Below are 82517 nucleotides of genomic sequence, written 5' to 3'. Positions count from 1 at the left end.
AGCCTGCTCGCGATGGCGGACTTTCAGTCACATAAATGCAAAATGTGCCGCCGTCATCGCGAGCAGGCTCGCTCCCACAGGGGATTGTGGTGTGCCGAGAGGTTAGCGCACCAGGCACGGCCGCTTGTTATCGAACGTCCAGCCCGGAATCAAAAACTGCATCGCCACGCTGTCGTCCCGCGCACCCAGTCCCATGCCCTTGTACAACTCATGGGCCTTGGCCAACTGGTCCATGTCCAGTTCAACCCCCAGCCCCGGCGCCTTCGGCACCTGCACGCAACCCTCGACGATTTGCAGCGGGGCTTTGGTCAGGCGTTGGCCGTCCTGCCAGATCCAGTGTGTGTCGATGGCGGTGATGTCGCCCGGCGCGGCGGCCGCGACGTGGGTGAACATCGCCAGGGAAATATCGAAGTGGTTGTTGGAATGCGAGCCCCAGGTCAGGCCCCATTCGTGGCACATCTGCGCCACGCGAACCGAACCCTGCATGGTCCAGAAGTGCGGGTCGGCCAGCGGGATGTCCACCGATTGCAACTGGATCGCATGCCCCATTTCCCGCCAGTCGGTGGCGATCATGTTGGTCGCGGTTTTCAGGCCCGTGGCCCGACGGAATTCAGCCATGACTTCGCGGCCCGAGTAACCGTTTTCTGCACCGCACGGGTCTTCGGCATAGGCGAGGACGTGATGCTGATCCCTGCACAGGCGAATCGCTTCTTTCAGTGACCACGCGCCATTCGGATCAAGGGTGATGCGCGCATCGGGAAAGCGTTCGGCCAGGGCGGTGACGGCTTCAATCTCTTCATCGCCGCTGAGCACGCCGCCCTTGAGTTTGAAGTCCTTGAACCCGTAACGGGCGTGAGCGGCCTCGGCCAGGCGTACCACGGCCTCGGCGGTCATGGCTTTTTCGTGACGCACGCGGAACCAGTCGTTGTCGGCCTCGGGTTCGCTGCGGTAAGCCAGGTCGGTGGCGTGACGATCACCGACATAAAACAGGTAGCCGAGCATTTTCACTTCGTCGCGCTGCTGGCCTTCGCCGAGCAGGGCGGCAACCGGCACGTCCAGGTGCTGACCGAGCAAATCCAGCAGCGCCGCTTCCAGGCCGGTGACCGCGTGAATGGTGATGCGCAGGTCGAACGTCTGCAAACCACGGCCGCCGGCATCGCGGTCGGCGAAGGTCTGGCGCACCTGGTTGAGGATCTTCTGATACGTGCCGATCGGGCTGCCGACCACCAGGCTACGCGCGTCTTCCAGGGTCTGGCGAATGCGCTCGCCACCCGGCACTTCGCCGACGCCGGTGTGGCCGGCGTTGTCCCTGAGGATGACAATGTTGCGCGTGAAAAACGGACCGTGGGCGCCGCTCAGGTTGAGCAGCATGCCGTCGTGACCGGCCACCGGAACCACTTGCATGCTGGTGATGATCGGGGCTTTTGCAGTGTCGTGTGCGTTCATTTTCTTGTCCTTATGGAACAGCGATCAGGCGTGGTGAGGCGATGGTTTGCCCAGCGCAGCGGCCGGTGCGGTTTTCGGTGTGTTGCGTGCGGCGAAGACGATGATCGCGGCAATGATCGACGTGGCAGCCAGGCCGTACAGCCCGCCCTGAATCGAACCGGTGTGTTCTTCCAGCAGGCCGAAGGTGGTCGGCGCGACGAAGCCGCCAAGGTTGCCCACCGAGTTGATCAGCGCGATCACGCCAGCGGCGATCCGTGCATCCAGGTACGCCTGGGGAATCGGCCAGAACAGCGACGAAGCGGATTTGAAACCCAGTGCCGCGAAGCAGATCGCCACGAAGGCGAAGATCGGGCCGCCAGTGGTGGACATGAACATCCCGGCAGCGGCAATCAGCAGGGCGGCGGCGACCCAGGCTTGCTGGTGTTTCCATTTCGCCGAGAGCGAGGCGAAGGCGTACATGCCGACAATCGACAGTAACCACGGGATCGAGTTGAACAGCCCGACCTGAATGTCACTGAGGTCGCCCATTTTCTTGATGATGCTCGGCAACCAGAACGTCGCGGCATAAATGGTCAGCTGAATGAAGAAGTAGATCAGGCAGAACAGGATGATCTGGCGGTCCTTGAGCAGCGTGCCCAGTGACGGTTTGATCGGCGTCGCCGCTTCACGGGCCAGTTGTTCATCGTCGATGGCCTTGACCAGCGCGTCTTGTTCTTCGCGGCTCAGCCATTTGGCGTCGTGGGGTTTGGAGTCGAGCCAGAACCAGACGAATACGCACAGCCCGACGGAGAACATGCCTTCGATGAAGTACATCCATTGCCAGCCGTGCAGGCCGAATCCGCTGATTTGCAGGAGCAGCCCGGACAGCGGGCCGGAAATTAAAGAGGCAACCGCCGAACCGCTGAGGAAGATCGCAATCGCCTTGCCCCGTTCGACGCCGGGCAACCAGCGAGTGAAGTAGTAAATCACCCCGGGGAAGAACCCGGCTTCCGCGACGCCCAACAGAAAACGCAGGATGTAGAAGTGGGTTTCGGTCTGGATAAATGCCATGCCGGCGGCCACCAGGCCCCAGGTCAGCATGATGCGGGTCAGCCAGATTCGCGCGCCGACTTTTTGCAGGAGGATGTTGGACGGGACTTCGAACAGCGCGTAGCCGATGAAGAACAGCCCTGCGCCGAGGCCGTAGGCGGCAGCCCCGATGCCCAGGTCATGTTCCATGTGGGTGCGGACGAAGCCGATGTTCACGCGGTCGATGTAGTTGACGATGAACATGATGACGAACAGCGGCAGAACGTGGCGTTTCACTTTCGAGATGGCGGATTTCAGGGCCGAATCGGCGCCGTCATCCAGACCGGATAGGGATTTATTCACTGCGTTGTCTCCCACTGATTATTTTTATGCGGGGTGTAACGGGTGCTGCGTTGTTGCTAGACATCATACAACTGTGTTTTTTCGATCTGCAAGGGTTAATGTCCAACAAAATGGCGCTTTAAATAGCGTTTGTTATTCGTTTGTTTGGGAGGTGGCCGCCTATCAGAAGGCGTTTTACGCGAGGTTGTTGAGTGTTGTCATACAAGTTAGGGCGCTTTTGTTAAGGATTCCACTCAGTCACAGTGCTACGCTCGCGTTAGCCCCCGCTCCCGGAAAATCACCATGCAAGAAGATTTCGACGACGCGCCCGCCCGCAAGCGCACGCACAACCTGGCCCATGACCTGGTCACCAAACTGACCCAGAGCATCCTGCTCGGCCAGATGCTGCCCGGGGACAAACTGCCGTCCGAGAACGCCATCGTTCTGGAATACGGGGTCAGTCGGACCGTGGTGCGCGAGGCGATCTCGAAGCTGCAGGCGTCGGGGCTGGTGGAAACCCGGCATGGCATCGGTACGTTTGTGATCGAGCGCGCGCCGGAGCAGGGGCTACGCCTGAATGTCGATACCGCGCTGGGGGTGCGCAGTATTCTGGAGTTGCGCCTGGGCCTGGAAACCCAGGCTGCCGCGCTGGCCGCATTGCGCCGCACCGATCAGCAACTGGCGCAGATGCGCGAGGCGCTGGACGACTATCAACGCCTGCTCGCCAACAACGACAGCTGCGTCGAGGCCGACAGGCGCTTTCATCTGCTGATCGCCGAAGCCACCGGCAATGTGTGCTTTACCGACATCATGCAGCACCTGGGTAACGCCATGATTCCCCGAACCCGCCTCAACGCCGTCGAGCGCGGCGCGGCGGATTTGAGCAAGCTGGGGCAGCTGGCCAATCTCGAGCACGAGGCGATCCTCAACGCCATCAAGCGCCAGGACGCCGATGCGGCGCGGGCCGCGATGTGGCTGCACCTGACCAACAGTCGCGACCGGTTTCTGGCGGATCGCGGGTAGCTGTCGGTCTGCTCGATTGCTTCGGGTTTTGTGTGTGCCAGGTTGACCGTGTCATCGTTCATCGCGAGCAGGCTCACTCCCACAGGGGATTGGCGGTGTTCACACGATCAATGTGGGAGCGAGCCTGCTCGCGATTGCGCCCGATGCATCGACACTTATCCGTGATCAGTCACTGGCCAATCGAATCACCACCCGCCGCTCCAGATTCAACGCCAACACACTGACCAGCACCACCATCCCCCCGACAGCAATCATCACCGTCGTCTGTTCGCCCAACGCAAACGACGCGATCGCCATCGCCGTCGGCGGCACCAGGTACAACGTCATCGCTGCCCGGCTCAAATCCACATGCGCCAGCACATAGGCCCAGGCGAGATACGCCAACGCACTGGGAAACACGCCCAGTCCGATCACCGCCAACTGCACCGGCATCGGTGCCTTCATCACCTGGTCCGCCAGGCCGGGAAGAAACACCAGCAGCAACGCCGTGCCCGACCACACCGTGTAACACACCAGCGTCAGGCCGTCGTAACGTCCGGTGTGATGCTTCTGCAGTGCGAAGTAAACACTCCAGGACAGCGCCGCCAACAGGATCAATAAACCGTGGGCGTCGAGACTGCCCAGCCCGTGATCGCCTGCCACCACAATCACCACGCCGATCAACCCCAGAACAACGCAGCCCCAACGCCACAGGCTGACCCGGTTCCTGAAGACGAACCGCGCGAGCAGCGTGCTGAACAGCGGCGTTGATTGCGCCAGTACGCTGGACGCGCCCGCGCTGACGCCTTGTTGGCCGAAATTGATCGACACGTGATGCAGGGCGACCGCAAAGAAACCGAGCGCGAACAGCAGTGGCACATCGCGCAACGCGGGCAGACGAATGCCTTTGAACACGGCGACCACGGCCATGAAGACCGAGGCCAGCAGAAACCGCAGCAACGCGAGGTGAGCCGGATCGTAGGCGCGTAAACCGATGTGGATGCCGGTAGGGGAATACGCCCAGCAAGCGACGACAAATGCCATCGCCAGGATGATGTTGAGGGAGGGTGGGCAGGGCTTCATTTGTCAGGCACCAGTGGGCAGATGCACCGAGTATCAGAACTCAGGTTGCTCACCACAACTGACTTATACTGCGCTAAATATTCACTTTTGGTGATGTATGGAGCTGGCTCAGATTCGCATGTTCAAGACGGTTGCCGAGCTCGGCAGCATCGCCCGGGCCGCCGAGCAATTGCATTGTGTGCCGTCGAACATCACGGCTCGGATCAAGACACTCGAGGTGGAGCTGGGTGTTGCGCTGTTTTTGCGCGAGGGGCGCGGGCTGCGCATCAGTCCTTCGGGGCAGACCTTCCTGACCTACGCCTCGAAAATCCTTGCGCTCACGGCGGAAGCCAAGCGCGCCGTGGACCCGTCCGCCGAGCCGTCCGGCCCGTTGCGCATCGGCGCCATCGAATCCTCGGCCACCGGCCGTTTGCCGCGTTTGCTCGCCAAGTTCCACAAACGCTATCCGGCGGTGGCGCTGGAACTGACCACCGGCACGTGGAGCCAGTTGCTCGATGACACGGCCAGCCACCGGCTCGACGGCGCGATCGTCGCCGTGGACGTCGAGCGCTCGCCCCTTAAACGAACGCCGATGTACCGCGAAGACCTGTTGCTGATTGCCTCGACATCGCTGGGGCCGGTGCGTGGCATCGAGGATTTGCAGGACAAGACCGTCTTCATGTGGCCTCAGGGTTGCCCTTATCGGGCGGCGCTGGAGCATTGGTTGCTGCGCCAGGGGCAGGCGTTGCCGATTGTCAGCCTCGCCAGTTACGGCGCGATTGTCGGTTGCGTGAGTGCGGGGGCGGGGGTTGCGCTGGTGCCGAAAGGGGTTTTCGATCAATACGCCAAAGGCGCGGGGTGCGCGGGGTATGAGTTCCCTGAGCTGTCGGCAGTCGAGAACCTGTTTTACTGGCATGAAAACGCCGGGGTCCACCCGGCGCGAGAGGCGTTTGTGGCGATGTTGCGTGAAGAGTTCGCCTGACGCTTTCCCTCTGTAGGAGCGAGCTTGCTCGCGATGGTCGTTAACGATTACGCGTTTTTACTGGCTAAGCGCGGTGCTCTTGAGTCCATTGCGAGCAAGCTCGCTCCTACAAGTGGGCGCGTGTGTTCAATAGTGCGCCCTCGGCGTTCATCGATCTGGATCTATGCTTGATAAGCAAACGGATGGCACTCGCGCGAACCGTGGCGGACTAAGCATCAGGACGGCTCTTTATTCAAGAGCATGCGCCCCCTGCGGACTGACATGGATCGGACATGAACGAAGAGACGGTACACAACAAATCGCTGGTCATCCTGCTCGGGGTCGTCACCGCTGCGTTCATCTGGATTCTGCTGCCGTTCTACGGTGCGGTGTTCTGGGCGGTGATCCTCGGCATTCTCTTCGCGCCGCTGCAGCGTCGGCTGCAGCTGAAGTTCGGCTGGCAACGCAACGTGACCTCGCTGCTTACCCTGAGTATCTGCCTGGTGATCGCCATCCTGCCGGTGATCATCCTCAGTATCCTGCTCGTGCAAGAGGGGGCCACGCTGTACAAGAGCATCGAAAGCGGCGAGCTCGACATTGCGGGGTACGTGTCCCATTTCAAACACAGCCTGCCGCCGTACTTCCAGCACTTGCTCGATCGGGCCGGGGTCGGTGAACTGAACGGGCTGCGGGAGAAAATCATCAAGAGCGCGGTGACTGGCAACGAATTCATCGCCACCCAGGCTTTCAGTTTCGGCCAGGGCACGTTCGATTTCGTGGTGGGTTTTTTCATCATGCTCTACTTGCTGTTTTTCTTTTTGCGCGACGGCGCCGAACTGGCGCGCAAGGTCCGCGCCGCCGTGCCGCTGGAGGAACACCAGAAACGCCGCTTGCAGCTCAAGTTCAACCGCGTGGTGCGGGCCACGGTGAAGGGCAACCTGCTGGTGGCCATCACGCAAGGCGCGTTGGGCGGTTTGATTTTCTGGTTTCTGGATATTCCGAGCGCGTTGCTCTGGGCGGTGCTGATGGCGTTTCTGTCGCTGTTGCCAGCGGTGGGGGCGGGGATTGTCTGGGGGCCGGTGGCGGCGTTTTTCCTGTTCACCGGCGCGATCTGGCAAGGCGTGGTGCTGGGGTTGTTCGGCGTTTTTGTCATCGGCCTGGTGGACAATGTGCTGCGACCGATCCTGGTGGGCAAGGACACCAAGATGCCGGATTACCTGATCCTCATCTCGACCCTCGGCGGTCTGGCGATCTTCGGCCTCAACGGCTTTGTCATCGGACCCTTGATCGCCGCGCTGTTCATGTCGAGCTGGGCGATCTTCCTCGAAACCAAACCGCGGATTCAGTTGCCTTAGGCGCTGAGTTTCCCGGCGACGATGCGTTGCGACAGTGCTTGGGCATCAGGCAGCGAAGTGAGCGGGCCGCTGATCGGTTCGCCGTCCTGAATCAGGTACCAGCAAACGAGCATTCCCAGTTCTCTGAGAGGGGCGGGAACCGCACTGCCGATAACGGACATGATCTGAACCTGGGACATACGTACCTCCATCAATCTATGGAGCTACATTACGGGCCCGGCGATTTTTCGGACAATCAACGCTTTCGATAGTGGTCATTGATAACAGCGAGGGCAGACGACTGCCTGTCGCTCAATCGACCACCAGGTCCAGCATATGAACCACTTCCTGCTCGTTCAGCAGGCCTTTGCGCACCAGGTTTTCAGCCAGCAGCGAAAGAAATTTGGCGCTGCGATGGCCTTCCAGGTGCTTGAGTTCGGTCAATGCGGTGTACACCTTGCTGGAAGTGCACAGAGCGACATTGCGGTGCGGGTTTTGTGTGGGCATGCGCTCGTCCTTGTTTTTATCGGCTGTTGTTAACGGACAGGTCCAAGCTTGCGGACCTGGCATGACAAAAATATGACCGTTTCCCTGCAGTCGGGCCGGTCAACCCAGTCAATCTTGCCAAGTTGAGCCAAGGGGACTGTCCCGACAGCGACCTTGACGAGGTCTATCCAGACCTCTACCGACAGACGGTCACAAAAAAGCCCCGCTGTTGAGGCGGGGCTGATGAGCTGTTACCAGCGACCATAATGCGGGCCGTAGTAGCCGCGCGGAGGACCGTAGTAGCGGGGCGGGCCGTAGTAAACCGGTGGTGGGGCGACGTACACCGGTTGCTGCACATACACCGGGGCCGGCTGGTAATAAACCGGTGGCGGCTGTTGCACATAAACGGGTTGCGGCTGAGCGTACACCGGTTGCTGGACGTAGACCGGCCGGTTGCTGTTGATAATGGCCGAGCCGACGATGGCTGAACCGACGATCGCGCCGAATACCGCTGGACCTTCCCAACCGCCACCACCGCCATGGGCTTCTGCCTGCCCTGCGACAGCGAGAACACCGATCAGCAAGGCTACTGTGGGGATTTTACGGATCATGATAATTCCTCGGTTCTTCGACCCGGCGCTTGCGTCTGCAATAGACCCAAGGATTGTCGCGGGGATACATCTAAGACAGCGCTTTTCTGAAAATCAGCACGGCCGTTAGGTAAATTTTGTGTAAGGTCTGTACCGGCTTCCTTACCGACCTGTGATGCCTCGCGCAGACAGGCCAATATGATCGAACAGAACCCGATGGATTGGCTAATCCCGTCCATCTGAAAGTGCTATTGAAGGAGATTCACATGCAGATGAACCCCAACAAAGACACCCAGTTGTGCATGTCCCTCTCGGGGCGTCCGGGTAACTTTGGCCTGCGATTTCACAATCATCTGTACGAACAACTGGGCCTGAATTTCTATTACAAGGCGTTCAGCAGCAAAGACCTGACCGGCGCGGTCGGCGGTATTCGCGCGCTGGGGATTCGGGGCTGCGGCGTCTCGATGCCGTTCAAGGAAGCCTGCATCGCGCTGGTCGATGAACTGGACGCGTCCGCGGCGGCCATTCAGTCGATCAATACCATCGTCAACACGGACGGCCACCTCAAGGCGTACAACACCGATTACATCGCCATCGAACAACTGCTCAAGACCCACGAAGTGCCCAAGGACTCGACCTTTGCCTTGCGCGGCAGCGGCGGCATGGCCAAGGCTGTGGCCAGCGCCTTGCGCGATGGTGGCTACACGAATGGTTTGATCATTGCCCGTAACGAACAGACGGGCCGGGCGCTGGCTGAATCCCTGGGCTATCAATGGCAAGCGGAGTTGGGCAGCCAGCGACCGCAGATGCTGATCAACGTCACGCCGATCGGCATGACGGGCGGGCCTGAAGCCGATCAACTCGCGTTCGACGCTGAAGCGATCAAGTCTGCAGACACCGTCTTCGATGTGGTGGCCATTCCCTCGGAAACACCGTTGATCGTGCGCGGTCGCGCCGAAGGCAAACGCGTGATCACCGGCCTTGAGGTCATCGCGATCCAAGCGCTGGAGCAGTTCGTGCTGTACACCGGCGTACGCCCGACGGATGAGCAGTTTCACCAAGCCGTCGAGTTTGCCCGGAGCTAGCCATCGCATCCGCCTTGTAGCATCAGCCTCGCAGGCTCGGCAGCTGCTACAGGGCGGACGTACATCGGGCGGATGCATCCGTGCAGACGATTTGAGTTATTCGAGGCGCGCCAACCGTTCTTCCAGTGCCGCTATGCGTGCCTCGAGCTCTTCGATTCGTTCAACCGAAACACCGCCACCACCGCGCTCCACCGGATTTTGCCGGGCAGCGAGGATCACTTCGATATCCGCCGGGTCACCCAAAGCGTGCATGTAGCGGTCTTCGCGCTGGCCTGCCTGACGCGGAATCAGCAGCGCCAGGCCGCGCGCGATCAGGCGTTCCAGTTGATGCACCACCTGCTCCGCGTCTTCAAACTCATGCATGCGCCCGCTTCGGGTCAACAGTTCGTTGACGGTCTGCGGGCCTCGCAGAAATAGCAGCCCGGTCAGAATCACCTGTGCCGGCACCAATTCCAGCGCCTTATCGACCTTGTGCTCCCAGCGATCCGCACGGCTGCCCATCACCAATTTGGTAAAGCCGTGGCCCTCAAGGGCGCGCAAGCTCTGGCCGACCTGGCCCTGGGTCAGGTTCATCACCGGTTCGCGGCTGGTTTTCTGGTTGCAGGCAATCACCAGGGCGTTGAGGGTCAACGGATAGGTTTCCGGGCTGGTGGCCTGTTTCTCGATCAGCGAGCCCAGGATGCGGATTTCCGTGCTGTTGAGTCGTGGCTCGTCGAAGGTCGTCTCTTGCTCAGTGGTCACAGTGTCTGGAACCTCGCTAACGGTGGGTAATGATGTTCTTGGCTAATAAGACCTCGTAGTGGGAGGTTAGTCGAGCATTGCTGGCGTGCAGGCCTGCATTTTTCGTGGATCGGGCCGGCCGATGCCCAAGGCCGTCTCGGTGGCCCGGCGCTGCGGCAGCTGAAAAAGACCGGTCGCGAGGGGGGCGGGCATGGCTATAATCGGTCGACGTTTCCCTCCTGTCACCACACGAGACTGCCATGACCATTTCCCTGTACGACGCTTCCGTCCCTGTTTTCAAGCAAATGCTCACCGCCCTGAGCGATGTATTGAACAAGGCCGAAGCCCACGCGACAGCCAAGAACATTGACCCGAATGCGTTCCTGCAAGCCCGCCTGTACCCGGACATGTTCCCCCTGGTGCGTCAGGTGCAGATCGCCGTCGATTTCGCCAAAGGCGTTTCCGCGCGTCTGGCTGAAGTCGAACTGCCGAAGTACGACGACAGCGAAACCACCTTCGCCGACCTGCAAGCGCTGCTGAGCAAGGTTCTGGCCTTCATCGGCGAGATCAAGCCAGAGCAGATCAATGGCAAGGAAGGCATCGAGATCATCACCCGTCAGGGCACGCCGAAAGAGAAGCGCTTCACCGGCCAGGCTTACCTGCTGAGCTACGGCCTGCCGCAGTTCTTCTTCCATGTCACCACCGCTTACGCACTGCTGCGTCACAACGGCGTTGAAGTGGGCAAGCGCGATTACATGGGCGCGTTCTAAACCGTCCGCGTACAAACAAGCCCCCGCAGCCTCAGGTTGCGGGGGCTTTTTAATTTCTAAACACCGCGATCCCTGTAGGAGCGAGCTTGCTCGCGATGGTCGTTAACGATAACGCGTGTTTGCTGACTAAACGCAGCGTGCTTGAGTCCATCGTCGGAACGCCGCCCGGAGCAAGCTCGCTCCTACAGGGGCAGGTTCGTGCAACTTTGATCGGACACACTCTGTTAAGATTCGCCTTCCTCATTTTCAGGTATGCCAGTGGGCCTTCGGGCTGTCGCTGGTGTTGTCGTTTTCCGGAGTTTGCATGCTGTTTCCCATCCTTCTGTTGTCCGCCGCCGGTTTCACGGTGCTGACCACGGAATTCATCATCGTCGGCCTGTTGCCGGCCATCGCTCGAGACCTTGAGGTCAGCATTCCCCAGGCGGGTTTGCTGGTGACGCTGTTCGCGTTCACCGTCGCCGCATTCGGCCCATTTCTGACGGCGTACTTCGCCAGGTTTGAGCGGCGCAAGTTGTTCGTCTCGGTGCTGATCATGTTCGGTCTGGCCAATACCCTGGCGGCACTGGCGCCGAACATCTGGGTGATGGCGCTGGCCCGGCTGATTCCGGCACTGGGCCTGACGGTGTTCTGGGCGCTGGCCAGCGAGACGGCGGTGAGCATCGTCGGACCTGACTTCGCCGGACGGGCCGTGGCCAAGATCGGGTTCGGGATCGTCTGCGCCACGGTGTTCGGTATTCCGGTGGGCACGCTGATTTCCGATGCGTTCGGCTGGCGCAGTGCCTTCGGCCTCCTGGCGGTCATCGCGTTCGCCAAGGCCTTGCTGCTGTTCATCTACCTGCCGAAAACCGATCTGCACCTGCGCCAGGTGAGTTTCCGCTCGCAGTTCAAGATCCTGCGCAGCCCGTTGATGCTCGGCCATGTGCTGCTGTCGATTATTGTCTTCAGCGGCATGTTCACGGCCTACACCTACCTCGCCGACATCCTCGAGCGCCTGGCCGGTTTCAACGGCACGGTGGTCGGCTGGTGCCTGATGGGCTTTGGCGCCGTGGGATTGATCGGCAACTCGTTGGGCGGTCGCGCGGTGGACCGTCATCCGCTGATCGCTTCGATGATGTTCTGCGCATTCATGATTGCAGGCCTGGTGGCGTTGGTGCCGAACATTCATTCGCCTTTCGGCCTGGCGGCGGCCATGGCCATCTGGGGTGTGACTCAGGCGGCGTTGTTCCTGGTCAGTCATGTGCGCTTGATGAAAGCCGCACCTGAAGCCCCGGCCTTCGCTGCGTCGCTGAACATCTCCGGGGGCAATCTCGGGATCGGGCTGGGTGCGCTGATCGGCGGACGGGTCATCGACTCCGTTGGCTTGCAAGGGCTGGGTTTCGCGGCAGCCGCGTTCATCCTGGTTTCGATCCTTTTGGCCATGGCCTTGATGACGTTCAAGCCGCGCGAAATCTGCGCCTGAGCGTCATTTAGATCTCGGTAAACAACTCGCGCCGGGCACCTTCGGTAATGGCGACAATGCCGGGGTGCTTGACCTTGCGTTCTACCGAAATGGCGTAGAACGACTCGGTCACCGCGTCGGTCTGGCCGATCAGCTCAACGCCGTATTGGCGTTTTACTTCGTCGGCGATCACGCTCGGGCCGATGAAGATCCCGCTCCCCGATTGGCCGAAGGCCTGCATCAACGCGCTGTCGTCGAACTCACCGACGATTCGCGGTTGAATCTGCTGTTCGGCAAACCAACGCTGCAAGCGACTGCGCACCACGGTTTCCGGCCCCGGAATCAGCAGCGGCGCGCCATGCAGGCTGCGAGGGAAATCCTGGCCATATTGCGTCGCCAGTTCAGCGGTGGCGAAGAAGCTGATCCCGCATTCCCCGAGTTTTTGGCTGTAGCCCTTGATGTCCAGGTGCGACGGCATCGGGCTGTCGGAAATCACCAGGTCCAGGCGCTGGATGGCCAGGTCGGCGAGCAGGCGTTCCAGTTTGTCTTCGCGACAGCTGATCCGCAGCGGCTCGCTCAGCTCCATGGTCGGCGCGATCAGGCGATGGACGATGGATTTTGGCACCACATCCGCCACCCCCACCCGAAACAGAATCTGCTGTTCATTGGGCTGCGCGCGCAGCATCAATTCCAGTTCGCCCCCTAGCTGAAACATTTGCTCGGCGAAAGGCAGTGCCTGGCGGCCGGCTTCGGTCAGTTCCAGTTGCCGGCCTACCCGGCGAAACAACTCGATTCCGTAGGTCTGTTCGAGCAGCGAAATCTGCCCGCTGATGGTCTGTGGCGTCAGGTTCAGCTGCTCGCAGGCGCGCACGATGCTGCCCGTCTTGGCGACCACCCAGAAATAATGCAGTTGCCGATAGTTGAGCATGACGACCTACAGTTCGTAAAAATCGAAGTATAACCGGTAAAAATACGAATTTTCCTGAACTGTTTGTCTCCCTAGAATGCCTCGCTATCAACGGGCCATTGTTTCGGTCCGTTCTGATCTATCGAGGAAAGCATCATGAAGCTTAAAACCACGGCCCTGCTGATTGTGTCTTTACTGGTACTGGCCGGTTGTGACCAGGCCGAGAAAAGCGCCCAACAATTGATGGGCAAGGCTGCCGAAACCGCCAAGCAAGCCATCGATGACACCCACAAAGCCGCCGAGCAAGCGCTGAGCGATGCCACCAGCGGCTTGATCAGCAAGAAAGAACAACCGGTCAAAGAGGCGGATAAACCCGACTCTTCGTCCCAGGAAATCTAAACCGTCTTAAACCGAGTCAGGACTGACCCATGGAATACCTTTTAGAACTGGTTGCAAGCCCCACCGCCTGGGTCGCCCTGGCCACGTTGATCGTGATGGAAATCGTGCTCGGCATCGATAACCTGATCTTTATCTCGATCCTGACCAACAAGCTGCCAGAGCAGCACCGGCAGAAGGCGCGGCGCATCGGTATCGGCATGGCGCTGATTCTGCGTCTGGCGTTGCTGAGCACCATCGCGTTTATCGTTAAGTTGACGGAGCCGGTGATCGACATCCTCGGCCAGGCGTTCTCCTGGAAGGACATGATCCTGATCGCCGGTGGCCTGTTCCTGTTGTGGAAGGCAACCACAGAGATCCATCACAGCATGGACCCGGCGCCAGAAGATCCAGCCTCGAAGACGTCGACGGTGACCCTGGGTTTCGCCGCCGCGATCGGGCAGATCCTGATGCTGGACATGGTGTTCTCCATCGACAGCATCATTACCGCCGTCGGCATGACCGAGCATTTGCCGATCATGATCATCGCGGTAGTGGTGTCGGTGCTGGTGATGTTGCTGGCGGCTGACCCGCTGGCCAAGTTCATCAACGACAACCCGACGGTTGTCATGCTGGCCCTGGGCTTCCTGATCATGATCGGCATGACGCTGATTGCAGAAGGCTTCGGCGCCCACGTACCGAAAGGCTATGTGTATGCGGCCATGGCGTTCTCGGCAACGATCGAGGGCTTGAACATGATGTCGCGACGGGCCAGGCAGAAGCGCATCAGCGCTGAGGCGTAATCCGCGATAAACAAAACGGCCGCCTGCGCTCGAAAGAGCCCAGGCGGCCGTTTTTGTTTGTGGTGTTTAAACAATCAGTGCGCGGTCACGGGACGTGCGGCTGTTTCGGCTTTCGGCGCCTCGGTCGATTGGGCGGGGTGGTGATGGTGCCGGCGCGCAATCCGCAGGACGCCCCACAACATGGCGGCGGCAACGGCCAACCAGCTGAAAATCAACATTGCAATGGTCATCGTCAGGCTCATCTGTGCCTCCTCTTTGCCCTGCTGCGGGCGCACACGCTTGCTAGTGACAGTCTAGTCGCTGATGTATTTCAGGCTATTGACCAAAGGTCGCGTGACACCAACCACTTCGCTCTATCGGAGGCAATCAACTACCGGTTAAGGCTATACCGGCGGCGCGCGGCATCCTATGATCGACAGCCAAGCCGGGAGCGCGGATGCCTGGCGTCTGAACAGAGAGTGATGATGGTGCGGCTATTTTCTCGAATTCTATCGGCGGGGCTGATTGTGGGCTGTGTCGCAGGTCTGGCGGGTTGCGCGGGAAGCGTGGCGCCGGAGATCAAGCGCCTGCCGGAGCGTGTCGAACTCAGTGGACGGTTCTATCGGGGCGTGGCCAATCAGAGTGGGCCGCAAGTGCTGGCCAGCATGTTGTCCCAGCAAGGCGTGGTGATTACGCCGGGCTTGCTCGACAAACCCCTGCATTTGCCCGGTGCCGAAGCGCAATTGCAGCAGAACATGCAAAACCTCGCCCGCGAGTACGGCATGGTGGTTTATCCCCTTGACAGTAATCTGCCGGCGTTGTTGACCCAGGTCGCAGCCGGTTATCCGGTGATGGTGCGCTTCACTGAGGGTTCGGCGTTCTGGACTGAGCCCCGTTATGCCATTCTCGCCGGCTACAACCGCAATAAGCAGACCGTGTTGTTGCGCTCCGGAATGGACCGCCAAAACCTGATGAGCTTCAGTTCCTTTGAATCGGCGTTCAAGGATGCCGGTGGCTGGGCTGTGCTGATCCAGAGACCGAACCAGATTCCAGCGAACGTCGATCAGCAGCGCTGGCTGAAAGCGGCGAGCGATCTGGGGCAGGCAGGGCAGGAGCAGGCGGCCGCGCGGGCCAGGCAGGCGCTGACAGCCCAGTAGGTTCCGTTCGTCATCTGCACGGCACTGCCACCCTCCGTTGACCTCTTACGGATAAGGCCCGCAAGTCCGCGGGTCAGTATCCAGGAGGCGCCCATGGCACATTCCACGTCACCCACAGGTCCGCACTCGTCCGAGCATTCTTCGGGCAATGAATTGGGTTTTGACCCCGATTCGCCGGATCTCGCCGACCCTCAGGTGGACCCCATCGGACCTGCCAAGGCACCCCGGGATGTAAAACCAGGCGAGGAGGGCAAGGCGCCGGCGAAGCCTTACGACCCGCTTGCCGATCTGAAACCCTAGATCTCACAGAGGTGCGTATGTCTACCGATTCGAGTTTCGACGACAAACGTCCGGACAGCGTTCCGACAACCCCGGAGGAGGGCGTTGATCCGGTGATGGATCCGAACGATCCGTTAAGGGATCCGCTGGCGCGTCCGATGGGGGTGCCAACGGAACATCCCCAGCGCACCAGAGATCCGAGTGCCGGTGACGGCATTCCGGATGACGATCAGATGCCGCTGCCCAATGATTAGTAAAACTGTAGGAGCGAGCTTGCTCCGGGCGGCGTTCCGACGATGGTCGCTAACGATAACGCGGGATTACTGTTTGACCCCGGCGCTCTTAGCCCATCGCAAGCAAGCTCGCTCCTACAAGATAATTACTTCGAGGCCTCGACCACACCGCTTTGACGATGCTTGAGGTTCTTCTCCGATTTGTACTGCAAGGCTACCGACGGCACGTCTGCGCCTTTGCCGGTTTCGACCCAATTGCGAATCCGTGTGGCATCGGCAAAGTGGGTGTACTTGCCGAACGCATCGAGGATCACCAGCGCCACTGGGCGATTGCCCATGCTGGTCACCAATACCAGGCAGTGGCCGGCTTCGTTGGTAAAACCGGTTTTCGTGATTTTGATGTCCCAGTTTGGCTTGCCGATCAAATGGTCGGTGTTGCGGAAACCCAGGCTGTAGTTAGGTTTGCGGAACGACACGGTTTTTTCTTTGGTGGTGCTCAGCTCGGTCAGGATCGGGTACTTGTGCGCGGCGATCAGCAGTTTGCTCAGGTCGCGTGCCGTCGACACGTTACGCGGCGAAAGGCCGGTCGGTTCGACGTAGTGGGTGCTGGTCATGCCCAGCGCTTTGGCCTTGGCGTTCATTGCGGCGATGAAGGCCACGTAGCCGCCCGGATAGTGGTGCGCCAGGCTGGCGGCCGCACGGTTTTCCGAGGACATCAGGGCAATCAGCAGCATTTCCCGACGGGGCATTTCGCTGTTGAGTTTGACCCGGGAAAACACACCCTTCATTTCCGGCGTGTCACTGATGTTGATGGAGATGTATTCATCCATGTTCTGTTTGGCTTCAACCACAACCAGCGCCGTCATCAGTTTGCTGACAGACGCGATCGGCACAACCACATCCGGGTTGCTGGCGTAGATGACTTTGTTGGTCTGCAGATCCATCAGCAAAGCGCTGCCGGAAGCGATCTTCAAATGTGTCGTATCGCGTGGTGCCCCGGTGGTATCAGCGGCGTTGACCGCTGGCGTGATGAACGTCCCTGTAAATGCAAAAAATAGGCTCAGGATGGAAAGACGGATTTTCACGCTGGCAGACTCATAAGGTGTGGATTAGCCGTTTTGTAACGGGCTGTTTCTTAAAAACCGACGCATTCTAGGAGTATGGCTGAAGAACTGTCGATAGTTGTTCAATGAACAGGTGAAAGTCCTTGAAAACCCCTACAAAACAGCAGGTTTCCGGCGAATGGTCGTGTTATTTCTCCGGGCAAAAAGAACCCCGCCATTGGCGGGGTCTTTTTGTTCGTCGCTGACGTCGCCGCGTGAACTCAGCTGTGCAGTGTTTCCGCTGCGTACAGCGTGTTTTCCAAAAGGCAGGCGCGGGTCATCGGACCAACGCCACCCGGTACGGGGGTGATCCAGCTGGCGCGGGGCAGGGCGGTTTCGTAGATCACGTCACCGACCAGCTTGCCGTCTTCCTGGCGGTTGATGCCGACGTCGATCACGATCGCGCCTTCCTTGATCCACTCACCCTTGACCAGCCCCGGCTTGCCGGCGGCTACGACCACCAGGTCGGCACGGCCGACGTGGCCGGCCAGATCCTTGGTGAAACGGTGGGTGACGGTCACGGTGCAACCGGCCAGCAGCAATTCCATCGCCATCGGGCGGCCGACGATGTTGGACGCGCCAACGATCACGGCGTCCATCCCGTAAAGATCGGCACCGGTGCTTTCCAGCAGCGCCATGATCCCTTTGGGTGTGCATGGGCGCAGCAGCGGAATACGCTGGGCCAGGCGACCGACGTTATAAGGGTGGAAGCCGTCAACGTCTTTGTCCGGACGAATGCGCTCCAGTAGTTTGGAGGCGTCCAGGTGTTCAGGCAGCGGCAGCTGAAGCAGAACGCCGTCGATTGCCGGGTCGTCGTTCAGGCGATCGATCAGATCGGCCAGCGCTTCTTGAGTGGTTTCGGAAGGCAGGTCATAGGCTTGGGAAAGGAAGCCGACCTCTTCACAGTCTTTACGCTTGTGCGAGACATAAACCTGAGAGGCAGGATCGCTGCCGACCAGGATCACCGCGAGACCGGGCGTGCGCAGGCCTTGCTGGCGACGCTCGGTGACGCGTTTGGCGATCTGCTGGCGCAGGCTGGCGGCGATCGATTTGCCGTCGATTAGTTGTGCAGTCATTGCGCGTGATTAACCATCGAGAGGGGAAAAAAAGAGAACGCATTCTCGCATGTCATGCGGTGAGGGCAAAGGCGCTTGGTCTGCAAATTCCTCTAACCCCTTTAATTAAATGAATTTTTTTTAAAAAGGATTTGACGCCCTTTGGGGCGGTCTATACTATTCGTCGCACTTGTCGGGCACAGCCTAGCACTGGTTAAGAAGGTCGAGCAGAGTTACGGTTCTGCAAGGCTGGAAAGCACTTAGTTTGTAGTCGTCCAAGAGTACAGATTAACAAGGCGCCCGTAGCTCAGCTGGATAGAGCATCCGCCTTCTAAGCGGATGGTCGCAGGTTCGAGTCCTGCCGGGTGCGCCATTTAGGCAGCTTTGGCACAAGTAGCGCGATATGGTGGGCGTAGCTCAGTTGGTAGAGCACGGGATTGTGACTCCCGTTGTCGAGGGTTCGATCCCCTTCGTCCACCCCATATTTCAAAAGGCGCCAGATTAACAGTCTGGCGCCTTTGCTTTAACAGCTTCGAATCGCGGATGTGGTGGAATTGGTAGACACACTGGATTTAGGTTCCAGCGCCGCGAGGCGTAAGAGTTCGAGTCTCTTCATCCGCACCAAATAATGCTTCGCCCATGCCGTCTGGCATGAGTGGGGCTCTACAAAGAAGCTGTTTGGCTTCCTTGTTGCGCAATATGGTGGGCGTAGCTCAGTTGGTAGAGCACGGGATTGTGACTCCCGTTGTCGAGGGTTCGATCCCCTTCGTCCACCCCATATTCCGAAAGGCGCCAGATTTAACAGTCTGGCGCCTTTTTTGTTTTAGTGGTTAGCGTTTAGCGGCTGCAGGTTCTGGGTCGCAGGAGCAGGGCGTTTCGTCGTATTTATGTTTCTCGATGATGCTGCACTGCCCGCCGGCCTTGCTCGCGAGATCGGCTGTCAGGGAGATGAATGACAACCGCTTCTATATATAGAAGGGTTGGCGCAGAGCCCTGGCGTGATTGGCTGTATTTGCCACCGGAGCGAGATGCTTTCATGCATTCGCACCTATAAATTGCCTGCTGCGTTTTTACCCGTTTTCAGTAGGGTGACTTCTTGAGTTTGACCCACTAGAATGCATGCCCTTGATTCTGGGGTCGGAAACGGCCGGCTAACGTCTGTGCAACGAGGAATATCCATGCAAGTTTCTGTTGAAAATACTTCTGCTCTTGAGCGCCGCATGAGCATCACCGTGCCGGCTGAGCGCATCGAGACTCAGGTCAACAAGCGTCTGCAGCAGACTGCCCAAAAGGCCAAGATTGCTGGCTTCCGTCCAGGCAAAGTGCCGATGAGCGAAATCAAGCGCCGCTTTGGTGCTGATGCGCGTCAGGAAGCTGTAGGCGACGTGATCCAGTCCTCTTTCTACGAAGCTGTGGTTGAGCAGAAGCTGAACCCGGCTGGCGCTCCTTCGATCGAGCCAAAATCCCTGGAAGCTGGCAAAGACCTGGAATACGTCGCGATTTTCGAAGTGTTCCCTGAGTTCACCGTTGCCGGTTTCGAAGGCATCGCTGTCGAGCGCCTGAGCGCCGACGTGGCTGACGCCGATCTGGACAAGATGCTGGACGTGCTGCGCAAGCAGAACACCCGTTTCGAAGTGACCGATCGCGCCGCTCAGAACGAAGACCAGCTGAACATCGATTTCGTCGGCAAGGTCGACGGTGAAGTGTTCGCTGGCGGTTCCGCCAAAGGTACTCAGCTGGTTCTGGGTTCCGGCCGCATGATCCCTGGCTTCGAAGACGGTCTGGTTGGCGCTAAAGCCGGCGAAGAGCGCGTTCTGAACCTGACCTTCCCAGAGGACTATCAGAACCTCGACCTGGCCGGCAAGACTGCTGAGTTCACCGTCACCGTGAACACTGTTTCCGAGCCAAAACTGCCAGAACTGAACGAAGAGTTCTTCGCTCAATTCGGCATCAAGGAAACCGGTCTGGAAGGCTTCCGCACCGAAGTTCGCAAGAACATGGAGCGCGAGCTGCGTCAGGCAATCAAATCCAAGGTCAAGAATCAGGTAATGGACGGTCTGCTGGCCACCAACCCGATCGAAGTGCCAAAGGCTCTGCTGTCCAACGAAGTTGACCGTCTGCGCGTGCAGGCTGTTCAGCAGTTCGGTGGCAACATCAAGCCTGACCAACTGCCGGCCGAGCTGTTCGAAGAACAAGCCAAGCGTCGCGTTGTGCTGGGTCTGATCGTGGCTGAAGTGGTCAAGCAATTCGACCTCAAGCCTGACGAATCCCGCGTTCGTGAAATGATTCAGGAAATGGCTTCGGCCTACCAAGAGCCTGAGCAGGTTGTGTCCTGGTACTACAAGAACGACCAGCAACTGAACGAAGTCCGTTCGGTTGTGCTGGAAGAACAAGTTGTGGATACTGTTCTGCAGAAGGCTAACGTGACCGACAAATCGGTCTCTTACGAAGAAGCAGTCAAGCCGGTAGAAGCTCCACAAGCCGACTGATCGTTTTTGCGGTAAGAAGAACACACCATAAGCCAGCCTTCGTGCTGGCTTATGCGTATTCAAGACATAACTATTTGGGAGTGACTGCAGAGCATGTTCCGTAATTCGTATATTCAGCAGAACTCTGATATCCAGGCCGCAGGCGGCCTGGTCCCGATGGTTGTCGAGCAGTCCGCTCGTGGCGAGCGCGCCTACGACATTTACTCGCGTCTTCTGAAAGAGCGAGTGATCTTTCTGGTGGGTCCTGTAGAAGACTACATGGCCAACCTGATCTGTGCGCAGCTGCTGTTCCTTGAAGCGGAAAACCCGGACAAGGACATCCATCTCTATATCAACTCCCCGGGCGGTTCGGTGACAGCGGGCATGTCGATCTACGACACCATGCAGTTCATCAAGCCAAACGTCTCGACCACCTGCATCGGTCAGGCTTGCAGCATGGGCGCGTTTTTGCTGACGGCTGGCGCCCCTGGCAAGCGTTTCTGCCTGCCGAACTCGCGTGTGATGATTCACCAGCCACTGGGCGGTTTCCAGGGGCAGGCGTCGGATATCGAAATCCATGCCAAGGAAATCCTGTTCATCCGTGAGCGTCTCAACACGCTGATGGCCAAGCATAGCGGGCGTACACTCGAAGAAATCGAGCGTGACACCAACCGCGACAATTTCATGAGCGCAGAAGCTGCTCGTGAATATGGGTTGATCGACGAAGTGATCACCCAGCGCCCCGCTTAAAATAAGCAGCTCAAAATAAGGTGGGTCAGCGGGTCTGATCACCAGCGGGCTTGAAAAAGCCCGCAATAGCCTTCATCTTGTGTTGCAAGCCTATCGGATTTGGATCGAACGAATGACTGACACCCGCAACGGCGAGGACAACGGCAAGCTGCTCTATTGCTCCTTCTGTGGCAAAAGCCAGCATGAAGTGCGCAAATTGATTGCCGGCCCCTCGGTCTTTATCTGCGACGAGTGCGTCGACCTGTGCAATGACATCATCCGTGAGGAGGTGCAGGAAGCCCAGGCCGAAAGCAGCGCGCATAAATTGCCTTCGCCTAAAGAAATCAGCGGCATCCTTGATCAATACGTCATTGGTCAGGAACGTGCCAAAAAGGTTCTGGCCGTAGCGGTGTACAACCACTACAAGCGCCTGAACCAGCGTGACAAAAAGAATGACGACGTCGAACTCGGCAAGAGCAACATCTTGCTGATCGGCCCGACAGGCTCGGGTAAAACCCTGCTTGCCGAAACACTGGCCCGTTTGCTGAACGTTCCGTTCACCATCGCCGACGCAACCACCCTCACCGAGGCGGGTTACGTAGGTGAAGATGTCGAGAACATCATTCAGAAGCTGCTGCAGAAGTGCGATTACGACGTGGAAAAAGCCCAGATGGGCATTGTCTACATCGATGAGATCGACAAGATCTCGCGCAAGTCTGACAACCCGTCGATCACCCGGGACGTTTCCGGTGAAGGCGTGCAGCAGGCCCTGCTCAAGTTGATCGAAGGCACGGTCGCTTCCGTTCCGCCTCAAGGTGGTCGCAAGCATCCGCAGCAGGAATTCCTTCAGGTCGACACCCGTAACATCCTGTTCATCTGCGGTGGTGCGTTCTCCGGTCTGGAAAAGGTTATTCAAAACCGTTCCACCAAGGGCGGCATCGGTTTCAACGCGGAAGTGCGCAGCAAGGAAGAAGGCAAGAAAGTCGGTGAGTCCCTGCGTGAAGTCGAGCCTGACGATCTGGTCAAGTTCGGTCTGATCCCGGAATTCGTCGGTCGTCTGCCGGTCCTGGCTACGCTGGACGAGCTCGACGAGGCTGCTCTGATGCAGATTCTCACCGAGCCGAAAAATGCTCTGACCAAACAGTATGCCAAGCTGTTCGAGATGGAAGGCGTTGACTTGGAGTTCCGGGCTGATGCGCTGAAATCGGTCGCCAAGCGTGCCCTGGAACGTAAAACCGGTGCTCGTGGTCTGCGTTCGATTCTCGAAGGTGTATTGCTCGACACTATGTATGAAATCCCCTCGCAGTCCGAGGTGAGTAAAGTAGTGATCGATGAAAGCGTTATAGAAGGCAAGTCCAAGCCACTGTATATCTACGAAAACAGTGAGCCGGCTGCCAAGGCCGCGCCAGACGCTTAAGCGTCACGCTGCTGGAATAAAGAAGGGGCCTTCGGGCCCCTTTTCTTTTAAAGCGTTTTTAACGCCCTCTTTGCGCTTGTTTTTTTTGAAAGCAGCCCCCATCTTGGTTTCAAGCTTACTTCCATCTGTTTACGGCCTTATGGCCGCCGTAGAGGCGAAATCATGAAGACAACCATCGAATTGCCTCTCCTGCCATTGCGTGATGTTGTGGTTTATCCGCACATGGTTATCCCGCTGTTCGTGGGGCGCGAGAAGTCCATCGAAGCCCTCGAGGCCGCGATGACGGGCGACAAGCAGATCCTTCTGCTGGCTCAGAGAAACCCTGCTGACGACGATCCCGGTGAAGATGCACTCTATCGCGTAGGTACCATTGCTACTGTCCTGCAACTGCTCAAGCTGCCGGATGGCACGGTCAAGGTTTTGGTCGAAGGTGAGCAGCGGGGCGCCGTGGAGCGCTTCAGCGAAGTGGACGGCCACTGCCGTGCCGAAGTCTCGTTGATTGACGAAGTCGACGCGCCTGAACGTGAGTCGGAAGTGTTTGTTCGCAGCCTGCTGGCTCAGTTCGAACAATATGTGCAGCTGGGCAAGAAAGTCCCGGCTGAAGTCCTGTCGTCGCTCAACAGCATCGACGAGCCAGGTCGCCTGGTCGACACCATGGCCGCGCACATGGCCCTGAAGATTGAGCAGAAGCAGGAAATCCTCGAAATCATCGATTTGTCGGCCCGGGTCGAGCACGTCCTGGCGTTGCTGGATGCCGAGATCGATCTGCTGCAAGTCGAAAAACGCATTCGCGGTCGCGTCAAAAAACAAATGGAGCGCAGTCAGCGCGAGTACTACCTGAATGAGCAGATGAAGGCCATTCAGAAAGAGCTCGGTGACAGCGACGAAGGCCACAACGAAATCGAAGAGCTGAAAAAGCGCATCGATGCCGCCGGTCTGCCGAAAGACGCCCTGGCAAAAGCCCAAGGCGAACTGAACAAGCTCAAGCAAATGTCGCCAATGTCCGCGGAAGCCACCGTGGTGCGTTCGTACATCGACTGGCTGGTTCAGGTGCCGTGGAAGGCTCAGAGCAAAGTGCGCCTGGACCTGGCCCGTGCCGAAGACATTCTCGACGCCGACCACTATGGTCTGGAAGAAGTCAAAGAGCGGATCCTCGAATACCTCGCCGTGCAAAAGCGCGTGAAGAAGATTCGTGGTCCGGTGTTGTGCCTGGTCGGTCCTCCGGGCGTGGGTAAAACCTCCCTGGCGGAGTCGATTGCTCACGCTACCAACCGCAAATTCGTGCGCATGGCCCTCGGTGGCGTACGTGATGAAGCGGAGATTCGTGGTCATCGCCGGACTTATATCGGTTCGATGCCAGGAAGATTGATTCAAAAGATGACAAAAGTGGGCGTGCGCAACCCGCTGTTCCTGCTCGATGAAATCGACAAAATGGGCAGCGACATGCGTGGCGATCCGGCGTCGGCGTTGCTGGAAGTGCTCGACCCCGAGCAGAACCACAACTTCAACGATCACTATCTGGAAGTCGACTACGACCTGTCCGATGTGATGTTCCTGTGCACCTCGAACTCCATGAACATTCCGCCGGCGCTGCTGGACCGGATGGAAGTGATTCGTCTGCCGGGCTACACCGAAGACGAGAAGATCAACATCGCCGTCAAATACCTTTCGCCGAAGCAGATTACGGCGAATGGTCTGAAGAAAGGCGAGCTGGAATTCGACGCCGACGCCATCCGCGACATCATCCGCTACTACACCCGCGAAGCCGGTGTGCGTGGGCTTGAGCGCCAGATTGCCAAGGTTTGCCGCAAGGCCGTCAAAGAGCATGCACTGGAAAAACGCTTCGCGGTGAAGGTCACGGCCGACATGCTGGAGCACTTCCTGGGCGTGCGGAAATTCCGCTACGGCCTGGCTGAATCGCAGGATCAGATCGGTCAGGTAACTGGCCTGGCGTGGACTCAGGTGGGCGGCGAATTGCTGACCATCGAGGCCGCTGTCGTTCCGGGTAAAGGGCAACTGATCAAGACCGGTTCGCTGGGTGACGTGATGGTCGAGTCGATCACTGCCGCGCTGACCGTTGTGCGCAGCCGTGCGAAGAGCCTGGGCATTCCCCTGGACTTCCACGAGAAGCGCGACACGCACATCCACATGCCGGAAGGGGCGACCCCGAAGGACGGCCCTAGCGCCGGTGTAGGCATGTGCACGGCGCTGGTGTCGGCATTGACCGGCATCCCGGTGCGCGCGGATGTCGCCATGACGGGCGAAATCACATTGCGTGGTCAGGTACTGGCGATTGGCGGTCTAAAGGAAAAACTGCTCGCTGCTCACCGCGGCGGTATCAAGACCGTGATCATTCCTGAAGAGAACGTACGCGATCTGAAGGAAATTCCGGACAATATCAAGCAAGATCTGCAGATTAAACCGGTTAAATGGATTGACGAGGTCCTGCAAATTGCGCTGCAATACGCGCCGGAGCCCTTGCCTGATGTGGCTCCTGAGATAGTTGCAAAGGATGAAAAACGCGAGTCTGACTCTAAGGAAAGAATTAGCACGCATTAGTTCGCATTTGCCTGAGGGGCTTTCTTGACAGCTTTTTAGAGCCCTTGTTATAAAGCGGCTCTTCAATAGTGTCTGTAGGCCATTCAGCACTCGTTTTTGCTTTCACCAAAAAACTTAGAATCATACTCAAAATAGATATAAGGGGACTTAGAGTGAACAAGTCGGAACTGATTGATGCTATCGCTGCATCCGCTGATATCCCGAAAGCTGCTGCTGGCCGTGCGCTGGACGCTGTAATCGAATCCGTCACTGGCGCTCTCAAGGCTGGCGACTCTGTTGTTCTGGTGGGTTTCGGTACTTTCTCCGTTACCGATCGTCCAGCTCGCATTGGTCGTAACCCACAGACCGGTAAGACGCTGGAAATCGCAGCAGCCAAAAAACCAGGTTTCAAAGCCGGTAAAGCACTGAAAGAAGCTGTCAACTAAGTTCGATTCAGGTTTTTGCCTATCCGGGTCGGGGTCATGCCTGACCTGGCAGCGGAGCGGTAGTCCAGTCGGCAACGCGCCGGTCCGAGACGCCGAGGATCGCACGTTCGAACCCTCGGTCCGCTCCGCCAGTTACGAGAAGGCGCATCCTCGGATGCGCCTTTCTTCTATCCGGATTCTACCCACGCTCCACGGTTGCCTAATTTTGAAGTTCAACCGTTTCTGGGGGACGCATGCTGCAGAATATCAGGGACAATTCACAAGGCTGGATTGCCAAGACCATCATCGGGGTCATCGTTGCACTGATGGCTTTGACCGGTTTCGACGCCATCTTCAAGGCCACGACGCACAGCAATGATGCGGCTAAGGTCAATGGCGAAGAAATCAGCCAGAACGAGCTCAGCCAAGCGGTCGATATGCAACGCCGTCAGCTGATGCAACAGCTGGGCAAGGATTTCGACGCTTCTTTGCTCGATGAAAAAATGCTGCGCGAATCGGCCCTCAAAGGCTTGATCGATCGCAAACTGCTGCTGCAAGGCGCAGAAAAATCGAAATTCGCTTTTTCCGAAGCGGCGTTGGACCAAGTGATCCTGCAGACGCCTGAATTCCAGGTGGATGGCAAGTTCAGCTCCGAGCGTTTCGATCAGGTTATTCGTCAACTCGGCTACAGCCGGATGCAGTTCCGCCAGATGCTGGCCCAGGAAATGCTGATCGGTCAGCTCCGTGCCGGTTTGGCAGGCAGTGGTTTCGTCACTGACGCACAGGTGCTGGCATTCGCCCGTCTGGAAAAACAGACCCGCGACTTCGCTTTCCTGAACGTCAAGGCTGACCCGGCGGCTGTGAAGCTGACCGACGAAGAGGTCAAGGCCTACTACGACGAACACGCCAAGGAATTCATGACGCCTGATCAGGTGGTCATCGATTACCTCGAGTTGAAGAAGGCTTCCTTCTTTGATCAGGTCAGCGTCAAGGACGAAGACCTGCAAGCGGCGTATCAGAAAGAAATCGCGAACCTGTCCGAACAACGTCGGGCGGCGCACATTCTGATCGAAGTGAATGGCAAGGTGACCGAGGCGCAAGCCAAGGCCAAGATCGAAGAGATTCAGGCGCGCCTGGCCAAAGGCGAGAAATTCGAGGCCTTGGCCAAGGAATTCTCCCAGGACCCGGGTTCGGCGAACAACGGCGGTGACTTGGGCTACGCAGGTCCGGGTGTCTACGATCCAGCGTTCGAAACAGCGCTGTACGCGTTGACCAAGGATCAGGTGTCGGCGCCAGTACGCACCGAATTCGGTTTCCACCTGATCAAGTTGCTGGGCGTTGAAGCACCGGAAGTGCCTACGTTGGCCAGTCTGAAAGACAAGCTGACCCGCGAGCTGAAAACCCAGCAGGTCGAGCAGCGTTTCGTCGAGGCGACCAAGCAATTGGAAGACTCCACGTTCGAGTCTTCCGACCTGGCTCAGCCGGCGCAGGACCTGAAACTGACCGTTCACACCTCCAAGCCGTTCGGCCGTGAAGGTGGCGAAGGTGTTGCGGCCAACCGTGCCGTGGTTACCGCCGCGTTCAGTCCTGAAGTGCTGGATGAAGGTGCCAACAGCACCGCCATTGAGCTGGATCCGGAAACGGTCGTCGTTCTGCGCGCCAAGGAACACCTGAAGCCTGCACAACTGCCGCTCGAAAGCGTGAACGCGAGCATCCGCGGGCAATTGGCCAAGGAGCACGCCAGTGCTGCCGCCAAGACCAAGGCTGAAGAGCTGATCGCCAGCCTGCGCGAAGGCAAGACGCCGCTGGACAAGGCCATTGACGGTCAGAACTGGAAAGTCACCCAGGCCGCCACTCGCGCCCAGGAAGGCGTTGACCCAGCTGTGCTGCAGGCACTGTTCCGCATGCCGAAGCCGTCGGCGAAGGACAAGCCGACCTTCAGCAACGTGACCCTGGCTGATGGCAGCCTGGTGATCGTGCGCCTCAACAGTGTGAACGAAGCGGCAGCCCCGACTGACGAAGAGAAGGCTCAATACCGTCGCTACCTCGCTTCGCGTATTGGCCAGCAAGACTTTGCGGCTTACCGCAAACAGTTGGAAAGCCAGGCCGACATCAAGCGTTACTGATGTCAGACTGAGCTAAGAGCTATACAAGAACCCCGGCCGCAAGGCTGGGGTTTTTTGTATCCGTCTGTCATTTGCCTGTGGGACATTCCCGTCAACCGGGGGTCAATAAGCCTGTAACTGTTTTAAGACACAATCGATGCGACGCTAAGCATCGTTCTGTTGCACAATACGCCCCGAACCGATTTCCTCAGGATGTTCAATGTTTAATTCATTTCCCATGCGTGTTGCCGGGCTGGCGTTGGTGCTGGCCGCTGCGGCCGGTTGCTCGTCAAAAAAGTCCGCCATCTATGAGCATGAGAACTTTGACGACTCCGGAACATTTTCCCGTAACTACCCGGTGACCGATGCCCAGACCTGCGAAGCCGCTCGTCGAGCGTTGCTCAGCCAGGGCTACATCATCACCAGCAGCGATCCGAAACTGGTCAGCGGTCACAAGAGCTTCCAGCAAACGGGCGATACCCACATGGAGATCAGCTTCAGTGTGGTGTGTGCCGATGACGGCACCGAAGGCCACCATGCCACCATGTTCGCCAACGCCTTGCAGGATCGTTATGCGCTGAAGAAGACCAACAACTCCGCCAGCCTGGGTGTGGGTGTATTGGGCTCGGTGTCGATGCCGATCGGTTCGTCCGACGACTCGATGGTCAAGGTCGCCAGCGAAACCGTCTCGTCGGCCAAGTTCTATGAACGTTTCTTCACCCTGGTCGAGCTGTTCCTGCCGCCGGAAGCGAAGAAGGCTGCGCATATCGTCGAGAAGCCGAAAACCGACCTGGGCGTGCCTGAACCCAAGGCTGCACCGGCCGCGTTAGCGCCAACCCCGGCCCCGACGCCGACACCTGCCGAAGCGGCGCCGACCGCCTCGGAGCCAGTTGCCCCGCCAGCTGAAACGGCACCGATTACGCCGGCCGAAAACACTGAGCCGGCACCGACTGCGGAAACCATTACTCCACCGGCGAACCCGAGCAACATGGCTCCGCCGAGCGAGCCGATCCCGGCCATGCCCGTCACCGGTCAGTAATTGGGTGGGGGTGTTACGGGTTCGTGTCAGAAGACACCGAACCCGTGACGGCGCTCATGATTGATCTGTATCAAGCCAGGCTGTAGTCCTACAGCTTCTATCGAAAAAATCCTGTGATAAATTCCTGACCGCCTGCTACGTTTTATCAAGTAGCGGTGTGATGCTGTGCACGCGTCATTTTTCTTTCACGCGGGCACTTTATGCTTAAGGCGAAGGTCATTTAATCAAGCGTTTTTTGAACGAGCAGTGGGGGATTGGAAAATGGACGATTATCAAGAAGAGCTGTTGGAATTCCAGGCATTTGAACTGGACCCGCTGGAGCCCGCCGAAGACGCGACCGAGCTGTAAGCGTCAGGCGGAATGGCGATGACTGCGGCGAAATTCGCCAGGGGTCTGGCCGTTCCAGCGTTTGAAAGCCCGTTGGAACGCTTCGGCTGAAGCAAAACCCAGCAGGTAGGCGATTTCTCCGAACGCCAGTTCGGTATCGCGGATGTAGGTCATGGCAAGGTCGCGACGCGTGTCGTTGAGAATGGCGCGGAATTGCGTGCCTTCCTCGGCGAGTTTGCGACGCAAGGTCCAGGTGGGCAGCTTCAGGCGTGCCGCCACTTCTTCCAGGTCGGGCTCCCGACCACCATTGAGTAACGGCCCCAGTAACTGAGTGATGCGTTCACGCAGGCTGCGGGTGCGTGTCAGTTGCTCCAGTTCCCGTTCGCACAGTTGCAGCAAGTGTCGCCAGGTGCTCGGGCAGTGCTGGGGATTCCGTTGGGCGAGGCTTTCCAGGCTCAAGCGCAGTTGATTGTGCTCGCAGCCAAACTGAATCGGACAGTCACCCAGCACCGCGTAGGCCTCGCGGTATTCCGGCGCTTCGAATTCGATTTCGATGCGGTCGGCACACAGCGGGGCATGGCTGATGCTGGACAATTGCTGTAACCACCCGGCGATGATCGAATCCACCACGAAGCGGTTATAGGCGTTGTAGGGGCTGATGGAATAAAACCGCAGCCAGGCACCTTGGGCGTCTTCGTGAAAGCTCGATTGTCCGCGATAGTTGGAACCGTACAGGGCTTCGAAACGGATCAGGCAGCGGGCCGCTTCTCGCACTGTCGGTGCTTGCGCGGCGGTGACGCCGGCGAGGCCGGCCTGGCTCAGGCGACTGAGCTGACCCATGCGCAAGCCCAAGGCCGGGTTGTCGATCAGTTGAATGGCGCCGTGGCCAAGACGCATGTAGCGCGGAATCGAGAGCCGGGCACCGACTTCGCCAAGGCGCGCGGCGTCCAGGCCATATTGTTCGAGCAGCGGCTGCGGGTCTGCGCCGTAACTGCGCACGGCATCGGCGAGGCTGTGGACGAAGCCGACTGACAGATCACCCAAACGCATCGGCAACGGTTTCATGGCCTACAACCACAGGTTCAACAGGCGCGCGCCTCGGGCGTTGCCATCAGCGAATTGTTGCCCGTTGCTGCTGAGAAAACTCTGGCCGGCGCTGCCTTGATCCCAGAACTGACCCCGCAAAAACACACTCATGCCGGCGATTGCCTGGCTGCTGGGCGGTTGCGCGGTCAGTGTCAGGCGATGCCAGGCCTGGCCTTCGCTGAGCTCGCCAGGCTTGAGGCTGACGGAACCTGGCGTCGTCAGGCCTTTGTAGCCGCGCCACGGCTTGTCCCATGTGCCGCGCCCGATAACATACGCCGGGACCGCCACCAATTGTGCGCCTTGGTCATCCAGCTTGCGGTAATTATCGGGGTACCAGCTGTCGCTGCCGATCAGCACACCCAGGCGTCCGGCCGGGGTGTCGACGATGTTGAGTGTGTGCTCGCCGTTGGCCTCGATCACCTCATGTTCCGCGAATATCGGGTGCATCTGCCGCTGGGGCTGGCCGATCGGCAGGCCATCGCGGCCGAACACCACGCTGCTGTTGTACAAGGCTCCCCGGCCGATTTTCAGGGTGCCGTCGATGACACTGGGGTCGGGTAGCACGATGGAGCCGGCGACCAGCGTGACGTGGAACTCCTTCGCCAGGCCGCCGAACAATGCCTGGTAATCCTTGGCCATGCCCTTGGCTTTCATGCGCAGGTGAGCGTCATCCAGTCGCCGGTCGCCCGTGGCACTGACCAGCGCGCGCAGGAATTTCCAGGGGTTGCTCACCGCCAGCCAGTTCATGGCTTCCTTGAGCGTTGTGGCCTGGTACAACTCGTCTTTCTCGCCGCTGACCATCAGCCAGGTGCCAACGTGTTCCGGCAGAACGACGATGGTTTTCTCATTCAACAGGCCCTGGTCCTGAGCCTTCTGCAAGTAAGCGGCGAGCTTGCGGTGCAAGCGCTCTGGGCTTTGGTAGTCGGTGGGGAACAATTCGGGCTGGATGCCCAGCAGGTTGCCGCGATCGGCGGGCGTGCCTTGATCGATGGCCAGGTTGATTCGCAGGTCCGACAGGTAATGACCCGCCGGACGATCCGCGGCCCACATTGCATAGAACGTGAGGGCGGCGATCAACGCCATGGAGAAGGTCAGGTACAGAAGTTTGCGCATGGGGAAACAGTCAGCGGCCGTGTGCAGGGTTCGCGACTAGGGTAGGGCCCATGCGCACGCTTGCCAAGGACTAGTGCGCATTTGGATCAATAAGTTGTCAGTTTCGGTCATTGAGTGACACGGGCGCGACTCTTAGTCTGTGCAACATGACTGATGGGGGCCGTAGAGCTCCTGCACTTTTTCCGTGATCGCTCGTTGTGGAGTTACCGATGGCCGCCACTCATTACCCGCACCTGTTGGCCCCGCTGGACCTGGGTTTTACCACGTTGCGCAACCGCACCCTGATGGGTTCGATGCACACCGGTCTTGAGGAAAAACCCGGTGGTTTCGAGCGCATGGCGGCGTACTTCGCCGAGCGCGCTCGCGGTGGCGTTGGCTTGATGGTCACCGGCGGTATCGGCCCGAACGACGAGGGTGGCGTGTACTCCGGCGCCGCCAAGTTGACCACCGAGGAAGAAGCGCTCAAACACCAGATCGTCACCCGCGCCGTGCACGAGGCGGGCGGCAAGATTTGCATGCAGATTCTCCACGCCGGCCGGTATGCCTACAGCCCGAAACAGGTCGCGCCGAGCGCCATTCAGGCGCCGATCAACCCGTTCAAGCCCAAAGAACTGGACGAGGAAGGCATCGAGAAACAGATCAGCGATTTCGTCACCTGCTCGGTACTGGCGCAAAAGGCCGAGTACGACGGCGTCGAGATCATGGGCTCCGAAGGTTATTTCATTAACCAGTTCCTCGCGGCCCACACCAACCATCGCACCGACCGTTGGGGCGGCAGCTACGAAAACCGCATGCGCCTGCCAGTGGAAATCGTTCGCCGGGTCCGCGAAGCCGTTGGGCCGAACTTCATCATCATCTTCCGTCTGTCGATGCTCGACCTGGTGGAAGGCGGCAGCACCTGGGAAGAGATCGTGACGCTGGCCAAGGCCATCGAGCAGGCCGGTGCAACGATCATCAACACCGGCATTGGCTGGCACGAAGCGCGGATTCCGACCATCGCCACCAAAGTGCCGCGTGCGGCGTTCAGCAAAGTCACGGCCAAGCTGCGCGGCTCGGTGAGCATTCCGCTGATCACCACCAACCGCATCAACACGCCGGAAATCGCCGAGCAGATCCTGGCCGAAGGTGACGCTGACATGGTCTCGATGGCGCGGCCATTCCTCGCCGACGCGGACTTCGTCAACAAGGCTGCCGCCGGCCGTGCCGACGAAATCAACACCTGCATCGGCTGCAACCAGGCCTGCCTCGATCACACCTTCGGCGGTAAATTGACCAGCTGCCTGGTGAACCCACGGGCCTGCCACGAAACCGAACTCAACTACTTGCCCGTGCAGCAGATCAAGAAAATCGCCGTGGTGGGTGCCGGTCCTGCGGGGCTGTCCGCCGCCACCGTGGCCGCCGAGCGGGGTCATCAGGTCACGCTGTTCGATTCGGCCAGCGAAATCGGCGGCCAGTTCAACATCGCCAAACGCGTGCCGGGCAAGGAAGAGTTCTTCGAAACCCTGCGCTACTTCAACCGCAAACTTCAGACCACCAACGTCGAGGTTTGCCTGAACACGCGTGTCGACGTGGCCAAACTGGTTGAGGGCGGTTACGACGAAATCATTCTGGCAACCGGCATCGCTCCGAGAACCCCGGCGATTCCGGGTGTCGAGAACGCCAAGGTGTTGAGCTACCTCGACGTGATCCTCGAGCGCAAACCGGTGGGCAAGCGTGTGGCGGTGATCGGCGCTGGCGGTATCGGGTTTGACGTGTCGGAGTTCCTGGTTCATCAGGGCGTTGCGACCAGCCTGGACCGCGAAGCGTTCTGGAAAGAGTGGGGCATCGACACGCACCTCGAAGCACGCGGTGGTGTTGCCGGCGTCAAGGCGCAACCGCATGCACCGGCCCGTGATGTGTTCCTGTTGCAGCGCAAGAAATCCAAGGTTGGCGACGGCCTGGGCAAGACCACCGGCTGGATTCACCGCACCGGTTTAAAGAACAAGCAGGTGCAGATGCTCAACAGCGTCGAGTACCTCAAGATCGACGACGAAGGCCTGCACATCCGCATCGGCGAAACCGGCGAACCACAGGTGTTGGCGGTGGATAACATCGTGATCTGCGCCGGGCAGGATCCGTTGCGTGAGTTGCAGGACGGATTGGTGGCGGCGGGCCAGAACGTGCATTTGATCGGCGGCGCGGATGTGGCAGCGGAGCTGGATGCGAAGCGGGCGATCAACCAGGGGTCGCGCTTGGCGGCTGAACTCTAGCGTAAACCCAAATCCGTGTAGCAGCTGCCGAGCGTGCGAGGCTGCGTTGCGTGTCCGCAGGACCGCCCCTCCGGGGGCCGCTGCGCAGCCCGACGCAGCCTCGCACGCTCGGCAGCTGCTACACGGATTGCGTTGGCTGGTAGACTCGGTTCTTTTCCAAGTCGCATAGAGCCGATGCTTTTTCCCTCCTGCCACTGGCTCCCCCAAGCCCCCCTCGAACCCCTTCATCTCGACTGGCTGAAAACTGCCGGCATCGAAGTCGCGGTCCTGCGCCTGGACCAGATCGACCCGCTGATCAGCGGCAACAAATGGTTCAAGCTCGTTGAGCATCTCAAAGCTGCCGACCTCTCCGGGGCCAAAGGCATCATCAGCCTGGGCGGTGCTCATTCCAATCACCTGCATGCACTGGCCGCTGCCGGCAAGCGCTTCGGTTTTCCCACCGTCGGCCTGCTGCGCGGGCACCCTCAGGACACCCCGACCGTGAACGACTTGCAGGCCTTTGGCATGCAGTTGCACTGGCTCGGTTATGGCGGCTATCGCGCACGTCACGAAGCGGGTTTCTGGGAGCCCTGGCAGGCGCAGTATCCGCAACTGTATCCAGTGCCTGAAGGTGGCGGAGGCTTGCCGGGCGCAACAGGCTGCATGCCGCTCAAAGCGATGGTTCACGAGCAACTGAGCGGTTTGGGCTGGGCTGACTACGACGGTTGGTGGCTGGCGTGCGGTACCGGCACGACGCTAGCCGGCCTGGTGATGGCCGAAGCGGGAGAGCATCCGGTTTATGGTGCGTTGGCAGTGCCCGACGATCACGGCGTCGCGCAGCAGGTCGGCTCGATTGTGCAAGCGGCGGGGTTGCAGCGTTCAGATTACCAACTGTTCGACGCCAGCCGCGGGGGCTTCGCCAAAGTCGATCCACCGTTGCTGGCGTTCATCGAACAGACCGAATCGGCCAGTCGCATTCCTCTGGAACCGCTGTATACCGGTAAGGCACTGCTGATGCTCAAGCAGCAAGTCGATGCCGGAAGATTCGAACAAGGGACGCGCCTGATCTTCATCCACACCGGCGGTTTGCAGGGCCGCCGAGGATTTCAATAATGGCGTGACTCAACCACGCTTGGGCATCATCCGCAGCAGGGTGTTGTCGCCCACCACATAGTGGTGATAAAGCCCGGCCACGGCGTGCAGGCCGATCAACCAGTAACCGATGGTGCCGCCGAGCACGTGCCAGCCTTCGATCTGCCTGGCCAGCGCCTTGTCTTCCGATACCAGCAACGGCAGGTCGAAGCCATAGAACATGACCTGATGACCCTTGGCGCTGGTGACCAGCCAGCCCAGAATCGGCATCGCAATCATGAAAATGTACAGCGCCCAATGCATCAACCGCGCGAGGGTGGTTTGCCAGTGCGGGGAGGCGGGGAAAATCGCCGGTGCCGGGCCCAGGCTGCGGGCGAACAATCTGAACCAGACCAGCACGAACACCGTCAGGCCCAGCATGAAGTGCGTTTCGGTGATCAGTGCGCGTCCGCCACTGCCTTTGGGAAAGATCCCGCGAAACTCAATACAGGCGTAAACCAGCACCAACAGGACCAGCATCAACCAGTGCAGCGTGATTGATACGGTGCTGTAGCGCGATTCGGAATTTGTCCACGGCATACGGTGCTCCTCACAGGTCGGGTCGAGCCACCGTTCTTGTTCGACGGTGTGCTTTAACTGTAATCCTGTTTCACCGGGTTTGCCTGAGGCTTGCGGTCGTTCAATGCTCTGGTTCAGGTGACAGACAGAAAAAAAGCGCCGGTTCTGTTCAGGAACCGGCGCTTTTTCATGAGACGCAACGAGCAATCAGCTGCTTTGCGGCATCTCGCCGTTGGCCAGGCGTTTGTTGATATCGGCGAACACTTCGGGCAAATCGGTGATGGTGTCGATCATGTAGTGCGGGCGCGAGCCTTCGAACATTCCGTGGATGCGCTTGCGCTCGCTGGCCAGTTGGTCGCTGCCGAGGGCCTTGTAGCCTTCGTAATCCAGGCCCAGCGCGTTGCCCGAGCAGATCAGCGCCACGGTCCACATGCCGGCGCGACGACCTTCGAGGATGCCTGGCACCGTGTCGTCGATCTTCACGCAGGCCGCGACATCATCGATACCCAGGGCGATCACGTTGGCCAGTGCCTGGGCGGGCCATGGGCGACCGTTGGGCACTTCGTCGGTGGCGACCACGTGGTCGGCAATGTAGCCATTGGTGGCCGCCAGTTCGACCACTTTGTCCATGACCTGTTTCGGGTAACCGGAGCAGGAGCCGATCTTGATCCCTTGCTGGCGCAAGTTGGCGATGGTGTCCAAAGCCCCTGGAATCAGTGCCGAGTGCTCGGCGATTTTCTCAATCTGCAGCGGCATGAAGCGTTGGTAGATCGCGGTCACGTCCTCGTCGGTCGGGGTGCGGCCGAACGCCTTGCGATAGCGTTCGGCAACGGCCGGCTGATCGCACAGGGTACGGATGTGATCCCACTTGCCCATGCCCATCGGCCCACGGGCCTCTTCGATGGACACCTGGACGTCGAATTCGGCGAAGGCTTCGACAAAAATCTGCGTCGGCGCGAACGAGCCGAAATCGACCACGGTACCGGCCCAGTCGAGGATGGCGGCTTGGAGTTGGGTTGGGTTTGTGTAGTTCATGGTGATCAAATTCCTGAGTTGGCAATACGGTTCAATGTAGGAGTGAGCCTGCTCGCGATGGCGGTCTTGCATTCAACATTGATGGCGACTGAGCAAGCCTCATCGCGAGCAGGCTCACTCCTACAGGGGAATGTGGTGTGTTCAGATGTCGACCACTTCCATCTCGCGAAGTACTTCGGCCACGGCTGCCACAGCTGCGTGCATCTCGGCCTGGTTGACGTGTCCGATGCAGCCGACGCGGAAGGTGTCGACCTGGGTCAATTTGCCGGGATAGAGAATGAAACCCTTGGCCTTGACCCGTTCGTAGAACTCCTTGAACTGGTAGCGCGGGTCTTTCGGTGCGTGGAAGGTGACGATGATCGGCGCCTGGATCGCGGCGGGCAGGAAACTGCGCAGACCCAGTTTGGCCATGTCTTCCAGCAGCACTTGGCAGTTGTCGGCATAGCGCTGATGCCGCGCCGGCAAACCCCCTTCTTCGTTGTATTGCAGCAGCGCTTCGTGGAGTGCCGAGACCACGTGAGTCGGCGGGGTGAAGCGCCACTGGCCGGTCTTGGCCATGTAAGTGTGCTGGTCGAAAAGGTCCATCGCCAGCGAGTGCGAGTTGCCGGCGGCATTGGCCAGCGATTCTTTGCGAGCGAAGACGAACCCCATCCCCGGCACGCCTTCCAGGCATTTGCCCGAGGCGGCAATCAGCGCGTCGAAGTGCACCTGTTGCGCATCGATCGGCAGCGCGCCGAAGGAGCTCATGGCGTCGATGATCAGGCGTTTGCCGTGTTTGGCGATGACCTGGGCGATCTCCGGCAACGGGTTGAGGATGCCGGTGCTGGTTTCGCAGTGAATCAGCGCGACGTGGGTGATGCCGGCATCGGCCTGCAGCAGACGGTCGACGTCGGCGGCGGTGGTCGGTTCGTCTTCCGCGGTTTCAAAGGTGCTGAAGGAGCGGCCGAGGACTTCGCAGATTTTCGCCAGGCGTTTGCCGTAGGCACCGTTGATCAGCACCAGGACTTTGCCATCGCGTGGCACCAGCGTGCCGATTGCGGCTTCGACCGCAAACGTGCCGCTGCCTTGCAGGGGCACGCAGTGATGGCTGTCGCCACCGTTGATGATCGCCAGCAATTGCTCGCAGAGGCTGGCGGTCAGTTGGTTGAAGCGGTCATCCCATGAACCCCAGTCGACCATCATCGCCTGACGGGTGCGGGCCGAAGTAGTCAACGGGCCGGGGGTGAGCAGGATGGGTTCGGCAGTACTCATTCTCATGTCCTCGCATTCGATGGGATGAAGCTACGGGGCTTAAATTGCAATTTGCCGTGCTATCAATCAAATTGTTTGTTGTTATGCCAACCATCAGTGAGGGTTATTCATGAACCTGTTCCAGCTCCGCGCGTTTGATGCGGTGGCCCGAGAGGGCAGCTTCACCCGGGCTGCCGCGCGGCTGTTCATCAGCCAGCCGGCGGTTACCGGGCACATCAAGGCGTTGGAGGAGCACTACCAGATCACCTTGTTGCGACGGACCGCCCGACGGGTGGAGCTGACGGAGGAGGGCACCAAGCTGGCGGCAATCACGCGTGCGATGTTCGGCCTGGCCGAAGAGGCGCAGGTGATGCTGGAGGCGAACCGGCAATTGCTCACCGGGCGCCTGGAAGTGGCGGCGGACGGGCCGCACATGGTCATGCCGATGCTCGCCAGTTTGCGCGCGCGGTACCCGGGGATCACGGTGAACCTGCGCTTGGGTAATGCCCAGGAAACCTTGGGCGCGTTGTTGTCCGAGCATGCCGACGTCGCGGTGCTGACCGAGGTTGAACCCCGCAAGGGCCTGCATTTGCAGGCGCTGAGCGAGTCACGGATTTGTGCGCTGGTGCCCGAAGGTCATCCGTGGGCGCAGAAATCCAAAGGTGTGCCGCTCAAGGAGCTGGATCAGGTGATCATGGTGTTGCGTGAGCCGAGTTCGATAACCCGACGCACGTTTGACGAGGCGTGCGCGCAGGCGAAGGTCAGTCCGCGGGTGTTGCTGGAGCTGGACAGTCGGGAGGCGGTGACCGAGGCCGTGGCGGCGGATCTGGGGGTGGGCGTGGTGTCTTCGGTGGAGGTCAGTCATGACCCTCGGGTGGTGGCGGTGCCGATTATCGGGGAGGGCTTGGTGAACCGGCACATGATCGGGTGCATGGAGCGGCGACGGGATTTGCGCTTGATCCAGGCGTTCTTCGGGTTGGCGCCCAACCGTTAAACCGAGGCGCGGCCATCGCGAGCAGGCTCACTCCCACATTGGATCTGCGGCGTACACAAACCCTGTAGGAGCGAGCCTGCCCACCGAGATTTTGTGAACGCCCGAGATCCAATGTGGGAGTGAGCCTGCTCGCGATGAGGCCGGACCTGCCTACACCAGACTTTCGCGCACCATCTCCAGAAACGTCGCCACTACCCGCCGTGAACTCTGCTCGCGCAAGCACACCAGCGTCTCCGTCAGACGCCGTGTGCAATCGGTAATCGGCAGCGCACACACCCGCGAGTCCGCGCCAAATTCCGCCGCCGAAACCACACCGACCCCAATCCCCACCACCACCGCTTCACGCGCAGCTTCCCGGCCTTCCACCTGGATCGCCGGTCGAATGCGAAACCCTGCCCGGGCCATTTCCTCCTCCAGGGTCTGTCGCGTGACCGAGCCGATTTCCCGCAGCACCAACGGCGTGTCATCCAGGTCCGCGAGGCAGATGGAGTCACGATCCGCCCACGGATGATTGCGCGAGACGAACGCCACCATCGGGTCATTGCGCAGCGGCAATGAGATCAGTCGTTCATCACTGACTTCACGCCCCAGCAACGCCAGGTCAGCCTGATAGTTGAACAACCGAAACAACGATTCATCGGTGTTGCCGGTTTCGATTTTCACGCTGATGCCGGGGTAGCGTTCACAGAACCGCGCGATCTGCGGCAGCACGTGCACCGGCGCGTCCACCGCCAGAATCAGGCTGCCGGTCTGCAACGCCCGGGAATCGTGGAGCAACTCCTGGGCTTCAGCTTCGATGACAAACAGCCGCTGGGTGATGCTGAGCAAGCGTTCACCCAGGTCGGTCAGGCGCACCGAGCGTTTGTTGCGATGGAACAGCAGCACGCCGAAACGCTCTTCCAGCTTGCGCACCTGATCGGAAATCGCCGGTTGCGTAAGAAACAGTCGCTCGGCGGCTTTGGTAAAGCTTCCATGGACCGCGACGGCGTGGAAGGCTTTGAGTTGGGCGTGGGAAACCGACATCGAACCTCCAGTAACAAGCTGAGCTTATTTTGGAAATACGATAAATCGATTTCACTTATTAATCAGTAATTGTTTTTATCCGCCTCAGCCCTGGTGACTGGTCAGTCGAACAGCACCCGGAGCCATGAGCCTGCGTGCAACTGCGGGACTCATCTGACCGGTATCGCCCAAAGGGACAAGGCGATATCGCAGTGCTCAACAATAAAAAAACAGGCGTTATTTCTTAATTTCTGCCGGCACACTCACACCCTGAGGTCAGAACCACAATGAACAATCACATCGGCACCATCAAGCGTTGGCGCGTGCAGATCTTCGCGATCACCTGGCTCGCTTACGCGGCGTTCTATTTCACCCGCAAAGCTTTTTCCGTGGCAAAACTGGGGATCGGCGAAGACCCCACCTTCATGCTCGACAAAATGGCCATGGCCAACCTCGACGCCATCTACCTGACGGCGTACGCCATCGGGCAATTCACCTGGGGCATTCTCGCCGACCGCTTTGGTCCTCGGGTCGTATTGCTCGGTGGGCTGTTGATTTCAGCGGCGGCAGCGCTGGTAATGGGCAGCTTCGCAACGTTACCGATTTTCGCCACCTGCATGCTGATTCAAGGCCTGGCCCAGTCCACCGGTTGGTCGGGGCTGTGCAAGAACATCGGCAGTTTCTTTCCCGCCCAGCAGCGTGGACGGGTGCTCGGTCTATGGAGTTCCTGCTACGCCTTTGGCGGGCTCGTGGCTTCGCCGTTTGCCGGCTGGTGGGCGTATACGCTCATCGGCAGCTGGCACGCGGCGTTTCTTTCCAGTGCGGCGGTGGTTGGGCTGGTCGCCGTGCTGTTTTTTATTTTCCAACGCAACACACCGCAAGATGTTGGCTTGCCGGCCGTCGAGCCGGAACCCGAGCTGACTGCAGCAGAGGCCGATGCGCAACGCCGGATCAGCGTGCTGGAACCGCTGAAGGAAATCCTGCGCAACCGCACCGTGCTGGTGCTGGGCCTGGCCTACTTTCTGCTGAAACCGGCGCGTTACGCGATCCTGTTGTGGGGCCCGGTGATTGTCTTCGAGCAGATGCCGACGGTGGGCAAGGTCGGCGCGGCGATCATCCCCACGGCGTTTGAACTGGCCGGGCTGCTCGGGCCGATCCTGCTCGGCCTGGCCTCGGACAAACTGTTCGGCGCCCGACGCATGCCAGCCTGCGTGATCAGCCTGATGGCGCTGACCATTTCCCTGGCGCTGTTCATGGGCGCCTTGCACACCGGCAGTGTGATGTTGGTGGTGGCACTGCTGTTTGTCATGGGCCTGACCCTGTACGGGCCGGACTCAATGATCAGCGGCGCCGCAGCCATCGATTTCGGCACCGCCAAGGCCGGCGCGACGGCGGCCGGCTTCGTCAACGGTTGCGGGTCGGTCGGGGCGATTCTCGGCGGCTTGCTGCCCGGTTACTTTGATTCGGTCACGGTGTTCATTGTCTTCGCCGGCTGCGCGTTGTTTTCAGCGCTGGTGTTGATCCCCCACTGGAACAGTCGCCCGGCAGGCCTGCGTGCCGACAGCGCGTTCGTGCCGAACCGTGCGATGAGCGTCAAACCCCTGCGTACTTGAGGAAACAACGATGAGACCTTTCTGGCTGAAACAGGCGCTGGAGGCGGAGTCCTGCGCGCCGTGCGAACCCTTGGCGGGCGATGTCCGTGCGGATGTCTGCATCGTCGGCGGTGGCTACACCGGGTTGTGGACCGCGATCATGCTCAAGGAGCAGAACCGCGAACTGGATGTGCTGCTGATCGAAGCCGACATTTGCGGGGCGGGTGCCAGTGGGCGCAACGGCGGTTGTGCGCTGTCGTGGTCGGCCAAGTATTTCACGCTGGAAAGGTTGTTCGGCGTCGAGGAGGCAGTGCGTCTGGTCAAGGAATCCGAGCGCAGCATTTATGCCATTGGCACCTTCTGCGAGCAGTACGGCGTGGACGCCGATTACCGCCTCGACGGCACGCTCTACACCGCGACCAACCGCGCTCAATGTGGCTCGACCGATGCGGTGGTCGCGGCACTCGAGCGCAATGGCATCAACTCCTTCACGCAAAGACCGGTGGCTGATGTGCAACGCATGGCCGGTTCCAGCAAGCACCTGGAGGGCTGGTTTTCCCCGGCCGCCGCGAGCGTGCAGCCGGGCAAACTGGTGCGCGGTTTGCGCCGGGTGGCGCTGGAGCTGGGCGTGAGGATTCACGAGAACACCGCGATGACGGGGCTCGAGGAAGGCAAACCGGCGGTCATTCACACCCCGAGCGGCACGGTCCGCGCGGACCGAGTGGTGTTGGCGATGAACGCCTGGATGGCCCGCGCCTTCGCGCAGTTCGAGCGCAGCGTGGCCATCGTTTCCAGTGACATGTTGATCACCGAACCCCGGCCGGACCTGCTCAATGAGATCGGCTTGACCAGCGGTGTCACGGTGCTCGATTCGCGGATTTTCGTGCACTACTACCACAACACCCCGGACGGTCGAATCATGCTCGGCAAGGGTGGTAACACCTTCGCCTATGGCGGGCGCATGTTGCCGGTGTTCGATCACCCGTCGCCTTATGCCGGGTTGCTGAAGCACAGCCTGGGTGAGTTCTTCCCAGCGTTTGCCGACGTAGGCGTCGAGGCTACCTGGAACGGCCCGTCGGACCGCTCGGTGACGGGGCTGCCGTTTTTCGGCCAGATGAGCGCCAGCGGCAATGTGTTCTACGGTTTCGGTTATTCCGGCAGCGGCGTCGGCCCCTGTCATATGGGCGGGCAGATTCTCGCTTCGATGGTGCAGGGGCTCGACAATGCCTGGACGCGTTCACCGTTGGTCAACGGCCCGTTGGGCTACTTTCCACCGGAACCGATTCGTTACCTGGGCTCGCTGATGGTGCGCAATGCGATCCGGCGCAAGGAGCGCGCCGAGGATCACGGACGCCGCCCACGGCATCTGGACGTGCGTCTGGCGAAATTCGCTGCGGCGGCGGGTAAGGCGGACAAGGGCTGAGTGTCAGGGTGCAAGGTCCGAGCGATTGATCAGCCAGTCGAGCAGCAGACGGCCATCGTTGCGCGGCTCGCCAGTGCTTCGGGGCGTTGGCGGGTTGGCGCGGGTGGCGCACAACACCGGGCGGTCCGGGTCGCTGTCCAGAAAATTGATCAGCACCTCGGAACCTCCGACCGGCAGGCTGGACGCGTCCATCCGCGACACCGGGGTTGCATGGGCCACGGGTAGCCAGAGGCCTGTCGAGTCGTCGGCAACAGGGTTTGACGAGGGCCACAGACGAACCTGTATTCGCCCGTGTTCATCCAGCGGCGGAGGTTGCCCGACAGGGCCGAGTACGCGCGCAGCCTGCAGGCCCGGAATGCTGGGCCTGACCTGTGAGAGTTCGGGCCGGAACACCGTTGACCAGGGAATGGCGGTGAACTGATTGCTGTAACGCCGAGGCACGCGGAGGCTGTGCCGGGTCAAGGGCGACGGTTGTTGGCCCTGATGACGGATCTCGGTCAGCAGCCATTGATCGTTGAAGTGTGGGAGCGGATGTTCCGACACCTGAATGATGCGACCGCTGCGCAATTCGCTGTGGCTGCTTTGTCCTTGTATCTGCCGATGCCGACAGCGCAGCCGCTCGAGTATTCGGCGGCTCTGTTGCTCGCGTTGCAGGTGTTGCGGGGCGACCGGCCCGGTGAGCAGGGGCGAGGTGCGGCACTGGAACAACTCGCGGATCAGCGGCTCATTTCCATGACGGGCGGCCTCGTCGCGAAAGGGCATCAGCAGCGGTTCCTGGGGAAAACTCAGGCCATCATCTGCCAGCACCAGCACATGGCCGTCGCGCTGATGTTCGAAGTGATAGTGGATGCCTTCTTCTTCGCAAAGCCGTTGCACAAACGCCAGGTCGCTCTCATCGAACTGAATGCAAAAAGGCCGAACGGGATAGCGCCCGTGCGGCAATTCAAAACGATAGCTGTCTGCGGGCAGGGCGTTTTCCTCAAGCAATTGGCGCAGGATGGCGGGCACGTCGAGTTGATGAAAGACGCGGCGAGACGGCTGTCGGTCGAGGTTTTGCAGGTAGGGCACCAGCACCACGCGGTAGCCGATCCGCTGCGGGCCGCGCTGCTCGCGGCTGGCACTGTGCAGAATGCCGTGAATCCCGATGTCATCCCCCAGGCTCAGGAAAACCGGTTGCTGCAGCAGTTGGTCAAGGCTCATTGCCGGCGTTGGGCCGATGGCTTCTATGTCGAACCGAAAAGGTTGGTTGAGGGCTTCGTGGCCGCTGAACTGCACTACCTGCCAACTTGATGCGCCATCGAGGAGCGTCAGTGTGTAGGGGCTTTCCTTGTCGTTATGCATCAATTGCGCTTCTGTCATGGAATCCGGGAGCAGAGGGTACGAAACCGCAGCTGTTCAGGGATATCGCAAATCGACTTTTCAGAATCGCCCTACAACCATTGGTGAAGAAGTCGATTCGTCGTTCGAATTTTTGGTCGATTGCCAACTTTAGGCCGTATAAACTTGCGCAAAGCGTCGGCCAATAGATGTCTCGGCGCCACAGATAAGAGAGTGAGTAATGGGCGCACAGTGGAAGGTTAAACACAAAGAAGCGGCATCTAACGCCAAGGGCAAGATCTTCGGCAAACTGGTGAAGGAAATCACCATTGCCGCGCGCAACGGTGCCGATGTCTCCACCAACGCACACCTGCGTCTGGTCGTGGAACAGGCTAAAAAAGCCTCGATGCCCCGTGAAACCCTGGAACGTGCGATCAAGAAAGGTTCGGGCCAGCTCGGCGAAACCGTGCAATACCATCGCGTGACGTATGAAGGGTTCGCACCGCATCAGGTGCCTTTGATCGTTGAATGCGTGACCGACAACATCAACCGCACCGTCGCGGAAATCCGCGTGGCATTCCGCAAGGGCCAGTTGGGCGCTTCCGGTTCGGTGGCGTGGGACTTCAACCACGTCGGCATGATCGAGGCGTCCCCGGACAGCCCTGACGCCGATCCGGAAATGGCCGCCATCGAAGCGGGCGCCCAGGATTTCGAGCCGGGCGAAGAAGAGGGCACGACCCTGTTCCTGACCGAGCCAGCGGACCTGGATGCCGTGCAGAAAGCCCTGCCTGAGCAAGGTTTCACGGTGCTGTCGGCGAAGTTGGGCTACCAGCCGAAAAACCCGGTCAGCGGGTTGAGCGACGAGCAGATGGCTGAAGTCGAAGCGTTCCTGGAAGGCCTCGATAACCATGATGATGTGCAGGATATGTTTGTTGGATTGGCCGGATAATCTGAACAGTTTGTAAATTCTAATGTGGCGAGGGAACTTGCTCCCGCTGGAGGGCGCAGCCGTCCCAAACGCGACGGCTGCTGCGCAACCGAGCGGGAGCGAGCTCCCTCGCCACAGGTTTTGGGTGCCTTCAATACTTCAGTTGGATGCAGCTAATGCCTGCACTATCTCGCTGAACCCCGGCCGCGCCAGCACCTCCGGCTGACAGCAGCGCTGCTGCAACGCCTCCAGCTGCGCCCGACTTTCATCGCTCAACCCCGAGTCGATCCGCTCCAGCAATTCCCCCAGCAAAATGCCGAACGCCCGCACTTCAATCCGTTGCAAGGCACGGCTTTCGAGGCTGTCCTGCGTCGCGTGGAATGACGCCGCGCCAAAGTCCCCCAACAGGCAATCGCCGTGTTCGTCCCACAGGATATTGTGGGCATACAGGTCGCCGTGGGTGATGCCCTGGCGGTGTAAATGCTCGGCCACCGCCGCGATGCCACGGGCGATACGCAAGGCCACGGCGGCGCTGAACCGGGTGTCGTCGGCGTAGACGTCCCGGGTGCAGGACGCCAGGCTCGGGAGTGCGGCAAGATTGCGGTAACTCGGGTCGATCAGTTGCATCACCAGACCCGCCTGGGCCTGGGGGTGCTCGACGATCCGTCCCTCGACCCGGATCAGATTCGGGTGCAGGCCCGCCGTGATGCAGGCGTTCATTTCGTGTAATGGCGAGCCATCGCTGGTCATTTCGCCTTTGTAGAGTTTGACCGCGACCTGCATGGCCGGTTGTGCCGGCCGCTCCCATGCCGCCCGATAGATGACCCCCGAGGCGCCTTCGCCCAGCGGCTGTTCCAGGCGTAGCGCGGACCAGGGAATGGTGGCCGTCGCTTCGAGGGCGGCGCCATCGGCTTCGGTTTCCAGAGGGTTGCCGGCGTAGGCCAGCCAGGTCAGGCTCGGCAGGGACAGCAGCCACTCGGGCAGCTCGGTCAACTGGTTGGCGGCGATGCGGATCAGTTCGAGTCGATGGCAATGAACCAGGCTTTCAGGCAAACGCTGCAAGCGGTTGCCGGCGAGCATGAGTTTTTGCAGATGCGGGCGATGGCCCAGCTCGGTCGGCAGCTCACGGATGCAGTTATCGGTGAGGATCAGCCAGCGCAACAACGGAGGCAGGGCAGTGGCCGGGACGTTTTCGATGCGGTTGGCCTTGAAGCCGATCATCGTCAGTGCGGCGCATTGACCGAGGCTCGCGGGTAGCTCGGTGAACAGGTTGTCCGAGCAGAACAGCACGCGCAGGCGGGTCAGCCGGTGCAAGTCATCCGGCAGGCTGCTCAAGGCATTGCCGCTGAGGTTGAGCACTTCCAGCGAGTCCGCCAGGTCGAAGATTTCCCGGGGGAATTCCGTCAGTCCGCAAACGAGGTCCAGGCGGGTGATGCCCGCCAGCGTGCCGGCGCGCAGTTGTGCGAGGGTATCCATGGGCAGGTCCGTGTTTGATCGGAAAGAGGGCGCGGAGGCCTTTAAATGGGCGACATGATAGCGGGAAAAATGTATCGCCTGTCATGCCGCCATCGCGAGCAGGCTCGCTCCCACAGGATCTATGGCGTTCACAAAACCCATGTAGGAGCGAGCTTGCTCGCGATGAGGCCAGCGGGAGCACCGCAAAACTGGCTATCAGGCCAGATCCCGCACTTCCACCAACTGCCCCAACCGGCTACGTGTACGCGCCAGATCAATGGCATCACCGCCCAGGCTTTCGCGCAGCGACCGTTGCCCGAGCACAATCAGATGCTTGTCCTGATCATACAAAACGTCGATCAAATTGATGAACCGCTGCTGGGCGGCAATCGAACACTCGGCCAGATCCGGCAGTTCAAAGATGATCCAGTGATCGAAGCGCCGGCACAGTTCCAGGTAGTCCATCACCGCCGTCGGGTGGTCGCACAACTGGCTGAAGGTGAAACCGACGGTCCGCCCGTCGCAGTGCCCGGCTTGAAGATGCCGCGTGCCGACGGCCAGCTCGACCGCAGGTGACCCGGGTTCAGGCAGGTTCAATGCCTGGCGCTGCGCCACGGTAGCCGGCCAGACGTAATGGCCCTGGGTGAACATCTGCTGGGCGTGGGTTCTGGCCTGGCTGCGGTAATCGTGCGGACCGCCGACTTCCATCACTTGCATGCGTGCGTTGATCAGGTCGATCACCGGTTTGAAGCGCGCATGGTAGAGCGGGTTTGGCAGCAAGCCTTCGGGTGGGTAATTGGACGTGACCAGCAGCAGAATCCCTCGGCGGAACAAGGCCTTGAACAGCCGCGTGATGAGCATCGCATCGCCGATGTCGTGGACGTGAAACTCATCGAAACACAGTACCCGGCAATCACGCAGCAGTTCGTCTAGCGTTGTCGATAGCGCCTCCGGTTGATCGCGATGATTGAACATGCCTTGGTGCAGTCGGGCGAAAAACTCATGAAAGTGCAGACGCTGTTTCTCGGCGAGCGGGATGGCCTGGAAAAAACCGTCGAGCAGCCAGCTCTTGCCGCGACCGACGGCGCCATGCAGGTAAAGGCCGGGCAACGTTTTTATCGAGTTGCCCGTGAGCGCCGTGGCATGCAAGGCCATGCAGTCGATAACGCGCTGTTGGCTATGACTGAGGGTGTAGCCCTGGGAATGGGCCTTTTGACGAAAGTAGTCATGGACGAGGCGACCGGACGTGGCGCCGTCGCTGCCGGCGGATGCTTTGCCGAAGAAACGGCGGAGCATGGGCCAGCGGGGCGTGTTTCGCGAACGGTTGGTCGGTCGAGCGGCCACTGTGCAGTTACCCCGTTATTGTCATGCCGACTCCCCCGAGCAGCGGCGGCATAGTGTAACCAAAGGGGCAATTTCCCTTCCAGTTTTGTCGACAGGTTAAGAGACTCCTGTGACAGGAATTTGGTGTTTGTACAGTTTTTTGCAGGCCGTTGTTCAGGTTTTATCCCTTGGTACACAGGGAATGCCCTCTTGCTTATGGATCCAATCGGCGCAGGTGACTGGCGAAATCCGGAACCGTTGCTAACCTGAAGTTCGTAAGTCACCCCTGAAAGGGAATGGGGCCGTGAAGGTAAATGGATGTTGGGTGTGGGCAATCCTGAGCATGCTCAGTGTGAAAACGTTGGCCGCGGAGCTTCAGGTGCAGGTGCGGGTTGACGTGCAGCGTGGTTGTCAGTTGGTCGGTCAACCGCGCAGCGCGGGCATCGAGCAACTGGGCGTGCTGGACTTCGGCAGTGCCGCGCGGCTGGATGACCGGTCCGGCCCGTTGGGGGCGGCGCTCATGAGCGAGCGTTTGCCAAGACTCGAATGCAATCCCGATACGCCCTATCAGCTACGCGTCGACGGCGGCCAGCACGGCGGCGTTGGCGACGTGCGTTACATGGCGGGTTCCGCCGACAGCAAACCAATCCCTTATCGGCTCTATCAGGACCCCGCGCGGTTGATTCCGCTGGCGGTAAATGTCCCGATGAGCGGCCGCGTGCCGGATTCGGGTTCGGTCGAGTTGCCGCTGTATGCACGTATCGAACGGTTGGCGGAGATTCCGCGTGTCAGCCGCTATTCAGACCTGGTGAAAGTAACGGTCACCTGGTAGCTGCAAACCGGTCAGGCCTGCGATGGATTCGGGGGCAGCAGGGAAGGGGACGTTCTTCGTTGAGCGCCTAGGTTTCGAAATCCTGAAGGAATTAGGATCGGGTTATGACGGACAAGCACTGGATCGTCGTCGTTGCAGGCACATTGTTCCTGTTGACTGACGAGGCACACGCGGCGGTCAGCGGGCAGATCAATGCTCGGTTGATCCTCGTTGCCGGCTGTGAAGTGACCAATGGCACCCGCCCCGGGAGCCCGGTCAGTGATTTCGGCACGCTCGATTTCGGCCAGCAAGGCCCGACTTGGGCCACCCCCATCAAGGCACGCCTGAGCGATGACGGCGCAGGCCAGTTGAACGTTGCCTGCAACCCCTCGGTCACCGGGTTCACCGTCTCCATCGACGGCGGCGCCCATGGCGACGGCACGACCCGGCGCCTGAGCAATGGCCGTCAGACGCTCCCTTATCAATTGTTCCTCGATGCCTCTGGCAACCAGAGCTACAGCATCGGCCGACAACATAATTTCGCTGTCACCAGCGCGGCCAAGGTACCCATTCCGGTATTTGGCTCGGTGGTGGCGAATTCACGCGCGGTACCGGCCGGTGTCTATACCGACACCCTGACGGTGACGCTCGATTGGTAACCCCGTAGAGGACGGACACCATGCACAGGCTCATCACAAGGATTGGATTGTCATTGCTCGGTTTGACGATTGCCGCCAGCGCCACGGCAGCCACCACGGTCACCGGTCAGATCAGCGCGACCCTGACGCTGACCAACAGCTGCCAGGTGAACGGCGCCAGCGGTTCCACCGGCCTGAACTTCGGTGCCCTGGACTTTGGCAGCGACAACAGCCTGTTCACCTCGGCCAATGCCCAGGTGCTTGGCGGCGGTGGCGGCGCTTTGTCGATCCTTTGCTCCAGCGGCACTACACCGGTGGTGAAAGTTCGGGCCGGGAGCCATGACGGACAGTCGCCGGGAGGTAGTCGTGCCCTGGCGAATGGAAGTGGCAGCTTCGTGCCGTATGACTTTTACACCGACGCCGGTCACTCCACCCTGTTGGCTATCGACGGGGTGATCAATCTCGCTGCCAGTACGGGCGTTGCGCAAACGGTGAACCTTTACGGCAAGGCCGTGGGCAAGGCGGGGCTGCCGGCCGGCACCTACACCGACACCGTCGCTGTCGAGCTGACGTTCTAGCGCCATGAACCGCCATGGCTGCATGGCCGGGTTGCTGCTGTGCGCGTGCTGCGTGCCATTGCCACTTGCGGCGGTGACCAGCCAGAGCTTCCAGGTCAGCGCCACGGTGACCGCAGGTTGCCTGGTAATGGGCGGCGTGTCGAATTACGGCAACCTGAACTTTGGCAGCCGCTCGGCCTTGTCCACCGGCCCCGTACAGGTGGCCCTGACGGGTGGCGTGCAGTTGCAATGCACCCCCGGCATGACCCTGAACATGACCGTCGATGGCGGCCAATACAACAGCAACGGTCGGCACTTGCAGCTCACCACCGGCAGTAACCGGGTGGCCTACCAGCTGTTTCGCGATGCGGCGTTCAGCCAGAGCCTGGGGATCGGCCAGAGCGTGGCGGTGGCTTACACCGATGCCAATAACATCAGCCTGCCGATTTACGGACAGGTGCTACTGCCGGGCAATCAGCCTGGGGGGACGTACAGCGATGTGCTGCAAGTGCAGCTGTCGTGGTAACGCGGCGTTTTGAATAAGGAGCAGGAACATGCGGTCACCGGGTTTGCGTTGTTCGGTGTTGGCAATGGCGTTGTTCGGGGTGGTGAAGGTGCAGGCCGCCAGTTCGGTGCTGATCTGGCCGATTGATCCGGTGCTCGAGGCCGATCAGCAGGCCAGCGCCTTGTGGCTGGAAAACCGCGGCAGCGAGACCGCCAATCTGCAGATCCGCGTGTTTGCCTGGAGCCAGAGTGGCTTCAACGATCAGTACCAGAACCAGCGCGACGTGATCGGCAGCCCGCCGGTGGCGAAGATCGAACCGGGTCAGAAACAGCTGGTGCGCCTGACGCGGACCAAAGAGATTCCACCCGGGCAGGAATTGGCCTACCGCATCATCATCGACGAAATCCCCTCGGCGAAAACGCCCGCCGCAGAAGAGGGCAAGACGGCGGCGGCGATCCGTTTCCAGATGCGTTACTCGGTGCCGCTGTTTGCCTACGGCGCGGGTCTGTGGAGCAAGGAAGACACCACTCGCCCGCGTGACCCCAAGGGGGTGGGCTTGCCGCAATTGAGCTGGCGCACGGTGGCGGTCGATGGCCGTTCTTATCTGGAAGTGCGCAACCAAGGAGCGGTGCATGCGCGTCTGACCGACGTGGCGCTCAAACAGGGCGGCCAGACCCAGCCGTTGGTGGAGGGCCTGCTGGGTTATGTGCTGCCGGGCGCGATCATGCGCTGGCCGGCACCGGGCCCGATGGCCGGCGACCCGGCGTTGCAGGTGCGGGTGAACGGCGCGCCACAGGTCCAGAGCATCACGCCAACACGTTGAGTGCGAGGGCGCTTGGGTTGTTTGTGGCGAGGGCCTGAATCCCTCGCCACCGGTCAAGCCGCCCGAACGTGGGACACAGGAGGACTCTGTCCATTGACGGACAAAAAACGGTAATGAGCCAGGGGTCGGCTCGCAGTTTCCAGCGTCCTTTGTGGGCTTTGAGTTGTGCGTGCAGCCTGGCGTTCGCTCTTCAAATCGAGGCCGGCGAGCTGCCGCCTCCACCCAGCGGCATGGAGGCCGTGGCCGATGCGCAGTTGTTTCTGGAATTGGTGGTCAATCAAATGAATACCGGACGTGTCGTGGCCGTGGAACAGCGCGGTGGGCGATTCTTCCTGCCGGCCAGCGCCTTGCGCGAGACCGGCATGAAACTGCCCGAAAACATCAGCGCCGATGTTGACCTCGACAGCCTGAAGGGCCTGCACAGCGAGTACGACAGTGGGGGGCAGCGCCTGTTGCTCGACGTACCACCGGACTGGCTGCCCGAGCAATTCATCGGCAGTCGCCAGGTGTACCCTCGCACCCCAGCCCTGAGCAGTTTCGGTGCCTTGCTCAATTACGATCTGTACCTGAACGACACCGATGACGGCGGCACCTACCTCGCGGCGTGGAACGAAGTGCGGTTGTTCGATGGCTGGGGCACGCTGTCCAACACCGGCCAGTATCGACGCACCCTGTCAGGGGACGCCGCGAGCACGCTGAACAACGGTTATCTGCGCTACGACACCACCTGGCGTTATTCCGATGACGAGCGGCTGCTGACTTATGAGGCTGGCGACCTGGTCAGCGGTGCCTTGCCCTGGAGCAGTTCGGTGCGCCTCGGCGGGGTGCAGCTGTCCCGGGATTTCGCCGTGCGTCCGGATCTGGTGACGTACCCCTTGCCGCAGTTCGCGGGTGAAGCGGCGGTACCGTCGTCGGTGGATCTGTTCATCAACGGCTACAAATCCAGCAGCGCCGAGCTGCAACCCGGCCCTTACACCCTGACCAATATTCCGTTTATCAATGGCGCGGGCGAAGCGGTGGTGGTCACCACCGATGCGTTGGGTCGGCAAGTCTCGACCACGGTGCCGTTCTACGTCACCAGCAGTTTGCTGCAAAAAGGCCTGAGTGATTTTTCCGTGGCCGCCGGGACATTGCGCCGGGACTACGGCATTCGCGATTTCGGCTATGGCCCCGGGGTCACTTCCGGCAGTGTGCGTTACGGCCTGAGCGACGACCTGACGCTGGAAAGCCACGCTGAAGCATCGGATTCACTGACCCTCGGCGGCCTGGGCGGCAACCTGCGGCTGGGCAATTTCGGCGTGCTGAACACGGCGCTCAGCCAAAGCCGGCTCGACGGCGAAAGCGGTCAGCAGCTGAGCCTGGGCTATCAATACAGCAGCCAGCGCTACAGTTTTTCCTACCAGCGCCTGCAACGCCGCGAGCAATACGCCGACCTGACCGTGGTCGACAGCCCTTACACAACCCTCAGCCAACGCAGCGAACAGGCGACCCTGAGTGTCAACCTCGACACCTGGGGCAGCCTCGGTGCCGGTTACTTCGACGTGCGCGCGGCCGATGATTCGCGCACCCGATTGCTTAACCTGACCTGGAGTAAACCGTTGTGGCGCAACACCAGTTTCTATTTGTCGGCCAACCGTGAGATCGGCGACAGCAATTGGGCAGTGCAGGCGCAGCTGGTGATCCCGTTCGACATGCAGGGCAGCCTCGCCCTCAGCAGCGAACGCAGCAAGACCGGACAAACCCAACAGCGCGTCAACTACAGCCGCTCGGTGCCGACCGAGGGCGGGGTCGGTTTTAATCTCGGTTATGCCCATGGCGACGGACCTGATTATCGTCAGGCCGATCTGACCTGGCGCCTGCAGTCGGTGCAGTTGCAGGCCGGGGTGTACGGCAGCAGTGATGCCCAGACCCGCTGGGCTGATGCCAGTGGTTCGCTGGTCTGGATGGACCGTCAGGTGTTCGCGGCCAACCGCATCGACGATGCGTTTGTGGTGGTCAGCACCGAGGGTTATGCCGATGTTCCGGTGCGCTACGAAAACCAGCAGGTCGGCCGGACCGACCGCAATGGCCATTTGCTGGTGCCGTGGAGCAGCGCCTATTACCGGGGCAAATATGAAATCGACCCCCTTAACCTGCCGGCCAACGTGCGCAGCCCGAACGTCGAGCAACGCATCGCGGTGCGTCGTGGCAGCGGCTACCTGCTGGAATTCCCGTTGAGCCGGGTGGTTGCCGCGAGCATCGTGCTGGTGGACGCGCAGCAGCAGGATCTGGCCTTGGGCAGTGCGGTTTTGCATGAGCAAAGCGGCACGCAAACCGTGGTCGGTTGGGACGGCCTGGTGTACCTGGAAAACCTGCAGGCGCAAAACAGTTTGCGGGTGACGCTGGCGGGCGGGAAAAGTTGCCAGGTGCACTTCGCCGTCGACATCAAACAGGAGCAGATCCCGTTGATCGGGCCGCTGGTGTGCCAATGAAGTTCTGGAAGTGGATGCCGGTACTGATGCTGTCGCTGCCGGGTTCGGCGTGGGCGTTGTGTTCGACGGTTCCCACAACGCCCGTGGCGTTCGGCTCATTGAGTTCCATCGCCCTGCGCACCACGCCGCAGCTCAGTTCCACGGTCAACGCCGGGTTGAGCTGCACCGGATCATTGCTTTCGTTGTTGACCAACAATGACCATTTCTACGCGACGATCACCTCTTCGCAGTCCGGGCTGCTCGGCCCGACAGGCGATATCATCGGCTACACATTGTATGGCAACAACAGCACCAGCTACCCGATCACACGCGGCGTGCAATTCGACTTTGCCCGCAACGGGATCATTGATGCGCTCGGGCTGTTGGGCAGCGTGGTGCCAAAGACCGCGCCGATTTACTTGCGCACAACCATCGGCAGCAACGTCGCGGCCGGGGTTTATACGGAAACGCTGAGCATCTTCTGGGAGTGGAATTACTGTTGGGGCATCGGCGTGGGCAGCCTCTGCCTGGGTCGTGACATCAGCAGCGGCACCACCCCCCTGACGGTCAACCTGACCGTGGCCAACGACTGCACCATCACCGCGCCGAACATCAGCTTCGGCAGTGCCCCGGTCATCAGCGCGTTCACGGCCGTCACCGGTCAGACCATCAACCTGGCCTGCACAAAAGGCAGCGCCTACACCGTGGGCCTCGATGACGGCCAGCAGCCGGTCGGTATCGGTGGGCGGCGGCGGATGGTGTCGGGCGGCAACTTCTTGGCCTACGACATCTTCAAAGGGGCCGGCACGACACGCTGGGGCAGCGTCGGCAGCGCCCGCCGCGCCAGCTCCGATGCCGAGATAAACCCCGGCAATGGCCAGGGAACAGGCAGTCAGATCTTTAACTACAACGCAAAAATCTACACCGACCAGACCACACCGCCAGCGGGAACCTACAAGGACAGCGTGATCCTCGATGTCGGGTTCTAACCCTCTGCTAAAATTCGATACCTGACCCCGCGAGGCACTTCCCATGAACGAGCCGGTCCGTCTGACCCAGTACAGCCACGGCGCAGGCTGTGGCTGCAAGATTTCCCCCCAGGTGCTGGAGGTGATTCTGGCCGGCAGCGGGGCGCAGAACCTTGATCCGAAACTTTGGGTGGGCAACGCCTCGCGCGATGACGCGGCGGTGTATGCCATCGATGAGGAACGCGGCGTGGTCTCGACCACCGACTTTTTCATGCCGATCGTCGACGACCCGTTCGATTTTGGCCGGATCGCCGCGACCAATGCCATCAGCGATATCTACGCCATGGGCGGCAATCCGATACTGGCGATTGCGATCCTCGGCTGGCCGATCAATGTGCTGGCGCCGGAGATTGCCCGGGAGGTGATTCGTGGCGGGCGTTCGGTCTGCGACGAAGCGGGGATTGCGCTGGCCGGCGGGCACTCGATCGATGCACCGGAGCCGATCTTCGGCCTCGCGGTCACCGGGCTGGTGGAAAAGCGCCACATGAAACGCAATGACACGGCCACGGCCGGTTGCCTGTTGTATCTCACCAAACCCCTGGGGATCGGCATCCTCACCACCGCCGAGAAAAAGGGCAAGTTGCGCAACTCCGACATCGGCCTCGCCCGCGACTGGATGTGCACCCTGAACAAACCCGGCAGCCATTTCGGCAAACTCGAAGGCGTGACCGCGATGACCGACGTCACGGGTTTCGGCCTACTGGGGCACCTGGTGGAAATGGCGGATGGCAGCAAGGTGTCTGCCCGTATCGAATACGACCGTGTACCGCGCCTGCCGGGGGTCGAGTATTACCTCGATCAGGGCTGTGTCCCGGGCGGGACGCTGCGCAACTTCGACAGCTACGCGAGCAAGATCGGGCGTCTTCAGGAATTGCATAAACGGGTGCTGTGCGATCCGCAGACCAGTGGCGGGTTGCTGGTTGCGGTGACCCCGGACGGCAACGAACAGTTTCTCAAGGTGGCTGCGGGGTTGGGGCTGGCGCTGGAGCCGATCGGTGAACTGGTCGAGCGACAGGGGCATGCGGTTGAGGTGGTTTGATGCCTGTTGATTTCACTGATTACCGCGATCTTTTTCTCCACGATCGTCCGATGATGGATGTCCGCGCGCCGGTGGAATTTACAAAAGGGGCTTTTCCGGGGGTGACCAACCTGCCGCTGATGAACAATCTCGAGCGGCAGCGGGTGGGTACCTGTTACAAACTGAAAGGGCAGCAGGCCGCCATAACGCTGGGGCACCAGTTGGTGTGCGGGGAACTCAAGGCCGAGCGTATCCGCGCCTGGGCCGATTTTGCCCGGGCACACCCTGAGGGTTACTTGTATTGTTTTCGCGGTGGCTTGCGCTCAAGGATCGTCCAGCAATGGCTCAAGGATGAGGCCGGTATCGACTATCCACGGGTCGGCGGCGGCTACAAGGCCATGCGGGCATTCTTGCTGGCGACGATCGATCAAGCGGTTGCCCAATGCGATTTCGTCCTGCTCGGCGGCATGACCGGCACAGGCAAGACCGAGGTGCTTACACAGTTGCGCAATGGGTTGGACCTCGAAGGTCACGCCCATCATCGAGGGTCCAGTTTCGGCAAGCGCGCGACGGGCCAACCGTCAACGATCGACTTTGAAAACCGGCTGGCGGTGGACATTCTGAAAAAGCGCGACCACGGCATCGAGCAGTTTGTGCTGGAAGACGAGAGCCGCACGGTCGGCAGTTGTGCATTGCCACTCCCGCTGTTTCAGGGCATGCAGCGGTTTCCGCTGGTCTGGCTCGAGGACAGCCTGGAGGGGCGGGTGGAGCGAATCCTGCGTGATTACGTGGTGGACCTGTGCGCCGAGTTTATCGAGGTGCATGGCGATGACGGCTTCACGCTGTTTTCCGAGCGTTTGCTGGAGAGCCTCAATAACGTTCAGAAGCGTTTGGGCGGTGAGCGCCATCGACGGATGCTGATCCTGATGGAGGACGCATTGGCAGAACAGGCAAGCAGCGGGGCAGTGGACTTGCACCGCGCCTGGATCGAGGGGTTGCTTCGTGAGTATTACGATCCGATGTATGCGTTTCAGCGGGAGAAGAAGGGCGGACGGATCGAGTTTTCCGGGGAGCGTGCGGCTGTGCTTGAGTATCTTCGGGAGCGTTGAAGGTGTTGCTACCGGCCCCATCGCGAGCAGGCTCACTCCCACATTGGTTTTGTGATCGCCATAGATTCAATGTGGGAGCGAGCCTGCTCGCGATGGGGCACTTACAGCCACTACCATCTCAGAGCAGCGCCGCCCCGATCAACCCGCTCACTACCCCGATCACCATGGTCATCAGCGCCACGCTCACCAGCACCCGCGCATCGAAATCCTTGCGCAACATCAGCAGCGACGGCAGGCTGATGCTCGGCAGCGTCATCAACAGCGCGACCGCCGGGGCGACTCCCATGCCCAGTGTCATCATGGTTTGCACGATGGGGATTTCGGCGGCAGTCGGGATCACGAACAAAGTGCCGATCACCGCCAGCGGTACCAGCCACAACAGGCTGTTGGCCATGGCGCCATCAATGTGCGGAAACACCCAGACCCGCACCGCGCCGAGCACCAATACGGCCAGGATGTAAATCGGGATGGTGCTCCAGAATAATTGCCACAACGTCCGGCCCCAGCGGATCAGGAACGGCTGCGTATCCTTTTCCCGGGCTTCGACCACCGCCTCGACGGCCGGTGCCGGCGAGGTTTCCGGACCCGCGATGCGCTGAGCCACCATCGATACGCCAAACACCAGCACGATGCCCGCCAGCAGTCGCAACACCGTGTAGCCCCAACCGAGCACGAAACCCATGAACACCAGGGTGGCGGGGTTGAGCACCGGGTTGCCGATCCAGAAAGCCAGCGCGGCGCCGACCGACACATTCGAACGGCGCATGCCGGCGGCCACCGGCGCCGCGCAGCACGAACACATCATCCCGGGCAGGGCAAACAGGCCGCCGCGCACCGTGGAGGCAAAACCGGCCCGGCCGAACAGGCGCAATAGCCAGTCTCGCGGAATCAGTACTTGCAGGAGAGAACCGAGGATCACCGCCAGCACGGCCGCTTTCCAGATCGCCAGGAAATACACCTTGGCGTAGGTCAGGGCCGCCGTGAGGGGGGCGGTTTGTGCATCGTTGAGGATCGACGCGCCGATGCTGTGGTTATCGGCAGCCAGAAAGGCCTTGGCGTAGTAGGGCGACCATTTGACGTAGTAGAGGCCGACGCAGGCGACCAGAAGAAAAAGGGCGGGTTTCCACCAGAACGACCAGCCCCGGACCGGGGCCGCTACGGTTGAGAGTGTCATGGAGACGTTCCGCGCATGAGGGGACATGCGTACAGGATAGTCCAGCCCCCGAAACCCGTAGTCGTCACCGTTTGTGGGATTCAGATGACCCTTATGTAGGACAGGTCTCTGGTCCGTTATCCAGACCTTGCTTGTAACTGTGGCTGACCAGGGTGGCCTTGCCGTTGTGCCACGTCAGGGTGAGCACGAACAGCGAGTCGTAGTCGCTGGATTCCCAATCTTCGGTGATGGTTTGCTTCTTGCCGATGGCTTCCCCGGCGACCTTGTTGATCAGCTCGGGCAGATAGCCATGGGACCACGCGGTGTAGATGATCGAGTTGTGATATTTGTCGTGCAACAGTTCATCGGCCAGATCGCTGGTGTCGTTGGCCGAGAATTTGATGTTCACCGGCAAGCCGAGCTTGATCGCGCTGGGGCTGATGGTCATCAACGGCCTGATGTAGCTGTAGGAATTGTCCAGCTCGCCTTCCTCGACATTGCGCGTCGGGTTCGCCGCGAACACGTAGTTGGCCTTGCCGAATTTTTCCGGCAACAAGGTAGCCAGGTCGATGGCGCGGTTCAAACCCTGGCAATTGAGCTGGCCAAGGCCGCCGGCGGGTTTTTCCCCGTGGCGCAAAAACACCAGCGTCTGGGTGCCGTCGACCGGCTGGGCGCGACTTTCACGAGACTCCAGCGACAGGAAGAGCGCGCAGGCCGCCAACAGGGCAGGCAGCACGACATACGCGCGATGCTTGTAACGCTGGACGAATTTCAGTGGGTTCATCATTGATAAGGGTTCTTCAACGCATTCGGTTAAGGCTGACAAACCTTTACACCCCACGCTTCCAGCGTCGGGTGTTTTCCATGTCGTTGAGCCGGTTCGTTTCCGAAAGGGCAATCCTCAGAGTCCTCTGAGGCCCGTTTGGTTCGATTACGGCGGCTTGCGCAGCAATGTATCGATAACCATGGACGGGTTGCAGCAGAGGTTATCGACAAGATGTTGCGGATTTATGGACACGATACAGGTGGATACGCTGAAGAAGGCTGCAATCTTTCGATCTTGCTCATCAAGGATATTGATACCCGCAAAAGATCGCGGCCTGGAGCGGCTCCCATTATGATCGGCACTCCTTATCTCTTCGTGGATCCTTGCCATGACCGACTTGTCCGCATTCCCCATCACCCAGAAATGGCCGGCGCAGTACCCGGAGTGGATTCAACTGTATTCCCTGCCGACCCCCAACGGCGTCAAGGTCTCGATCATGCTCGAAGAGATCGGGCTGCCTTATGAACCGCATCGGGTGGGCTTCGACACCAATGACCAACTGTCCCCCGAATTCATGTCGTTGAACCCCAACAACAAGATTCCGGCCATCCTCGACCCCCACGGTCCGGGCGATCAGCCCCTGGCCTTGTTCGAGTCCGGGGCGATTCTGATCTACCTCGCGGACAAGAGCGGGCAATTGCTGGCTCAGGAATCGGCAGCGCGTTACGAGACGATCCAGTGGCTGATGTTTCAGATGGGCGGGATCGGGCCCATGTTTGGCCAGGTCGGGTTCTTCAACAAATTCGCCGGCAAGGACTACGAGGACAAACGTCCCCGTGATCGCTACGTCGATGAAAGTAAAAGGTTGTTAAAAGTTCTCGATGGACGCCTGCAAGGTCGGGACTGGATCATGGGCGAGCGTTACACCATCGCCGACATCGCGACCTTTCCGTGGGTGCGTAACCTGATCGGTTTCTATGAGGCCGGCGATTTGGTGGGCATCAGCGATTTCCCGAACGTCACGCGCGTGCTGGAGCGGTTTCTGGCGCGGCCGGCGGTGATGCGAGGCCTGGAAATCCCCAAGCAAACCACTTGATCCATCAGACCAGGGCAGGCAATGACTTCATTCGATTTCAAGCAGGTAGATGTTTTCAGCCGCATCGCGCTTAAGGGCAATCCGCTGGCGGTGGTATTCGGTGCCGATAAGCTCAGCGATGAGCGCATGGCGGCGTTTGCCACCTGGACCAACCTCAGCGAAACCACCTTCGTGCTTGAACCGCGCGATCCCCGGGCCGACTATCGGGTGCGCATCTTCACCACGCTGAACGAGTTGCCGTTCGCCGGGCACCCGACCCTGGGCACCTGTCATGCCTGGCTGGAGGCGGGTGGTGTGCCTCAGGGGGACGAGGTCATTCAGGAGTGTGGCGTCGGTCTGGTGCGGATTCGGCGACAAGGCGCGGAGTTGGCCTTTCTCGCGCCACCCTTGCTGCGGACCGGGCCCGTAGAGGCGGACGTGGTGGAGCGTGTACGCCGTGGGCTACGGCTGGAGCCGGGTGCGATCGTGCGGGCGCAATGGGTTGATAACGGTGCGGGCTGGCTGGCGGTGATGGTCGAGGACCGGCAACAGGTGTTGAACCTGCAACCGGACCATTCGCAAATGCTGGGTCTGGCCGTCGGCGTGATCGCGCCGTGGAACGTCGAACACGATGGCGATGACGCGCAGTTCGAAGTGCGGGCCTTCATCTCCGGCGATGGCATGCCGGAAGACCCGGCCACGGGCAGCCTCAACGCCGGGATCGCGCAGTGGCTGCTTGCCGAAGGAGTGGCGCCGTCTTCTTACGTGGTCAGTCAAGGCCTGACGATGGGGCGTGCCGGGCGGATCCAGGTGGAGCAGGTGGGTGATGACATCTGGATTGGCGGCGCTGTGGTCACCTGCATCAGCGGCACATTGACGCTGTAGCGCTGTAGCAGGCGTAGCAGCTGTCGAGCTTGCGAGGCTGCGTTCGGCTGCGAAGCAGTCGTAAACCCGGATTACGCGGTATGGCTGATTCACCGCACTGCCTGATTTCACGACTGCTGCGCAGCCGAACGCAGCCTCGCAAGCTCGACAGCTGCTACACCGGCCGAACGCAGCTGCTACGCCAACCTGGCGGAGCGGCTTGTCGGTGATTGTTGCCGACCCGGTAAGGGTTTGTTCCGTGCCGCAGGTTTGTACCCGACACCACACAAGGCATAAGCTTCTCGCCCTACGACTTTCGTCCCGTCTGCGTTTTTTTCAGGAAGCCCAATGTCCAGTCAGTTCCCCGAAGCACGTCCACGCCGTCTGCGCCGCAATGCGAGCCTGCGCAGCCTGTTCCAGGAAACCGAGTTCAGCCTGAACGACCTGGTCCTGCCGATTTTCGTCGAAGAGGAAATCGACGATTTCGTACCGATCAAGAGCATGCCGGGCGTGATGCGTATTCCGGAGTCGAAGCTGGCAGGCGAAATCGAGCGCTATGCCCGGGCCGGTATCAAATCGGTCATGACGTTCGGTGTGTCCCATCATCTGGACAGCAGCGGCAGCGACACCTGGAGCGACAACGGCCTGGTGTCGCGCATGTCGCGTATCGCCAAGGATGCGGTGCCGGAGATGATTGTCATGTCCGACACCTGTTTCTGTGAATACACCGACCACGGCCATTGTGGCGTGTTGCACAACCATGAAGTCGACAACGACCAGACGCTGATCAACCTGGGTAAACAGGCCGTGGCCGCCGCTCGTGCCGGGGCCGATGTGATTGCCCCTTCGGCGGCGATGGACGGGCAGGTCCAGGCGATTCGCCGGGCGCTCGACGAGGCCGGTTTCGGCCAGACCGCGATCATGGCCTATTCGACCAAGTTTGCGTCGGCGCTCTACGGCCCGTTCCGTGAAGCTGGCGGCAGTGCGCTAAAAGGCGACCGCAAAAGCTACCAGATGAACCCGATGAACCGCCGCGAAGCGGTGCGCGAGTCGCTGCTGGACGAGCAGGAAGGCGCCGATGCGCTGATGGTCAAACCGGCCGGCGCGTACCTGGACATCATCCGCGACATCCGTGAAGTGTCGCGTTTGCCGCTGTCGGCGTATCAGGTGAGCGGCGAGTACGCGATGATCAAATTCGCCGCACAGGCGGGGGCAATCGATGAGGATCGCGTGGTGCGCGAGAGCCTGGGTGCGATCAAGCGGGCAGGGGCGGACTTGATCTTCACCTACTTCGCGATGGACCTTGCCCTGGCCGGGATCTAAAACCGACGCTAACCCCCCTGTAGGAGCGAGCTTGCTCGCGATAGCGGTGTGTCAGGCAACATCAATGCTGACTGAACCACCGCTATCGCGAGCAAGCTCGCTCCTACAGAGGGGGCGTGGTCTCAGGATTTTCCGAAGAACGGCCGAATCCCGTGATCCCGGAAATACCGTTCGATCACCTTCGGATCGGAGCACGTTTCGGCAATCGCCACATACGTGTCCGGTCGTAACAGGTAAAACCCGTTACGCCCCAGTCCCGACGTTTCGAACGCGGGTCGCCAGTCAAACACGTGCAACGGCAGATGATGCTCGACGCACCAGGCAATCATTTCGTCGCTGGTGTCGCCGTACACATGAACCTGCCAGGTCGGGCATCGCAGCGATTCGAAATTGTCACCTTCGCCGTCGTGAGCCCAGGGTAAGCGATCCCCGCCGTGAACTTGCCCGGCCACACCGACGCTCAACGGCATCGAGCGATAATTCAAGGTGATCTGCGACACCGTGCGAAACAGGAAATCCCGGGTGGTCGCGAACGAGGCCATTTTGGGAATCACGAAGGGTGCCAGCCGTGTGCGCAGCACATCCGCCAAGCGACCTTCGGCGGTGGCGAACGTGAACACCCGGTCGGTGGTTGCCACCAGTTTGCGCGCAAAGGCGATGCGCTCCATTTCATAGGTATCGAGCAATGTGGCCTCGGCGGCGCCGCTCAAGACCGACGCGAGTTTCCAGGCCAGATTGATGGCATCGCCGATTCCGGTGTTCATGCCCTGGCCCCCCGCCGGGCTGTGGACATGGGCGGCGTCACCCAACAAAAAGGCGCGCCCGCTGCGGAAGTGATCCGCCACCCGATGATGCACGCGGTAGGTCGAGAACCAGTTCACCCGTTCGATCTGCACCTTCATATGCTCGATTGCCTGGCTGCTGACGTCTTCGAACTGCAGGGTTTCAGCCTGCTCCGCGCGGTCGTCGCGGACGGTGCCGATCAACCGGGCGCGACCTTCGCCCGCCAACGGAAACACCGCGAGAAAATCCGCTTCATCAAGGTCCACGTGCAGTTCGCCATTGAAAGCCGGGCCGCTGGCTTGCACATCCGCCACGTAGAAAAGCTGCTGGTAAGTGCCACCGGGAAACCCGGTGTCGAGGGTCTTGCGCACGATCGACCGGGCACCGTCGCAACCCGCGAGGTAACAGGCCTGGCAGGTTTTCTGCTGGCCATCGGGCAGGCGCAGCCGAGCGGTGATGCCGTCGCCGGTTTCCTCGAAATGTTCCAGCTCGGTGTTGCGCTCCACCCGGATGCCGAAGGCTTCAAGGCGCTCAAACAGCAGTTTTTCGTGTTCGTCTTGCGGGAATATTTCCATAAAGGAGTAGGGCGTCAGGCCCTCGCCGATGCGCGTCAATGGCAAGCGCGCCACCGGCTCGCCCTTGACCCAGAAATTGGCGGCCTCCACCCGATGGCCGTGGCGAACGATGGCGTCGCTGAGGTCGAGTTGGCGATAGAGTTCCAGGGTCCGCGCCTGGACGGCCAGCGCCCGGGAGGTGGTGCCGGACGTTGACGTCTTGTCGATAATCCGCACCTGAACCCCCAGTTTGCTCAACCACAGCGCCAGTACCAGCCCGGTGGGGCCGGCGCCGATGATCAGTACATCGCTACGGTTCATGAACCTGTCCTCCGCGGTGAGTGGAGCAAGTATGGTCGACACCGGAAAGACGACCAGGCTGCCCGCTCAATGGAAAAAGACTGCCCGCCTGCATAGCCTGCACCCTGCCATTGATCGTATGGTGACTCCGGTTCAACGGATTTGATGGAGCAACATGCAAGCCAATCGATTGATCATGAGCGTCGCTGCGCTGTTGGTTCTGGCGGGTTGCGGCACTCAGCGGCCCCAGGAAGCGCCTGCGCGCAAACCCGACGAGGTCAAGGCCGAAATCGTGCGCCTGCTGCCGGCCAAGACCGCCGATCGCCAGGGCTGGGCCACGGACATCTACGCGGCCTTTGCGGCCCAGAAAATTTCGCCGACCACCCAAAACCTGTGTTCGGTGCTGGCGGTGGCCGAGCAAGAGTCAACCTTCCAGGTGGACCCGACGGTGCCAGGCCTGGGCAAGATCGCCCGTGACGAAATCGACCGTCGAGCCGCCAAAGTGCACATTCCCGGCCTGTTGGTCAGTGCTGCGTTGCAAGTGCGTTCACCCAGCGGCAAAAGCTACAGCGACCGGTTGAATGCCGCGCGCAGCGAAAAAGAGCTCAGTGCGATCTTCGATGACTTCATCGGCATGGTGCCTATGGGGCAGACGCTGTTCGGTGGTTTCAACCCGGTGCACACCGGTGGGCCGATGCAAGTCAGCATCGAATTTGCCGAGCAACACGCCAAGGATTATCCGTACCCGGTAAGCGGCACGATCCGCCATGAAGTGTTCACGCGTCGCGGCGGCCTGTATTTCGGTATCGCCCATTTGCTCGGTTACCCGGTGAGCTACACCGAGCCGCTCTATCGGTTCGCCGACTTCAATGCCGGCTGGTACGCCAGTCGCAATGCCGCTTTCCAGAACGCAGTGAGCCGGGCGTCGGGCATTCCGCTGGCGCTGGATGGCGACCTGGTGCGCTACGACTCGATCATGCCGGGCACCACGGAATTGGCGGTGCGCACCCTTGGCAAGCAACTGGGCCTGCGTAATCCGGGCATTCACGACCAACTGGAAAAAGGCCAAAGCCTTGAGTTCGAGGACAGCCAACTCTATCGGCGGGTCTTCGAACTGGCCGAAAAGGCCGAAGGCCGCTCATTGCCTCGGGCGGTGCTGCCGGGGATCGTGCTGCAAAGCCCGAAAATCACCCGCAAGCTCACCACGGCGTGGTTTGCCAAGCGCGTCGATGAGCGCTATCAGCGGTGTATGGCGCGGTGATGGGGGCGCGGCGACGGTTCGGTCGTCGGGTGATCAGGATGGGGGTAGTTTCGGCTTCTACACTGGGTTGGCGAGGTTAATGCGGCCGTTGTCCTGAGGAAACGTTTATGTACCAGCTCTACGGACACCAGAACTCCGGGGCTGCCGCGATAGAGGCAGCGCTGGAGCTCTGCGAAATTCCTTACCGCTTCATCGACGTCAACGTGTCTCGGGAGGCGGCCCAGGCGCTTGAAAAACTCAACCCGGTCAAACAGATTCCGACGCTGCAATTGCCCGACGGCAGCATTCTGACCGAGAGTGCCGCGATCCTGATTCACCTGGGGCTGACGTTTCCAAAATCCAACCTGCTGCCCAAATTGCCCGCCGAGCGCGATCAGGTCATTCGCGGCATGGTGTACATCGTCAGCAATTGTTATGCGGCTATCGGCATTATTGATTACCCCGAGCGGTGGCTGGCCGAGGCGGATGAAACATCCCGGAAAAACCTCATCGCCGGCGCCCGCAAGCGCCTGCATTGGAGTTGGGAGGTGTTTGCCGATCAGTTTTCCGGCGAGCTGTACCTGGGGGATGAGACACCGGGGGCGCTGGACGTGCTGGCGGCGGTGATCACCCGCTGGGCCGGCAGCCGCGAGCACTTACGCAATGTTCGTCCCGGGTTTTTCGCCTGGCTTGAGCGAATCGACCGGCACCCGACGCTGGCACCGGTCTTCGCCCGGCATTGGCCGGCCTGAAGTCTTCACCCATTCCCGTTGGGATGGGGGAAGACTGATGTGTCACTCGCCGCGAATGTACTGCTCCAGCTGACGAATCAGCTCGGCCTGTTCGGCGATGGCTTCCTTGACCAGGTCACCGATCGACAGCAGGCCGATCAATTTGCCGTTCTCGACCACCGGCAGGTGGCGCAGACGTCTGTCCGACATGATGCCCAGGCAGGTGTCGACCGTTTGATGGGTGTCCACGGTGATGACCGGGGACACCATGATGTCGCGCACCGGCGTGCCGACCGAAGAACGTCCATGCAGCACCAGTTTGCGCGCGTAGTCGCGTTCGCTGATGATGCCGAGCACTTCATCATTCTCCACCACCAGCAAGGCGCCGACGTTCTTCTCGGCCATCTTCATCAGAGCTTCCAGCACCATGTGATCGGGTTTGATCTGGTGCACTTCCTGATTCTTCTGATCTTTCAACTTGAGCAGTTGGGCGACGGTTTTCATGGCGGCTTCTCAGGTGTTGTCGTTGTTCTTGAAGAATCGTAGACCCGAGCGCTGAGGGCAAGGGAGAAAGCGGCAGATAACGCTCAAAAAACGTCATTCAGCGGTTTTTCTTCACCTTTCATCGTTTTATCGAGTGGGGACGAGGCGGTATCTACACTGATATTACGGGTGCGCATCCGTAGCACCAGACGACCACACCACTGGAGTCAGACCCATGACCGACCGTATCTGCGACTGCCCGAAATGCTCGTGCAAACTGGGCGACCATCCGATCGTGCGCCACGGCAAGCACTATTGCTGCGAAGGCTGCGCCAAGCACCACGAGCATGGTGAAGAGTGTTCCAGCAAAGGCTGCAAGTGTGCCCATGGCTGAATGAACTAGCCGGCCTTTCTGTTTTTTTGTAGGAGCGAGCTTGCTCGCGATGGTCGTCAACGATAACGCGTGCTTGCTGGCTTGACGCGGTGCTCTTGAGTTCATCGCGAGCAAGCTCGCTCCTACAGTAATTAATTGCGGCGTATTAATTGGCCGGTCGCCAGGTGACATTCTCGACGCCGAATTTTTCCGCCAGCGGTTTGCTGGTCTTTTGTACCTTCTCTCGGCCAAAGCGAGGGATTCGTCCGACCCCCGCGTCGCAACTCGCCCAATGCCAGGCTTCCGCGTTGTCCATTTTGTCCAGGCGGATAATGAATGACTTGGGGACGCCATGAAGGGTGTATTCAATGACGAAAAGTTTTGCGTTGTTCATAAAGCCCGTATTCCTCCCTGTGGTAATAGAGGGATCGCGGGCGTAGAGGAAAATTCAGTTGGATTGTCGGACGGCGCTGGCCAGTGGCGGCCAGAGCGGTGGCTCGTTACCATGCAACACCTGCCCGACCCCAATGATCCTTGACCATGGCCCTTGCCGTCCCCCCCGACCTGAGTGATACCGATGTGCCGGTGCAACCACTGGCGCGCACCTACCCGCGCGGGCTGTTTATCGAGCCTCACGAGCATGTCTGGGGTCAGTTGTTGTATGCGATGAGCGGCGTGATGTGGGTTGAAACCCCGCACGAGGCGCTGGTGGTGCCACCGCAGCGGGCGGTGTGGCTGCCGCCGGGCGTGCCGCATGGGATTCGCGTGGTGTCGGACTTGCAGATGCGCAACATCTACCTTCGGCCAGCCTTGGCAACGACGCTGGACGCCACCGTTCAGGTGATCGAAGTGGGTGGTTTGCTGCGCGAGCTGATCGTGGGCCTGGTGGCGCAGGGTGACAATGGTGATGCTCAATATTACGAGGCGCTGGTCGGCCTCGCGCTGCTGGAACTTCGGCGTGCCCGGCGTTCGCTGCTGAAAATTCCGATGCCGGACGATTCCGACCGGCGCCTGATGAACCTGTGCCAGGCGGTCATGGCCGCGCCATCGCTGGCTGTTCCCTTCGAACAACACGCCGAAAACGCCGGGGCCAGCGTGCGTACTCTGGCGCGCCTGTTCAAGGACGGTTTGGGCATGGGCTTCGCCGAATGGCGGCGGCAGGTGCAATTGGCGACGGCCGCTGCGGAGTTGATCCAGGGCGTGCCGGTGAGTGCGATTGCCCGGGAGCTGGGCTATTCGCCGAGCAGCTTCAGCGACATGTTCCGTCGGGAATTGGGTGTCGCGCCTTCGCAGTTTTGCCAAAGCGAAAACTCGTAGGCGTCTGCGATTCCCTGTGGGAGCGAGCCTGCTCGCGATAGCGGTGGGTCAGTCAACATTGATGTTGAATGTAATGCCGCTATCGCGAGCAGGCTCGCTCCCACATGGATTTGTGAATGCCCGGCTAATTTGGCCGGGATTCAGAAGCGCTTGGCCGATGCCCGCTGCGATTGCCCTCTAGACTGCGTGCATCCCTTGATTGCTCACGGAGTCTGACATGAGTTACCTCATTTCCCTGGTTATCGGTCTGGGCGTCGGTTTGCTGTACGGCGCACTGGATTTTCGTTCCCCCGCGCCTCCGGCCATAGCGCTGGTTGGCCTGTTGGGCATGCTCGCTGGCGAGAAGCTCTGGCCGATGGGCCGGCAACTGGTCGCTGGCTGGATCTCCTGAGCCCTTTACTCATTCGATGGACATTCCCATGAAAGCACTGCAGTTTGACAAAACCGGCGACCTCTCGGCCTTGCGCTACGTCGAGGTGCCCACCCCCGTTGCCGGCCCCGATGAAGTTCTGGTCCAGATCAAGGCCGCCGGCCTGAACCCCAGCGATGTGAAGAACGTGCTGGGGCGCTTTCCCTACACCACCTTGCCGCGAATTCCCGGGCGTGATTTTGCCGGTGTCGTGATCGAAGGACCGCAGGCGCTGATCGGCCAGGAAGTCTGGGGCACTGGCCGTGAGCTGGGCTTTTTCGCTGACGGTTCCCATGCCCAGTTCGTCAAACTGCCGGCCAATGGCGTGGCGCTCAAGCCGACTCATCTGAGCTTCGCCCAGGCGGCCAGCCTCGGCGTGCCTTACACCACGGCGTGGGATGCATTGGAACGCAGCCTGGTGGTGGCTGGCACGCGGTTGCTGGTAATCGGCGGCGGGGCGGTTGGCAGCGCGGCACTGGCGTTGGCCAAGGTGCGCGGCGCGCAGGTACTGGCGGCGGCGCGGCGGCCAGAGCAGGTCAAGGAGCTGGAAGCTCAGGGCTATCAAACCCTGCAACTGGATAAACCCGAGGACCTGGGGGCCCAAGTGCAGGCCGTTTACACGGGCGGCGCTGACGTGATTTTCGACACCACCGGTTTCTGGCTGCCCGCCTCGGTCGCGGCGCTGGCGACATTTGGCCGTATCGCAATCATTGCCGCGCCGGTGGATGGCCTCGTGCAATTGCCGGCCCTCGCGTTGTATCGCAAGGGTGGTTCGGTGGTGGGCATCAACTCGCTGCTGTATGGCGTTCAAGCCTGTGCGGCGATGCTTGATCAGTTCGGCCGGTTTTTCGATCAGGATCTGTTGCCGTTGCCGCAGGGACTCTTTGAATCGCCGCTGGCCGATGGGCTGGCGCGTTATGCGGAAGTGAATCAGGGCGCGGGTGACAAAGTCATTCTGCTGCCGTGATCCCCTCCGCGCTGGCGAGGATCAGAACTGCGCGGTTTGCTTGAGCATCTGCGCCGCCGGGGTATCGGTCGGGCTGACCATCGCGTAGTTGTAACCGCCGCCCGACCAGTATTCGGCCTGCAATTCGCCGTCGCTGCGACTGCCCCTCGGCAGCATGAAGTTCTTTGGCCCCGGCGGGCGCACGTAAAAGCTGATCTTGTGCCCGCTCTGATCCTCATACACCACCATCGCCGCCGGACCTTGCTCAGTGCTGAGCAGGCGTCCGCTGGCCGGTTTGAAACCGGCGCCCGAGAGGTCAGGCAAGCGGTTGGCCTGGGTGAAGTAACGGTCGAGCCAGGCCTGCATATCGCCGTCGTCTCTGACCTTGTAGTCAGCCGGCAGAATGCCCTGCTGGGCAAACAACCGGTACGCCTGCAGGGCGTCGGCCATTGGCTGCTGGGCACTGATGAACGTCATTTCCCGCGCCTGCCAACCGCTGAAACCGCCGACGCTGACGGCCATCAGCAACACCGCGGCACTGGCCAGATGACGGCGAGACTGGCGTTTCAGGCGTTGTCGAATCAGCGCCGGGTCGAGGTCGGGATTGGCCGGTTGCTGCAAAGCGCCGCTCAGGGCCGCACGCAGTTGCTGGGCATCTTGCTGCCAGGCGCGCACCTGTGCGGCGACGGGCGCATGGGTGGCCAGATAAGTGTCCACCAGACGTCGGTCGTCATCGCTCAGTTGATGGTCGACGTAGGCGTGCAGGTCACGCTCGCTTGGGGGCATGCTGATCATTTGAGTATCCGCAGGGAAGGGCTGACGATTTCGCCGTCGCTGAGTTGGCGCAAGGCCTGGCGGGCGCGGGACAGGCGCGACATCACGGTACCGGTCGGGACACCGAGAATCTCGGCGACTTCTTTATAACTCAAGCCTTCCACCGACACCCACAGCAGCAACGCGCGCTGTTCGGTGGTGAGTTGATCGAAAGCCTTGAGGGTCGATTGGGCGATCACGGTGCGTTCCACCGACGGCTGCGCATCGTCGCGCCCGGTGAAGAATTCGAGCATCCGTGCGTAACGCCGCGAGCGCCGGTGAGCATCGAGAAACTGGCGATACAGAATCGAGAACAGCCAGGCGCGCAGGTCGCCCTCGGGACGTTTATCGTTCCAACGCGACAGCGCGCGCTCAAGGCACGACTGCACCAGATCGTCGGCGCTGCTGGGATTGCGCGTCAACGACACGGCAAACCGGCGCAATCTGGGAATGATTTCACTCAGTTGTTCGTCGATATCATTCATGAATTTCTGGCTAGTCACTACGCTGGGACTAGGAAGACGCCCGGTATCCGAGGTTATTCCACACCTGAAAAAATAAATACCGCGCGATGGAATAAACCCTCGTGGGGTTCGTCTGCTTGATCCTTCTCACTTGTGGCCGATGGCCCTGGAGTCTTTCATGGTAGATCGCTCATCACCGCCCACCCGGCCCCCCTTGAGTGCCGCGAGCCTGACGTTGCGCCTGGCCGGCATCGCCGTGGTGGTCGCCGCCGTGGCCGGGGCTTTTGCCTACGTCAATGGCACCTTCGACCCACAGCGCCTGACGCCTAAAAAGCTGATCAATGTGCTGGAGACCAATAACGGCGTGCACCCCGGATTCCGCCGTAACCACTCCAAGGGCGTGTGTGTGATCGGGCATTTCGAAAGCAGTGGCGAGGCGCGCAGCTACTCCACGGCTCAGGTGTTCAACGAAGCCCGGACCCCGGTGGTGGGGCGGTTCGCCTTGCCGGCCGGTAACCCTTATGCGCCGGACAGCGCCGTGCCGATTCGCAGCCTGGCGTTGCGTTTCACCCAGGCCAACGGTCAGCAATGGCGCACCGGGATGAACAGCATGCCAGTGTTCCCGGTAGGTACGCCCGAGGCGTTCTACCAGTTGCAACAAGCGCAGTCGCCAGACCCGGCCACCGGCAAGCCAAACCCGGCTGCCGTGCCGGCGTTCTTTGGCTCGCATCCTGAGGCCGCGCCGTTCCTGGCCTGGATCAAGACCGCCAAGCCATCGGCCAGCTATGTGACGGAAACCTACAACAGCGTCAACGCGTTCTACCTGGTCAATGCCGCCGGGCAACGCCAGGCCGTGCGCTGGAGCATGACCCCGGTGGCCCAGGACGCGGCAGGTGCCACGGCGCCGGAGGGTACGGACTTCCTTGAGAAAGACCTGGTGCAGCGTATCTCTGCGGGACCGCTGCGCTGGCAGCTGAACATCACGCTGGCCAACCCGGGCGATCCGGTCAACGACGCCAGCAAGGCCTGGCCCGAGGGGCGCAAAGTGTTGAATGCCGGCACTCTGGTCCTCGAAAGCACGCAGCCGCAACTCAATGGCGAATGCCGGGACATCAACTACGATCCGCTGGTTTTGCCGAGTGGGATCGAAGGTTCCGACGACCCGTTGCTCGCCGCTCGCTCAGCGGGTTACGCCAGTTCCTACTTGCGCCGCACCAGCGAAGTCAGCCAGTTGCCAGCCGCTAAACAGGAGGCTCAACAATGAGCACTCAACCGAACCACTTCGCGCCCTTGGCGCGACTGCTGCACTGGCTGATGGCGCTGATGATCATTGCCATGTTGTTCATTGGCGCGGGCATGGTTGCCTCGGTGTCAGAGCGTCATGAGTGGCTGATCCATCTGCACAAACCCTTGGGCATCGCCATTCTGTTGCTGGTGATCGTGCGCCTGGGCGTGCGCTTTTCCACGCAACAGCCACCGCTGCCGGCGGACCTGCCGGGTTGGCAAGTGCTCGCGGCCAAGGCTTCGCATGTGCTGCTGTACGTGTTGATGTTTGTGTTGCCGATTATTGGTTGGGCGATGATTTCGGCGGCGGGCGACCCGGTAATGCTCAGCAGTTCGTTGCAGTTGCCGTCGATCCTGCCGGCCAATGCGCAGGTGTTCGCGTTCCTGCGCAAGGCTCACGGGTATTTGGCGTATTTACTGTTTTTGACGGTATTGCTGCATCTGGCGGCGGCGTTGTTTCATGGCTGGGTGCGTCGTGATGACGTACTGGACAGCATGCTTCGGGGCAAGGATCGCGGCTGATCCTCCTTTGCCGCTGGCGCAGGCTGCGCCAGCGGCTAGGAAGGCCGAGCAGTCAGCGCACGGTGTCGATCATCTCGGCAATAGTGGTCAGCACGTCCTTGCCCAACTGTTTCGACCGCTTGCCCGACCAGCCGGTCAGCGCGTTCGGGGCGTCGTTGTTGTCCTTGAACGGCATCTCCAGCGTCAGCGACAGGCAGTCGAATTTCTCGCCGATGCTGTTGCAGGCCAGGGTCATGTTGGCCTTGCCCGGCTCGTCGCGGGTGTAGCCGTGCTTGGTCTGGAAGTCCTTGGTCAGGTGCTTCAAGTGGCTGCGGAAATGCTCTTCGAGTTTTTCGATCCGCGGCGTGTAGCCGGGGTTGCCTTCGCAACCGGCGGTGAACACGTAAGGGATTTCTTCATCGCCGTGGATGTCGAGGAACAGATCGACACCGTACTTTTCCATCTGCTGTTGTACGAAAAAGACTTCCGGGGTGAGTTCCTGGCTGGCGCTCTGCCAGGCTCGATTGAGGTCCTGGCCCATGGCGTTGGTGCGCAGGTGACCATGGAAGGCGCCGTCCGGGTTCATGTTCGGCACCAGGTACAGGTCGGCACTGGCCAGCAATTTGTTCAGTACGGGATCATCGTGCTTTTCCAGACGTTCGATGACGCCTTCCATGAACCACTCGGCCATGTGCTCGCCGGGGTGCTGCTGGGCAATGAGCCAAACCTTGCGCTGACCTTCGGCGCCGGTGCCTTTGCGCAACAATTGGATGTCTCGGCCTTCCACGCTTTTGCCGGTGGCCAGCAATTCGGTGCCGGCCTTGGACAGTGCCTGCTCGATCAACCAGTCGTGACGGCCTCGGCTATAAGGTTCGAAATAGGCAAACCAGGCGTGGGTGGCAGTGGCTTCAAGACTGAAGCGCAGGCAATCGCCTTCGAAAATGGTCGGCACCCGGAACCAGTTGACGTGGTCGTAGGACGCCACGGCCTGATAGCCGTCCCAGGCCTTGTTGTAGGAAGACTTGCTGGCATTGTTCAGCCGGAACCAGTGCTCCTGACCGACGTGCAGACCGCTGGCCTTGAAGTGAAACCACTGAAAGTGCGGGCTGCGAGTGTCCGGCTTGATGGCCAGCAGCGCTTGCAACGGGTTGCTGATGTCCAGCACTTCAATGTTGCCGCTGTCGAAGTTTGCACTGATGTCGAAAGAAGATTTGGCCACGCTCATAGTCGATTCCTGAATATGATTTTTATGGCTGCTACTTTACACGCTGAGGAGGGAAAACCGAGGGAAATTGCGGGGTGTAGCGGGGGGCGTCGTCCTTGACGCCGGCGCAGCTTAGAGACTGTGCGATTGATTCTCAAGTGCTATTTTTCATTCGTTTTACCCAAGGTCCGCGGGCTTCTCTTGCCAACCGATATTCTTTTGATATTATCCGCGCCATCGAATTTGCAGCACCCAAAGACTTCATTAGCCTGAAGGTAAAGCCAGAATAACTGGCAAAAAAAAGACCCGGCAAAAAGCCGGGTCAAAAACCGTGATTAGCCTGATGAGGAGAGAGTCCAGGAGACCGACCTAAGGTCACTCGGACAATCGACTGATCTCGCGACCAGCTGCATGCAATAATAATCATTCTCGTTTGCAAGTCAAACGTTTTTATCTGCGCGATTGGAAAATTCTTTCCCGCGCTCCCAAACGTCCTGTCTCATTTCAGCTGTTGCGATCGCCATCCAGGGATCGGTCTAATAGCGCCTTCGCCATATCGATCATGTGCACGGTCGAAAACGCCAGGTCCCTGTTTGCACCTTGCAGGTGATTGGCCGATTCGAATGCCGTGGCGGCCGCACAGCGCAACAGGTCCGTGGCGTGGACCAGCGCTTCCTCGCTGCTGATATTACGATTCACAGCAAAAAAACGTTCTTCTTCGACCACCACTTCGGACACTGCCGGTTTCAAGTAATAGTCCAATGCCCGTTGGGCTGCCGCAGAGCCGGCAGGCGAGGTGAGGGAGGTGTCGATTTGGATGTCCGGCAGGTCGTTGCTGGGGATGTTCATGTCGATGGCAAGCTCCGTGAGAGATTCAGATCCGTGAACCAATCCTAGTACTTACTGTATTTGTGACGAGAATTTAAATACTACAAGTTGTGTTTTGAAAGGCCGGAGGCGCCCACGTATCGTGCTGCACATGGATAAATGGATTGAATTGGTCAAGGCCAAGATGAGTGAACTCAAAGTCACTCAAGAGATACTTGCCGAGCGTGTAGGGATGTCCCAGGGCGGCATTGGTCACTGGCTGACTAAACGCCGTCAACCCAGCATCGAAGACATGAATCGTGTGTTGCAGGCGCTGGGCATGGACTATCTGGAAGTGGCCATGGTGATCAGGGAACCTCTACTCCTGCAGGACGACGGGATTTCCCTGACGGAAAAGTACAACCCGTACTTTCGGTACCCGGTCAGCGACTGGCGAGAACCCGCAGAGGTGCGTGACGGCGAGCATCCGGTCTACGGCAAGCCCCGTTTCGAGCTGACCGATTACCACGCTCGGGGCAAGGCGTTCTGGCTGGTGGTGGCGGGCGATGCGATGACGGCGCCGAGTGGCGTGAGCATCGCCGAGGACATGTTGATCCTTGTCGACCCGGATGTGGAAGCAGTGCCCGGCAAGCTGGTGATCGCCCAGTGGCCGGACAGCACCGAAGCGACGTTTCGCAAACTGATCGAAGAGGGCGGGCAGCGTTACCTGGTCCCGCTCAATCCGACATATCCGAAAGTCCTTTACACCGAAGTATGCCGAATCATCGGTGTAGTGGTTCAGGCAACCGCCAAATTCTAATCAGATCGGTCCTCGCAACGCGTAGGACCGATCTTCATTTCAGGCTTCTTCCAACTCGACCAGCGCACTGCCTTCGCTGACCATCTCGCCTTCCTGGCAGTACAGCGCCTTGATCACACCGGCGTGGGGCGCGCGGATGCTGTGTTCCATTTTCATCGCTTCCAGCACCACCAGTTGCGCGCCTGACTCGACTGTTTGCCCGGCCTCCACCAGCACCCGGACGATGCTGCCGTTCATGGGGGCAGTCAGCCCGCCTTGATGGCTGTGGCTGGCTTCAACGGCGCTGATCGGATCGTAGGATTCGATTCGGCGCAGCTCACCTTCCCATTGCAGGTACACAACGCCGTCACGGCGGATTGCCCGATGCTGGCGGCGCACGCCGTTGTGTTCTGTCAGCAGCTGTTCGCCCTTGAGTTGCGCGGTGCGCAGGTTGCCCAGGGTCAGTGCCCGATCCTGGCCTTCGCAACTCAGGTGCAGGGTGATTTCCTTTGGCAGCCCGGCGCGGAAACCGTTGCTGATCCCCCACGGTGAACTCAGGTCGTCGGCACGTGGCGATCCCGATTGGCTCTGGGCAAACGCCTGCGCGGCGGACTGCCAGAATTCGTCACTGAGTGGCGAAGGCTCTGGAAGCAGTTGCTCCTGATAACGGGGAATAAATCCGGTATCCAGTTCTGCCGCTGCAAAGGCAGGATGGCCGATGATACGGCGCAGGAAATTGATGTTGGTCTTGAGCCCGCCAATCGCAAATTCGTCCAGCATGCTCAACAGCCGCAAACGCGCCTGTTCACGGTCCTCGCCCCAGGCAATCAGTTTGCCGAGCATCGGGTCGTAGAAGGGCGAGATCTCATCGCCTTCTTCCACGCCGCTGTCGACACGACGCCCTGGCCCTTCGGCGGATTCGCGATATAGCTCCAAGCGCCCGGTCGCCGGCAGGAAATCATTGGCCGGGTCTTCGGCGTACAGCCGCACTTCAATGGCATGACCGATCAGCGGCACCTCGGCCTGGGTCATCGGCAGCGCCTCACCGCGCGCCACGCGAATCTGCCAGGCCACCAGGTCGAGACCGGTGATGGCTTCGGTGACCGGGTGTTCGACTTGCAGGCGCGTGTTCATCTCCATGAAGAAGAACTCGCCGCGCGCATCCAGCAAGAATTCCACGGTGCCGGCACCGACATAACCGATGGCCTGCGCCGAACGCACAGCGGCCTCGCCCATGGCGCGACGCAGTTCCGGGCTCAAGCCTGGCGCGGGTGCTTCTTCGACGACTTTCTGGTGCCGACGCTGGATCGAGCAATCACGCTCATTCAGGTAGAGGCAGTTGCCATGCTGGTCGGCGAAGACCTGAATCTCGACGTGGCGCGGTTTCAGCAGGTATTTTTCCACCAGCATCCGCGAATCGCCGAACGACGATTTTGCTTCGCGCTGGGCGGACGCCAGGGCTTCGGCCAGTTGGCTGACTTCTTCGACCACTTTCATGCCTTTGCCGCCGCCACCCGCTGTGGCCTTGAGCAGCACGGGGTAGCCGATGCGTTCGCAGGCATCACGGAAGGTGTCGAGGTCTTGAGCTTCGCCGTGGTAGCCGGGCACCAATGGGACGCCGGCGGTTTCCATCAGTGCCTTGGCCGCGGACTTGCTGCCCATGGCGTCGATGGCCGAGGCGGGCGGACCGAGGAAGATCAGGCCGGCGGCTTCGATGGCGCGCGCGAACCCGGCGTTCTCCGACAGAAAACCATAACCCGGGTGAATCGCCTGAGCGCCGCTGGCCTTGGCCGCCGCGATCAGTTTGTCGATTTGCAGGTAACTGTCGGCGGCTTTGCTGCCACCGAGGTCGACGCGGATATCGGCTTCGCGGCTGTGCCGGGCTTCACGGTCCGTGGCACTGTGCACGGCCACGGTGGTCAGGCCCAGGGCCTTGGCGGTGCGCATGACCCGGCAAGCGATTTCGCCCCGGTTGGCCACCAGCAGGGAGGTAATAACAGGGGCGCTCATCAATGCGGCTCCTTGGTGGTGATTTCGGCTTGCCAGCTCGGTGGACGTTTTTGCAGAAAGGCGCGCAAGCCTTCCTGACCTTCGGGACTGACGCGGATTCGCGCGATGGCATTTTCGGTGTAGCGCCGCAGGGCCGGGGTCAGCGCGCCGTTGCCGACTTCACGCAGCAAGTCTTTACTGACACGCATGGCTGCCGGGCTGTTGAGCAACAGGTTGTCGACCCACTGCGCGACTTTTTGCTCCAGCTCACTGGCGGGATAACTGTCGGACAACAAGCCGATCTCGCGAGCCCGCTGTCCACCGAATCGCTCCGCAGTCAGGGCATAACGGCGTGCCGCACGTTCGCCGATGGCTTGCACCACAAACGGACTGATCACGGCCGGCGCCAGGCCGATACGCACTTCCGACAGACAGAACTGCGCGTCATCGGCACCAATCGCCATGTCGCAGCAACTGATCAGGCCGAGCGCGCCGCCGAACGCGGCGCCTTGCACCACGGCCAGGGTCGGGATTTTCAGCTTGGAGAGGTTGTACATCAACTCCGCCAGTTCCCGGGCGTCGTCGAGGTTGGTCTGGTAGTCGAGTTCGGCTGATTGCTGCATCCACGCCAGGTCGGCACCGGCGCTGAAATGCTTGCCGCGACCGCGCACCAACAGAAACCTCAGGCTGGTATCGGCCGCCACTTTGTCCAGTGCCAGGATCAGCTCGCGGATCATCTCGGCGTTGAACGCGTTGTTTTTTTCTTCACGGCTGAGCCACAGGGTCGCAAAACCCCGTGGGTCGGTCAGCAGTTCGAGGGTGTTGAAATCGTTCATTTTCGTCCGTTCTCCACGGTACTTGTAGGAGCGAGGCTTGCGCGCGATGGACTGAAGGGCGGCGCATTTAACCGGAAAGCGCGCGTCATCGTTAACGTCCATCGCGAGCAAGCTCGCTCCTACAAAATCACATCCGGAACACGCCGAAGCGGCTCTGTTCGATTGGCGCGTTCAACGACGCGGACAAGGCCAGGGCCAGCACATCGCGGGTCTGCGCCGGGTCGATGACGCCGTCGTCCCACAGCCGTGCGCTGGAGTAGTAAGGGTGGCCCTGTTCTTCGTATTGATCGAGGATCGGTTGTTTGATCTCGGCTTCCTGCTCGGCGCTGAACCCCTGGCCGCTGCGTTCAGCCTGCTCGCGCTTGACCTGCACCAGCACGCCCGCTGCTTGCTCGGCGCCCATCACGCCGATGCGTGCGTTCGGCCACATCCACAGGAAACGCGGATCGTAAGCCCGCCCGCACATGCCGTAGTTACCGGCCCCGAAACTGCCGCCGATGATCACGGTGAATTTCGGCACCTTGGCGCAGGCCACCGCGGTGACGAGTTTCGCGCCGTGCTTGGCGATGCCGCCGGCTTCGTACTTCTGGCCGACCATGAAACCGGTGATGTTCTGCAGAAACAGCAAGGGAATGCCGCGCTGACAAGCGAGCTCAATAAAGTGCGCGCCTTTCTGCGCCGCCTCGGCGAACAGGATGCCGTTGTTGGCGAGGATCGCAATCGGGTAACCGTGCAAGTGCGCGAAACCGCAGACCAGGGTGGTGCCGAACAGCGCCTTGAATTCATCGAACACTGAGCCGTCGACCAGACGGGAAATAACTTCGCGCACGTCGAACGGCTGCTTGGCGTCGGCCGACACCACGCCGTACAACTCATCGCTGGCGTACAGCGGAGCGATCGGCGCGCGTTGTTGCAGTTCGCCCAATTTGCGCCAGTTGAGGTTGGCGACGCTGCGTCGGGCAATGGCCAGCGCGTGTTCGTCGCTTTCGGCGTAATGGTCGGCAACGCCGGAAATCTTGCAGTGCACATCGGCCCCGCCAAGGTCTTCGGCGCTGACCACTTCACCGGTCGCGGCTTTCACCAGCGGTGGGCCGGCGAGAAAAATCGTGGCTTGCTGGCGAACCATGATCGCTTCGTCGGCCATCGCGGGTACGTAAGCGCCACCAGCGGTGCAGGAACCCATCACCACCGCGATCTGCGGGATGCCCATGGCGCTCATGTTGGCCTGGTTGAAGAAGATCCGGCCGAAATGCTCGCGGTCCGGAAACACTTCGTCCTGACGCGGCAGGTTGGCGCCGCCGGAGTCCACCAGGTAAATGCACGGCAGGCGATTCTGCTGGGCGATGGTCTGGGCGCGCAGGTGTTTCTTCACGGTCAGCGGGTAATACGAGCCGCCTTTAACGGTGGCGTCGTTGGCAACGATCATGCACTCGACGCCCTCCACGCGGCCGATCCCGGCAATGACGCCCGCAGCGGGAACGTCTTCACCGTAGACCGCGTAGGCCGCCAGCTGGCTGATTTCCAGAAATGGCGAACCTGGATCGAGCAGCCGATTGATCCGCTCGCGAGGCAACAATTTACCCCGCGAAGTGTGGCGTTCTTGCGCCTTCGGACCGCCACCTTGCGCCACTTGGGCGAGCAGGGTGTGCAGGGCGTCGACCTGTTTGAGCATCGCCGCGCTATTAGCCGCGAACTCCGCTGAACGGGGGTTGAGCTGGGTATGCAGGATAGCCATGGACAGCTCCGTTTAGCGGGTTTCGTTGAACAGTTCGCGACCGATCAGCATGCGACGGATCTCACTGGTGCCGGCACCGATTTCGTACAGCTTGGCGTCACGCAGCAGACGACCCGCCGGGAATTCGTTGATGTAGCCGTTACCGCCGAGGATCTGGATCGCATCCAGGGCCATTTGCGTGGCACGTTCAGCGCTGTAGAGGATCACGCCGGCCGCGTCCTTGCGCGTGGTTTCGCCGCGTTCGCAGGCCTGGGCCACCGCATACAGGTAGGCGCGGCTGGCGTTGAGCTGGGTGTACATGTCGGCGACTTTGCCCTGGATCAGCTGGAATTCGCCGATGCTTTGGCCGAATTGCTTGCGGTCGTGAATGTACGGCACGATCAGGTCCATGCAGGCCTGCATGATGCCGGTCGGGCCGCCGGACAGGACAACGCGCTCGTAATCGAGGCCGCTCATCAACACTTTCACACCGCCGTTGAGTGCGCCGAGGATATTTTCCTCCGGCACTTCGACGTCATCGAAGAACAGCTCGCAGGTGTTGGAGCCGCGCATGCCGAGCTTGTCGAACTTGTTGCTGCGGCTGAAGCCTTTCCAGTCGCGCTCGACGATGAAGGCGGTGATGCCGTGCGGGCCTTTTTCCAGGTCGGTCTTGGCGTAGATCACGTAGGTGTTGGCGTCAGGGCCGTTGGTGATCCAGGTTTTGCTGCCGTTGAGGACGTAGTGATCGCCGCGTTTGTCGGCACGTAGTTTCATCGACACCACGTCGGAACCGGCATTCGGTTCGCTCATGGCCAGGGCGCCGATGTGCTCGCCGCTGATCAGCTTCGGCAGGTACTTGGTTTTCTGTTCGTGATTGCCGTTGCGGTTGATCTGGTTGACGCAAAGGTTGGAGTGGGCGCCGTAGGACAGTGCCACCGACGCCGAGCCACGGCTGATTTCTTCCATGACCACCACGTGCGCCAGGTAACCCAGGCCCGCACCGCCGTACTCTTCCGGAACGGTTACGCCGAGCAGGCCCATGTCGCCGAATTTGCGCCACAGGTCGGCCGGGAACAGGTTGTCGATGTCGATCTGAGCGGCGCGGGGAGCGATCTCCTTGGCGACGAAGGACTGAACCTGATCGCGCAGCATGTCGATGGTTTCACCGAGGGCAAAGTTCAGGGATGGGTAGCTCATGGGTCACCTTTTGGCTTTTTTGTAGGGCGGGGAGGGCAGTGATTCGGCTCTCACCTTTACGTTAACGTAAGCCTGTGACGAATGGCTGTCAATCACCCTTTACGTTAACGTCAACTTGAGCGAGAGTAGAGGCAGCTCTTACAGACTTGCGACGGTCACCTGTGGGAGCGAGCTTGCTCGCGATTGCGCCTGAACTGTCGACATTGATGTTGAATGTACTGGCCCCTTCGCGAGCAAGCTCGGCTCCTACAATGAGCGTCGGCAGCCCATCAATAAAGACAATAGGGGTCGTCATGGATCAACCCAGTGCAAGCACGCAGCGCAGCTATACCCGTGGTACTCAGGACAAAGCCTTGTTGGCGATGACCATCGGTCAGGCATTCAACAACACGGCGGCGCAATACCCGAACGGCGAGGCGCTGGTCGTGCGTCATCAACAGCTGCGCTACACGTGGCAGCAACTGTCCGAGGCGGTGGATCTGCATGCCAGAGCGCTGCTCGCATTGGGCTTGCAGACAGGCGACAGGCTGGGTGTCTGGGCTCCAAATTGCGCCCAGTGGTGCATCAGCCAGTTCGCCAGTGCGAAGATCGGCGTGATCCTGGTCAACATCAATCCGGCTTATCGCAGCTCCGAGCTTGAGTACGCGTTGAAGCAATCCGGTTGCCAATGGCTGGTCTGCGCGGGTGCATTCAAGACGTCCAACTATCACGCCATGGTGCAAGGCCTGTTGCCGGAACTGGCGGAGCAATCCATCGGGCAGCTGCAGAGTGAGCGCCTGCCGGAATTGCGCGGCGTCATCAGCCTTGATGCGCAGCCGCCATCGGGTTTTCTGCCGTGGTCGCAACTGACCGACCTGGCCGCCAGCGTCACAGCCGGGCAATTGCGTGAGCGCGAGGACAGCCTGCACTTCGATCAGCCGGTCAACATCCAGTACACCTCCGGCACCACGGGGTTCCCCAAGGGCGCGACCCTCAGTCACTACAATATTCTCAACAACGGCTACATGGTGGGCGAAAGCCTCGGGCTGACGGCCAATGATCGTCTGGTGATTCCGGTCCCGCTGTATCACTGCTTCGGCATGGTCATGGGCAACCTGGGTTGCATCACTCACGGCAGCACCATGATTTACCCCAACGATGCCTTCGATCCATTGCTCACCCTGACGACGGTCGCCGAAGAAAAAGCCACCGCGCTCTACGGCGTGCCGACCATGTTCATCGCCATGCTCGATCAGCCAAAACTGGCGGAGTTCGATCTGTCGAGCCTGCGCACTGGGATCATGGCCGGGGCGACCTGCCCGATTGAAGTGATGCGCCGGGTTATCAGCGAAATGCACATGAGCGAAGTGCAGATTGCCTACGGCATGACGGAAACCAGCCCTGTGTCGTTGCAGACCGGTCCGTCAGATGAGCTGGAATTGCGAGTGACCACGGTGGGCCGGACCCAGCCGCAGCTGGAAAGCAAAATCATCGACGAGGCAGGCAATCTGGTGCCGCGCGGCACCATCGGCGAACTCTGCACTCGCGGGTACAGCGTGATGCTCGGTTACTGGAAAAACCCGCAAGGTACCGCCGAAGCCATCGATCAGGCGGGCTGGATGCACACCGGTGATCTGGCGAGCATGAATGACGAAGGCTACGTGTGCATTGCCGGACGCAACAAGGACATGATCATCCGCGGTGGCGAGAATATTTACCCGCGGGAGCTGGAAGAGTTCTTCTTCACCCACCCGGCCGTGGCGGATGTGCAAGTGATCGGCATTCCGTGTTCGCGCTATGGCGAGGAGATCGTCGCCTGGATCAAGTTCCACCCGGGTCACAGCGCCACCGAACAGGAATTGCAAGCCTGGTGCAAGGAGCGCATCGCGCACTTCAAGACACCGCGTTACTTCAAGTTCGTGGATGAGTTTCCGATGACGGTGACCGGCAAGATCCAGAAATTCCGGATGCGCGAGATCAGTATCGAGGAGTTGCGTATCAGCCAAGCCTGACACAATCCCTTGTAGGAGCGAGCTTGCTCGCGATGACGGTAGGCCAGTCGACTTCTGTGTTGAATGTTTTACCGCCATCGCGAGCAAGCTCGCTCCTACAGGG

At 60.3% G+C, this 82517-nt stretch carries 78 protein-coding genes, 4 tRNA genes and 1 pseudogene; 50 read left to right on the top strand and 33 right to left on the bottom strand.

Features of this window, described 5'->3' with window-relative positions:
- Positions 1 to 102 precede the first annotated feature (102 nt).
- On the bottom strand, positions 103 to 1446 hold the full coding sequence (gene gudD, locus EJA72_RS17410) for a glucarate dehydratase (protein WP_157712653.1): 1344 nt from the start codon (positions 1444 to 1446) through the stop codon (positions 103 to 105).
- 24 nt (positions 1447 to 1470) lie between these two features.
- A complete protein-coding gene (locus tag EJA72_RS17405; protein ID WP_178129405.1) occupies positions 1471 to 2817 on the bottom strand; it encodes an MFS transporter in 1347 nt (448 codons plus the stop codon).
- Positions 2818 to 3099: 282 nt separating this feature from the next.
- Between EJA72_RS17405 and EJA72_RS17400 the strand changes: the two genes are divergently transcribed.
- The gene (locus EJA72_RS17400; protein ID WP_157712652.1) at positions 3100 to 3819 is read left to right on the top strand and encodes a FadR/GntR family transcriptional regulator; all 720 of its coding nucleotides are present in this window, start codon (positions 3100 to 3102) and stop codon (positions 3817 to 3819) included.
- Positions 3820 to 3984: 165 nt separating this feature from the next.
- Here the strand turns inward: EJA72_RS17400 and EJA72_RS17395 are convergent, their stop codons facing one another.
- On the bottom strand, positions 3985 to 4881 hold the full coding sequence (locus tag EJA72_RS17395; protein WP_157712651.1) for a DMT family transporter: 897 nt from the start codon (positions 4879 to 4881) through the stop codon (positions 3985 to 3987).
- A 97-nt stretch (positions 4882 to 4978) separates the two neighbouring features.
- Between EJA72_RS17395 and EJA72_RS17390 the strand changes: the two genes are divergently transcribed.
- Together EJA72_RS17390 and EJA72_RS17385 are read left to right on the top strand one after the other, a co-directional pair.
- The gene (locus tag EJA72_RS17390; RefSeq protein WP_157712650.1) at positions 4979 to 5842 is read left to right on the top strand and encodes a LysR family transcriptional regulator; all 864 of its coding nucleotides are present in this window, start codon (positions 4979 to 4981) and stop codon (positions 5840 to 5842) included.
- Between the two features lie 272 nt (positions 5843 to 6114).
- Complete coding sequence (locus EJA72_RS17385; protein WP_157712649.1) at positions 6115 to 7176, top strand: AI-2E family transporter; 1062 nt, start codon at positions 6115 to 6117, stop codon at positions 7174 to 7176.
- Here the strand turns inward: EJA72_RS17385 and EJA72_RS17380 are convergent.
- The 3 genes from EJA72_RS17380 to EJA72_RS17370 form a co-directional block, all read right to left on the bottom strand.
- Positions 7173 to 7355, bottom strand: coding sequence for a hypothetical protein (locus EJA72_RS17380; RefSeq protein WP_157712648.1), 183 nt, complete (start codon positions 7353 to 7355; stop codon positions 7173 to 7175). The genes EJA72_RS17385 and EJA72_RS17380 overlap by 4 nt on opposite strands.
- A 112-nt stretch (positions 7356 to 7467) precedes the next feature.
- Complete coding sequence (locus tag EJA72_RS17375; RefSeq protein ID WP_157712647.1) at positions 7468 to 7662, bottom strand: hypothetical protein; 195 nt, start codon at positions 7660 to 7662, stop codon at positions 7468 to 7470.
- A 230-nt stretch (positions 7663 to 7892) separates the two neighbouring features.
- Positions 7893 to 8252, bottom strand: a complete 360-nt coding sequence (locus EJA72_RS17370) for a hypothetical protein (protein WP_157712646.1) — start codon at positions 8250 to 8252, stop codon at positions 7893 to 7895.
- A gap of 245 nt (positions 8253 to 8497) precedes the next feature.
- Here EJA72_RS17370 and EJA72_RS17365 point away from each other — a divergent pair, with 245 nt between their 5' ends.
- The gene (locus tag EJA72_RS17365; protein WP_157712645.1) at positions 8498 to 9316 is read left to right on the top strand and encodes a shikimate 5-dehydrogenase; all 819 of its coding nucleotides are present in this window, start codon (positions 8498 to 8500) and stop codon (positions 9314 to 9316) included.
- A 96-nt stretch (positions 9317 to 9412) separates the two neighbouring features.
- On the opposite strand, the gene EJA72_RS17360 is transcribed toward EJA72_RS17365, so the two are convergent.
- Positions 9413 to 10057, bottom strand: a complete 645-nt coding sequence (locus tag EJA72_RS17360; protein WP_178129404.1) for a DUF480 domain-containing protein — start codon at positions 10055 to 10057, stop codon at positions 9413 to 9415.
- Positions 10058 to 10296: 239 nt separating this feature from the next.
- On the opposite strand from EJA72_RS17360, the gene EJA72_RS17355 reads away from it, so the two are divergent.
- Both EJA72_RS17355 and EJA72_RS17350 read left to right on the top strand, forming a co-directional pair.
- Positions 10297 to 10806: a DUF1993 family protein gene (locus EJA72_RS17355; RefSeq protein WP_157712644.1), complete on the top strand. Its 510-nt coding sequence runs from the start codon at positions 10297 to 10299 to the stop codon at positions 10804 to 10806.
- Positions 10807 to 11110: 304 nt separating this feature from the next.
- Positions 11111 to 12265, top strand: a complete 1155-nt coding sequence (locus EJA72_RS17350; protein WP_157712643.1) for an MFS transporter — start codon at positions 11111 to 11113, stop codon at positions 12263 to 12265.
- Positions 12266 to 12272: 7 nt separating this feature from the next.
- On the opposite strand, the gene nhaR is transcribed toward EJA72_RS17350, so the two are convergent.
- Positions 12273 to 13172, bottom strand: coding sequence for a transcriptional activator NhaR (gene nhaR / locus EJA72_RS17345; protein WP_157712642.1), 900 nt, complete (start codon positions 13170 to 13172; stop codon positions 12273 to 12275).
- 135 nt (positions 13173 to 13307) lie between these two features.
- On the opposite strand from nhaR, the gene EJA72_RS17340 reads away from it, so the two are divergent.
- Positions 13308 to 13550: a hypothetical protein gene (locus tag EJA72_RS17340; RefSeq protein WP_157712641.1), complete on the top strand. Its 243-nt coding sequence runs from the start codon at positions 13308 to 13310 to the stop codon at positions 13548 to 13550.
- A gap of 29 nt (positions 13551 to 13579) precedes the next feature.
- A complete protein-coding gene (locus EJA72_RS17335; protein WP_157712640.1) occupies positions 13580 to 14329 on the top strand; it encodes a TerC family protein in 750 nt (249 codons plus the stop codon).
- A gap of 74 nt (positions 14330 to 14403) precedes the next feature.
- On the opposite strand, the gene EJA72_RS28980 is transcribed toward EJA72_RS17335, so the two are convergent.
- Entirely contained in the window at positions 14404 to 14571 is a 168-nt protein-coding gene (locus tag EJA72_RS28980) for a hypothetical protein (RefSeq protein ID WP_178129403.1), read from the bottom strand.
- Between the two features lie 166 nt (positions 14572 to 14737).
- On the opposite strand from EJA72_RS28980, the pseudogene EJA72_RS17330 reads away from it, so the two are divergent.
- The 3 genes and pseudogenes from EJA72_RS17330 (at position 14738) to EJA72_RS17320 (ending at position 15998) form a co-directional block, all read left to right on the top strand.
- A pseudogene (locus tag EJA72_RS17330) lies at positions 14738 to 15465 on the top strand (peptidase C39 family protein).
- A gap of 93 nt (positions 15466 to 15558) precedes the next feature.
- A complete protein-coding gene (locus EJA72_RS17325; RefSeq protein WP_157712638.1) occupies positions 15559 to 15765 on the top strand; it encodes a DUF6021 family protein in 207 nt (68 codons plus the stop codon).
- Between the two features lie 17 nt (positions 15766 to 15782).
- Entirely contained in the window at positions 15783 to 15998 is a 216-nt protein-coding gene (locus EJA72_RS17320; RefSeq protein WP_157712637.1) for a hypothetical protein, read from the top strand.
- A 125-nt stretch (positions 15999 to 16123) separates the two neighbouring features.
- Here EJA72_RS17320 and pbpG read toward each other — a convergent pair whose 3' ends face one another.
- Positions 16124 to 17062, bottom strand: a complete 939-nt coding sequence (pbpG, locus tag EJA72_RS17315; RefSeq protein WP_178129402.1) for a D-alanyl-D-alanine endopeptidase — start codon at positions 17060 to 17062, stop codon at positions 16124 to 16126.
- A 239-nt stretch (positions 17063 to 17301) separates the two neighbouring features.
- A complete protein-coding gene (folD, locus tag EJA72_RS17310; RefSeq protein ID WP_157712636.1) occupies positions 17302 to 18156 on the bottom strand; it encodes a bifunctional methylenetetrahydrofolate dehydrogenase/methenyltetrahydrofolate cyclohydrolase FolD in 855 nt (284 codons plus the stop codon).
- Positions 18157 to 18431: 275 nt separating this feature from the next.
- Between folD and EJA72_RS17305 the strand changes: the two genes are divergently transcribed.
- The 11 genes from EJA72_RS17305 to EJA72_RS17255 all read left to right on the top strand — a co-directional run bounded on the left by EJA72_RS17305 (position 18432) and on the right by EJA72_RS17255 (position 28856).
- Positions 18432 to 18508, top strand: a tRNA-Arg gene (locus EJA72_RS17305).
- Positions 18509 to 18541: 33 nt separating this feature from the next.
- A tRNA-His gene (locus EJA72_RS17300) sits at positions 18542 to 18617 on the top strand.
- 57 nt (positions 18618 to 18674) lie between these two features.
- Positions 18675 to 18759 (top strand) — tRNA-Leu (locus tag EJA72_RS17295).
- Positions 18760 to 18837: 78 nt separating this feature from the next.
- Positions 18838 to 18913 (top strand) — tRNA-His (locus EJA72_RS17290).
- A gap of 400 nt (positions 18914 to 19313) precedes the next feature.
- Positions 19314 to 20624 (top strand): trigger factor, encoded by a 1311-nt coding sequence (gene tig / locus EJA72_RS17285; protein ID WP_157712635.1) that lies wholly within the window; start codon positions 19314 to 19316, stop codon positions 20622 to 20624.
- 93 nt (positions 20625 to 20717) lie between these two features.
- A complete protein-coding gene (gene clpP, locus EJA72_RS17280) occupies positions 20718 to 21353 on the top strand; it encodes an ATP-dependent Clp endopeptidase proteolytic subunit ClpP (protein ID WP_017339698.1) in 636 nt (211 codons plus the stop codon).
- A gap of 112 nt (positions 21354 to 21465) precedes the next feature.
- Entirely contained in the window at positions 21466 to 22749 is a 1284-nt protein-coding gene (gene clpX, locus EJA72_RS17275) for an ATP-dependent Clp protease ATP-binding subunit ClpX (RefSeq protein WP_007946893.1), read from the top strand.
- A 162-nt stretch (positions 22750 to 22911) separates the two neighbouring features.
- Entirely contained in the window at positions 22912 to 25308 is a 2397-nt protein-coding gene (lon, locus tag EJA72_RS17270) for an endopeptidase La (RefSeq protein ID WP_157712634.1), read from the top strand.
- 152 nt (positions 25309 to 25460) lie between these two features.
- A complete protein-coding gene (locus tag EJA72_RS17265; RefSeq protein WP_002552737.1) occupies positions 25461 to 25733 on the top strand; it encodes an HU family DNA-binding protein in 273 nt (90 codons plus the stop codon).
- Positions 25734 to 25966: 233 nt separating this feature from the next.
- A complete protein-coding gene (locus tag EJA72_RS17260) occupies positions 25967 to 27838 on the top strand; it encodes a SurA N-terminal domain-containing protein (RefSeq protein ID WP_157712633.1) in 1872 nt (623 codons plus the stop codon).
- 199 nt (positions 27839 to 28037) lie between these two features.
- The gene (locus EJA72_RS17255) at positions 28038 to 28856 is read left to right on the top strand and encodes a DUF2242 domain-containing protein (protein ID WP_157712632.1); all 819 of its coding nucleotides are present in this window, start codon (positions 28038 to 28040) and stop codon (positions 28854 to 28856) included.
- A gap of 351 nt (positions 28857 to 29207) precedes the next feature.
- Here EJA72_RS17255 and EJA72_RS17250 read toward each other — a convergent pair whose 3' ends face one another.
- Positions 29208 to 30248: an AraC family transcriptional regulator gene (locus tag EJA72_RS17250; RefSeq protein WP_157712631.1), complete on the bottom strand. Its 1041-nt coding sequence runs from the start codon at positions 30246 to 30248 to the stop codon at positions 29208 to 29210.
- Between the two features lie 3 nt (positions 30249 to 30251).
- Positions 30252 to 31382, bottom strand: a complete 1131-nt coding sequence (locus EJA72_RS17245; RefSeq protein WP_157712630.1) for a carbon-nitrogen hydrolase family protein — start codon at positions 31380 to 31382, stop codon at positions 30252 to 30254.
- A 209-nt stretch (positions 31383 to 31591) separates the two neighbouring features.
- Between EJA72_RS17245 and EJA72_RS17240 the strand changes: the two genes are divergently transcribed.
- Both EJA72_RS17240 and EJA72_RS17235 read left to right on the top strand, forming a co-directional pair.
- Entirely contained in the window at positions 31592 to 33631 is a 2040-nt protein-coding gene (locus EJA72_RS17240; protein ID WP_157712629.1) for an FAD-dependent oxidoreductase, read from the top strand.
- Between the two features lie 174 nt (positions 33632 to 33805).
- Positions 33806 to 34723 (top strand): 1-aminocyclopropane-1-carboxylate deaminase/D-cysteine desulfhydrase, encoded by a 918-nt coding sequence (locus EJA72_RS17235; protein ID WP_157712628.1) that lies wholly within the window; start codon positions 33806 to 33808, stop codon positions 34721 to 34723.
- Between the two features lie 9 nt (positions 34724 to 34732).
- On the opposite strand, the gene EJA72_RS17230 is transcribed toward EJA72_RS17235, so the two are convergent.
- From EJA72_RS17230 to EJA72_RS17220, 3 genes are all read right to left on the bottom strand, one after another.
- Positions 34733 to 35281, bottom strand: a complete 549-nt coding sequence (locus EJA72_RS17230; protein ID WP_157712627.1) for a cytochrome b — start codon at positions 35279 to 35281, stop codon at positions 34733 to 34735.
- A 186-nt stretch (positions 35282 to 35467) separates the two neighbouring features.
- Positions 35468 to 36295 (bottom strand): phosphonoacetaldehyde hydrolase, encoded by an 828-nt coding sequence (gene phnX / locus EJA72_RS17225; RefSeq protein WP_157712626.1) that lies wholly within the window; start codon positions 36293 to 36295, stop codon positions 35468 to 35470.
- Between the two features lie 141 nt (positions 36296 to 36436).
- Positions 36437 to 37546 carry a 2-aminoethylphosphonate--pyruvate transaminase gene (locus EJA72_RS17220; protein ID WP_157712625.1) on the bottom strand — a complete coding sequence of 370 codons (1110 nt, stop codon included), beginning with the start codon at positions 37544 to 37546 and terminating at the stop codon, positions 36437 to 36439.
- Between the two features lie 109 nt (positions 37547 to 37655).
- On the opposite strand from EJA72_RS17220, the gene EJA72_RS17215 reads away from it, so the two are divergent.
- The gene (locus EJA72_RS17215) at positions 37656 to 38519 is read left to right on the top strand and encodes a LysR substrate-binding domain-containing protein (RefSeq protein WP_157712624.1); all 864 of its coding nucleotides are present in this window, start codon (positions 37656 to 37658) and stop codon (positions 38517 to 38519) included.
- A 150-nt stretch (positions 38520 to 38669) separates the two neighbouring features.
- Here the strand turns inward: EJA72_RS17215 and EJA72_RS17210 are convergent, their stop codons facing one another.
- Positions 38670 to 39542: a LysR family transcriptional regulator gene (locus tag EJA72_RS17210; RefSeq protein WP_157712623.1), complete on the bottom strand. Its 873-nt coding sequence runs from the start codon at positions 39540 to 39542 to the stop codon at positions 38670 to 38672.
- Between the two features lie 266 nt (positions 39543 to 39808).
- Between EJA72_RS17210 and EJA72_RS17205 the strand changes: the two genes are divergently transcribed.
- Complete coding sequence (locus tag EJA72_RS17205; protein WP_157712622.1) at positions 39809 to 41134, top strand: MFS transporter; 1326 nt, start codon at positions 39809 to 39811, stop codon at positions 41132 to 41134.
- Positions 41135 to 41144: 10 nt separating this feature from the next.
- A complete protein-coding gene (locus EJA72_RS17200) occupies positions 41145 to 42536 on the top strand; it encodes an FAD-dependent oxidoreductase (RefSeq protein ID WP_157712621.1) in 1392 nt (463 codons plus the stop codon).
- A gap of 3 nt (positions 42537 to 42539) precedes the next feature.
- Here EJA72_RS17200 and EJA72_RS17195 read toward each other — a convergent pair whose 3' ends face one another.
- Positions 42540 to 43877 (bottom strand): type VI secretion system Vgr family protein, encoded by a 1338-nt coding sequence (locus tag EJA72_RS17195; RefSeq protein ID WP_157712655.1) that lies wholly within the window; start codon positions 43875 to 43877, stop codon positions 42540 to 42542.
- Between the two features lie 217 nt (positions 43878 to 44094).
- On the opposite strand from EJA72_RS17195, the gene EJA72_RS17190 reads away from it, so the two are divergent.
- Positions 44095 to 44802 carry a YebC/PmpR family DNA-binding transcriptional regulator gene (locus EJA72_RS17190; protein WP_157712620.1) on the top strand — a complete coding sequence of 236 codons (708 nt, stop codon included), beginning with the start codon at positions 44095 to 44097 and terminating at the stop codon, positions 44800 to 44802.
- Between the two features lie 138 nt (positions 44803 to 44940).
- Here EJA72_RS17190 and EJA72_RS17185 read toward each other — a convergent pair whose 3' ends face one another.
- The gene (locus EJA72_RS17185; protein ID WP_157712619.1) at positions 44941 to 46257 is read right to left on the bottom strand and encodes a protein kinase; all 1317 of its coding nucleotides are present in this window, start codon (positions 46255 to 46257) and stop codon (positions 44941 to 44943) included.
- Positions 46258 to 46452: 195 nt separating this feature from the next.
- On the bottom strand, positions 46453 to 47580 hold the full coding sequence (zapE, locus tag EJA72_RS17180; RefSeq protein ID WP_178129401.1) for a cell division protein ZapE: 1128 nt from the start codon (positions 47578 to 47580) through the stop codon (positions 46453 to 46455).
- A gap of 322 nt (positions 47581 to 47902) precedes the next feature.
- Between zapE and EJA72_RS17175 the strand changes: the two genes are divergently transcribed.
- The 9 genes from EJA72_RS17175 to mnmH all read left to right on the top strand — a co-directional run bounded on the left by EJA72_RS17175 (position 47903) and on the right by mnmH (position 56498).
- Positions 47903 to 48391 carry a spore coat U domain-containing protein gene (locus EJA72_RS17175; protein WP_157712654.1) on the top strand — a complete coding sequence of 163 codons (489 nt, stop codon included), beginning with the start codon at positions 47903 to 47905 and terminating at the stop codon, positions 48389 to 48391.
- Between the two features lie 104 nt (positions 48392 to 48495).
- Positions 48496 to 49029 (top strand): spore coat U domain-containing protein, encoded by a 534-nt coding sequence (locus tag EJA72_RS17170; protein WP_157712617.1) that lies wholly within the window; start codon positions 48496 to 48498, stop codon positions 49027 to 49029.
- A 20-nt stretch (positions 49030 to 49049) separates the two neighbouring features.
- Positions 49050 to 49586 carry a spore coat U domain-containing protein gene (locus EJA72_RS17165; RefSeq protein WP_157712616.1) on the top strand — a complete coding sequence of 179 codons (537 nt, stop codon included), beginning with the start codon at positions 49050 to 49052 and terminating at the stop codon, positions 49584 to 49586.
- A 4-nt stretch (positions 49587 to 49590) separates the two neighbouring features.
- A complete protein-coding gene (locus EJA72_RS17160) occupies positions 49591 to 50091 on the top strand; it encodes a spore coat U domain-containing protein (RefSeq protein WP_157712615.1) in 501 nt (166 codons plus the stop codon).
- A gap of 28 nt (positions 50092 to 50119) precedes the next feature.
- A complete protein-coding gene (locus EJA72_RS17155; protein ID WP_157712614.1) occupies positions 50120 to 50893 on the top strand; it encodes a molecular chaperone in 774 nt (257 codons plus the stop codon).
- Positions 50894 to 51006: 113 nt separating this feature from the next.
- On the top strand, positions 51007 to 53364 hold the full coding sequence (locus EJA72_RS17150) for a fimbria/pilus outer membrane usher protein (protein WP_157712613.1): 2358 nt from the start codon (positions 51007 to 51009) through the stop codon (positions 53362 to 53364).
- Complete coding sequence (locus EJA72_RS17145) at positions 53361 to 54332, top strand: spore coat U domain-containing protein (protein WP_157712612.1); 972 nt, start codon at positions 53361 to 53363, stop codon at positions 54330 to 54332. The genes EJA72_RS17150 and EJA72_RS17145 overlap by 4 nt, the downstream gene beginning before the upstream one ends.
- Positions 54333 to 54375: 43 nt before the next feature.
- Positions 54376 to 55410 carry a selenide, water dikinase SelD gene (selD, locus tag EJA72_RS17140; protein WP_157712611.1) on the top strand — a complete coding sequence of 345 codons (1035 nt, stop codon included), beginning with the start codon at positions 54376 to 54378 and terminating at the stop codon, positions 55408 to 55410.
- Positions 55410 to 56498 (top strand): tRNA 2-selenouridine(34) synthase MnmH, encoded by a 1089-nt coding sequence (mnmH, locus tag EJA72_RS17135; protein WP_157712610.1) that lies wholly within the window; start codon positions 55410 to 55412, stop codon positions 56496 to 56498. Before selD ends, mnmH begins: the two co-directional genes overlap by 1 nt.
- Positions 56499 to 56616: 118 nt before the next feature.
- On the opposite strand, the gene EJA72_RS17130 is transcribed toward mnmH, so the two are convergent.
- Both EJA72_RS17130 and EJA72_RS17125 read right to left on the bottom strand, forming a co-directional pair.
- Positions 56617 to 57672 carry a permease gene (locus EJA72_RS17130; RefSeq protein ID WP_157712609.1) on the bottom strand — a complete coding sequence of 352 codons (1056 nt, stop codon included), beginning with the start codon at positions 57670 to 57672 and terminating at the stop codon, positions 56617 to 56619.
- Between the two features lie 91 nt (positions 57673 to 57763).
- Positions 57764 to 58438, bottom strand: coding sequence for a histidine phosphatase family protein (locus EJA72_RS17125; RefSeq protein ID WP_157712608.1), 675 nt, complete (start codon positions 58436 to 58438; stop codon positions 57764 to 57766).
- A gap of 367 nt (positions 58439 to 58805) precedes the next feature.
- On the opposite strand from EJA72_RS17125, the gene EJA72_RS17120 reads away from it, so the two are divergent.
- From EJA72_RS17120 to hemB, 3 genes are all read left to right on the top strand, one after another.
- Entirely contained in the window at positions 58806 to 59513 is a 708-nt protein-coding gene (locus EJA72_RS17120) for a glutathione S-transferase family protein (RefSeq protein WP_157712607.1), read from the top strand.
- Positions 59514 to 59534: 21 nt separating this feature from the next.
- Positions 59535 to 60377 carry a PhzF family phenazine biosynthesis protein gene (locus EJA72_RS17115; RefSeq protein ID WP_157712606.1) on the top strand — a complete coding sequence of 281 codons (843 nt, stop codon included), beginning with the start codon at positions 59535 to 59537 and terminating at the stop codon, positions 60375 to 60377.
- A 327-nt stretch (positions 60378 to 60704) separates the two neighbouring features.
- A complete protein-coding gene (gene hemB / locus EJA72_RS17110) occupies positions 60705 to 61679 on the top strand; it encodes a porphobilinogen synthase (protein WP_157712605.1) in 975 nt (324 codons plus the stop codon).
- A gap of 122 nt (positions 61680 to 61801) precedes the next feature.
- Here hemB and EJA72_RS17105 read toward each other — a convergent pair whose 3' ends face one another.
- Positions 61802 to 63337 carry an FAD-dependent oxidoreductase gene (locus EJA72_RS17105; protein WP_157712604.1) on the bottom strand — a complete coding sequence of 512 codons (1536 nt, stop codon included), beginning with the start codon at positions 63335 to 63337 and terminating at the stop codon, positions 61802 to 61804.
- Between the two features lie 154 nt (positions 63338 to 63491).
- Here EJA72_RS17105 and EJA72_RS17100 point away from each other — a divergent pair, with 154 nt between their 5' ends.
- On the top strand, positions 63492 to 64577 hold the full coding sequence (locus EJA72_RS17100) for a DUF1615 domain-containing protein (protein WP_157712603.1): 1086 nt from the start codon (positions 63492 to 63494) through the stop codon (positions 64575 to 64577).
- A 107-nt stretch (positions 64578 to 64684) separates the two neighbouring features.
- The gene (locus EJA72_RS17095; protein ID WP_157712602.1) at positions 64685 to 65308 is read left to right on the top strand and encodes a glutathione S-transferase; all 624 of its coding nucleotides are present in this window, start codon (positions 64685 to 64687) and stop codon (positions 65306 to 65308) included.
- Between the two features lie 42 nt (positions 65309 to 65350).
- Here the strand turns inward: EJA72_RS17095 and EJA72_RS17090 are convergent, their stop codons facing one another.
- Positions 65351 to 65791: a CBS domain-containing protein gene (locus tag EJA72_RS17090; protein ID WP_007944798.1), complete on the bottom strand. Its 441-nt coding sequence runs from the start codon at positions 65789 to 65791 to the stop codon at positions 65351 to 65353.
- 214 nt (positions 65792 to 66005) lie between these two features.
- On the opposite strand from EJA72_RS17090, the gene EJA72_RS17085 reads away from it, so the two are divergent.
- A complete protein-coding gene (locus EJA72_RS17085) occupies positions 66006 to 66164 on the top strand; it encodes a metallothionein (RefSeq protein WP_157712601.1) in 159 nt (52 codons plus the stop codon).
- Positions 66165 to 66309: 145 nt separating this feature from the next.
- Here EJA72_RS17085 and EJA72_RS17080 read toward each other — a convergent pair whose 3' ends face one another.
- Complete coding sequence (locus EJA72_RS17080; protein ID WP_157712600.1) at positions 66310 to 66537, bottom strand: DUF6555 family protein; 228 nt, start codon at positions 66535 to 66537, stop codon at positions 66310 to 66312.
- A 146-nt stretch (positions 66538 to 66683) separates the two neighbouring features.
- Here EJA72_RS17080 and EJA72_RS17075 point away from each other — a divergent pair, with 146 nt between their 5' ends.
- From EJA72_RS17075 to EJA72_RS17065, 3 genes are all read left to right on the top strand, one after another.
- On the top strand, positions 66684 to 67460 hold the full coding sequence (locus EJA72_RS17075) for a helix-turn-helix domain-containing protein (protein ID WP_157712599.1): 777 nt from the start codon (positions 66684 to 66686) through the stop codon (positions 67458 to 67460).
- A gap of 217 nt (positions 67461 to 67677) precedes the next feature.
- On the top strand, positions 67678 to 67851 hold the full coding sequence (locus tag EJA72_RS17070; RefSeq protein WP_081744004.1) for a DUF1427 family protein: 174 nt from the start codon (positions 67678 to 67680) through the stop codon (positions 67849 to 67851).
- A 28-nt stretch (positions 67852 to 67879) separates the two neighbouring features.
- The gene (locus tag EJA72_RS17065) at positions 67880 to 68836 is read left to right on the top strand and encodes a zinc-binding alcohol dehydrogenase family protein (RefSeq protein WP_157712598.1); all 957 of its coding nucleotides are present in this window, start codon (positions 67880 to 67882) and stop codon (positions 68834 to 68836) included.
- 21 nt (positions 68837 to 68857) lie between these two features.
- On the opposite strand, the gene EJA72_RS17060 is transcribed toward EJA72_RS17065, so the two are convergent.
- Positions 68858 to 69610: an anti-sigma factor gene (locus EJA72_RS17060; RefSeq protein ID WP_157712597.1), complete on the bottom strand. Its 753-nt coding sequence runs from the start codon at positions 69608 to 69610 to the stop codon at positions 68858 to 68860.
- The gene (locus tag EJA72_RS17055) at positions 69607 to 70113 is read right to left on the bottom strand and encodes an RNA polymerase sigma factor (protein WP_157712596.1); all 507 of its coding nucleotides are present in this window, start codon (positions 70111 to 70113) and stop codon (positions 69607 to 69609) included. Before EJA72_RS17055 ends, EJA72_RS17060 begins: the two co-directional genes overlap by 4 nt.
- Before the next feature lie 157 nt (positions 70114 to 70270).
- On the opposite strand from EJA72_RS17055, the gene EJA72_RS17050 reads away from it, so the two are divergent.
- Positions 70271 to 71356, top strand: coding sequence for a catalase family peroxidase (locus EJA72_RS17050; protein WP_157712595.1), 1086 nt, complete (start codon positions 70271 to 70273; stop codon positions 71354 to 71356).
- Positions 71353 to 71898: a cytochrome b gene (locus EJA72_RS17045; protein WP_157712594.1), complete on the top strand. Its 546-nt coding sequence runs from the start codon at positions 71353 to 71355 to the stop codon at positions 71896 to 71898. The genes EJA72_RS17050 and EJA72_RS17045 overlap by 4 nt, the downstream gene beginning before the upstream one ends.
- A gap of 52 nt (positions 71899 to 71950) precedes the next feature.
- Here EJA72_RS17045 and EJA72_RS17040 read toward each other — a convergent pair whose 3' ends face one another.
- On the bottom strand, positions 71951 to 73102 hold the full coding sequence (locus EJA72_RS17040; protein ID WP_157712593.1) for a M14-type cytosolic carboxypeptidase: 1152 nt from the start codon (positions 73100 to 73102) through the stop codon (positions 71951 to 71953).
- A gap of 483 nt (positions 73103 to 73585) precedes the next feature.
- A complete protein-coding gene (locus EJA72_RS17035) occupies positions 73586 to 73930 on the bottom strand; it encodes a DUF6124 family protein (RefSeq protein ID WP_157712592.1) in 345 nt (114 codons plus the stop codon).
- 130 nt (positions 73931 to 74060) lie between these two features.
- Between EJA72_RS17035 and EJA72_RS17030 the strand changes: the two genes are divergently transcribed.
- Complete coding sequence (locus EJA72_RS17030; protein ID WP_157712591.1) at positions 74061 to 74708, top strand: LexA family transcriptional regulator; 648 nt, start codon at positions 74061 to 74063, stop codon at positions 74706 to 74708.
- A gap of 39 nt (positions 74709 to 74747) precedes the next feature.
- Here the strand turns inward: EJA72_RS17030 and EJA72_RS17025 are convergent, their stop codons facing one another.
- The 4 genes from EJA72_RS17025 to EJA72_RS17010 all read right to left on the bottom strand — a co-directional run bounded on the left by EJA72_RS17025 (position 74748) and on the right by EJA72_RS17010 (position 80423).
- Positions 74748 to 76697 carry an acetyl/propionyl/methylcrotonyl-CoA carboxylase subunit alpha gene (locus tag EJA72_RS17025; protein WP_157712590.1) on the bottom strand — a complete coding sequence of 650 codons (1950 nt, stop codon included), beginning with the start codon at positions 76695 to 76697 and terminating at the stop codon, positions 74748 to 74750.
- Positions 76697 to 77512 carry a gamma-carboxygeranoyl-CoA hydratase gene (locus EJA72_RS17020; RefSeq protein ID WP_157712589.1) on the bottom strand — a complete coding sequence of 272 codons (816 nt, stop codon included), beginning with the start codon at positions 77510 to 77512 and terminating at the stop codon, positions 76697 to 76699. The genes EJA72_RS17025 and EJA72_RS17020 overlap by 1 nt, the downstream gene beginning before the upstream one ends.
- A 127-nt stretch (positions 77513 to 77639) precedes the next feature.
- Positions 77640 to 79247, bottom strand: coding sequence for a carboxyl transferase domain-containing protein (locus EJA72_RS17015; protein ID WP_157712588.1), 1608 nt, complete (start codon positions 79245 to 79247; stop codon positions 77640 to 77642).
- A gap of 12 nt (positions 79248 to 79259) precedes the next feature.
- Positions 79260 to 80423 carry an isovaleryl-CoA dehydrogenase gene (locus tag EJA72_RS17010; protein ID WP_157712587.1) on the bottom strand — a complete coding sequence of 388 codons (1164 nt, stop codon included), beginning with the start codon at positions 80421 to 80423 and terminating at the stop codon, positions 79260 to 79262.
- 293 nt (positions 80424 to 80716) lie between these two features.
- On the opposite strand from EJA72_RS17010, the gene EJA72_RS17005 reads away from it, so the two are divergent.
- The gene (locus EJA72_RS17005) at positions 80717 to 82414 is read left to right on the top strand and encodes an AMP-binding protein (protein WP_157712586.1); all 1698 of its coding nucleotides are present in this window, start codon (positions 80717 to 80719) and stop codon (positions 82412 to 82414) included.
- The last annotated feature ends 103 nt before the right edge of the window (positions 82415 to 82517 follow it).

Source organism: Pseudomonas sp. PB120 (genome assembly GCF_009761815.1).
In the GTDB taxonomy this organism is placed as follows: domain Bacteria; phylum Pseudomonadota; class Gammaproteobacteria; order Pseudomonadales; family Pseudomonadaceae; genus Aquipseudomonas.
Note: the sequence above shows the minus strand (reverse complement) of the source record. Positions and strands in the feature narration are given on the sequence as shown.

What these genes read in the sequence shown, in the direction of transcription:
- gudD (WP_157712653.1), bottom strand. Translation starts at nt 1,446, where the DNA reads ATGAACGCACACGACACTGCAAAAGCCCCGATCATCACCAGCATGCAA.
- EJA72_RS17400 (WP_157712652.1), top strand. Translation starts at nt 3,100, where the DNA reads ATGCAAGAAGATTTCGACGACGCGCCCGCCCGCAAGCGCACGCACAAC.
- EJA72_RS17395 (WP_157712651.1), bottom strand. Translation starts at nt 4,881, where the DNA reads ATGAAGCCCTGCCCACCCTCCCTCAACATCATCCTGGCGATGGCATTT.
- EJA72_RS17390 (WP_157712650.1), top strand. Translation starts at nt 4,979, where the DNA reads ATGGAGCTGGCTCAGATTCGCATGTTCAAGACGGTTGCCGAGCTCGGC.
- EJA72_RS17385 (WP_157712649.1), top strand. Translation starts at nt 6,115, where the DNA reads ATGAACGAAGAGACGGTACACAACAAATCGCTGGTCATCCTGCTCGGG.
- EJA72_RS17380 (WP_157712648.1), bottom strand. Translation starts at nt 7,355, where the DNA reads ATGTCCCAGGTTCAGATCATGTCCGTTATCGGCAGTGCGGTTCCCGCC.
- EJA72_RS17375 (WP_157712647.1), bottom strand. Translation starts at nt 7,662, where the DNA reads ATGCCCACACAAAACCCGCACCGCAATGTCGCTCTGTGCACTTCCAGC.
- EJA72_RS17370 (WP_157712646.1), bottom strand. Translation starts at nt 8,252, where the DNA reads ATGATCCGTAAAATCCCCACAGTAGCCTTGCTGATCGGTGTTCTCGCT.
- EJA72_RS17365 (WP_157712645.1), top strand. Translation starts at nt 8,498, where the DNA reads ATGCAGATGAACCCCAACAAAGACACCCAGTTGTGCATGTCCCTCTCG.
- EJA72_RS17355 (WP_157712644.1), top strand. Translation starts at nt 10,297, where the DNA reads ATGACCATTTCCCTGTACGACGCTTCCGTCCCTGTTTTCAAGCAAATG.
- EJA72_RS17350 (WP_157712643.1), top strand. Translation starts at nt 11,111, where the DNA reads ATGCTGTTTCCCATCCTTCTGTTGTCCGCCGCCGGTTTCACGGTGCTG.
- nhaR (WP_157712642.1), bottom strand. Translation starts at nt 13,172, where the DNA reads ATGCTCAACTATCGGCAACTGCATTATTTCTGGGTGGTCGCCAAGACG.
- EJA72_RS17340 (WP_157712641.1), top strand. Translation starts at nt 13,308, where the DNA reads ATGAAGCTTAAAACCACGGCCCTGCTGATTGTGTCTTTACTGGTACTG.
- EJA72_RS17335 (WP_157712640.1), top strand. Translation starts at nt 13,580, where the DNA reads ATGGAATACCTTTTAGAACTGGTTGCAAGCCCCACCGCCTGGGTCGCC.
- EJA72_RS28980 (WP_178129403.1), bottom strand. Translation starts at nt 14,571, where the DNA reads ATGAGCCTGACGATGACCATTGCAATGTTGATTTTCAGCTGGTTGGCC.
- EJA72_RS17325 (WP_157712638.1), top strand. Translation starts at nt 15,559, where the DNA reads ATGGCACATTCCACGTCACCCACAGGTCCGCACTCGTCCGAGCATTCT.
- EJA72_RS17320 (WP_157712637.1), top strand. Translation starts at nt 15,783, where the DNA reads ATGTCTACCGATTCGAGTTTCGACGACAAACGTCCGGACAGCGTTCCG.
- folD (WP_157712636.1), bottom strand. Translation starts at nt 18,156, where the DNA reads ATGACTGCACAACTAATCGACGGCAAATCGATCGCCGCCAGCCTGCGC.
- tig (WP_157712635.1), top strand. Translation starts at nt 19,314, where the DNA reads ATGCAAGTTTCTGTTGAAAATACTTCTGCTCTTGAGCGCCGCATGAGC.
- clpP (WP_017339698.1), top strand. Translation starts at nt 20,718, where the DNA reads ATGTTCCGTAATTCGTATATTCAGCAGAACTCTGATATCCAGGCCGCA.
- clpX (WP_007946893.1), top strand. Translation starts at nt 21,466, where the DNA reads ATGACTGACACCCGCAACGGCGAGGACAACGGCAAGCTGCTCTATTGC.
- lon (WP_157712634.1), top strand. Translation starts at nt 22,912, where the DNA reads ATGAAGACAACCATCGAATTGCCTCTCCTGCCATTGCGTGATGTTGTG.
- EJA72_RS17260 (WP_157712633.1), top strand. Translation starts at nt 25,967, where the DNA reads ATGCTGCAGAATATCAGGGACAATTCACAAGGCTGGATTGCCAAGACC.
- EJA72_RS17255 (WP_157712632.1), top strand. Translation starts at nt 28,038, where the DNA reads ATGTTTAATTCATTTCCCATGCGTGTTGCCGGGCTGGCGTTGGTGCTG.
- EJA72_RS17250 (WP_157712631.1), bottom strand. Translation starts at nt 30,248, where the DNA reads ATGAAACCGTTGCCGATGCGTTTGGGTGATCTGTCAGTCGGCTTCGTC.
- EJA72_RS17245 (WP_157712630.1), bottom strand. Translation starts at nt 31,382, where the DNA reads ATGCGCAAACTTCTGTACCTGACCTTCTCCATGGCGTTGATCGCCGCC.
- EJA72_RS17240 (WP_157712629.1), top strand. Translation starts at nt 31,592, where the DNA reads ATGGCCGCCACTCATTACCCGCACCTGTTGGCCCCGCTGGACCTGGGT.
- EJA72_RS17235 (WP_157712628.1), top strand. Translation starts at nt 33,806, where the DNA reads ATGCTTTTTCCCTCCTGCCACTGGCTCCCCCAAGCCCCCCTCGAACCC.
- EJA72_RS17230 (WP_157712627.1), bottom strand. Translation starts at nt 35,281, where the DNA reads ATGCCGTGGACAAATTCCGAATCGCGCTACAGCACCGTATCAATCACG.
- phnX (WP_157712626.1), bottom strand. Translation starts at nt 36,295, where the DNA reads ATGAACTACACAAACCCAACCCAACTCCAAGCCGCCATCCTCGACTGG.
- EJA72_RS17220 (WP_157712625.1), bottom strand. Translation starts at nt 37,546, where the DNA reads ATGAGTACTGCCGAACCCATCCTGCTCACCCCCGGCCCGTTGACTACT.
- EJA72_RS17215 (WP_157712624.1), top strand. Translation starts at nt 37,656, where the DNA reads ATGAACCTGTTCCAGCTCCGCGCGTTTGATGCGGTGGCCCGAGAGGGC.
- EJA72_RS17210 (WP_157712623.1), bottom strand. Translation starts at nt 39,542, where the DNA reads ATGTCGGTTTCCCACGCCCAACTCAAAGCCTTCCACGCCGTCGCGGTC.
- EJA72_RS17205 (WP_157712622.1), top strand. Translation starts at nt 39,809, where the DNA reads ATGAACAATCACATCGGCACCATCAAGCGTTGGCGCGTGCAGATCTTC.
- EJA72_RS17200 (WP_157712621.1), top strand. Translation starts at nt 41,145, where the DNA reads ATGAGACCTTTCTGGCTGAAACAGGCGCTGGAGGCGGAGTCCTGCGCG.
- EJA72_RS17195 (WP_157712655.1), bottom strand. Translation starts at nt 43,877, where the DNA reads ATGCATAACGACAAGGAAAGCCCCTACACACTGACGCTCCTCGATGGC.
- EJA72_RS17190 (WP_157712620.1), top strand. Translation starts at nt 44,095, where the DNA reads ATGGGCGCACAGTGGAAGGTTAAACACAAAGAAGCGGCATCTAACGCC.
- EJA72_RS17185 (WP_157712619.1), bottom strand. Translation starts at nt 46,257, where the DNA reads ATGGATACCCTCGCACAACTGCGCGCCGGCACGCTGGCGGGCATCACC.
- EJA72_RS17175 (WP_157712654.1), top strand. Translation starts at nt 47,903, where the DNA reads ATGCTCAGTGTGAAAACGTTGGCCGCGGAGCTTCAGGTGCAGGTGCGG.
- EJA72_RS17170 (WP_157712617.1), top strand. Translation starts at nt 48,496, where the DNA reads ATGACGGACAAGCACTGGATCGTCGTCGTTGCAGGCACATTGTTCCTG.
- EJA72_RS17165 (WP_157712616.1), top strand. Translation starts at nt 49,050, where the DNA reads ATGCACAGGCTCATCACAAGGATTGGATTGTCATTGCTCGGTTTGACG.
- EJA72_RS17160 (WP_157712615.1), top strand. Translation starts at nt 49,591, where the DNA reads ATGAACCGCCATGGCTGCATGGCCGGGTTGCTGCTGTGCGCGTGCTGC.
- EJA72_RS17155 (WP_157712614.1), top strand. Translation starts at nt 50,120, where the DNA reads ATGCGGTCACCGGGTTTGCGTTGTTCGGTGTTGGCAATGGCGTTGTTC.
- EJA72_RS17150 (WP_157712613.1), top strand. Translation starts at nt 51,007, where the DNA reads ATGAGCCAGGGGTCGGCTCGCAGTTTCCAGCGTCCTTTGTGGGCTTTG.
- EJA72_RS17145 (WP_157712612.1), top strand. Translation starts at nt 53,361, where the DNA reads ATGAAGTTCTGGAAGTGGATGCCGGTACTGATGCTGTCGCTGCCGGGT.
- selD (WP_157712611.1), top strand. Translation starts at nt 54,376, where the DNA reads ATGAACGAGCCGGTCCGTCTGACCCAGTACAGCCACGGCGCAGGCTGT.
- mnmH (WP_157712610.1), top strand. Translation starts at nt 55,410, where the DNA reads ATGCCTGTTGATTTCACTGATTACCGCGATCTTTTTCTCCACGATCGT.
- EJA72_RS17130 (WP_157712609.1), bottom strand. Translation starts at nt 57,672, where the DNA reads ATGACACTCTCAACCGTAGCGGCCCCGGTCCGGGGCTGGTCGTTCTGG.
- EJA72_RS17125 (WP_157712608.1), bottom strand. Translation starts at nt 58,438, where the DNA reads ATGATGAACCCACTGAAATTCGTCCAGCGTTACAAGCATCGCGCGTAT.
- EJA72_RS17120 (WP_157712607.1), top strand. Translation starts at nt 58,806, where the DNA reads ATGACCGACTTGTCCGCATTCCCCATCACCCAGAAATGGCCGGCGCAG.
- EJA72_RS17115 (WP_157712606.1), top strand. Translation starts at nt 59,535, where the DNA reads ATGACTTCATTCGATTTCAAGCAGGTAGATGTTTTCAGCCGCATCGCG.
- hemB (WP_157712605.1), top strand. Translation starts at nt 60,705, where the DNA reads ATGTCCAGTCAGTTCCCCGAAGCACGTCCACGCCGTCTGCGCCGCAAT.
- EJA72_RS17105 (WP_157712604.1), bottom strand. Translation starts at nt 63,337, where the DNA reads ATGAACCGTAGCGATGTACTGATCATCGGCGCCGGCCCCACCGGGCTG.
- EJA72_RS17100 (WP_157712603.1), top strand. Translation starts at nt 63,492, where the DNA reads ATGCAAGCCAATCGATTGATCATGAGCGTCGCTGCGCTGTTGGTTCTG.
- EJA72_RS17095 (WP_157712602.1), top strand. Translation starts at nt 64,685, where the DNA reads ATGTACCAGCTCTACGGACACCAGAACTCCGGGGCTGCCGCGATAGAG.
- EJA72_RS17090 (WP_007944798.1), bottom strand. Translation starts at nt 65,791, where the DNA reads ATGAAAACCGTCGCCCAACTGCTCAAGTTGAAAGATCAGAAGAATCAG.
- EJA72_RS17085 (WP_157712601.1), top strand. Translation starts at nt 66,006, where the DNA reads ATGACCGACCGTATCTGCGACTGCCCGAAATGCTCGTGCAAACTGGGC.
- EJA72_RS17080 (WP_157712600.1), bottom strand. Translation starts at nt 66,537, where the DNA reads ATGAACAACGCAAAACTTTTCGTCATTGAATACACCCTTCATGGCGTC.
- EJA72_RS17075 (WP_157712599.1), top strand. Translation starts at nt 66,684, where the DNA reads ATGGCCCTTGCCGTCCCCCCCGACCTGAGTGATACCGATGTGCCGGTG.
- EJA72_RS17070 (WP_081744004.1), top strand. Translation starts at nt 67,678, where the DNA reads ATGAGTTACCTCATTTCCCTGGTTATCGGTCTGGGCGTCGGTTTGCTG.
- EJA72_RS17065 (WP_157712598.1), top strand. Translation starts at nt 67,880, where the DNA reads ATGAAAGCACTGCAGTTTGACAAAACCGGCGACCTCTCGGCCTTGCGC.
- EJA72_RS17060 (WP_157712597.1), bottom strand. Translation starts at nt 69,610, where the DNA reads ATGATCAGCATGCCCCCAAGCGAGCGTGACCTGCACGCCTACGTCGAC.
- EJA72_RS17055 (WP_157712596.1), bottom strand. Translation starts at nt 70,113, where the DNA reads ATGAATGATATCGACGAACAACTGAGTGAAATCATTCCCAGATTGCGC.
- EJA72_RS17050 (WP_157712595.1), top strand. Translation starts at nt 70,271, where the DNA reads ATGGTAGATCGCTCATCACCGCCCACCCGGCCCCCCTTGAGTGCCGCG.
- EJA72_RS17045 (WP_157712594.1), top strand. Translation starts at nt 71,353, where the DNA reads ATGAGCACTCAACCGAACCACTTCGCGCCCTTGGCGCGACTGCTGCAC.
- EJA72_RS17040 (WP_157712593.1), bottom strand. Translation starts at nt 73,102, where the DNA reads ATGAGCGTGGCCAAATCTTCTTTCGACATCAGTGCAAACTTCGACAGC.
- EJA72_RS17035 (WP_157712592.1), bottom strand. Translation starts at nt 73,930, where the DNA reads ATGAACATCCCCAGCAACGACCTGCCGGACATCCAAATCGACACCTCC.
- EJA72_RS17030 (WP_157712591.1), top strand. Translation starts at nt 74,061, where the DNA reads ATGGATAAATGGATTGAATTGGTCAAGGCCAAGATGAGTGAACTCAAA.
- EJA72_RS17025 (WP_157712590.1), bottom strand. Translation starts at nt 76,697, where the DNA reads ATGAGCGCCCCTGTTATTACCTCCCTGCTGGTGGCCAACCGGGGCGAA.
- EJA72_RS17020 (WP_157712589.1), bottom strand. Translation starts at nt 77,512, where the DNA reads ATGAACGATTTCAACACCCTCGAACTGCTGACCGACCCACGGGGTTTT.
- EJA72_RS17015 (WP_157712588.1), bottom strand. Translation starts at nt 79,247, where the DNA reads ATGGCTATCCTGCATACCCAGCTCAACCCCCGTTCAGCGGAGTTCGCG.
- EJA72_RS17010 (WP_157712587.1), bottom strand. Translation starts at nt 80,423, where the DNA reads ATGAGCTACCCATCCCTGAACTTTGCCCTCGGTGAAACCATCGACATG.
- EJA72_RS17005 (WP_157712586.1), top strand. Translation starts at nt 80,717, where the DNA reads ATGGATCAACCCAGTGCAAGCACGCAGCGCAGCTATACCCGTGGTACT.